This window comes from Noviherbaspirillum malthae (genome assembly GCF_015352985.1).
Lineage (GTDB): Bacteria > Pseudomonadota > Gammaproteobacteria > Burkholderiales > Burkholderiaceae_D > Noviherbaspirillum > Noviherbaspirillum malthae.
Window position 1 is genome coordinate 446,537 of record NZ_JACYXF010000001.1, and the last position, 112,368, is coordinate 558,904.

The window sequence follows — 112,368 nt, forward strand, 5'->3', positions numbered from 1 at the left end:
CAGAGAGTACTGGTCCAGGGCATCGAGCATTGCCGACAGTGAGCGCATGTCGCGGCGGAAATGGGTGATCAGATAGGGTAACACGCCCGGAGGAAGGCTAATGCCGCGCGCCTGCGCCGTCTGGGTCAGGGCGGCGATCTTTTCCTCGTCGGTCAGGCCGTGCACCTGGTACACCAGGCCCCAGCCGAGGCGCGTGCGCAGGTCTTCCCGCAATTCCAGTCCCAGCGGCGGCTTGCTGCCGGCACTGACCAGCAGCGCTCCGTTTTCCTTGACTTGGTTGAACAGGGCGAAGGCCGCAATCTGGGCATCGGCGTCCAGGTCCTGGCAATCGTCCATCAGGTAAAGGCCGATGCCGTGGTCGAATACATAATCCTCCGGCGGCGCGCCGGCCGGAAGGTAGCGTGCATCCGCATCGGCATCCGCCGCCAGCGAGCGCAGCAGGTGCGTCTTGCCGGCGCCTTCCTCGCCCCAGAGATAGATGAAGCGATCGTCGGAAACGGCGCCGCCCTGCGCGAAACGCCGCAGGCGCTGCGCCAGTTCGGCGTTCCGGCCGACAACGAAGGTATCGAGGGTTTGCGGTTTTTCCGCGCCCAGGTCAAGGAGCATTTGCCTCATGACGGACGAAAAAAGCTGCCGCGCCGGCCGCATTCCTGCTGGGGAAGGAAAGAAAATGGCATGAAACTGGAAGCTTGCACTGATCGGTTTGTTAAAATAGCGGTTTGGTCGCCGCATTTGGCTATCAACCGCCTATTTTACCGCCTCTGCCTCCATCTAATCATGAGTTCCTCTTCCAACGTCTCCCTTTCCTACCGCGATGCCGGTGTTGACATTGACGCGGGCGATGCCCTGGTCGAAGCCATCAAGCCTTTTGCCAAGCGCACCATGCGCGAAGGCGTGCTCGGCGGCATCGGCGGCTTCGGCGCGCTGTTTGAAATCAGCAAGAAATACAAGGAACCGGTGCTCGTTTCCGGCACCGACGGCGTTGGGACCAAACTCAAGCTGGCCTTCCACCTGAACAAGCACGACACCGTCGGCATCGACCTGGTCGCGATGAGCGTCAACGACATTCTCGTGCAGGGCGCCGAACCGCTGTTCTTCCTCGATTACTTTGCCTGCGGCAAGCTCGACGTCCCGTCGGCGACCGATGTCATCAAGGGCATCGCGAAAGGCTGCGAACTGGCGGGTTGCGCGCTGATCGGCGGCGAAACGGCGGAAATGCCGAGCATGTACCCCGACGGCGAATACGACCTGGCCGGCTTTGCCGTCGGCGCGGTCGAAAAGTCGAAGCTCATCGACGGCAGCAAGATCGTGCCGGGCGACGTGGTGCTGGGCCTGGCTTCCTCCGGCGCGCATTCCAACGGCTATTCGCTGGTGCGCAAGATCATCTCGGTGGCCCAGCCCGACCTGAACGCCGATTTCCACGGACGCCGCCTCGCGGACGTGCTGCTGGAGCCGACCCACATCTATGTCAAGCCGCTGCTGGCGCTGATGCAGACGCTGGAAGTCAAGGGCATGGCCCATATCACCGGCGGCGGTCTGGTGGAAAACGTGCCGCGCGTGTTGCGCGACAACCTCACCGCCGTCCTGCACCGCGACGCCTGGACCATGCCGCCGCTGTTCTCCTGGCTGCAGCAGCACGGCAATGTCGCCGATGACGAAATGCACCGCGTCTTCAACTGCGGCATCGGCATGGTGGTCATCGTGTCGCAGGAAAATGCGGATGCGGCGATTGCCCAGCTGAAGGCTGCCGGCGAGACGGTCACGCGCATCGGCGAGATCCGCGAACGCAAGGACGGCGAGGCGCAGACCATCGTCGTCTGACGCATAATCGCAGATTGCAAAAGAAGGCTGCGGTGCGAAGAGCGCCGCAGCCTTTTTATTTTGCTGTTCGGAAAAATTCTTTGGATTTCGAAGGGGAAGCGCCTGCGTCGCTAGCAGATCAATGCTGCTGCCTCGACCGGTTCTGCTGGGCCAGCGTCTGCAGCGGCGCAGGGTGCGCGTCGGTATTGGCGACGCTCTGCGGTGGCGGGATGCGCACCGGCTGATTGCGGACCGCAGTGGTGGACAGCACATTCACCTGGGCATCCGGCGCCGCATTCCATACCGGGTCGTCGATATTCTCGAACACTCTCTTCAACTGCTGCCCCCAGGTGTCGCGGATCATCCGGAAATACTGGTTCTTCTCGTCGATCGTGACGAAGCGCGTGACCGCCAGCGAGTCCTTTTCATAGATGAGCAGGTCCAGGGGCAGGCCGACCGACACGTTGGACTTCAAGGTGGAATCCATGGAAATCAGCGCGCATTTCGCCGCCTCGTCGAGGCTGGTGGCAGGCGTGATCACCCGGTCAATGATGGGCTTGCCGTATTTGGCTTCGCCGATCTGGAAATAAGAGGCTTCGTTCTGGGCCTCGATGAAATTGCCTGCGGAATAGATCTGGAACAGCCGGCAGCGCTCGCCGTTGATCTGGCCGCCCAGGATCAGGCTGACATTGAAATCGATGCCGAATTCGCGCAGCGAGCGCGCATCGCGTTCATACACCGCCCGCACCGCTTCGCCGACGATCTGCGCCGCTTCGTCCATGCTGCTCGCCGTCCATATGCTCCTGCCGCCGGTGGCCGACGGATGGCCCAACATCTGCCGCACCGATTGCGAAATCGACAGGTTTCCGGCGCTCATCAGCACCATCATGCGGTCGCCGGGATTCTCGAACACCGTCATTTTGCGGAACGTGCTTACCTGATCGACTCCGGCGTTGGTGCGCGAGTCGGACAGGAAAACCAGCCCCGAATCGAGGCGTATGGCGACGCAGTAAGTCATGGTTGCAACCGGGAATGCAAAATCGGGATTTTACAGGATGCCCTTCTGCTTCTGTCCGAATTGGTGCGCCATGCCGCGCATTTTGTCGGTGTGCAACAAGCTTGCCATTTCTTCATTTCAAGGCGATATCGACCCTGACATCGAGGGTTTCGGTTCCGCCGCCGCGCCGCACGCCGCGGATCGGCGCAGCGGAATCGTAGTCGCGTCCGATCGCCAGCCGGCACAGCGATGCATCGGCATAGCGCGCATGCGTGATATCGATGCTGCACCAGCCGCTGTAGCCGCTTTCCTCTACCCAGACATCGACCCAGGCATGGCTTTCCGCATGGCTGGTGTTGCCCGGATCGATATAGCCGGAAACATAACGCGCCGGGATGCCCTGCACATGGCAGCAGGCCAGGAACAGGTGGGCATAATCCTGGCAGACTCCGCGACCAAGCTTCAGCGCTTCCGCACCGGTGGAGGTGACCACCGTGGCGCCGCTCTGGTAGGTCACCTTGTCACGGATGGCATCGGAAAAGGCGAGCAGCCGGCTGCCGTCCGCGTTCCGCGGAAGGAAGGCCTGCGCGAATTCGACGACCGCCTCGTCCGCTTCGGTCAGCCGCGTGGGCACGGTGAACACCAGCGGCGAGAAGCCGGAGGCGTCGGGCAGCCGTCCGCGGTCGAGCGGCGCCACCTCGACGATGCCTTCCGCGACGATGCGCACCTCGTCGTGCTGGCCGGTGATGGTCAGCATGTGGCAGGGGTTGCCGAAGGCATCGGTGAAGCCGTGGCGCCGCCCGGTGGTGGCAATCGACCAGGAGCGCACCTGCTGGTGCGGCTCGGTGCGCGGCGTCAGGCGCAGCTGCTGGATGGTATAGCTCTGCGGCGCCGTGTAGTGGTACACCGTCTCGTGGCGGATGGAGAGCGCCATGGTCATGCCGCCAGCGGAACGAGAAAGTCGCGGCTGACGCGATTGCCCAGTTCGAAGATGCGTTCGAGGAACCGGGTCAGGAAATCGTGCAGCCCGTCTTTCAGGATTTCATGGATGTCGCCGAACTTCAGCTCGGCATGCAGCCGCCCGGCAAAGCGTTCGGTATCGGCCGAGACGTCATTGCGCACATGCTGCAGATTGTTGACCACCTCTTCCAGGCAGGCCAGCAGGGAGCGCGGCATGTCGCCGCGCAGCATCAGCAGTTCGGCTACCCGTTCCGGCGTGATCACGTCGCGGTACACTTTCCTGTAGATCTCGAAGGCCGATACCGAGCGCAGGATCGCCGCCCAATAATAGAAGTCGCGCCGGGATTCTTCCTCGGGCGGCTCGTCGGTGTCGGTATTCGACTGCGTGCCGTGGAATTTCACGTCCAGGATGCGCGCGGTGTTGTCTGCGCGTTCAAGGAAGGTGCCGAGGCGGATGAAGTAGAACGCCTCGTCTTTCAGCATGGTGCCGATGGTGACGCCGCGCGACAGATGGGATCGGTACTTGACCCATTCGAAGAACTGGCTGGGATCGCGCTCGAGCAGGCGGCTGCGCAGCTTGTTCTGCAGCTCCAGGTAGGTTGCGTTCTGGGTTTCCCACACTTCGGTGGTCAGCGTGCCGCGCACGGCGCGCGCGTTTTCCCGCGCCTGCGTCAGGCAGGACACGATGGACGAAGGGTTGTCCGGATCGCGCACCATGAAGTCGAGCACGTCTCTCGCGGTCAGCAGGCCGTACTTGTTGTCGAAGGCCTGCAGCAATTCGGAAATGCCCAGCATCGCCCGCCAGCCCTGTTCGGCGGCGTGCGCGGATTGCGGCATGAGGGCGGTCTGGACGTTGACGTCCAGCATGCGGGCGGTATTTTCGGCGCGCTCGGTGTAGCGGGCCATCCAGAACAGGTGATCGGCAGTGCGGCTCAGCATCTCATTTCTCCAAAACCCAGGTGTCCTTGGTGCCGCCGCCCTGCGACGAATTCACCACCAGCGAGCCCTCCTTGAGGGCCACGCGCGTCAGGCCGCCCTTGACCATCGATATCGTCTTGCCCGACAGGACGAAGGGCCGCAGGTCGATATGGCGCGGCGCAATGCCCGATTCCACGTAGGTGGGGCAGGCCGACAGCGCCAGCGTGGGTTGGGCGATGTAGCCGTCCGGCTTCGCGATCACGCGCTCGCGGAAGGCTTCGATTTCGGCCTTGGTGGAAGCCGGCCCGACCAGCATGCCATAGCCGCCGGCGCCGTGCACTTCCTTGACCACCAGTTCGGGCAGATGGGCGAGCGTGTATTCCAGGTCTTCCTTCCTGCGGCACTGGTAGGTCGGCACGTTGTTGAGGATCGGCTCTTCCGACAGGTAGAACCGGATCATGTCCGGCACGAAGGGATAGATGGACTTGTCGTCGGCCACGCCGGTGCCGATCGCATTGGCGAGCGTGACCCGGCCGGCACGGTAGACGGAGAGCAGGCCCGGCACGCCCAGCGAGGAGTCGGGACGGAAAGCCAGCGGATCGAGGAAGTCGTCGTCGATGCGGCGGTAGATCACGTCGACGCGTTTCGGCCCGCGCGTGGTGCGCATGAAGACCGCATTGTCGTCGACGAACATGTCCTTGCCTTCGACCAGTTCGACACCCATCTGCTGGGCGAGGAAGGCATGTTCGAAGTAGGCGGAGTTGTACATGCCCGGCGTCATGACCACCACGGTGGGGTCGCTCACGCCCATCGGCGCCACCGAGCGCAGGTTGTCGAGCAGCATGTCGGGGTAGTGGGCGACCGGCGCCACCTTGTAGCGCGAGAACAGTTCCGGGAACAGCCGCATCATCATCTTGCGGTCTTCCAGCATGTAGGACACGCCGGACGGCACGCGCAGGTTGTCTTCGAGCACGTAGAACTCGCCTTCGCCGGCGCGCACGATATCGATGCCGGCGATATGGGCATAGATGTCGGAGGCGACGGAAATGCCCTGCATCTCGGGGCGGTACTGTGCGTTCCTGAACAGCTGCTCGGCCGGAATGACGCCCGCCTTGACGATGTTCTGGTCATGGTAGATGTCGTGGATGAACATGTTCAGCGCCTTCACCCGCTGCACCAGGCCGGTTTCCAGCGTCGTCCATTCCGCCGCCGGGATGATGCGGGGAATGATGTCGAAGGGGATCAGGCGCTCGGTGCCGGCATCGTTGCCGTACACGGCGAAGGTGATGCCCACCCGGCGAAAGATCAGGTCGGCTTCGCCGCGCTTCGCCGCCACCGTGTCCGGCGTCTGCTCGTCCAGCCAGGCCTTCAATTCGCGGTAGTGCTCGCGCACCTGCGATGATCCGTCCGAATACATCTCATTGAAAAAATTGGGCATGGCCTGCTCTGTTTGCGAATTCAAATGAAGGGAAATATTTGCAGCTTAGCGCAAGGGAAGCGCCTGCTCGCTGCGCTTCGTCATGCCAATGCCAGAAACGTGCCAGCAGGAATGCCGGCACGCAGGGAGCAGGCCGGTTACGGCGTGCGGATGTGGTCGACCAGCGCGCCGGTGCGCTGATCCGGTGCGCGCGTCAGCAGGCTCACCAGCGTGATGGCGGCGAATCCGGCCGGCACGCCGAAGACGCCGGCGGAGATCGGCGCGATGCCGAACCACTGGTTGATGGAAGAGCCGCCGAGCGCCGGATAGGTGCGCACCATGTAATACACGCAGATGGCGAAACCGGTCAGCATGCCCGCGATTGCACCTTGCTGGTTCGCACGTTTCCAGAAAACGCCCAATACTAGGGCAGGGAACAGGGCCGACGATGCCAGCGAAAACGCCGCGCCCACCATGGACAGGATATCGCCCGGCTTGAGCGACGCGGCATAGGCGGCCACCAGCGCCACCACCAGCAGCAGCAGCTTGGAAATGGTCACCCGCTTCTGGCTCGACGCCTTCGGATCGACGGTCTTGTAATAGATGTCGTGCGACAGCGCATTGGAAATGGTCAGCAGCAGGCCGTCGGCGGTGGAGAGCGCCGCGGCGAGACCGCCGGCGGCGATCAGGCCGGAAATCACATAGGGCAGGCCGGCAATCTCCGGCGTGGCGAGCACCACGATGTCGCCGTCCATGGCGATTTCCGCCAACTGCACGATGCCGTCGCGGTTCATGTCGGTGATCGTCACCAGCGGATTGATCTTGTCGATGTTCGCCCAGTACGACACCCAGGCCGGCAGCTTGGAAAACGACGTGCCGACCAGCGAGGTGTAGATGTCGTACTTCACCAGCACCGCCAGTGCCGGCACGGTGATGTAGAGCAGCATGATGAAGAACAGCGACCAGAATACCGACCGGCGCGCCGCCTTCACCGTCGGCGTCGTATAGAACCGCACGAGAATATGCGGCAGCGCCGCCGTGCCCATCATCAGGCACAGCACCAATGCCAGGAAATTGTTGCGCTTGTTGTCCGAGGCTTCCTTCGTCTTGCCGGGAAACGGTTCTTCATGCGCCACCAGCGGTTCGGCCCGCGCCAGGTTGTAGGCGCGCGCCTCCGTCCATTTCCTTCTGGCTTCGGCGGGATCCTTCGGATAGGTAGCGAGGGCGCGTGCAGCCGCCTTGATTTCGATGAGCGAAGCATTGCCGCGCTTGAGATTGTCCACATGCCACTGAGCATCCTGAAAGCCTTCCTCCCATGACTTGGGCAGGGTCTTCAGCTTTTCCTCGTACTGACGGGCGCGCTCTAGGAAAATGGTCCTGACCTGCTGTTCGCCTTTATCGAGATTCAATGCCTTTTCGCGCTCGCTCAGCTTCGCCAGCGCCGAGCCGTAGGCGACTTGCGGAATCGGCACATTGGTATGCTTGGCCGACAGCCAGACCACCGGAATCATGTAGGCGATGATCATGATGATGTACTGCGCCACCTGAGTCCAGGTAATGGCGCGCATGCCGCCGAGGAAGGAGCAGACCAGGATGCTGGCCAGCCCGAGGAAGATGCCGACCGAGAAATCGACGCCGGTGAAGCGGGACGTGATCAGGCCGACGCCGTAGATCTGCGCAACTACATAGGTAAAGGACACCAGCACGGTGGCCATGACGCCCAGCACCCTGACCATGCTGCCGTTGTTGCTGCCGCAATAGCGGACGGCGAGAAAGTCGGGAATCGTGTACTGGCCGAACTTGTTGAGGTAGGGCGCAATCAGCAGGGCGACCAGGCAGAAGCCGCCGGTCCAGCCGAGGATGTAGGCAAGGCCGTCGAATCCCAGTACGTAGAGCCCGCCGGCAAGGCTGATGAAACTGGCGGCCGACATCCAGTCGGCGGCGGTCGCCATGCCGTTGAACATCGGCGGCACGCGGCGGCCGGCCACATAGTATTCGGACACGTCCGAGGTGCGGCTGAGCACGCCGATGCCCGCATACAGCACGATGGTCGAGAACATGAACATGTAGCCGATCCAGGCGCGCGGGAAGCCTTCCTTCTCGAGGATGGACAGGGCGGCCAGGAAGGCGATGAAGCCGAGCGTGTACCAGCCGTAATAGCGGACCAGCCGATGGAAGAAGGCCCTATTCGGCATCGCGGGTCTCGTTTTCCAGCAGGCGGTCGAGCTTGCCCATGCGCCGCATGTAGACGGCAATGATCAGGAGATAGAGCACGGTCAGACCCTGGCCCGCCATGTAGAAGGACACCGGCCAGCCGAGGATCGTGAGCGCGGAAAATTCACGGGCGAAGAAGATGAAGACGAAGGTCGTCAGGAACCAGGCCGAGATGAGTACGGCCGTCAGGCGGCGCACGCGGCGCCAGTAAAGGGCACGTTTCTGGAGAATTTTTTCCGCGCTCATCAGCCTATGTCCTCGATGAAGTCGGGACGCTGCTCCATGCGCAGGGTCACGCGGAACAGGCAGCCGGGATGTTTTGGATCATGGGAATGCGGATTGTTGAAAATGTCGACGATGGCATCATGCTGCTGCGCGATCTCGCGGACGATGGCCAGGCCCAGTCCGCTTCCCTCCACATTGCTTCCGAGAATGCGGTAGAAGCGCTCGAACACATGCGCCCGCTCGGCGGGCGGAATGCCGGGGCCGGTATCTTCCACTTCCAGGATCGCCTGTTCCTGCGCAGCGTTGGCGCGCACCCGCACGGTGACGCTGCCGCCAGCCGGCGTGTAGCGCAGCGCATTGTCGATCAGGTTGGTCAGCAGCTCCCGCAGCATGATCGGATTGCCCTTGACCATGATCGGATGGCCGGGCTGCTCGAAGCCGAGATCGATGCGGTGCGCAAAGGATTGCTGCACCCAGTCGTGCACGACATTGCGCGCCAGCTCCGACAGTTCCACCGGCACGAAGGAGCTGGATTCGGGATTCTGGTTTTCGGCCCGCGCCAGCGACAGCAGCTGGTTGACCAGGCGGGTCGCCGTCTCCGAGCTCTTCGACAGCTGTTCCAGCGAGCGGTGGATTTCCTCGGGCCGCTCTTCGCGCAGGGCCAGCTCGGACTGCATGCGCATGCCGGCCAGCGGCGTCTTCATCTGGTGCGCCGCATCGGCGATGAAGCGCTTCTGCATCTGTATGCTCTGCGACAGCCGTTCCAGCATCTCGTTGAGTGAACGCACGAGCGGGGAAATTTCTTCCGGGACCTGGCCGGAATCGATCGGACTCAGGTCGTCCGAGCGCCTGGCGCGGATGCGCTGCTGCAGTTCGGCCAGCGGCGACAAGCCGCGCGACAGGGCGAACCACACCAGGGCCAGCGCCACCGGCAGGATGATGAACTGCGGCAGGATCACGCCCTTGATGATTTCATTGGCCAGGAAGGCGCGCTTGTCGAGCGTTTCGGCGACCTGGATCAGGGCCACCATGGAATCCCTCCTGCCGTTGGAAGGTGCGCGGGTGCGGCGCAGGTCGACATAGACATACGCCACCCGCACATCGGTGCCGCGCATCGTATCGTTGCGGAACTGGACCGAGCCCGATACCGGCTTTTCCTCGTCGGCAGGCAAGGGCAGCTCGCGGTCGCCGTCGATCAGTTCCCCGTTCGGGCCGATGATCTGGAAGAAGACATTGTCGATATCGTCGGCGCGCAGGATATCCCTGGCCGCCCCCGACAGCGGCGCGACGACCTTGCCGTTGACTTCCTTGACCTGCTGGGCAAGGACGATGACGTTGTCGTCGAGCGCGCGGTCGAATGGATGATTGGCGATCGATTTCGCCACCAGATAGGTGATTGCGATGCTCATCGGCCACAGCAGCAGCAGCGGCACCAGCATCCAGTCCAGGATCTCGCCGAACAGCGAACGCTGGATGCGCTCCTCGGGCTGCGTGGCGACCGGGTCATACAGGATGGACGATGTCGCGGCAGGCTTTTCCTTGCCATCGGCATCTGCATGACGTGCATCACTCATGGGAAGGTTCAGTTGGGCGGCGCGGCGTGGTGGGCGGTATCGGAGAATTTTTCCAGGCAGTAGCCCAGCCCGCGGACGGTGGCGATGCGCACGCCGCCGACCTCGATCTTCTTGCGCAGGCGATGCACGTAGACTTCAATCGCGTTGTTGCTGACTTCCTCGCCCCATTCGCACAGGTGGTCGACCAGCTGCTCCTTCGACACAAGCCGGCCGGTCCGCTGCAGCAGCACTTCCAGCAGGCCCAGTTCCCTGGCCGAGAGGTCGAGCATCTGGTCATTGATGTAGGCGATGCGGCCGACCTGGTCGTAGGACAGCGGGCCATGCTTGATGACGGTCGGCCCGCCGCCGGCGCCGCGCCGCGTGAGTGCGCGCACCCTGGCTTCGAGTTCGGACAGGGCGAATGGCTTGGCCATGAAGTCGTCCGCGCCCAGATCGAGTCCCTTGACGCGCTGCTCGATCGAGTCGCCGGCAGTGAGGATGAGCACCGGCAGGCGGGAGTTGCGGGCCCGCAGCCGCCGCAGAACCTCGAGGCCGGACATCTTGGGCAGGCCGAGATCGAGAATCAGCAAATCGAAGTCCTGCGTCGACAGCGCCGAATCGGCTTCCTGTCCATTCTTGACACAATCGGTCGCATAGCCGGACTGGCGCAGTGAGCGGGTGAGTCCGTCGGCAAGTACACTATCGTCTTCGGCAAGCAGGATACGCATGGTCGGGGCCGGCAATCAGGGTGGAACAAGTCTATTGCTTTTTGGTAACGCCATCAAGGCGCACCGCGAAGGTACACGAGATTCATATTAATCAACTTTGCCGCGGATGAAAATTGATGTAATTTGGTGCTTGCGCCGATCACTGTTTTTTTATACAGTATGCCTTGTGACTTCAAATGCCGCCTCCAGATAAGAGACTCACTACAGTGAACTCTGATTTGAATACTTAACCGTCGAAAGAATACAGTTATGGACGACAAGAAAACAGCGCAAAACCCGGAAAAGAGCAAGGCACTCGCCGCGGCGCTGGCTCAGATTGAAAAGCAGTTCGGCAAGGGCTCCGTCATGCGCATGGTCGATGGCGCGGTCGCGGAAGAAGTGCAGGTTGTTTCGACGGGTTCTCTCGGTCTGGACATCGCGCTTGGCGTCGGCGGCCTGCCCCGCGGGCGCGTGGTCGAAATCTACGGACCGGAATCTTCCGGTAAAACCACGCTGACCCTGCAGGCGATTGCAGAAATGCAGAAACTGGGCGGCACCTGCGCCTTCATCGATGCGGAGCATGCGCTTGACGTGGTCTATGCGCAGAAGCTGGGCGTCAATCTTTCCGATCTGCTCATTTCCCAGCCTGATACAGGCGAGCAGGCGCTTGAAATCTGCGACGCGCTGGTGCGTTCCGGCAGCGTCGACCTGGTGGTGGTCGACTCCGTCGCCGCCCTGACGCCGCGCGCCGAAATCGAAGGCGACATGGGCGATTCCCTGCCGGGTCTGCAAGCCCGCCTGATGTCCCAGGCGCTGCGCAAGCTGACCGGCAGCATCAACCGCACTAACACCCTGGTCATCTTCATCAACCAGATCCGCATGAAGATCGGCGTCATGTTCGGCAACCCGGAAACCACGACCGGCGGCAATGCGCTCAAGTTCTATGCGTCGGTTCGCCTGGATATCCGCCGTACCGGCTCGATCAAGTCGGGTGACGAAGTGATCGGTAACGAAACCAAGGTCAAGGTCGTCAAGAACAAGGTTGCGCCTCCGTTCAGGGAGGCCCACTTCGACATCCTGTATGGCGAAGGCACTTCCCGTGAAGGCGAAATCCTCGATCTGGGCGCTGAAGCCAAGATCGTCGAGAAGTCGGGTGCATGGTACAGCTACAACGGCGAACGTATCGGTCAGGGCAAGGACAACGCCCGTACGTATCTGAGAGAGCATCCGGAGCTGTCGCGCGAGATCGAAAACAAGGTTCGTGCTTCGCTCGGCGTACCGGAACTGCCGCCGGCCAGCGCGGCTCCTTCGGTGGCTGCCCAGGCTGCTGAAGAGTAATCAAGTTGTAGGGTAAAAGGCAGAATCAGTCGTGTATTGATTCTGCCTTTTTCTTTCATTTTCTTTCAAGTCAGTGTGGTTTGTGGTTACTTCGCGTGAGAGAGCCCGCGCTGCAGTTTGAAGGTGCAATGGAGCGTTGAAGCCGGAAGACGCCATTTATTGATTCGGCCCGAAAAACGGTTCATTTTTCGGGTCGCTGATCTCCCCTCTACCTCTGGAAGAGGGCCGGGGTGAGGGATCGGCCCAGCATATTCTCGGGCCGGATCTATGACAACGGCATGATCCCGGCAAGGTGTTCTTGATATTTGGCCGGCACGAGCGGATCGCGAGCCGCTGGGGCCGGAAATATCCAAGGTTTTTGGCTTGTTCGTGCTTGCATTGCAATGCATTTGCAGTGACAGTACCTGCAATCCGATAAACCGGTGCAATCGTCATTCTGATCCATCATGGCAAAGCCTCAAATGAGCCTGAAAGCGCGGGCTCTGAAGTATCTGTCCTCCCGCGAGCACAGCCGTCTCGAACTGGGACGCAAGCTGTCCCGCTATGCGCAGGAGGGCGACGATGTCGAAGCCTTGCTCGACTGGCTCGAAGCCTCCAGATTCCTCTCCCAATCCCGTTTTTCCGAATCCCTGGTTCACCGCCGCGCATCCCGCTTCGGCAATTCCCGCATCCTCCTGGAACTGCAAAGCCATGGGATCGAGGGCGAAGCGCTGAGCGAGATCAAGTCCAATCTTGCGCAGGATGAAGCGTCTCGTGCGAAAGACGTCTGGTCCAGGCGTTTCCGCCAGCCGCCCGCCGATGCGGCGGAACGCGCAAAGCAGATGCGCTTTCTGCAGCAGCGCGGCTTTTCCCATTCAGCCATACAGGCCGCCATGCGCGCAGCCGAAGCCGAGGCCGACGAGGAATAAGCGCTCGCTGCAATGCCGCATCGCGCATGGAGCGGGTTATAGACAAAACAGAGCTCTTGATATTCGCTTGGTGAATGCCTTAGGCAGGCGCGCCGCTAAAGTGCGGTGATTTATTGATAACTCCGCCTAACTTTCAGTTCTGCAATTTCAGGTTGGCTATGTACTCTGGACCTGTGCTACACTTTCGGGGTTTTTGCAGCGCCGCATGAGCGGCTGCTGCCGTAGAAGCTGCGGCAGCGACACGCAAATGCGGCATATTTTGGCCGCTTCACAGGCATTGGTTGTTATGCCCTTATCTCCGCCGTCATCACGCCGTGCCCTGAGGCACACCCGCGCAATCCAAGTCCAAGCGTTCGCACGCGATGACGGGTTGTGGGACATTGAGGCGCGCATCACCGATACAAAAACCCGTGACAGCAAGCTGGCATCCGGTGTACGCCCGGCCGGCGACCCCATCCATGATCTCTGGCTGCGCCTGACCATCGACCTGCAGCTCAATGTCGTTGCCGCCGAAGCCGCATCCGACGCCGTGCCTTATCCGGGTCATTGCGATACCATCGGCCCCGACTACGGCAAGCTGGTCGGACTCAACCTGCTCAAGGGCTTTCGTGACGGCGTCAAGCAGCGCATGGCGGGCATCCAGGGCTGCACGCATCTGACCGAACTCGCGCAAGTCCTGCCGACCGCGGCGATCCAGGCCTTTGCCGGCGATGTCATCGACACCCGCGACGGCGACCGCGGCGACGATCAGCAGCACAAACCATTTCAACTCGACCGCTGCCATGCCTTGCGCACCGACGGCGCGGCGGTCGCACGATTCTATCCGCGCTGGGCGGTAAAGTCGGAAGCCTCAACCGAACCCAGCTAATCCACCAGTTTCAATTTTTTACTAAGCGTCTGAAGGGAAGCTCGCATGAAAATCCATGAGTATCAGGGCAAAGAAATCCTCCGCAAGTACGGAGTGACGGTTCCGCGCGGTATCCCGTGCTTTTCCGTTGAAGAAGCGGTCAAGGCGGCCGAAACCCTGGGAGGCCCGGTGTGGGTCGTCAAGGCACAAATCCATGCGGGTGGCCGCGGCAAGGGCGGCGGCGTCAAGGTTGCCAAGTCGCTCGACCAGGTCAAGGAATACGCTGACGCCATCATGGGCATGCAGCTCGTCACTCACCAGACCGGCCCGGAAGGCCAGAAGGTGCGCCGCCTGCTGATCGAAGAAGGCGCCGACATCAAGAAGGAACTCTATGTTTCCATGGTGACTGACCGTGTCAGCCAGCGCGTCGTCCTGATGGCGTCGAGCGAAGGCGGCATGGACATCGAGGAAGTCGCCGAGAAGCATCCTGAACTCATTCACAAGGTCGTGATCGACCCGGCAACCGGCCTGACCGATGCCGACGCAGATTCCATCGCCGCCAAGATCGGCGTGCCCGCCGGCTCCATCGCCGATGCGCGCAAGCAGCTGCAGGGCCTCTACAAGGCTTACTGGGAAACAGACTCTTCCCTGGCCGAAATCAACCCGCTGATCCTGACCGGCGACGGCAAGGTCATCGCCCTGGACGCCAAATTCAACTTCGACTCCAACGCGCTGTTCCGCCAGCCCGAGATCGTCGCCATGCGCGACCTCGACGAAGAAGATCCCGCTGAAGTCGAAGCTTCCAAGTTCGACCTCGCCTACATCTCCCTCGACGGCAACATCGGCTGCCTGGTCAACGGCGCCGGCCTGGCCATGGCCACCATGGACACCATCAAGCTGTTCGGCGGCGAGCCGGCCAACTTCCTCGACGTCGGCGGCGGCGCGACAGCGGAGAAGGTCACCGAAGCCTTCAAGATCATGCTGAAGAACCCCGGCCTGAAAGCCATCCTGGTCAACATCTTCGGCGGCATCATGCGCTGCGACGTGATCGCCGAAGGCGTGATCACCGCATCCAAGGCCGTTTCCCTCAAGGTGCCGCTCGTCGTGCGCATGAAGGGCACCAACGAAGACCTGGGCAAGAAGATGCTGGCCGAATCCGGCCTGCCGATCATCTCGGCCGACACCATGGAAGAAGCCGCGCAGAAAGTCGTCGCCGCGGCCAACGGTAAATAATCGAGGGAAGAAATATGTCGATTCTGATCAATAAAGACACCAAAGTCATCACGCAAGGCATCACCGGCAAGACCGGCCAGTTCCACACCCGCATGTGCCGCGACTACGCGAACGGCAAGAACGCGTTCGTCGCCGGCGTGAATCCGAAGAAAGCCGGCGAAGACTTCGAAGGCATTCCGATTTTCGCCAACGTCAAGGACGCCAAGGAAAAGACCGGCGCCACCGTTTCCGTGATCTACGTTCCGCCGGCAGGCGCGGCAGCCGCGATCTGGGAAGCCGTCGAAGCCGAACTCGAACTGGCCATCTGCATCACCGAAGGCATTCCGGTTCGCGACATGCTCGCGCTGAAGGACCGCATGGCCAAGGCCGGCAGCAAGACCCTGCTGCTCGGACCGAACTGCCCCGGCCTGATCACACCCGACGAAATCAAGATCGGCATCATGCCCGGCCACATCCACAAGAAAGGCCGCATCGGTGTCGTTTCCCGTTCCGGCACGCTGACCTATGAAGCCGTCGGCCAGCTGACCGCACTCGGCCTGGGCCAGTCTTCCGCAGTCGGCATCGGCGGCGACCCGATCAACGGTCTGAAGCACATCGACATCATGAAGGCATTCAACGACGATCCCGAGACCGATGCGGTCATCATGATCGGCGAGATCGGCGGTCCGGATGAAGCCAATGCGGCACGTTGGGTCAAGGACAACATGAAGAAGCCGGTCATCGGCTTCATCGCCGGCGTTACCGCGCCTCCGGGCAAGCGCATGGGCCATGCCGGCGCGCTGATCTCCGGCGGCGACGATACCGCGCAAGCCAAGCTGGACATCATGGAAGAGTGCGGCATCAAGGCCACTAAGAATCCGTCGGAAATGGCGCGGCTGCTGAAGGCGGCGCTGTAATCGACACTGCTGCGGCCCCGGCCGCTGCAAGGATAACGGGGAGCGTTCGCGCTCCCCGTTTTTTTCATGGCAACACTCTATCGAGTCGGAAGACTGCGTTATACCAATCCCAAGGCGTAACGTGACAGATGAGAACGATGGATTTTTTCGTCTGGCAAGGCCGGGGTTGCAGATCAGGAGTCCATGGTGGTGCTATGGATGACGAGCACAACGCAGGCAGGCGGAAAAAGACGCGATCTCATGGCATGTTATGCCTCGGGCTTGGTATTAGCCGACGACTTTTCTCTTGCCAATTTGAAAATAGATGCCCGGCGTGGACGTATAATCACTCCCATGTCTCCCAAACCCAAGCTCGAGTTCGCCGCCAGGACGGATGCCGGCATGGTGCGCGCTCACAACGAAGACGCCATCCATGCCAGTCCGGAGCATGCGTTCGCCGTTCTGGCCGACGGCATGGGAGGCTATAACGCCGGCGAAGTGGCCAGCGCGATGGCGGTCGATACGGTTCGCCTGCGCCTGCAGGCCGACCTGCCGAAGCTGTCCGAACGGCGCCGGGACACGCAGGTGCTCCAGTTGCTGAACGCCTCGGTGCATGACGCCAACAAGGCCATTCTCGCCGCTGCCGAAGCCGACCCCGCGTGTCACGGCATGGGCACCACCATCGTGGCCGCCGTCTTCGACGAAGACCGGCTCACGCTGGCGCACGTCGGCGACTCGCGCGCGTACAGGCTGCGCGGCGAAGAACTTGTCCAGATCACAAAAGACCATTCCCTGGTGCAGGAGCAGATCGATGCCGGTCTTGTCGATCCCGAGTCGGCCGCTTATGCCTTGCATCGCAATCTCGTGACCCGGGCAGTGGGCGTCGACCCCGAGATGGATGTCGAGCTGCATGTGCATGCCGTCGAGGAAGGCGATCTCTACCTGTTATGTTCCGACGGCTTGTCGGACATGCTGGACGCCGGTAGCATGAAAGGCATTTTGCAGGAACATCGCGCCTCGCTTGATACGGCCTGCGAGATGCTGGTTGCGCAGGCGAACGCACAGGGCGGTCATGACAACATTTCAGTGGTCCTGATCCAGGTGAGTGCACTCTCTTCCCAGCCGGGCGGGGTGCTGAGCCGTGTCCTCAAGTGGATCAGCTGAGCATCGGCGGACATCCGGCATACATCGCAGCAGGGAGCAGCGTGGCAAAAATCATCGTGTCTTCGGGAACAAAGGTGCTCAGGGAGCTTGAGCTCGGCAAGGAGCGCATGACCATCGGACGCGCCCCGCACAACGACCTGGTGCTGGACGACCTTGCCATCAGCGCAATGCATGCCAGGATCGTGCTCCACCCCGACGGACTCTATATCGAGGATCTCAACAGCACCAACGGCACCCAGATCAACGGCCAGCCGTTCAAGAAACATTTCCTGCAGCATGACGATGTCGTCATGCTCGCGCATTACCGGCTGCATTTCATGTCAGACGGGACAACCTCATCCCAAGTCAAACCGCCGAAAACGGCAGGAGCGCGTCTGCACTTGCTGAACGGGCCGACGCCTGGCAAGGAAGTGGTGCTCAGGGAAGCGCTCACCACGGTCGGGCGGCCCGGCATAGGCGTGGCTGCTCTCGTCTGCGAGGACGGCGCTTACCGGCTGGTGCATGTGGAAGGGAAAATCCGGCCGCTGGTCAACGGCGCCTCGATGGAGGGCGAGAGCTGCGGGATCGCCGACGGCGATGTGCTGGACATCGCCGGCGTCGAGATGAAATTCAGCTGCGGCTGAACGGATTCAAGGGGAAGGCGCCGCGTTCCAGTCGCCCGACTTGCCGCCGCGCTTGGATTGCAGTTGCACATCGGTCATGCACATGCCGCGATCGACCGCCTTGCACATGTCGTAAATGGTCAGCAGCCCGACCTGCACCGCCGTCAGCGCCTCCATCTCCACGCCGGTCTTGCCATAAGTCTCCACCTGGGCGGTGCAGAGAATCGATGACGAGGCTTCGTCCGCCTCGAAATCGACATTCACCCGGGTCAGCGCGAGCGGATGGCAGAGAGGAATCAGGTCGCTGGTTTTCTTGGCGCCCATGATCGCTGCAATTCTCGCAATGCCCAGCACATCTCCCTTTTTTGCCGTCCCGGACAGCACGATGGCCAGCGTTTCCGGCAGCATGCGGATTCTTCCGCTCGCCACGGCGACGCGATGCGTTTCATCCTTTGCGCCGACGTCCACCATGCGGGCCTGGCCGGCTGCGTCGAAATGGGTCAGGCCGCCATCGGCGCTTCCTGCCGGTGTGTGTTCTTTTGTGTCCATAAGTAACAAACTTGAATGCGTGGTACGCAGGTTTGAGGTCGCGGTATCATAGCATCGTGAAATCCAAACTCCTCTCCCGTCACCGCGTATCCGCCATGCTGCTCACGGCGGTCATGGCCACGAGTGCCGTCGTGCAACCCTTGCCGGGCCATGCGCAGAACCTGCCAAGCCTCGGCGACACCGAGCGCGAATCGCTGTCGCCGCAGATGGAACGCAGGCTCGGCGAACAGATCATGCGCGACATCCAGCGCGACCGCGACTATCTCGATGACGAGCCCGTCCTCGAATATCTCAACAACTTCGGTTCCAGCCTCGTGGTTGCGCATCCTGAGGCGAGAGGAGAGGCAGGCTACGATTTCTTTTTCTTCCCGGTGCGCGATCCCATGCTCAATGCCTTCGCCTTGCCGGGCGGCTTCATCGGCGTGCATTCCGCGCTGGTGCTTGCGGCGCAGAACGAGTCCGAGCTGGCGTCGGTGCTGGCGCACGAGATCGGCCATGTCTCCCAGCGCCATATCGCCCGCATGCTCGGGCGGCAAAAGCAGGATTCCCTGATTCCGCTCGCCGCCGCCTTGCTGGCCGCGCTGGCGGTGCGCGGCAGCCCGGATACGTCCGCCGCGCTGCTGATGGGCGGGCAGGGCATGGCCTTGCAGCGCCAGCTCAATTTCAGCCGCGACGCCGAGCGCGAAGCCGACCGCATCGGCCTGCAGATCCTGCGCGAAGCCGGGTATGACACCTCGGGCATGATTTCCTTCTTTGCAAGAATGCAAAACGCGACGCGCTCGTATTCCGATTCGGCGCCGGCCTATCTGCGTTCGCATCCGATGACCACCGAGCGGATCGCCGACATCCAGGCCCGCACCCGCGATCTCCGTTACAAGCAGCGCGCCGACAGCATCGATTTCCACCTGGCGCGGGCCCGGATACGGGTGCTGCAGGACCCTTCGGCGCAAGGCCTGCGGGAGGCCTCGATCGCATTCGACAACCAGCTGCAGCAGAAAGCCAGGGCGCCGGTCATGGCCGCCAAGTACGGCCAGGCCTTCATCGCGCTGCGCCAGGGCAATGCCGCCAAGGCGCAAACCCTGCTGCAGGAATCGCTTGCCGCCGCCAACGGTGCTTCGTCGCCGGTGCAGAGTTCCCTGTTCGCAAGCCTGGCCATCGATATCAAGCTGGCGGCCGACGATGCCGCCGGCGCCGTGAAGGAAGCCGATGCCGCCAGAACGAAGTTCCCGGTGTCGCGCGGCATCGCCCGGCAGTATGCGGAGACCCTGATCCGGGTCGGACGGCATGACGAGGCGATCAATTACCTGCGCGACCAGGCGCAGCTGTACCGGCAGGACGCCAAGCTGCAGGACCTGCTGGCGCGCGCCTATGCAGCCCAGGGCAAGCAGGCGCTGCAGCATCTGGCGCTGGCCGAAGCCTACGCGATCAACGGCAGCATGCCGGCCGCGATCGATCAGCTGGGCATCGCGCGCCGCGCGGGCGACGCCTCCTTTTATGATCAGGCGGTGATCGATGCGCGCGAGCGCGAATTCAAGGCGCGCTGGATGGACGAGATGAAGGAAGGGCAGCGCGAGCGCTAGCCGGTTGCGGCGGAGGCTCCAAGGTCACAAGGTCCCGAGGTCACAGGGTCCAGACCAGGCCTGCCAAGTCTGGCTCAGGCCTTTTTCTCTTCGCCCCGCGGCTGCGGTTCGGCCACGAAACCGAATCTTTCGGCAAGCCGGGCGCGCTTGATGAACGACACCGGCAATTCCCGGCCTCGGTATTCGAAGAACAGCCTGCCTTCTTCACGCGACGCCAGCCATGCAAGCAGCGCATCGTCATCGACCGGCGCGCCGTTCATGCGCAGCTGCGGCAGGCATTGCGCCATGTCGCGGTCGTCGATGATGCCGACCTTGCCGCCGCCCTCAAACACCAGCAGGCCGCCGTCGGTCAGCCACGCGGCCTCGGGTGCCGGCCAGGCTTCTCCGGTATGCGCCACCAGACCCTGTGCCGGGTCGGTGCGCACGATGTAGGGGGCGGCCTCGAGATTCACATAGACGCGCTGAGGCCCGTTCTGGAAATACCAGCGGCCCTGTTCATCATGCGTATAGTTGCGGTTGATGAAGCCGAGCAGGGCGGCATTGGCAATCTTGTCGCCGGGCTGCTTGTGCGCCTGGGCGCGCTCGTCGCGCATGCGCCAGACGCCGCGCGCATCCAGTCCCAGCCAGCCGTAGCAGTGGGGCACGTTAGGCCACTTGGCCATCGCTTGCTTGACGATATCATCCATTGAAATCCTTTCGATTCAGCCCGACGCCTGCAGAAACGCCGTGATGCGCTGCGGCAGCCAGTGCAGCCTGCCCGGCGGACCGCCGACCGCAAAGCCGACATGGCCGCCCTGTTCAGGGTACTCCAGCGTGACGCAGGGCGCCGCGCTTGCCGGCAAATGCCGCGCCGGCAGGAAGGGGTCGTTCCTTGCATTGAGCACCAGGGTGGGCACGGTAATATCATCTAGGATGTGCCGGGCACTCGCGCGGTTCCAGTAATCGTCGGTATCGCGGTAGCCATGCAGCGGCGCGGTAACGATATTGTCGAATTCATAGAGGTTGCGCGCGCCCAGCATCCTGTCGCGGTCGAACAGGCCGGGAAACTGGCTCAGCTTGTGCAGGCATTTCGGCTTCAGCGTCTGCAGGAACACGCGCGTATAGATCATGTTCACGCCCTTCGACAGCGCGGCACCTCCGCCGGCCAGATCCAGCGGCGCGGAAATCGCACAGGCGGCATCGACGAAATCGGCCTGGTGCTGCGACTCGCCCAGCCAGCGCAGCAGCGCATTGCCGCCCAGCGAAACGCCGGCCGCATAGAATTTCGCATCGGCATGCTTCCGGCGGCGCAGCGCATGCAGCCTGCGGATGATCCAGTCCACCTCGCCGGCATCGCCGGAGTGATAGAAGCGCGGCGCATGATTCGGCTCGCCCGAGCAGCCGCGGAAATGCGGCACCGCGCCCGACCAGCCGAGCGACTGCAGGTGCGCCATCAGCGAGCGCGCATAGTGGCTGTCGGACGAGCCTTCGAGCCCATGGAACAGCACGACGAAAGGCTGCTCCGGACGGCCGTCCACGAAATCAATGTCGATGAAGTCGCCGTCCGGCGTCGGCCAGCGCTCGCGGCGGTAGGCGACCACTGGCTTGGCCGCGCAGGTCGCCGGATAAATGGTCTGCAGATGGCCGCCCGGCAGCCAGGAGGGAGCAAGGTACTTCATTGCCGGCAGGGATCAATGCAGCAGGGCGGCGACCGAAACGTCCGGCGGTGCTTCGCCCGGCACGACCGATGCATGATGCGTGGCAAGCCGCCAGCCGGCATGGGTCTTCACGTAGACATTGGTGGCGAGGATGTGGATGTCCTGCTGGCGCGACACGGTGCGGTGCACTTCCTCGATGATGTTGTGCACCGAAGTCATCATGTTCTGGGTGATATGCCGCTGCACCGGGCGGATCTGCACGCCGCCCTGTTCGAAGATCGACTCCCAGGCCGCGCGGATTGCCGCATGGCCGACCAGGCGGGGGGCGCCCGGATGAATGCAGACGATGTTTTCCTCGTCGGCCCAGAGCGCCATCACGGCATCGACATCGGCGCGGCTGATCGCTTCATAGAAGGCGGCTTCCGTTTCTTCGGGTGTTTCCAGGAATTTACTGTGTATGGGCATGGCAGGTCTTTGTCCTTTCCGGGCGGAACGATGTCCGACGAATAAGGGACGAACGGTAACGCCAAAGACAAACAGTATAGTGCAATGAAAAGCGGAGAACAGCGCGGACGGGAGCGCTTGTGGCTTGCAGAAAGGAAGGCGCCGGCCGGTTCAGGCCGGCCGCCGCCCGGACGGCGCCAGATCAGTGACCCTTGACCACTGCCCCTTCCTTCAGGCGGTACACCGTGCCGCAATACGGGCACTTGCCGGTGTGGTGATGGTCCAGCGGAATGTATACGCGCGGATGCGTCGACCAGATCGGCATGGCCGGATTCGGGCAGTAGGCCGGGAGGTCGCTGCCGTCGAGTTCGACGTAACTCATGTTCTGCTTCTGTGATTCTTGGCTCATGGATGTGCTTGCTTTGTTTGCGTGATTGCGTAAAGGGTTGATCAGACCAGCGTCAGCCAGTGCTCGTATTGCGGCGCCTTGCCGGCGACCACGTCGAAGAACAGCGACTGCAGCTTCTCGGTGATCGGGCCGCGCTTGCCTTCGCCGATCTGGCGGTTGTCGAGCTCGCGGATCGGCGTCACTTCGGCCGCGGTGCCGGTGAAGAAGGCTTCGTCGCAGCAGTACATCTCGTCGCGCGTGATGCGCTTTTCGATGACTTCGATGCCGAGGTCGCGCGCCATGGTCAGCACCGCATCGCGCGTGATGCCGTCGAGGCAGGAGGCGAGATCGGGCGTGTACAGCTTGCCGTTCTTGATCATGAAGACGTTTTCGCCCGAGCCCTCGGACACGTAGCCTTCGGTGTCGAGCAGCAGCGCCTCGTCATAGCCGTCGGCCAGCGCTTCCTGGTTGGCGAGGATGGAGTTGATGTAGTAGCCGCAGGCCTTGGCGCGCACCAGCGACACGTTGACGTGATGGCGGGTGAAGGACGAGGTCTTGACGCGGATGCCCTTGGACATGCCGTCTTCGCCGAGATAGGCGCCCCACGGCCAGGCGGCGACGGCGACGTGGATGGTGTTGCCCTTGGCGGACACGCCGAGCTTTTCCGAGCCGATCCATACCAGCGGACGGATATAGCAGGATTCGAGCTTGTTCTCGCGCACCACCTGGCGCTGCGCTTCCATCAGGGTTTCCATGTCGAACGGAATCTTCATCTGGAAGATCTTGGCCGAGTTGAACAGGCGCTGGGTATGCTCCTTCAGGCGGAAGATCGCGGTGCCCTTGTCGGTCTTGTAGGCCCTGACGCCCTCGAAGACGCCCATGCCGTAGTGCAGCGTGTGCGTCAGGACGTGAATGGTGGCATCGCGCCAGTCGATGAGTTCGCCGTCTTTCCAGATTTTCCCGTCGCGGTCGGCCATTGACATGTGAGCTCTCCAAAGAATTGTGACAAAACCTCGATTTTAGCCGATCCCAACGAGCGGGAAAATTCATCTGTAGAATGTCGCTTCCGGCAATTTCATTGCTTTCCTGCCTCGTGGCGGTCCGCAGCCCGCATGGGCGGCAACGGCTGTCGCCAACCAGCGAGCATTGCAAGGTTCTCGGCATTGCAAGGTTCGCAACCCCAGGAATATGAACAAACCAACAGCGCATATCGAGCATGCCGCTTCCGCCGATGTGGAAAAGCAGGCATTTCGCGAAGCCGTAAAGGCATCCGCCGGCACCATGCTGGGCATTTTCGCCTGGGGCCTAGTGACCGGCATGGCCATGGTCAAGAGCGGACTGACCTTGTGGCAGGCGCTGGGCATGACCTTCCTCGTGTTCGCGGGCTCGGCGCAGCTGGCGGCGCTGCCGCTGATTGCGGCCGACGTGCCGCTCTGGGTCATCTTCGTGACGGCGCTGGTCGTTAACCTGCGCTTCGTCATCTTTTCGGCGGCGCTGGCACCGCATTTCGCCCATCTTCCATGGCATCGCCGCCTGTGGCATGCCTATTTCACCGCCGATCTGACGATGGGCATTTTCCCGCTGCGGTTTTCGGCCAGTACCGTCAATGAGCCGGCGGGAAAGGTCGGCTACTTCAACGGCATCGCCTATCCCAACTGGTTCGCATGGCAGGGCGGCTCGGTGCTGGGTATTCTCCTGGCGAGCCAGATCCCGCAGAGCTGGGGCATCGGTTTTGCCGGAACACTGGCGCTCCTGGCCATCATGATCCCGCTGACCGCCAACCTCGCGGCCCTGGCCGGCGTCGTGGTGGCGGGCGCAACCGCAGTACTGGCCGCGGGGCTGCCGTACCGGCTCGGGCTGCTGCTTGCCGTCATTCTCGGCATGGCGGCAGCGATGGCCTTCGATGCAATCTTCGACAGGAAAAAGGCAAGGACAAGTGAAAACACGAAGGGCGCCGCATGAGCGACATTGAAATCTGGATGGCCATCGGCCTGCTCCTGCTGGCCACGCTCATCACCCGCGGATCGTTCTTCCTGCTGGGCCATGCGGTCAAGCTGCCGCCCAAGGTGCAGCATGCGCTGCGCTATGCGCCGGCCGCCGCGCTCGCGGCCATCGTCATGCCGGACCTGGTGACCATGAACGGCGCGGTGCAATTGCACTGGATGAACCCGAAGCTCATGGCCGGCCTGGGCGCAACCGTTTTCTTTCTGGCCACGCGCCACCTGCTCGGCACCATCATCGTCGGCATGGGTCTCTACACTTTGCTCCGCGTCATCATCTGAGCTGAAAACGGTTCCTGGCCAGGAGCGGTGGGGTAGAATAGCGGCTTTTCCATTCTTTCAATAATTGTCTGCCCGCCATGCAATTCAACCGTCTGAGCGACCTCACCGCAAGCAACCAACTTCAAGGCAAACGCGTATTCATCCGCGCCGACCTCAACGTACCGCAGGACGACGCCGGCAACATTACTGAAGATACCCGCATCCGTGCTTCCGTCCCCGCAATCCAGCAGGCGCTGCAGGCCGGCGCCGCAGTGATGGTGACTTCCCACCTCGGACGTCCGACCGAGGGTGAATTCAAGCCGGAAGACTCGCTTGCGCCTATCGCGAAGCGCCTGTCCGAACTGCTCGGCAAGCCGGTCGAACTGAAGCAGAACTGGGTCGACGGCGTCGATGTCGCGCCGGGCCAGGTCGTGCTCCTGGAAAACTGCCGCGTCAACAAGGGCGAGAAAAAGAACAGCGACGAACTCGCGCAGAAGATGGCCAAGCTGTGCGACGTCTACGTCAATGATGCATTCGGCACCGCGCACCGCGCCGAAGCGACCACGCACGGCATCGCCAAGTTCGCGCCGGTCGCCTGCGCCGGCCCGCTGCTGGCCGCCGAACTCGACGCGCTGGGCAAGGCGCTCGGCCAGCCGGCGCGTCCGCTGGTGGCCATCGTCGCCGGCTCCAAGGTATCCACCAAGCTGACCATCCTGAAAACGCTGGCCGACAAGGTCGACAACCTGATCGTCGGCGGCGGCATCGCCAACACCTTCATGCTGGCTTCCGGCCTGAAGATCGGCAAGTCGCTGGTCGAAGCCGATCTCGTTGACGAAGCCAAATCCATCATCGACATGCTGGCCAAGCGCGGCGCCTCGGTGCCGATCCCGGTCGACGTGGTATGCGCGAAGGAGTTTTCCCCGACGGCGGCAGCCACCGTCAAGGATGTCAAGGACGTGACCGACGACGACATGATCCTCGACATCGGCCCGAAGACGGCGGCCCAGCTGGCGCAGCAGATCGCCCAGGCCGGCACCATCGTCTGGAACGGCCCGGTCGGCGTGTTCGAGTTCGACCAGTTCGCCGAAGGCACCAAGACGCTGGCCACGGCAATCGCCGAATCCAAGGGCTTCTCGATCGCAGGCGGCGGCGACACGCTGGCAGCGATCGCGAAGTACAACATCGCCGACAAGGTCGGCTACATCTCGACCGGCGGCGGCGCCTTCCTCGAATTCCTGGAAGGCAAGACCCTGCCCGCAGTCGACATCCTGCTGCAGCGGGCGAAGTAAGCAGGAGCCGATGCGGCGCATCCGGCTTCCGGTGCGCCGCATGCTTTTGCTGCTTCACCCCCTCTGCTGCATCTGCCGCATCTGCCGCATCCGCCGTTTTTGTTGATCCGCTGCCGCTCCTCGAGGTTTTCACATGTTCAGAGCCACCAAAATCGTTGCCACCATCGGACCTGCTTCCAGCAGCCCGGAAGTTCTCAGCCGCATGATCAAGGCCGGCGTCAATGTGGTGCGCCTCAATTTTTCGCACGGCAAGGCGCAGGATCACATCGACCGCGCCGACATGATCCGCAAGGTCGCTGCCGAATGCGGCCGCGAGATCGCCATCATGGCGGACCTGCAGGGGCCTAAGATCCGTATCGGCAAGTTCGAGCAGGGCAAGATCTTTCTCGAAAACGGCAGCAAGTTTATCCTGGATGCCGACTGCGAGCTGGGCAACCAGGCGCAGGTCGGGCTCGACTACAAGGAACTGCCGCGCGACCTGAAGCCGGCCGACGTGCTGCTGCTCAACGACGGCCTGATCGTGCTGGTGGTCGACCGCATCGTCGGCAGCGCCATCCATACCACCGTCAGGATCGGCGGCGAACTGTCCAACAACAAGGGCATCAACCGCCTCGGCGGCGGCCTGTCGGCGCCGGCGCTGACCGCCAAGGACATGGAAGACATCAAGACCGCGATGAGCTTCCAGGCCGATTACATCGCCGTGTCCTTTCCCAAGAGCGCCACCGACATGATCATGGCGCGCCAGCTGGCCAACATCGCCGGCGAGGGAAGCCGCCACAAGCCGCAGATGATCGCCAAGATCGAGCGCGCCGAAGCCATTCCGGTGCTGCAGCAGATTCTCGACGCCTCCGACGGCATCATGGTCGCCCGCGGCGACCTGGCGGTCGAAGTCGGCAATGCGGCCGTGCCGGCGCTGCAAAAGCGCATGATCAAGATGGCGCGCGCCTCGAACAAGCTCACCATCACCGCCACGCAGATGATGGAATCGATGATCGTCAACGCGGTGCCGACGCGCGCGGAAGTGTCCGACGTCGCCAACGCGGTGCTCGACGGCACCGATGCCGTGATGACTTCGGCCGAAACCGCGGCCGGCAAGTATCCGGTAGAAACCGTCGAGATCATGGCCGCCGTCTGCCAGGAAGCCGAGAAATCCGATGCCGTCAAGCTCGACGCCGATTTCCTCAATGCCACATTTACCCGCATCGACCAGTCCATTGCGTACGGTGCGCTGTTTACCGCATATCACTTGCGCGTCAAAGCCATCGCAGCCCTGACCGAATCCGGTTCGACTGCGCTCTGGATGAGCCGCCACAATATCGATATCCCGATCTTCGCGATCACGCCCATCCTCGCGACGCAGCGCAAAGCCGCGCTGTACCGCAACGTCACCACTTTTGAACTGGCGCATTCCACCGACAGGGAAGCCGTGCTGAAAGGCGCGCAGGATTTGCTTCTTGCCAAAGGTGTAGTTCAAAAAGGTGACATGATAGTTCTGACCTGGGGAGAACCGATGGGCCAAGTCGGGGGTACCAATGCCTTGAAGATCATGAAGATCGGCGAATACTAATTTCATTGTCTGGAGAACATCATGCCTCTCGTATCCATGCGTCAACTGCTCGACCACGCCGCCGAAAACGGCTACGGTCTGCCCGCATTCAACGTCAACAACCTGGAGCAGGTCACTGCGATCATGGAAGCCGCGAACGAAGTCAACGCGCCGGTGATCATGCAGGCCTCCGCAGGCGCCCGCAAGTATGCCGGCGAAGCCTTCCTGCGCCACCTGATCGAAGCCGCGGTCGAAGCCTATCCGCACATTCCCGTCGTCATGCACCAGGATCACGGCCAGTCGCCGGCGGTCTGCATGGCCGCGATCAAGTCCGGCTTCACCTCGGTGATGATGGACGGCTCGCTGATGGAAGACGGCAAGTCGGTCGCCAGCTACGAATACAACGTCGAAGTGTCCCGCAAGGTGGTCGAGTTCTCGCACGCCATCGGCGTCACCGTCGAGGCCGAACTCGGCGTGCTCGGCTCGCTGGAAACCATGAAGGGCGACAAGGAAGACGGCCACGGCGCGGAAGGCACCATGACCCGCGAACAGCTGCTGACCGACGTCGCCCAGGCAGCCGACTTCGTCAAGCTGACCCAGTGCGACGCGCTCGCGATCGCCATCGGCACCTCGCACGGCGCCTACAAGTTCTCGCGCAAGCCGACCGGCGACATTCTCGCCATCGACCGCATCAAGGAAATCCATGCCCGCATCCCCAACACTCACCTGGTGATGCACGGCTCGTCGTCGGTACCGCAGGAACTGCTGGCCGAAATCCGCCAGTTCGGCGGCGACATGAAGGAAACCTACGGCGTGCCGGTGGAAGAGATTCAGGAAGGCATCAAGCACGGCGTGCGCAAGATCAACATCGACACCGACATCCGCCTGGCGATGACCGGCGCGATCCGCCGTTTCTTCATTGAAAATCCGTCCAAGTTCGACCCGCGCGAATACCTGAAGCCGGCCCGCGAAGCCGCGAAGAAGGTCGTCAAGTCGCGCATGATCGCCTTCGGCTGCGAAGGACAGGCTGCCAAGATCCAGCCGATCCCGCTCGAAAAGATTGCAGAAAAATACAAAAAAGGCGAGTTGGCGCAGATCGTGCAGTAAAATTCGACTCTGGCAATAAACCAACCGGCGGTGTGCAGCGAGCACCCGCCGGTTTAGCTTTTTGAGAACCTTATGAACAGTCTCTACCAATCCACCATCTCGTCGTTGCCTCTCCTGGGCCGCGGCAAAGTACGCGACAACTACGCGGTCGGCGACGACAAGATCCTGATCGTGACCACTGACCGCCTGTCGGCCTTCGACGTCGTGATGAACGAGCCCATTCCCGGCAAGGGCAGGGTGCTGAACCAGATGTCCGACTTCTGGTTCGAAAAGCTCGGCAGCATCGTGCCGAATCACCTGACGGGCATCGCGCCGGAATCGGTGGTGCGGGAAGACGAAGCGGACCAGGTGCGCGGGCGCGCCGTCGTGGCCAAGCGCCTCAAGCCTATCCTCGTCGAAGCTGTGGTGCGCGGCTACATCATCGGCTCGGGCTGGAAGGATTACCAGGCGACCGGCGCCGTCTGCGGCATCGCCTTGCCGCCGGGCCTGAAGCAGGCCGAGAAGCTGGCTGCGCCGATCTTCACGCCGGCGGCCAAGGCCGATCTCGGCGAGCATGACGAGAACATCAGCTTCGAGGAAATGGAAAAGCGCATCGGCAAGGAACTGGCCGGAAAAATCCGCGACGTCAGCATCCGGCTCTACCAGACCGCTGCCGACTATGCGGCCACGCGCGGCATCATCATCGCCGACACCAAGTTCGAATTCGGCCTCGACGACAACGGCACGCTGCACCTGATGGACGAGGTGCTGACCGCCGATTCCTCCCGCTTCTGGCCGGCGGATTCCTATGCGACCGGCATCTCGCCGCCGTCGTTCGACAAGCAGTTCGTGCGCGACTACCTGGAAACCCTCAAGGACTGGAACAAGACCGCGCCGGCGCCCGCCTTGCCGGCCGACGTGATCGAGAAAACCGGCGCGAAGTACCGCGAGGCGCTGGAACGCCTGACTGGTGAAACACTCAAGGATTGAGGACTGAGATGAGCGCAGCTTCCGCAGCGACGCCGGTGGTCGGCGTCATCATGGGTTCGTCCTCCGACTGGGACGTGATGCAGCATGCGGTCGCGATGCTGAAGGAATTCGGCATCCCGCATGAAGCCAGGGTGATTTCCGCGCACCGCATGCCCGACCAGATGTTCGCCTATGCCGAGTCGGCGCGTTCGCGCGGCCTGCGGGCGATCATCGCCGGCGCCGGCGGCGCGGCCCACCTGCCGGGCATGGTGGCCGCCAAGACCATCGTGCCGGTGCTCGGCGTGCCGGTGCCGTCGAAATACCTGCGTGGCGAAGACTCGCTGCTGTCCATCGTGCAGATGCCCAAGGGCATTCCCGTGTCGACCTTCGCCATCGGCGAAGCAGGGGCTGCCAATGCGGCGCTGACCGCGGTCGCGATACTCGCGGCCACCGATGATCAACTGGCCGAGCGCCTGCAGGCATTCCGTGCCCGCCAGACGCAGGCCGCACTCGATATGACTTTGCCGGCATGAGCGACAAGTTTCAACCTTTGCTGCCCTCCGCAACCCCGGCCACCTGGCTGGGCGTGATGGGCGGCGGCCAGCTCGGACGCATGTTCGTCCATGCGGCGCAGATGATGGGTTTCAAGGTGGCCGTGCTGGAACCGGCGCGCGATTGCCCGGCAGGCCATGCCGCCGACCACCTGCTGTGCGCCGGCTATGACGACGAGGCCGCGCTGGACGAACTGGCGCTGCAATGCAGGGCCGTCACCACGGAATTCGAAAACGTGCCGGCGCAAAGCCTGGCCTTCCTCGCCGACCGCACCTTCGTCGCGCCGTCGGCGTCCTGCGTGTCGATTGCCCAGGACCGCATCGAGGAAAAGCGTTTCTTCACCCAGTGCAGCCAGGCGTCCGGCGTATTGCCCGCGCCTTACCAGGTCGTTGCCGGCGAGCAGGACATCGATGCCATTCCGGATGCGCTGTTTCCGGGCATCCTGAAGACCGTGCGCATGGGCTACGACGGCAAGGGCCAGGTCAGGGTCAGGAGCAAGGACGAAGTGCGCCAGGCATTCGCCGCGATGAATGGCGTGACCTGCGTGCTGGAAAAGATGCTGCCCTTGGCCTACGAGGTGTCGGTGCTGACGGCGCGCGGCGCCGACGGCGAATCGGTGGTCTATCCGATCGCTGAGAACGTGCATCGCGACGGCATCCTGTTTACCACCACCGTACCGGGACCTAACGTGTCGGCGGAATCGGCTGCCAGGGCTCAGCATGCGGCGCTCGAAATCATTGCCGCGCTTGGCTATGTCGGCGTGCTGTGCATCGAGTTCTTCGTGCTGCAGGACGGTTCGCTGGTGGTCAATGAAATGGCGCCGCGTCCGCACAACAGCGGCCACTACACCATCGACGCCTGCGTCACCAGCCAGTTCGCGCAGCAGGCGCGTGCGATGGCGATGCTGCCGCTGGGCGACGTGCGCCAGCATTCGCCGGCGGTCATGCTCAACATCCTCGGCGATGTCTGGTTCGAGAACGGCAGCGACCAGCCGCGCGAGCCGGCCTGGGACCGTGTCCTGGCCTTGCCGGGTGCGAACCTGCACCTGTACGGCAAGGACGATCCGCGCCGCGGGCGCAAGATGGGCCACGTCACCTTCGTCGCTCCCACGCTGGAAGCCGCGCAGGACAGCTTCAATGCGGCTTGCCGGATTCTCGGCATCGCGCTTTGAACTTGATCTAGCGATACAGCGATATGGCGCGCCGGCATGCCAACGCAGCGCGCTGAAACAGACTTCGTTTTTCTCATGTCCGAACCCGACCAGAACGTCATTGATGCAGCCGCCCGCCTTCTCGAAGAGGGCAGGCTGGTCGCCTTTCCCACCGAAACCGTGTACGGCCTGGGCGCCGATGCGGAAAACCCGGCGGCGGTGGCCAGCATCTATGCCGCCAAGGGGCGGCCGTCCAATCATCCGGTGATCGTGCATGTCGCGCCGGGAGCCGATATCGGCCATTGGGCGGAGGAGATTCCCGAAGAAGCGCACAAGCTGATCGCCGCCTTCTGGCCGGGACCGCTGACGCTGATTCTCAAGCGTGCCGTCCACATACCGGATGCGGTGTCCGGCGGGCAGGATTCGATCGGCCTGCGCTGTCCTTCCCATCCCGTGGCGCAGGCCCTGCTGCGCGCATTCAAGGGCGGCGGGGGAGGCGTGGCGGCGCCTTCGGCCAACCGCTTCGGCCATGTCAGCCCAACCACCGCCCAGCATGTGCGGGATGAGTTCGGCACCGCGGACGAAGGTCCGCTCGCCTGCGTGCTGGACGGCGGGCAGAGCGACGTCGGCATCGAGTCCACCATCGTCGATCTCTCGCGCATGGCCACCCATGGCCCGGTGCTGCTGCGCCCCGGGCATATCAGCACGGCGCAGATTGCCGATGTCATCGGCGTCGAACCGAGGCAGCCCGATGCGGCCGCGCCGCGCGCATCCGGGACGCTGGAAGCCCACTATGCGCCGCGCACGCCGGTGGCGCTGGTCGAATCGTCAGAGCTCGACTCTGCGGTGCAGCAGTTGAATGCAAACGGAAATCGGGTCGCCCTCATCGCGCACGGCGACGTATCCGGCGTCTCTGTCGCAGAGACCTTTGCGTTGCCGGCTTCGGCCGATGGCTACGCATATGGCCTGTATGCCGCATTGCGCAGCGCCGACCTGGTCGGCGCCGACATCATTCTGGTGCAGGCGCCGCCGCGTGAAGCGGCATGGCAGGGCGTGAACGACAGGCTGCGCCGCGCCGCCCATGATTCCAAGGGCGTGCTCGAGCGCCTGCTCGACACCCGGTAAATTCTTGCAAACTCACGGCCCGGTGGAAGTGAATTTCCCGCCGTGAAACACCAGTGCCGGCTGCGGCGTCACGTCGCAGCGCTCCACCTCGCCGACGAAGATCACATGGTCGCCTTCCGGATAGCGGCTGCGGTTATGGCATTCGAACCAGGCCGATACGCCCTTGAGAATGGGCAGGCCGGTATAGGACAGCTCGAAATCCACGCCCTCGAAACGATTGTCGATGCGCATCGCGAAGCGCTCGGCCAGCATCGCCTGGTCGCCGGACAGGATATTGATGACGTAATGCGAATTGCCGCTGAACACCGGCATGCTGCTCGCGCCCTGAGCAAGGCTCCAGAGCACCAGCGGCGGATCGAGGGAAACGGAATTGAAGGAGCTGGCGGTCAGGCCGACGAAGGTGCCGTCGGCCAGTCGTGTCGTGATCACGGTGACGCCGGTGGCGAACTGCGACAGCGCCCGGCGGAAATGCGTTGAATCGAATGCCGGCGGCTCCGCGCCGGGGAATGAATTAGACATCGGGAATCCAGGAAATTTTGTTCATTATGCCGAAAAAGCCTCGGTCATGCGGCTGCCCGGACCCGCGACCGTGAGAGTTACCGTCGGCGTATCGACCTGGCTTCGGGCGCCGGCGGACGCAGCAGCTCCTGGAAGAGCGCGGGCATCCAGGGCCGGGCCGCCAGCAGGAAGCTGAGCGAAAAACGCTCTTCATACGGCAGGCGCGTATCTTCCTGATGCTGCTGCGCAAAGTCGCGCGCCAGCTGGTTCATCCGGTCGAGCAGGGCGGCGATCGAGCGTTTGGACAGCATTACGTTGACCAGCCGCAGCGCTTCATGGTCGCCGTCGAACTGCGACGCCAGGAAATCGCTGTAGGCCTGCTCCCGAAAGAAGGTCTGGATCGGGCCGTTGGGAATCCAGCGGAAGGTGCGCGACACCAGCAGCTTGACCCGATTGTTGGGCAGCAGTTCTAGAAAGCCGATGCGGTCCAGCCGCACCAGGTGCTTGACGACTTCGGCTTCGCTCAGGGTGTAGGTCTGGACGATCTGTTCGACCGTCAGCTGGTTCAGCACCGAGACGGCCACCGCGAACAGCCGGGTATCGCCGATGATTTCCTTTTCCTGCGCATGGCTGAGCTCGGAAATCAGCCGTGATTCGTCCTGCGCCGCCATGGCCACGTCGCGAAAGTCGATGCCGGTCGCCTGCAGGATCTCGTCCAGGCGCTGCAGCGTGAAGTTCTTCTGGGAGAACATGCGCTTGACGCTGGCTTCCGACATGCCGATGCGCACGGCCAGTTCCGCATAGGTGATGCCGCGCGCCTTCATTTCACGTTTGAGGGAATCAACCAGGGAGATGGCTTGTCGCATGGAAGGGACGGGTAAGCTGAATTCAAAAAAAGAATTACACCACGGAATTGCCCGAGCAAGACATTTCCACTGCGGTTCACTCTTGATATTTGCAGAGCCGGATGGCAAGTTGAGTACAGTCAATGTTCTTGCATAGGCACGGTCATGCATTTGCGCTAAAGTCATGACATAACATGTGGAGTCCATCATGGCGACGGAAATTGCAACACTCGGCGGCGGCTGCTTCTGGTGTCTGGAAGCGGTCTATCAGGAGCTCAAAGGCGTGCAGCATGTGGAGTCCGGCTATACCGGCGGCCATGTGGCAAACCCGACCTACGAGCAGGTCTGCGACGGCAACACCGGGCATGCGGAAGTGGTGCGCCTGGAATTCGATCCGGAGCAGGTCAGCTACCGCGAGATCCTGGAAATCTTCTTCACGATCCACGATCCGACCACGCCCAACAGGCAGGGCAACGACGTCGGTACGCAGTACCGGTCCGTCATCTACTATCACACGCCCGAGCAGCACGAGATCGCGCGCCAGGTGATCGCGTGCATGGCCAACGTCTGGGATGCGCCCATCGTGACGGAGCTCAGCGCCTTGCAGCCGTACTACAAGGCCGAGGAATATCACCAGAATTATTTCCGACAGCATCCCCTGCAGGGTTACTGCGCATTTGTGGTGGCGCCCAAGGTTGCGAAATTCCGCAAGATCTTCACCGACAAGCTGAGGGCTCCGGCCTGAGAGCGCCCGCCTAAGGCAGTGCCGCAGGCGGGCGGTTGCCGGGAATCTTCAGCGTTCGTACATGTAGCGGCGCGACCACGGCAGCGTGTCGCCATGCCTGCCGGCCCTGGTGCATACGACCTGATACAGCGACACCCAGTCGTGCGCGAATGCATACGCGCATCCGCCGAGATAGACGCGCCAGATGCGGAAGCGCCTGTCGTCGACCATGGTGCGCAAATACTCCGACCGGCTTTCGAAATTGTCGGCCCAGATGCCGCAGGTCCTTGCATAGTGCCGGCGCAGGTTTTCAACATCGAAGGCCTCCAGGCCGCCTGCCTGCATCGCCTTGAGCACCGTGCTGATGTGTTCGAGTTCGCCGTGCGGGAACACATATTCCTCGATGAATTCGCCGCCGCCGTAGGCAGTCTCGCCGTCGTCGGGATCGGTCGTGGTAATGCCGTGGTTCATCGCCACGCCGTCCTCGGCAAGCAGGGAATGCATCTTCCTGAAGTAGTCGGGCAGATGCCTGGCGCCCACATGCTCGAACATGCCGACGCTGGTGATGCGGTCGAAGCTGCCGCTGACATCACGGTAGTCCTGCAGCCTTATCTCGACGCGGTCGGACAGGCCGGCGCGGGCCACGCGCTCCCTCGCCAGCTCATACTGGTTCTGCGACAGGGTGACGCCCACGCAGCGGGCGCCGAACTTGTCCGCGGCGCGCAGCACCAGCGCACCCCAGCCGCAGCCGATATCGAGCAGGGTCTGGCCGGGGCCGAGCCGGATCTTGGTCAGGATGTGGTCGATCTTTTTCAGCTGCGCGCTGCCGAGGTCCTCATCGCCGTTTTCGAAGTAGGCGCAGGAGTACACCATGTTCTCGTCGAGCCAGGCGCGGTAGAAGTCGTTGGAAACGTCGTAGTGGTAGCGGATCGCTTCCTCGTCCCGGCGCTTGGTGTGATGGAAGGAGCGGGCGATGCGCGCGAACTTGCCGGTGGGTTCCAGCGTATGCCGGGCCAGCGCATTGGCGACCGAGATGATTTCGCTGACCTTGCCCTCGACCTCGATCTTGCCCTCGACATAGGCCTTGCCCAAGTTGGAGAGCGACGGCGTCAGCAGGTAGCTCAGCGCGGATGCATGCGGCACCTTGACGGTAACGCTCGGCGCGGCCGGCCCGAAGTCCAGCCGCTGGCCGTTCCATAACTCCAGGCGCAGCGGCACTGCCGCCTGGTTGCGGATACTGTCCACCCAACTTCCCAGCCTCTTTTCCCAAAACACGATGCCACCTCCGCCAAAAGGACTGATCGAGTCATGCGATATCGGCGGATCATCCTTAAGGCTCCAAGCCTGTACGGACGATCCGCGCATTCGGCTGCGAAGTTGAACACCCTACGGCTGCAGCCGTTGCCGTTGCCAGGTACCGTCCTGCTGCAGACGGTATGCGATGCGGTCGTGAAAGCGCGACGGCCGCCCCTGCCAGAATTCGATGTAATCCGGCTTCAACCGGTAGCCGCCCCAATGCGCGGGACGAACCGGCTGCTCGCCGTATTGCTGCTGCACCTCGGCGTAATGCCTTTCCATCGCCTCGCGGTTTTCGATGGGGCGGCTCTGCGCCGACGCGATCGCAGCCAGCCGGCTCTTCAGCGGGCGGCTGTTGAAATAGGCGTCGCTCTCGTCGGCCGAAATGCGCTCGACCCGGCCTTCGATGCGCACCTGCCTCTCCAGCTGTATCCAGTAGAACAGCAATGCCGCGTACTGGTTGTTCTGCAGCTCATTGCCCTTGCGGCTTTCGTAATTGGTAAAGAAGGTGAAGCCGCGCTGGTCGACATCCTTGATCAGCAGTATCCGCGATGAAGGCCGGCCGTTGGCATCGACCGTGGAAACGCTCATGGCATTGGCTTCGGGCACCTCCGCGGCAAGCGCCTCGGCGAACCATTTCGAAAACTGGTCTATCGGGTTCGGGAAGACATCCTGCTCGGACAGGCTGGCGCGACTGTAATCCTTACGTAAATCCGCTATCGACATTGTTTTTCCTGTGTAGTATCACGCTGAACGGCGCACGAAATCAGGCCGGCGCCAGCCGCCATTATCGCAAATCGGACCTGGAGGAATTCGAACGGTTTGTCTGAGCGCGACACCACTCAAACAAGATAATTCGCACCGCGAAGGATTTCCTTGTCTTGAGTCAATGATTACGCGAAACGCGGCGGTGTCAGTCATGCAGACCGGCCTCGTCCCTGCGCACCGCCAGCGGTATGCCGGCGCCGATCAGCATGCCCATGCTCCAGAATACGGCCTTCATTCCAAGCGCGGCTCCCGCGCCGCCGAAGGCCAGGGGCAGAAGCACCTGGCACGCATTGCCAATCATGACGCGCATGCCCACGGCTTCGGCGGCACGTCCGGCCGGCGCGTGCTGATGCAGCAGCGCAAGCATGTTGGGCTGGCTCGATCCCACGGCAATGCCGAGCAGGGCCGCGACCGCCGTCAGCGACAGCGGCTGCTCCATCACGGGAATCAGCGCATAACAGAAGGCGGCAAGAGGCAGTGCGACGGAAAGCACCTGCCATTCGCCATGGCGGCGCGATATCCGGGGCATGGCAAGCCGCACGGCAAAGGTCGCCGCCGAGAAGCAGCCCAGTATCATGCCGATGGTCGATGCCGAAAAGCCGAGCCGGGTGCCGTGGATGGGCAGAATGAAGGTGAACAGGTCCCATGCGGAAGAGAGCAGGGTGCCTACGATGTAGATGCGCCGCATCTCGCGTCCCGCTATCAGGTCCAGCATGCTGTTGCGTGCGGTTGCGGCCTGCCTTGCCGGTGCTGCTGCCTTGCCTTCGTGGCCGCCGAATCCGCCGGCGGGCCGAGACCCGATCACACCCAGGACCAGCGCCGCCGTTGCCGAAACGGCGAATGCGGCAAACGAGGTCCGGTAACTGGCATGATCGATCAGGAAACCTGCGAGCACCGGCCCGCAGAAGCCTGATACCGAAAAGCCGAGGGCCAGCCAGCTGTAGTTGGATGCGCGGTCTTCATTGCTGCTGATGACCCCCACCGTATGCTGCGCCGCCACCTGTATCACCATGAATCCGGTGCCGACCAGCAGCGTGGCCAGATACAGAATGGCCAATCCGCCAATCATCGCGGGCAGGGCGCAGCCGACGACAATGGCGAGTGCCGACGCCATTAGCGGCCGGGCGATGCCGGAACGGTCGAGCATGCGCCCGGCCGGCACTGCAAACAGCATGGGAAATAGTGAAAACAAGGCAATCATGCTGCCGACCGTGAACTCGGAAGCCTGCAGCGACAAAGCGTAAAGCGAGGTGGTGATGCGCGCGCCGGACAGCGCCATGTGCGCAGTCAGCGACAGCAGGATCAGTTTAAGGATGGGCGACAAGGGAAACACTGACAAACGATCAAGGCAACCATGCTACAGGCTAACAAAAAACATGCTAGAGAAAAATTCCGCGATTGCCTCGCGTTAAAATAACGGGATGAACGCCATTATTCCCTTTCCCCAGCAAGCTGGATTGAATGACAACGCCGACAGCGACATCGATTTCGATCGCCGCTTCGGCGGCATCGCGCGCCTGTACGGTCAGGCTGCGCTGGCACGTTTTCGCTCTGCCCACATCTGCGTGATCGGCGTGGGCGGCGTCGGTTCGTGGATCGTCGAAGCGCTCGCGCGCAGCGCCGTCGGCCACATCACCATGATCGATCTGGACAATGTCGCCGAGTCCAACATCAACCGCCAGATCCATGCGCTGACCGGCACCATCGGCAAGCCCAAGGTCACGGCGCTGGCCGAGCGCATCGCCCAGATCAATCCCTATTGCAAGGTTACCGAGATCGAGGACTTCATCGATCCGGACAACCTGGACGCCATGGTCGGCGACCGCAACTACGATTACGTGATCGACGCCATCGACAGCGTGAAGGCGAAGACGGCGCTGATCGCCTATTGCCGCGCCAGGAAGATTCCGCTGATCACCATCGGCGGCGCCGGCGGCCAGATCGATCCGACGCGCATCGAAGTGCGCGACCTCTGCCGTACCGAGCAGGAGCCTCTGCTGGCAAAGGTGCGCAAGCGCCTGCGCGCCCAATACGGCTTCCCGCGCGGAACGAAGAACAAGTTCGGCATCGATGCCGTGTTCTCCACCGAACCCTTGCGCTTTCCGGAAACGGAAGAGGCCTGCGAAGTCGATGCGAATGGCAAGGCCGGCGTCACCGGACTCAACTGCGCCGGCTTTGGTTCGGCCATGGTGGTGACCGCCAGCTTCGGCCTGGTAGCCGCATCGCAGGCGCTGCGCAAGCTGGCGCAGGCTGCGGACAGGAACGCGGCCGACGGATCGACCGGGCCCGAAACTGCAGTACCGACGGCGGTGCAGGACATGGAAGACGAGGCCGACATGGCGGCCTGACGGTAACTGGCACACCGGCCAACAGCCAACAGCCAACAGCCAACAGCCAACAGCCAACAGCCAACAGCCAACAGCCAACAGCAGAAGAGCGGCATTGCCGCTCTTTTTTATTGCCGCTTCACCTTGGAGCCGCAGCCTCCTCCTAATCCAAAGCCCTTTCACCCTGCGGCGGTTCGCGCAGCAAGCGCGAGCCGAGCACTTCATATACCGAGCCGCTGCTGCCGGTGGTCGACTGCACCAGCACGATCTGGCCGGCACGCCATGCGATAGGCTCGAAAACGATGTCGGCCGGAAGAGAGGCGTCGCGGGCCAGCGTGATGTGCGGCTTGAACTTGCTGTGCCGGTCATACGCAATGCCTCGCGCCGTCAGGGCGGAATACAGATCCTGCTCCAGTGCCTCCAGTCCTTCCGGAACTTTGGTTGCTCCCGCCCAGGCGACGCGGTTGCGCGGGAAATATCCTACCTTGTCGAGGATGATGGTGTCGTCCCGCGAGGGCAGGTAGGCGAGTATTTCCTTGGCCTGCGCGATCACCGAGGCAGGCTGCATGCCTAGGAAGGCCAGCGTCAGATGAAGATTGCCGTAGGGTATCCACCGCCCCTGCATCGGCGCCTGCAGCTGCATCAATGCGGTCCGCACTTCGTCATCGGGCCAAAGCGCAAAGAAGAGGCGCAGTTTGTCGTTGGTATCGATGCTCATGTCAATTCCGCTCAATTCTGCTGTCATTGGTTGGCCTGCCCGGAGGTGTCATCGGGAGCAGGTTAACATCTTTATTCCGTGCCGCCTCTGACCGGCGTCATTGCGCGATGGCGGCGCGGCAAGCAATGCCGTCCACGTTCAATGCACCAAATGCGTCAATGGCAGAGCGTCGTGCCGCGATCGCTGAAGCCGTATTTCTCCACCGGCAGAAACTCCCATTCGTAAGCTTTCTCCTTCAGCGTCAGCTTGAGCACGCCCAGTGTCGAGTTGTCGCTGACCTGGCTGTGCGATTTGCGGAAGCGGAATGGCGTCAGCTGCGCGCCTCCGGTGCCGACCACGAATTGCCTGAGGCCGCGCCGCTCATCGCGCCGCCCGTCCGCATCCTGCGGCGCAAAACGCTCATAGCCGTGATCGTGCGAAGCGAGGACAAGTTCCGCATTGGCTTCGTGAAGAATGTGCCAGGCTTCCTGCATGCGCTTGCTGCTGCCGTGGCCGCCGGAACTGTAAAGCGGGTGATGCCAGTAAGCCAGCGTGCAGGAGGAAGGGTTGGCCGCCAGGTCCCTGCGCAGCCAGTCGAGCTGCTTCCCGTGTTCCTCGGGATTGAGATAGCTGTTGAGGGACGCCACATGCCAGCTTCCGATATTGAAGCTGTAATAGCCGAGCTGCGCCGGACCGGCGGCGGCGCCGAAGTAGCGGTAATACCCGACTGCCTGCGGCGTGTAGTACTCATGGTTGCCCGGCGCCGGATGCGTGCGGTCCTTGAATTTTCCCCAGGTGGCGTCATAGCAGCCGGTGAATTCTTCCGGCAGGCCGACGGGATAGGTGTGATCGCCAAGCGTCAGCACGACCGCTTCCTTGTCGGCAGCGAGCCTTGCGGCAACGAGGCCGGCAGTTCTGGCCGCGCCGCTGTCCTGAGGGCGATACTGCTTGCAGTCGGCGATGTCGCCAGCGGCATAGATCGCCACGCCCTTGTCCGCCAGTACCGCCTGTTTCTCCGCTTCTTCGCGCGCATGCTTGTCGCTGACGCATCCGCTCAAGCAGCCGCCCAGGCTTGCCATGAGCAGCGAGGTCTTCAGGAAGGGAAGGGATTTCAGCGGGTTCAGGCGCAAGGCACGCAGGGTCATGGCACTCCATTCGGTACACGGAATTGATTTGCGAACGGAATGATATGCGCACGCGCGCTTGTGTGCCTGCGAGCCCATGCGCGATGGACGGGCGCACGGAAGACGGCAAGGTTTGAGTCGGCGAAGAAGGCCGGCTCTCGCCGCCTCTTTACCTTCGCCGGAGAGCGCTTGCATCGAAGATGCCGGACTTCCCTGCGAAATGGAACGAACAGAAAAAACGGAAAGCCGGCGCGAGCAGGCCGATTGAACCTCGGAATCTCAGAATTCATTCTCCCGGAAAGCCCGCTCGGCGCGCTCCTGCGCGGCCTTCCATGCTTCCTCTTCGGTCGGGAACATGCCGGCGGGAATATAAGTTTCCGCGATTTCCGGCTCGCGCGTCAGGCGCACATAGACCTGCGCCTCGAAGGTGTCGTCCGGCTGCCTGACCGCAAGTATGCGAGCCAGATGCGTTCCGCTTTGCAGCGTGCGTCCGGGCTGCGGCGATTCATTCGTCTGGCCCAAGGCAAGCTCGTCGCGTTCCACGTCGCGTTGCCCTGCGGACTTCTCTCCGCTGCCGATGTCCGCTTCATCCATCAGGTGCCTGGTTTCGGGTGCCATTGCATTTCTCCTTTGCGATTGCATCTGCGTGAATCCGGAAGATGCGTTTCATATCAGGGTCGACGCAAGTTTCTGATGCGTCCCGGTTCTCCGTATGATGGCCTTGCCTTGCGATAGTTCTGGTGCACGCTTGCAATGCAATGAACCGGTTCCTGCCTTCCGCCGCGACGAACCATCCCATCATGCCTTCGTCTAATTTGCTTTGGAGGCCAATATGAACAACGACAAGCAAAGCACGGTTGAAGTCGGCAAGGGCGATCGCGAAGCCGTTCGCACCAAAGACAATCCGATCGGCATCGACGACATCGGATTGCCGTCGGGTATGCCGAAAGATGAAACGACCAGGCTGCAGGACATTCAGCCAGACCCGGCGAAGACGCAGCAGAAGCAGTAAGCCGCATCGGCAGAACGAAGTCACCCGGAAGCAGGCAGGGCCGGCTGCAGAGACCGGTCGCTGCCGTCAACGAACAAGGAGAAGCAGATGGCAAGCAAGGCGGAATGCGACAAATTTGCTGCGCAACTCGCCCAGCGTTTCGAAGAATATACCCGTTGGGCAATCGAACACTGGCCGAACAAGGACTTTCCCCTGCTTGCTTCGGACTTCGGCGAATCACGCCGTGAACTGAGCAATATTCTCGGTCCCAAACTCAGTGAGGGCGAAGATCCTTCGGATCCGCCAGGAAACTCCGATGCGGGCCAATACCGCGATGTCACCCCCATGCCCTGGCCTTGAGCCGAGGCGCCGGGCAGGCAGGAGAGCATGATCAAGCCCGGCAGGAAAATTCCTTGAGGCGACACAAGCCGGAACCGCTCCAGCCGGGGCCTAATGTTAATAATTTAACCACAGCAGAGGAAATCATGACCCCGGCCGACATCATGAAAATCATCAGGACCTATGAGGCCAGCAGCGATACTTCATGGACGACCATGGTGCGCGAGCATGCCAAGTGCCTTGCTTCCGTTTCGGACCGGCTGAGTCCTCAGGAAATGGAGAAACTGGTCGAGATTGCAGCCGCCTCGTATCACAAGGCCAAGAACGAGTATCAAGCCAGCGTTGAATACGATCTGCTGATCCTGCGCCTGAACGCGCAGATGGAAAAGCGGCAGCAATCCAAATAAGCAGATAACTGGTGGGCGATGGTGCGGGTTCGGTGCCGGCTCGTTTGGCCAAGCGGCGCTCATGCAGCCTGCGCTTCGTCCTTGATGCAATTCCAAAAAAAATCCCGCGAACGAAATACTCTAGTCGATCGCGGGTCAATCCCCATAACAGGGAGGAGACGGGAACGCCCGGCAGATGCTGGCGCATCTGGCGGACGTGTTGATTCTCCCGCCAAAGCAGGGCGATGACGTTAACTGATGAGGATTGTTGAGTTACGCCTTCCCTATGTAGTAGGGAAGAAGCGGAAGAGAGAGTGCATGCCTCCGCCGCGAAGGGGCGTGATGTGACAGGCAGCAGAGTAGGGCTGTCAGGTCTCAATCCTGTAACAGGAGGATCGCGGCGCACAAGCCGCTGACGCCCAGCAGAATCTTGGTCAGCCCGCTTGCGCGCTCAGGTGTCTCGTCCCAGAAGCGGCGGCGCGGAATCTGCGGCGGCGTTAGGGGAAAGCCACAGCGCGGGCATGACGACTTGGTGGAGGCCGTCTGCTTCTTGCAGTCAGGGCAGGTCGTTTTCGGCATGATAAAGTTTCAATTTTTCAAGCCCGTATTAGAACGTAAACATGCCTTGCGGTACAGCTTTCCGCATATAAATCTCATTACACTCAGCTTGATAAGCTCAGCGTAGTGTGATTCCCTCCCTGATTGGCAATGTTACATTGCGTAACGTTGGTGGAGCCGCCGATCAAGGCCGGCTACAGTCATTATGCCGATTCTCTAACATCATTGGACGGCATCTCCCTGATTCGGTTTAAGGCTTCGTCATGAAACGTGTTATCGCTTCAATCTTGCCTGCACTGCTGCTGTCGGCTTGCGTTGCCGTTCCTGTCGATGAACCCTATCCGGTCCACTCGTCTGTCCAGGTTTACAGCGACCCCTATCCGGTCTATCCCTACTACGGAGTGCCGCGTCCGATTTACGGCCCGCCCGTTTATGTCGGACCGCCGGTCTATGTCCCGCAAGGGCCGAGGTATGGAGACCGTGGCTGGCATCCAGGATATCGGGAACATGGCCCTCATCCCTATCCTCGCCAGCATCCGGGCGCGCGTCCGGACGGTCCTGCTTCACAACCGCATTCTCATCCGGGCCCCCGAAACGAGGCGCAACCACGTCGAGGGCGGGGATCGGCATCAGGGCCCGGTGCACCCGGCTACACCCCTGGCGGTCCAGAGGGCAGGGGCGGCAGAGGGGCAATGAGGCAGTAAGTCAACCAGCCTGAATGAAGCCGCAGGCCTGAAGCGAGGCTGCAATTGCAGGAGAGACGCGGGAAAGCAAGACATTGATTTCAATGGCAAATCATTGAAATCATGGTCCGCCGACAGGAATCGAAAAATTGCTTCAATGCCTCGTGAATGCTGGAGCCTGCAGAGAGCCTAGTTTTTTATACCCCCAAAAATACCCCCGGATATTTTCGCTGGAGTAACCTCAAGCAAGTATGCGAGGCTCCCTCGCTCGAAAGACGATAGTGGGAGTTGTCGATGGCATGGATTAGTTGTCGGTTGTCGCTCTGGTTGTCGCTAAAAAGCTAAAAACCCAGCCGGTTAGGGCTGGGTTTCCATGGTCGGGGTTTCTGACTCGGGGTACTCGCCGACTAATCCCCGCGCGGCCCGATAAAGAAGCTCAGGGGCGGAACCGCGCATTCTCCCCTTTATGCTTCTGCCGGGAACGTGCCTTTGACAAGCAAGGTAGGCCGGGGCACTGTCATCGCAAGGCGTTCTTCAGCCAGGATGGCAATCATGTTCTTGGTGAAAAAGTCGGCATGCTGCGTGGCCACTTCAACGGTTGCCTGTTGACGGTCATACAGGCGGGCGGCGCGGACAAAGTCGCCAACCAGGAAATCATCTTCCCCGATCGCATCAGTCACCACCACCGGCACGCGCCAGGTAACCGTACGGCCGTCGGCATCTGTTACGTTCAAAGTCACCAGGAACCGGCCTTCGGAGTCCTTTTCCAGCTCCAAGCGCTCAAGGCCGACCGGGTTGATCACAATGCCGCTTGCGACGCCGCGAGCCAACTGAATCTGGGTGATTGCCCGGCGCAGAGTGTCGTTTGCCGTATCGCCGGCGACAGTGCGGTTATAGGCGGTCGCCTGGGTCATCAAGCCGTTAATATTCGAGCCGTCGCCAGAGCCAAGCAGAAGCTGTGTGTCTTCGGCTAGTTGCAGCTCATCGAGCAGCGTGTTGTTCACGAAGTCCTGCAGTGCTGCATTATCGTCCATGAGCTGGCGCGATGCCGGCACCCAGCATGCGATTGTGGCTACCTTGGCCGTCTCCAACTCAAAATCCATGCCGAGTTCGGCCTTTTGAGTGCCTTCACCCTCTTGGACCGCGGCGGCGCCAGTGCGGGTGGCCTTCACATATTCGATGGAAGTGGCGGTCGTTGGCTTGGTAATCAGCAGATCGCGGACAGTCAGCCGGCGCGCAAGCGGACCGTACATTTCCGTATCGCGCTGCGCAACGCCGGGGAAATCAGCATTCGTAATGGCTGCCTTTTGGCCTAGCGGGAAGGACTTGACCGGGATGCGAATGCTTCGCAGCGAGCCGTCGCGCAGGTTGCTGAGCTGGTCGCTTTTGGTGACCAAGGAGCCAACATCTTCAGCCTGTTCTCCAGCGCCAGCGCCAATCAAGTTACCACCACGGGCAGCTTTTTGCGCCAACTCCATGATCATTGCATCATGGTCCTCAATCTTTTTGTTCTGCTCTTCCAACGTTTTCTGGTTGTCGACGATGACGCTCTTTACCTTCTTGACCAGGGTCTTGACCATCACGGTGGTATCGCCGTCGTCGTGGTTATCATCGTCATCGCGCTCATTCTGGCTTCCGCCGCGGGCGCTCTTGATGTGAAGTTTGGTCGGATCGATGTTCATTTTTTAGCCTTTCGTGAGGGTGCTAAGGGTTCGGATCGCGAGTGCGAGCTCGCTTTTCAGGCCGTCGTTATCCTGCTGGCCTAAGGGGCTCGACCAGCCGCGCGTCGCAATGCGCCGTGCCTCTGAGCGAGAGTAACCAACGTCATCGCGCAGGAATCGCTCGAAGTCGCGGACATTGTTGGGAAGGGATTTGACGGACGTAATGCGTGCGGCGTGGTTTGCCGGCACAGCGACAACCGAGATCTCGACCAGGTTGACCTGCTTGAGCAGGTTGACCTTGCCGTCCTGGATCATGTCGACCAGCTCATATCCGATCGACATGCCGAGGGCGCCGTCTTTGGCCAGCGCATGGGCTTCGGCGCCGCGCTGCGTTCCGAGAGTGAAGCGGCCGGTCACCTTCAGGCCGTACCTGTCTTCGGAAACATCGAGCCACTTGCCGATGGGCTCCTTCAGGTTGTGGGCCCAAAGCATGGCCGGCATGGTGTCGTTTGCGATGTGCTGCTTCAGCGAGCGGGCGAACGCGCCAGGCGCGATAACGTCGCCGTAGGAATCGACCGGGCCATTGAACGTGGCCGCATAGCCTTCGAATATGCCATTCGAATCGGTCTTGGCGTCTTTTAACTGCAGGGTAGGGGTGTGGCGCTCTCTCATTTCGCGATCTCGTTAAGCAAAGTAAAACCAAGCCCTGTTGGGCTTTCCTTGCCACACAAAACCGCTCGTCTCAAGCGCTGAAGGTGGGGCGTTGCGCATCTCACGCAACGTTTATGAAGCCGGAGCATAGCAGCTGGAAAATTGCTCGTCAACAAGCATTGAGGAATTGTGTGCAGGCTTTTTTCCTGCTGCTGCGCATTTGCTGTATGCGCGGATTCCCTTGTCATATAAGGCTCCCTTGAGGATTTGGTCAGTAAAAACGAAACTTTTTTTTTGCTCAAAAACCCCCACTGCCTGAAATTTCCGGCGAAGGAAAAAAACCTGCGCGTGGGGTACCGGGCGGTCTAGGTCAGAAAGGGCGTCAGACTTTTGACCCCCCCCTATCCCCGTCGCTGGAACGATGGAACGTTCCAATGGAACGGCGCGCCGGCGCTCGCGTCGAGCCAATACCGGGCGCTTAGTCGTTCCAGTGCCAGATCAGTTGGGGCTGTGCTTTGCTTGTTCGTCGGCCAGGAAGCGACGATGCCGCTCAATGATCCGATCGATAGCTTCGGGCAGGAATTCGCCAATGAGCCTGGGCTCGCTCATTGGTCGGCGCTCCGCGGCAGCGCTCGTGTCCGTGCTGTCTTGCGGTTCATGCAACGTTCTCATGCTGTTGTCGTTTTTCATCGATCTGTCTTTGGAATGGTCTTTGTCGCTGAATGTGTCGGCGCAGCCTGGTACATCAGCCACCGAACCCTTTTCGCCGCTCAATGTGCGTTGCTTGCGACGTTGGTTTAGGACCGATCCATTCTGAGAAACTGCAGGTCGGGCCGTCGAATCTGAGGCCTAGGTCGGCCAGAGGACCATTCCGTTGCTTTCGGATGAGCACATCAGCATATCCATGCAGTTGCGGATTGTTCGGCTCATGCATTTCGGGACGGTGCACAAAGACCACGATATCGGCGTCTTGCTCAATCTCACCCGAATCGCGCAGGTCCGAGAGGATGGGCTTGCGATCGCCGCGGTCTTCAGGTTTGCGGTTCAGCTGGGCCAGCGCGATGATCGCGACGTCGAGTTCTTTGGCAAGCGCTTTCAGACCACGGGAATAGGATCCGATCTGCTCATGGCGCTTCTCGCCGTCGCCGCCGGTCATGAGGCCGATGTAGTCGACGATGATGACGTCCAGCCCGTGCTTCCGCTTCCAGGCCTTTGCTTTCATCCGTAGCTCGATGAGCGCGATCGCTGGCGTCTCATCAATCGAAAACCGCATGGGTTCGAGTGCACTGCAACCACGGGTGACGGAATCCCATGCCAATGTGTCGCCGGCGTCAATGTGGTTCAGCAGTCGGGAAAGGTGGATCTGTCCTCGGTTTGCCAAAGCCCTGCCGACCAGCTCCTGCCCTGACATCTCCATCGAAAACATGAGAACGCTGTATGTGGTCGCCATGTTCAATCCGATGTCAACGGATAGCGCGGTCTTACCTTGGGAAGGGCGCCCGGCAACGATGACCAGTTGGCCACCACGGAGTCCGCCATTGAACATCTGGTCCAGGCTGTGGATCCCTGTCGGGATGGCCGCTTCTAGTCCCTGGCTTCTGCGATCTGTCTCATTGATGAACTCGGTCAGCAGCTCCGAGATCATCTTGGGTTCAGTGCGCGCGCGGCGCTCGGCCAGCTTAGACACCATGGATTGCACCTGGTCGAGAACTTGGTCCGCTGTCTGGCCTCGGGGGTTCTGCGCTAGCTCGGCAGCTTTGCCCGTGACATGGAGCAGCCCACGGAGCAGAGCCTTCTCGACCACGATGTCCGCGTATCGAGCAACATTAGCGGCGCTAGGCGTGCTTTGCGCAATTAGGTTGAGGTAGGGTAGCAACCCCTCAACAAAAGCCCCTCCACGGTTCTGTAATCCATCCCAAATCGAAATTACGTCGGCAGGCTGCCCCTTGGAAATGCATTGCATGATCTGCGCAAAGATGGCGCGGTGGTCTTCCCGATAAAAATGCCGGCTCTGAAGTTGGCCGATCCGGTCAATCGCGCCATTGTCCAAGAGCAGGCCGCCAAGAACCGCTTGCTCTGCTTCGATGGAATGCGGAAGGGTAAAGGCGTCGGCAGGTGCGTTCATGCGCGCCTCCGGGTTTCGTACATGCCTTCACGGATCTTGGCGAAGTTTTCCGGCCTGGTGATCCATTCGAGACTCACGAGGAATTGTTCCTTCGTCTGGCCAACAAGGAAGGGACATTCCGCTGCGATGTACTCGAAGAGCTTCCGCCAGTAGTCGAGGTTCTGCCGGCTCTTGTCCTCATTCCATCGGGCGCGAAGTTGTGAAGACCGCTTCGGCGTCCAAGTCTTGACCTGCGGGCACATCGGTAAGGCCTCGTGGTAGAGGTCAATGATTTGCTGATGCGGGCAATTCGGCTTTGCGGTTTTTCCTTGACTGCTTCCCTGGTCGCCAGCATCGCTGGTGACGACTAACCCGTCAGGGTTAGTAATAACTTCCATTCCTTTCCATTCCTTTCCATTAGACTCCATTCCATTCCGTACCCGAGCGCTCGACGAGTCGTCGCCAACTGTTTGTGGATTGGTCGGCGAGTCCTCGGCGATATATACGGGAGCAGGAGGAGATTGCTCATCGATTTTTTCGCTGTTCGGCAATGGATGGCGATAGGTCGGTTTTTCTATCCTTTGATGCTTTTTCCATCCTGTTACACGCAAGAATGCTTGGTTTTCAACGGAATAGCGTTCAAGCAGCTTTACCTTCAACAGCTCGTCGACCATGGTCTGGATCTCGCGATCCGTAATGGTGTCGGAAGGGAAGATCTCCATCTTCAAGCGCTTGACCGAATCAGGATGTATTCCGTTGTCGTCACAAAAATTCCACATGCCGACGAACATAAGGCGAGCAAGCGGCGAGCATTCGACGACTTGTTCGGACGTCCAAAACTCAGGTTTGATGGTGCGAATTCGAGACATCGTTACGCTCCCACATCACGGCCTGGATAGGTCTTTTGCACTGCGCAGTCGACCAGGATCTGAGCTTGAGCTTTTTCTGAGAACTCGTCGAAGTGGGCCAGTGTTTCGGAGATCGACCACCGGTATTCCTCGCCGGCGCGCTCTACCGAAAAGAAGCAGCGATCATCCGGGAATCCGAAACCTAGGTTTGTGCCGCGGTACACGGCGCGCGGAGCTGGTGCTTGGTTCATGACAAGCCTCCTTGCTTGGACTTGACCATCCGTTCAAGGGCTGTGCCTTCCCGGTCCAATTCGCTTCGAAGCCTGGTCACCAGCGTGGCAACTGCTACGGACAAACCACCGCGCAGGTAAAGGGATAGCGGCTGGCCGCCCTCATCCTCGCGGTCCCGCTCGATCTCGTCGGCCGCAAGGATGCTCGTGATGCATTCGAGAGCATAGGCGGTCTGGTAGGCGTGCTCGATGGCATTGGCAGCTCGGCCCAGTTCATGGCTATGGCTACGGAACAGATCGATGTCGAACCGCTGATAGCGCTCGTTCAGCGGATTGGGCGTGGTAGATGGGGTGGGTTTGGAAGTGGTCGCATTCATGCTGCACCTCCAACCAGGACGGTTAAATCACGGACCACGTCTTCGGTAAGAGCGAGACAGGTGGTGAGGGTGACTTGCCGTGCGTCTTGCGGCAGCTTTTCAAGGACGGACAGCAAAGCGGCTGCAGTGTCGGCTCGGGCCGCCGCGCGCGCAATGATTTCGGAATGGGAATGTACGGGCGAGTTAGTGCCAGGCATGGGTGCCTCCTTCTTGAGCGGTTAAACCGCCTCTCCTCGCTCTCACACGAGGGGGGCGGCGAATGGCAGGGGTTGAGAGACCGGCAAGAAGGTACCGGCAGGCCGAAGCCTCCCCACCACCGCCGCCCATAGAAGGCACAGCATGGTCCGGACGAAAAAATACCGCCTTGTGGCGGTTGTCCGCCTCCTTGATCGGGCTCTCACCCCCGGTCGCTTCTTTTTCAGCGACATGTCCAGAGTAATCCAATAACTTCCAAATCGTCAAGAAATTCATTCGCGGGACTCCAGGCGCTTTTGGACGATGCGCAAGAACCCACGGGTAACCGTCAGCGCTTCGATATCGTGGAACTCGGGCAGCAGAGCGAGCAGCTCGGCATACAGAGCATCCGGATCCGGATAGCTTGTGCGGACCTGCTCGATGAATTCCTTGGCTTGTTTTTGACCCTTGAGATTTGCCGCTACCAGCTCGGCCAGGTTAGGAGTGCCGGCGCCGGTCATTTGGCTGCCTGGTTTGCCGGTTTCGCGGAAGCCGCGACTCGTGCATCGATCCAAGCATCGATTGCGTCAGAGTCCCAGCCGATAGCCCGGGCACCAAGCGGTATTGAGCTTGGGAAAGCTCCGGCTTTGATGAAGTTGTAGATGCTCGACCTGCTCAAGCCCGTGCGAGCTCGAACCTCAGGAAGTCGAATAATTGATCTTTGCGCCATGTTGCACCTTTATGTGCGTTGTTGAACATGGCGAGAATATGGATGAAGGAGTAACCCTCACGGCAACAACTTTTACCCTCAGGGTAAACGGGTAAAACGACCCTGAGGGTAGGCGCAAACCCGCATGAATCCTAGGTTTTCTACCCTGGGGGTTAAAGTTATTTTTTGGTCTTTTTTTGGCGGTCGATAGGACATGCAACCAGCTCGACGGCTTCAGCCTGAAGCTGACTCAACTTGTACTTTTCCCTCAAGTCCCCCCACAGGGCTTCCTGATTTGGACGTTGATCCACATCTGTCCAATACTCTCGCTGAACTGCAAGCGCAATCTTCATCAGCCTGGTGTTGTGCAATGCTATTGCGCTGCCATCGCCAACAAGGCGGTTCAGCTGGTCCACCTTTTTCTGCAGATCACTTACCTGAGCACGAAGTATTTCTGCATCAGCTTCAGCCTTTTTCCGTCGGCCTTCCTCTGCACTTAGGCGCCGTAGCAACTCCTCGTCCGTCTTGGGCGGCGCTGTCGACTCCGTGCTGTCCGGGATGGGCCAGTCTAGGCCTTTTTCCTTGGACCAGTTGCGCCATGCCGCATGGCTAATCCGATCTACAGAGCCTATTTCTGTTTTTGGTTTTTCGAATCCGTTAAGCCGAGCATCTTGGGCCAAGATCTCATGCTGGCATGCGTCAATGAGTCGAAGTTTTCTATCCACCTCGGACGGAGGATCGTCCCAAAAGCGCCAGTCATCCACTTCGTCCGGAAAGAGACCGGACATAATCAGCGCCGCATCTTGTTTTGTGAACGCTGGCATTTGCTGATATTCCACCGGCCATGTACGGCTTGGGGTTTTCAACGAAATGTTATTTTCTTCAAGTAGGGCTGTGATTTCAGATAACCGAAAGCCGAATTTCTTATAGTCAGAATGGAATATCATCGTCATCCCAGAGAGGTGCAAATTTCCCGGTTTCCGCCACATGGCGGAGACGTTCAAGCGCCAGAGCAAAATCTTCGGTGGGCTTAACGCCGGTTGCGAGGTCTATTTCTTGCCATTGGGGATAATCAGTGGGGCTGGCCCTATCTAGGACCCGATACAGCGCTCGCGCGGCATTCTGAAGAGATACGCCGTCAACTTCTGTCATTTTTATTAGCAGGTCATGAAGGCTAATAAAGCCCTCATCCTCCTTTTGGAGGAAGTCTTTGATACCCATAGCGTCCCATTGCCGCTCCCTTGAAATCGGAAGCCATGCCGGCCGGGTAAGGGTTGCCCGGTTTTCGAGTGGCCGCTCTAGGCATGGCTAAACTGATTATGCTGCTTGGCCAAACTTCCCCGCGATGACCTTATTGCCGGCCGCGATCGCGTCTAAGTAGTCTGCCCAATGCTGCATCATGGTAATTCTTTCTGGCAAGTATTGCGCGTGATTGTAGGCAGCACGTACGCCATCCCGCTCGCTATGGGCCAGCTGGCGCTCAATGACGTCCGGCCGGTAGCCCATTTCATTCAAGGCTGTGGATGCAATCCCGCGGAATCCATGGCCAGTCATCCTGGTTCGATAGCCCATTCGGTAGATGGCGTAGAGGACCGTGTTTTCGCTCATTGGCTTGTTTGCGTTTCGGTCGCCCGGGAAGACCAGTCGGCCATCTCCGGTGAAGGTCTTCAGTTCACGAAGAATTGCAATCGCTTGACTGGAAAGCGGTACCAGGTGCTGCTCCTTCATTTTCATGCGCTCAGCCGGTATGCGCCAAAGAGCACCTTCGAAGTCAATTTCGTTCCATTCCGCGCCGCGCAGCTCCCCGGTCCGGACGAACGTGTATGCCATGAAGCGGATGGCCAATGCAGTTACTTTACGGCCGTCATACTCCGCCAGCTTGCGCATGAATTCCGGCATTTCCGCGATACTGAGTCGTGCGTAGTTCTTATTTTTGGGCGCAGCAAACGATCCGCGAAGAGGATGAGTAGGGTTATATCTTGTTAGCAACTTCGTGATCGCATAATCGAAAACCGCACTGCAACGTTGTTTGACCCGGGAAGCGATCTCCAAGGCGCCACGGGCCTCGATCTTGGTCAGCAGGTCGAGCATTTCCTTGGCGCTGATCTCATCAATCGGCCGGCGCCCAATGCTAGGGAAAACGTTCTGCTCGAGCGAGTCCATGATTTTTGCGGCATACCCAGCACTCCAATCGGCGCTGCCTTTCTTGTGCCATTCCCGGGCTATACGCTCAAAAGTTTGCTCTGTCCGGGCGAGATCCTGCCGCTTTTGCTCACGTCTCGTCGCGCTGGGGTCTTCACCGGCGTCTAGCAACTTTCGAGCGGCATCTCGTTTTTGCCGGGCTTCACTCAAAGTGACTTCGGGAAAAACGCCGAGCGCCAAAAGCTTCTCTTTGCCGGCATAGCGGTATTTCATGCGCCAATAGCGCGCGCCGTTTGGCTGGATAAGCAGAAACATTCCACCGCCGTCGGCCAGCTTGTACGCTTTCTCCTTTGGCTTCGCGTTTTTGCACTCGGTCGCAGTCAACTTCATGGGGGTATTTTCTGGAAAACCAGTCGAGGTAGGAAAAAGTACCCCAAATGTACCCCCAAAAATATTGGATGTAAATAAACGCTAATAAGCATTCAGAAGCAAAAAACCCGCGCAATCTCTAGGATCGACGCGAGTTTTTGTATATCTTTGAATCTTCTTAAATCTGTTGCTGGTCCCGCCGACAGGAATCGAACCTGTATCTAGCGCTTAGGAGGCACTCGTTCTATCCATTGAACTACGGCGAGACACGCGGGATGTTGACGCGCTGAATCTGCGTCACGCCCGAGATTATAGCCGAGACCGGCATAGAAAACCCTCCCATTGTTTTGCAATCGGTACAATGGCTGTTTCATCCACCGTTTCCATTGAACCGGTCCACTCTCCCGCACAGCATTTTTCATATGGCAGTTATCTCCCTTACTGACGCTCAACTGGCGTTCGGGCATGTCGCCTTGCTCGATCACGCCGAGTTTTCCCTGGAAGCCGGCGAGCGCGTCGGCCTGATCGGCCGCAACGGCACCGGCAAGTCTTCGCTGCTGAAGATCATTGCCGGCATGTCCAGGCTGGATGACGGCCTGCTGGTGATGCAGCAGAGCATCAAGATCGCCTATGTGCAGCAGGAACCGCAGTTCGTCCAGGAGATGAGCGTGTTCGACGCGGTAGCAACCGGTCTCGGCGAACTGCCCGCGCTGCTCAACGAGTACAACGAACTTGCCGGCAAGCTCGGCGGCGGCAACGACGATGCGCTGATGGATCGCATGCACGCGATCCAGGCAAAACTCGATGCCGCCGATGCGTGGAGTATAGGCAACCGGGTGGAGACGATCCTGGCCCGCCTGAACCTGAACAAGGATGCCATCATGGGCACGCTGTCGGGCGGTACGCAGAAGCGCGTCGCTCTCGCACAGGCGCTGGTGGGCGCGCCGGACGTGCTGCTGCTCGACGAGCCGACCAACCACCTCGACTTCACTTCCATTCTCTGGCTCGAGTCCCTGCTGCGCGATTTCAAGGGCAGCATTCTCTTCATTACCCACGACCGCTCCTTTCTGGACAATGTCGCCACCCGCATCATCGAGCTCGACCGCGGAAGGTTGCTGTCCTTCCCCGGCAATTTCAGCGCCTACCAGACCCGCAAGGCGGAGCAGCTTGAAATCGAAGCGATCGAGAATGCCAAGTTCGACAAGTTTCTGGCACAGGAGGAGGTCTGGATCCGCAAGGGCGTGGAAGCGCGGCGCACGCGCAACGAAGGCCGGGTCAAGCGGCTGGAGGAGCTGCGCCGGACCCGCAACGCCCGCCGGGATCAGCAGGGACAGGTCAAGCTTGATGTGTCGGCGGGAGAGCGCTCCGGCAAGATCGTTGCGGAGCTGATCGATATCGGCAAGCGCTATGGCGACAAGTCCATCGTGCAGGATTTCAGCGCCATCATCATGCGCGGCGACAAGGTCGGCCTGATCGGCCCGAACGGCGCCGGCAAGACCACCATGCTGAAACTGATCCTCGGCGAGGAGCAGCCCGACAGCGGCGAGGTGAAGCAGGGTGCGCGCCTGCAGGTCGCCTATTTCGACCAGATGCGCGCCCAGCTGAACGAGGAGGCCAGTCTGGCCGACACGATTTCGCCGGGCAGCGACTGGGTGGAAATCAATGGCCAGCGCAAGCACGTGATGACCTATCTGGGCGATTTCCTCTTCGCGCCGGAGCGGGCTCGCTCGCCGGTGAAATCCCTGTCCGGCGGCGAGCGCAACCGACTACTTCTCGCGCGGCTGTTCGCCAAGCCGGCCAACGTGCTGGTGCTGGACGAACCCACCAACGACCTCGACATCGACACGCTTGAACTTCTGGAAGAACTGCTGGAGGAATACAGCGGCACTGTCTTTCTGGTCAGCCACGACCGCATGTTTCTCGACAATGTCGTCACCCAGGTGATCGTCGCAGAAGGCAGCGGATTCTGGCGGGAATATGTCGGCGGCTATACCGACTGGGAAAGGGTGCGCTCGGCGACCGACGCAAAGCAGGCCGCCAAACCCGCGGCCAAGGCGGAAGGAAGGGCAGATGGAAAAGCGGTCGCCAAGGATGGCGGCACCGCCTCGGCAGGGACGGCAAGCAAGTCGAAGAAGCTGAGCTACAAGGAGCAGCGCGAGCTGGAAGCGTTGCCGGGCCTGATTGCCTCGCTCGAGGCGGAACAGAAGACGATTTCCGAGCAGCTGGCCGATCCGGAGCTGTACCGGCAGCGGCCGGATGAAGTGCAGCGGCTCAACCAGCGCTTCTCTGAAATCGACGAGCAGCTGCTCGAAAGCCTGGAGAAATGGGAAGCCTTCGAGGCCAAGGCGAAAAGCTGAATTGAAGGCTGCGGACTGACCGCAGATCCGCAGTCGCCGTCGGGCCTCGCCTAATTCAGGCGCCTGCAGGCTTCCCGCAGCTTGGGAAGCTTGCCGCGCAGGGTTTCGGCATCGGGCGCATAGGGCCGCTCTGCCAGGTAGGCTTCGAGGTCGTCCAATGCGGCCTGCGGACATTCCAGGCTGGCGTAGGCCAGGCCGCGGTCGCGGCGCTCGGTAATCTCATCCGGCAGAAGGATGAGCAGGCGCTGCTGCACGCCGAGCAGGCGCTGCCAGTGCATGTGCTCGAAGAACAGCGATTTCAGGTTGCGCAGCATTCGCACCAGGATTTCGCGCGGATGGGCCGCATGCAGGTAGTAGGACAGCGGAATGGCGCCGGGATAGCTCTGGTGCTCGAAATAGGGCTCCAGCCTTTCTTCCAGTTCCTCGCGCGAGAGGCTGGTGCCGTTGAACGGATCGAGCACGATATCTCCGGACTGCACCGACAGTTTCATCAGGAAATGCCCGGGGAAGGAAATGCCCCTGACGTTCAGCCCGATCTGCTGGGCAAGCTCCATGTAAAGCACCGCCAATGAAATCGGGATGCCGCGCCGAGTGCGGATGACCTTGTGCAGGTAGCTGTTGTCCGGATCGTAGTAGTCGTTCACATTGCCCGCGAATCCAAGTTCCCGGTAGAAGAAATGGTTGAGCAGCCTGAGCTTCTGCACGCTGGAGGCGTCCGGTGCAAGACGGCGCTGCAGCCGAGCTGCAAGAATGTCGACTTCCACCTGTGTCGCAGCAAGATCCAGTTGCGGCTCCGCATCCTGGGCAATGGCCAGCGCGGCTTCGAACAGGGGAATGGAGTCGTCCTGCTGCACCAGCGAGGCAAAGTATTCTAGAGATTGGATTACCATACATGACCATCATAAACCATGCTGCCGTCATTGAAAGGGCGGCATGGTCAATCCGAGGGTCTTATCTGCCCATGCGCTTGAAGTCGCGGAAACGAAAACCCATGGCCAGCAGTGACCCGAAGTAAGTTACCGCGCAGGCGACAAGCACGAGTGCCAAGGCTCCGACGCGCTGCCAGGGATGCGACTGGAGGGCGATCCAGTTGAAATTGCCGGCCGTCCATAGCGCGACAGCTGCGAGCAGAGCCAAGGCTGCGCAGATCCGGATGAAAAACATTCCCCAGCCCGGATGCGGGACGTAGATTTTCCGGCGCCGCAAGCCGATGTAGAGAAGGCCCGCATTCAGGCAGGCGCCGACGCCGACGGAAAGGGCGAGTCCGGCATGCTTGAACTGGGGAACGAAAACCAGGTTCAATAATTGCGTCGCGATCAGGACGACGATGGCAATCTTCACCGGCGTCCGGATGTCCTGCTTGGCGTAAAAACCGGGTGCGAGAATCTTTACAACGATCAGGCCGATCAGGCCGACGCCGTAGGCAATGAGGGCTTGTCCCGTCATCCTGACCGACAGTTCATCGAATTTCCCGTAGTGGAACAGGGTGGTCGTCAACGGCTCCGCCAGCGTGGCCAATCCAACCGCCGAAGGCAGGGCGATCAGAAAGGTCAGGCGCAATCCCCAATCCAGAAGTGACGAATATTCCTCGGCATCCTTGTCGGCATGCGCCTTCGACAGGCTGGGCAGCAGGATCGTACCCAGGGCCACGCCCAGCAGCGCGGTCGGAAATTCCATCAGGCGATCGGCATAGGTGAGCCACGAGACGCTGCCGCTGGCAAGGCGTGACGCAATGTTGGTGTTGATGATGATGCTGATCTGGGCCACGGAAACCGCGACGATGGCCGGCACCATCTGGCGCAGCACGCGCCGGACGCCTGGGTCCTGCAGCGCCGCTTTCAGGCCGAAGCCGATGCGCGGAAGCATGCCGATCTTGAGCAGTGCCGGAATCTGGATCGCCACCTGCAGCAGGCCGCCGACCACCACTGCAAAGGCCAGCGCATAGACGGGCTGTTCCATGTAAGGCGCAACGAATAGCGACGCCGCGATGAAGGACAGGTTCAGCAGCACCGGGGTAATGGCCGGGACGCGGAACTGGCGCCAGGTATTGAGGATGCCGCCGGCCAATGCAACGAAGGCCATGAATCCTATATAGGGAAACATGATGCGCGTCATCAGCACGGCGGAAGAGAAGGCGGAAGGGTCGGACTTGAGGCCGGTGGCGATGAAATAGACCACGACCGGCGCCGCAGCGATGCCGGCCAGGCAGGTCAGGACCAGTGCCCACATCAGGACGGTGGCGACATGATCGGCCAGTTCCTTGGTCGCCGCCTCGCCTTTCTGGTTCTTGTATTCCGCAAGAATCGGCACGAAGGCCTGGGAAAAGGCGCCTTCGGCAAACAGGCGGCGCAGCAGATTGGGAATGCGGAAAGCGACATTGAAGGCGTCCGTATAGGCGGAAGCGCCGAAGGCGCGCGCAAACAGCAGTTCGCGCAGCAGCCCCGTTACACGGGACACCATGGTCATTCCGGAAACGGTGGCAAGCGTTTTGAGAAGATTCATGGGGCGCAATTATAGCCGCAGCCCAAGACGCCATTTCCTCCGGATAGCGTTCCGCGGGAGACCGGAAAAAGGAAAATGTCCTGATTGCCCTATCCGTAAAAACTGCGTTATAATCCGCAGCTTTACAGAATTCTGTCTCGCAACCTGCGAACGCAGTCCGATTTCGATTTAGGAAATAATAAATGGCAAATACCGCACAGGCGCGCAAGCGTGCTCGTCAAGCAGTCAAGCAAAACGCACACAACTCCAGCCAGCGCTCGACACTGCGTACGGCGATCAAGGCTGTCCGCAAGGCGATCGAAGCAGGCGACAAGGCCGCTGCATCGCAAGTATTCCAGTCTTCCGTTTCGACGATCGACCGTATCGCCGACAAGAAGATCATTCACAAGAACAAGGCAGCTCGCCACAAGAGCCGCCTGGCAGCCGCTCTGAAGGCATTGGCCTGATATTGTCGCGATCGGGCGTGCTGCACCGCAGCCCGATGCGATAGTCGGTAGCGAGACCAGAAAAAGACCCGCGTGGCTTGTGCCCTCGCGGGTTTTGCTTCTTGCCGCGCCTTATTCTCCGCAAGTGTTTCGCCTTTACCTCCCTCTTCGCTTGGCATTGAGCTGATGGCTCGGGTATCTCCCTGAGCGTCGCGCGGGCAGGGCATTCGAACTCTTCCAGCCGCGTTGTCACGAGGCCGCGGGAATGCTAGAGCGCTTTCGGCTTGACTGTACTGTCGATCCCGGGCGATTTGCCAGCGGCACAGCGTTGTGTCTCCTTGCCATGGCCCCGCCATGTCGCGTCGCCACGCCTTGTTCCGCAGGCAAATCACCTCGGCCTCGCCGAGTCCAGTCAAGCCGAAAGCGCTCTAGTTTCCAATATCGAACTGCTGATGTGCGGACATCGCCCGCCGTCAGTGACATCAGCTGCCAGGCGCAGTTACCTCGGCTGCCTGACTTCCCGCTAGTTCGGCAAGCCTTGAATTGGCATGCCCGGCTTGATGTTCTTCTGCTTGAACCATCCCTGATTCATTTCCAGCGCATAGCGCGCCGGCCGTTTCGTGCAATGTGAATCGGTCGTTTGCGGCTGCATGTCTTCGATATTGATGATTTTTCCGCTCTCATCAATGAAGGCAACGGACAGCGGAATGAGCGTGTTCTTCATCCACATGCACACCCCTGCAGGCGCCTCGAACACGAATACCATTCCTTCATTCGGGCCCATCCGTTCCCGATACATCAGGCCCTGCTGCCGTTCCGCATCCCTCGCCGCCACTTCAGCCTTGATGACGTGCATCCCCGCATTCAGGGATATCACCGGAAATTTTACCGGCTGCTGCTGAGCCCATGCGGTGGCGCCCAAGGTGGTCATCACGGCGCCGATGAGCAGGTGGGTTAAAGACGGAGTCTTCATCGTTCTTGCTGTTTCAAAGTTGTTGTCAATTGCTTGAAGCTTAGCGGATAAATGAAAAACGGGCTTGCGCTTGCTTGCCAAAACGGCATCCGGACCGCCTGTGCTCGTGGCCCATGAAAAAAGGCAGGCTGAGCGGCCTGCCTTTTTTGAGTGAATCTCTTGCTTATTTTGCAGCGCTGGCCGTGGATGCCTTCTTCACGGACTTTGCTTTCTTCTTCTTGGCTTTCTTTGCCTTGGAAGCGGGACTGCCGGACGCGGCTGCGGCCATGGCGGGTGCAGCCGAAGGCGCGGCAGCCGTAGCGGCGATGCCGCTGGCGGCAAAGGAAGAGATGGAGAACAAACCGGCAACGAGAGCGGCGATCAGATTTTTCATTGTGTGTCCCTCACTTGTCTTGTCAACTGGATAATCATTGTCGTTCTGGATGATTCTTGCGAATCGTCTTGATTAACGTCTTTGAACGAGGAAGGTTGACATGCGTAAACATTCGCATGCGGATATGCGTGATGCCGGGTCGCCGCAGCAGTCGTCCAGACTAGCGCCGGTCAAGCTCGCTCGTCGAGACTTCGCGCCACTCCCCGGGCCACAGCGGATGCGTCGCGAGCGAAAACGGCCCGATTGCAATTCTGACCAGGCGCAGCGTGGGCAGTCCCACGGCCGCTGTCATGCGGCGCACCTGTCGGTTCTTTCCTTCCGAGAGCGTCATTGCGATCCAGCTGGTAGGAATGGTATTGCGGTGGCGGACCGGAGGCTGGCGCTCCCATAGCCATTCCGGTTCTTCGATGCGCCGCGCATCGCCGGGCTTGGTTACGAAATCGCCGAGATCGAGCGGACCGTTCAGGCGCGCAAGGGCATTGTCGTCCGGTATGCCTTCGACCTGCACGATATAAGTCTTTGTTTGCTTGCTGTCCGGATGACTGATCCGGTGCTGCAGCTTGCCGTCATCCGTGAGAAGCACGAGGCCTTCACTGTCGGCATCCAGACGGCCGGCAGGATAGATGCCCGTGATGTCCAGAAAGTCGGCGAGGGTCTTGCGGCGTTCATGGGCGGAGAACTGGCACATGACGTCGAACGGCTTGTTGAAGAGAATCAGGGGCACGGGTCAATGATGTTCGGTGAGGATGCAATGTGAGATACGCGGCGCGCAAGGCATGAGGCGGCATTCTACGCTTTGATTGCCCGGTGCCCGGACCAAATCGTTTGCGGCGGCACGGGTTCGACAACCGCAAGCCTGGCATGGCATCCGGCGGGTATGCCCGAATCGGAAGAGCGGTCACAGTCCGGCAGCCAAATCAAAAACCATGGTATCCAGTAGAATAGTGGTGCATAACAGGCAAGCCCGTCTTGTATCTGACGCAAGACAGATGCGAGAGCGAACTTCGCTTCAAGACAAAAGTTAAAGTAAGAGACGGCTTTTTCTTTACTCCCAACCCCCGGAGCCTACGATGTATCAACATATCAAAGTGCCTGCCGACGGCCAAAAAATTACCGTTAATGCCGATTTTTCCCTGAACGTGCCGGATAACCCGATCATCCCCTATATCGAAGGCGACGGTACCGGCGTGGACATCAGCCCGGTAATGATCAAGGTGGTCGACGCCGCAGTGGCCAAGGCATACGGCGGCAAGCGCAAGATCAGCTGGATGGAAATCTTCGCAGGCGAAAAATCCACCAAGGTGTACGGCCCCGATGTCTGGCTGCCCGAGGAAACCCTGCAGGTGTTGAAGGACTATGTCGTGTCCATCAAGGGACCGCTGACCACGCCGGTAGGCGGCGGCATCCGCTCGCTCAACGTCGCGCTGCGCCAGGAGCTCGACCTGTATGTCTGCCTGCGGCCGGTGCGTTACTTCAAGGGCGTGCCCTCGCCGGTGCGCGAGCCTGAAAAGACCGACATGGTGATCTTCCGCGAGAACTCGGAAGACATCTATGCCGGCATCGAATGGGCCGAAGGCTCCGACGGCGCCAAGAAGCTCATCGATTTCCTGGTCAAGGAAATGGGCGTCAAGAAGATCCGCTTCCCCAATACCTCGGGCCTCGGCGTCAAGCCGGTTTCCCGCGAAGGCACCGAGCGTCTGGTTCGCAAGGCGATCCAGTATGCCATCGATAACGACAAGCCCTCGGTGACGCTCGTTCACAAGGGCAACATCATGAAGTACACCGAAGGCGGCTTCCGCGACTGGGGCTATGGCCTGGCGCAGAAGGAATTCGGCGCCGAGCTGATCGACGGCGGTCCGTGGTGCAAGTTCAAGAATCCGAAGACGGGCAAGGAAATCACCATCAAGGATTCGATCGCCGATGCATTCCTGCAGCAGATCCTGCTGCGTCCGAATGAGTACAGCGTGATCGCGACGCTGAACCTGAACGGCGACTATATCTCCGACGCGCTTGCCGCGCAGGTGGGCGGCATCGGCATCGCTCCCGGCGCAAACATGTCCGATTCCGTCGCCATGTTTGAAGCGACTCACGGCACCGCGCCGAAATACGCCGGCAAGGATTACGTCAACCCGGGTTCGGTGATTCTGTCGGCGGAAATGATGCTGCGTCACATGGGATGGACAGAAGCGGCGGACCTGATCATCACGTCGATGGAAAAGTCGATCACCTCGAAGAAGGTCACCTATGACTTCGCGCGCCTGATGGATGGCGCCACCCAGGTGTCTTGCTCGGGTTTCGGCGATGTCATGATTTCGAACATGTAATTCGAGCGGCGGGCTTCGACATGCCCGTCCGCAGAGACGACAGGAAGCAATGAAAAGGCCGGAATGCTCCGGCCTTTTTGCATTTCCGTTTCCATGTCTATCTCTATCTGATCTGCGTCTGTTCGAGCGCGAACCGGATCAGGTCCGCCTGGCCTTCGATGCCAAGCTTGCGCTTGATGTTCAGCCGATGTGTTTCTATGGTTCGCACGCTCAGGCTCATGTCTCGCGCAATATGCTTGTTCGACTTGCCGGTTGCGATGCATTGCAGGACCTCCCTTTCGCGCGGCGTCAGCAGCAGCGCCGGCGGCATCGGCCGCGCCAGCTGTTTCGCCAGTCCCGCACTGTAGTAGATGCCTCCGGACATCACGGCATCGATCGCCGTGATGATGTCCATCGCTGGCGCATCCTTGAGGACGTAACCCCGCGCGCCTGCCTGGATGGCCTGCATTACATATTCGGCCTTGTCATGCATGCTCAGCATCAGCACCGCAATTTCCGGGTAAAGGGCGTTGAAGCGGCCGGTCAGTTCGATGCCGTTCATGCCCGACAGGTTGATGTCCATCAGCACGAGATCGATGGTCTTGCTTGCGGCATGTTCCAATGCTTCGGCGGCGTTGCCGGCCTCGGCCACGACTTCGAAATGAGGAATGGTTTCGAGCCGGGCGCGCAAGCCGTCGCGCACCAGGGGGTGGTCGTCGACGAGCAGGATATGTACAAAGGGCGGGGTCTGCATGATTTGATCGGGTTACACGCGAGGAAGTATGGCAATGACTGTCGTGCCTTCGCCGGAAGAGCTTAACTCCAGTTTGCCGCCGACGGTATTGACGCGTTCATGCATATTGCGCAGGCCGATGCCGCGCTTGGGATGCTGCGCCACACCGGCGACATCGAAGCCGATGCCGTTATCGGCAATGTAGAGACTCACTTCCTGCTTGTTGCCGGCGAGGCGGATACGCACCGAAGATGCATCGGCATGGCGCTTGATGTTGGTGAGGGTTTCCTGGGCAATCCTGAACATGACCGTGTTGGCAATATCCGACAAGCCATCCGTATTGCCTTCGGAAATAAATTCAACATGAATGGAAGTATGTTCACGGAATTCGCTCGCCAGGTGGTCGAGTGCCGCGGCCAGACCCAGGTCGTCAAGCAGGGCGGGGCGCAGGTCATGGGATATTCTCCGCACTTCGCCGAGCACATCGTTCAATTGGTTGGCGGCGCGGTCGAACGACATGCGCGCCATCTCCGGCTGCGAGGCATGCGCAGCCAGCTTGGCGATCCCGGATTCGACTTGCAGCTTGATCGAAACGAGCCATTGGCTGATGCCGTCATGCAAATCGCGCGACAGCCGTGCCCTTTCTTCTTCCTGAGAGCGCACGACGCGCTGGGCAAGGACGCGAAGCTTGGCATCGGCGACCCGGTGTTCGCTGATGTTCAAGGCCAGTCCGGAGAGCGCTACCGTCAGGGCGCTGGCAATTGCAATGACTGCAATCCACAGCATGGTGCTGCGAATGTTGACGGAATTCTGGGCATCGATCTTTGCCAGTGCATTATCGACATCATCCAGGTAAATTCCGGTACCCAGCATCCAGCCCCAGCGCTCGAGCGTGACGACATATCCCAGCTTCGGCGCCATTTTTTGCGTGGAAGGTTTTTCCCAGAGATAGCGGACCAGGCCGCCGCCGGACTTGGCCTGTGCAATCAGCTTCTGGATTGTGGGATTGCCTTCCGGGTCGCGCAGCTCCCACAGGTTCTTGCCCACAATCTCGGGCAGGCGCGGGTGCATGAGGCTTTTGCCTGACAGGTCGTAGAGGAAGAAGTATCCGTCGTCTCCATAATCGAGCGACGCCAGGATGTGGATGGCCTTGGTTTTCGTTTCGTCGTCGTCCAGGCCCGAATCGTAGAGATGGGCAATCGAGCGAGTGGCAAGAGTGACATAGTGGCTCAGTTCCGCTTCCTTGCTTGCCACGTAGGCCGTCTCGACCGAGGCGCGCTGCTGCTGCGCCAGAAGGTTGGCCTGATGTCTCACGGCGACTGCGATGGCAAGCAGGGCAACGATGAGCGGGGTGATGGCAAGGAGCAGGATTTTCTGACGAAGCTTCATGGCACGTAACTTTACCGCTATTTCCGGAAAGCACGTAAAAAGTCTTCAATGCCAATCTGGAAAAGCGTAACGCGCGGCGCTGTGCCGGGGAGTCCTCTTGCAAATGCAGGCCGGAGCACCAGATAGGAGGAGCATACGACAAGAGATGGGCATCGGGCGAAAATGGCGCGCGAAAAAAACCCCGCGAGGCGGGGCTTTTCGTGCTCTTGCTAATCGATGTGATTAGGGGGCTTGAATATTGGAAGCTTGCTTGCCTTTCGGGCCTTGCGTCACTTCGAACGAAACCTTTTGACCTTCTTTGAGAGTCTTGAAGCCATTCATCTGAATTGCGGAGAAGTGGGCGAACAAATCTTCACCGCCGTCATCCGGAGTGATGAATCCGAAGCCTTTGGAATCGTTGAACCACTTGACGGTACCTGTTGCCATAAAAGCGTCTTTCAAATAATAACTAATCACACGAGCCGTAAAAGCAAGAAGCCTCGCGACACGCTGCCCCCTCTTATAACTTGCTCACTTCACATTGACAATAACATAATGCTCTGTTTGTCAACTGATACCATTGTTCCTGCAAAAAATATAAAAGTCAAGGCAGTTCCATTGGACTTTTTGAGTTTTTGCAATCGAAATGCAGAATAGAATTCTTGAAATTGGGCGATCGGGCATTATCTGCGCAATACGCAGAAAGGGCGTAAGATCAGTATACGTATGGAATATCTTTTACCAGGGCGCATGGCGTCGGTGGAAAGTTTTAGATTAAACGCATGGCAACTCAGCATGACAACGGTACGGTAATTGCTAGGCAAGAGCAGAAGCTCAAGCCTCCGCCGATGTATCAGGTCTTACTTTTGAATGACGACTATACGCCCATGGAATTTGTTGTCGCGATCATCCAGGAGTACTTCAACAAAGACCGAGAAACCGCGACGCAGATCATGCTCAAGGTTCATCGTGACGGAAAAGGAATGTGCGGCGTCTATCCGAAAGACATAGCGTCCACTAAAGTAGAATTGGTATTAACCCACGCGAGAAAAGCAGGACACCCCCTGCAATGCGTGATGGAGGAAGCATGATTGCGCAGGAACTTGAAGTTAGTTTGCACATGGCTTTTGTCGAAGCCCGTCAGGCGCGGCACGAGTTCATTACGGTCGAGCACTTGCTGCTCGCGCTGCTCGACAATCCGTCGGCGGCGGAAGTGCTGCGCGCATGCGCAGTCAATATCGAAGATCTGCGTAAGACGCTGACAAACTTCATCAGCGACAATACGCCGACCGTGCCGGGCACGAGCGAAGTGGATACCCAGCCTACACTGGGCTTCCAGCGCGTGATCCAGCGCGCCATCATGCATGTCCAGTCTGCTTCCAACGGCAAGAAGGAAGTGACGGGAGCCAACGTGCTGGTGGCCATCTTCGGTGAAAAAGATTCCCACGCCGTGTACTATCTGCACCAGCAGGGAGTCACGCGTCTTGACGTGGTGAATTTCATTTCCCATGGCGTGCGCAAGGACCAGCAGGTCGATTCCCAGAAGGCGCCCGAAGGCTCGGAAGAGGCTCAGAGCGAGGGGCAGCAGAAGGAAAGCCCGCTTGATCAGTTCACCCAGAACCTGAACAAGATGGCTTCCGAAGGCAAGATCGATCCGCTTATCGGCCGCGAGTCGGAAGTGGAGCGCGTGATCCAGACGCTCTGCCGCCGCCGCAAGAACAATCCCCTGCTCGTCGGCGAAGCCGGCGTCGGAAAAACCGCGATTGCCGAAGGCCTGGCATGGCGGGTAACTCAGGGCGACGTTCCCGAAGTGCTGCAGAATGCCGTGGTTTATTCGCTCGACATGGGCGCACTGCTCGCGGGCACCAAATACCGCGGCGATTTCGAACAGCGCCTGAAGGCCGTGCTGAAGCAGCTGCGTGAAAACCCGAACGGCATCCTGTTCATCGATGAAATCCACACGATCATCGGTGCCGGATCGGCATCGGGCGGCACGCTGGATGCATCCAACCTGCTCAAGCCGGCTCTGTCCAGCGGCCAGCTGAAATGCATCGGCGCAACCACCTACACGGAATTCCGTGGCGTGTTCGAGAAAGACCACGCGCTGTCGCGCCGTTTCCAGAAGATCGACGTCAACGAGCCGACGGTCGAGCAGACCGTCCAGATCCTGCGCGGACTCAAGTCCCGCTTCGAGGAGCACCATGGCGTGAAATATTCCGCCTCGGCGCTGACTTCGGCTGCGGAACTCGCGGCGCGCTTCATCAATGACAGGCATCTCCCGGACAAGGCGATCGACGTGATCGACGAGGCCGGCGCTGCACAGCGCATCCTGCCGAAGTCCAAGCAGAAGAAGACGATCGGCAAGCCCGAGATTGAGGAAATCATTTCCAAGATTGCGCGTATTCCTCCGCAGTCGGTCAACCAGGATGACCGCACCAAGCTGCAGACCATCGACCGCGACCTGAAGAATGTCGTGTTCGGCCAGGATCCGGCGATCGAGGCTCTGGGTTCGGCGATCAAGATGGCGCGTGCCGGTCTCGGCAAGACCGACAAGCCTATCGGCGCCTTCCTGTTCTCAGGGCCCACCGGCGTGGGCAAGACCGAAGTGGCGAAGCAGCTGGCCTTCATCATGGGCATCGAGCTGATCCGCTTCGACATGTCGGAATACATGGAGCGTCATGCGGTAAGCCGCCTGATCGGCGCGCCTCCGGGCTACGTCGGCTTCGACCAGGGCGGTCTGCTGACCGAAGCGATCACGAAGAAGCCGCATGCGGTATTGCTGCTCGATGAAATCGAGAAGGCGCATCCGGATATCTTCAATATCCTGCTGCAGGTCATGGACCATGGCACGCTGACCGACAACAACGGCCGCAAGGCGGATTTCCGCAACGTCATCATCATCATGACGACGAATGCCGGCGCGGAAAGCCTGCAGAAGCGTTCGATCGGCTTCACCGACAAGAAGGAAGCCGGCGACGAGATGGCCGACATCAAGCGGATGTTCACACCGGAATTCCGGAACCGTCTTGATGCGATCATCAGCTTCAGGCCGCTCGATGAGGAAATCATCCTGCGCGTGGTCGACAAGTTCCTGATGCAGCTGGAAGAGCAGCTGCATGAGAAGAAGGTCGATGCGGTCTTTACCGACAGCCTGCGCAAGTTCCTCGCGAAGAAAGGCTTCGATCCGCTCATGGGCGCGCGGCCGATGTCCCGCTTGATCCAGGACATGATCCGCAAGGCGCTGGCAGACGAACTGCTGTTCGGCCGCCTGGTGTCCGGAGGCCGCGTGACGGTGGATATGGACGACAAGGAGCAGATCAAGCTCGACTTTGCCGAAGGGGATGTGCCTCCGCCGTCCGCTCCGGAAGAAACGCTGGAAGTCGAGTAATCCGATCGCAGGCTTGCGAAGGCCTGAAAAAACCCGGAACTGCGCGAGCGGTCCGGGTTTTTTATTTGCAGCTTCGTCAGGCCATCATGCCGCCAGTTACCGAGTCCGCTGCAGTGCGGCTGCACACTCCCTGATCAGCGTCGGGCCGCGGTAGATGAGGCCGGTGTACAGCTGCACCAGCGAGGCGCCGGCATCGAATTTTGCCTTCGCATGATCTCCCGAGAGAATGCCGCCCACGCCGATGATCGGCAGGCTGTCGCCCAACTCGGACTTCAGTCCCCTGATGACGGCATTCGACAATTCGAACACCGGCGCACCCGACAAGCCGCCCGTTTCCTCCGCATGGGCCAGGCCCCTGACCGCATCCCGCGTGATGGTGGTGTTGGTGGCGATGACCGCGTCCATCCGATGCCGCAGCAGGGTGGCCGCGATGGTCTTGATCTGCTCGCTGTCGATATCGGGTGCAATTTTCAATGCGATCGGCACATAGCGCTTGTGCTGGTCCGCAAGCCGCTGCTGCGCATCCTTCAATGCCGCCAGCAGGGAGTCGAGCTCCGAGCCGCCCTGCAGCTGGCGCAGGTTCTTGGTATTGGGGGAGGAGATGTTGACGGTCACGTAGCTTGCGTAAGGATAGACCTTTGCCAGACAGTGAAGATAGTCGTCCGCGGCGCGCTCGATCGGCGTATCCGCATTCTTGCCGATGTTGAGGCCGAGCACGCCTTCCCTGTTCTGGAAGAACCTGGATGCCTGGACATTGGCAACGAATGCATCCACGCCGCCGTTGTTGAAACCCATGCGGTTGATGATGGCGTTGGCCTGCGGAAGGCGAAACATCCGCGGCAGCGGGTTTCCCGGCTGGGCACGCGGCGTTACCGTGCCGATCTCGATCGAGCCGAATCCAAGCGAAGCCAGTCCATCGATGTAGGCGCCATCCTTGTCCAGCCCGGCCGCAAGGCCGACCGGATTGGGAAAGGTAATCCCCATGACTGTCCTGGGATCCGGACGGGGGCGGCTGATGATGCTGGTCAGCCCAAGCCTTGATGCTTTCTTCAGCCAGGGCAGGGTGAGATTATGTGCAGCTTCGGGATCAAGACTGAAAAGAAGCGGGCGGGCTAGTGAGTAGAGAAGCTTGTCGGGCATGGCGGTCGAGGGTCGATGGCTCCGGGGGCAGTACTGCGGCTGCCTGCTGTCCGGTTGCTTTTTGAAAAGCCGCTATTCTACCCCTGCGCCCGCCGGCGAACGCAGGTAGCGCCCAGCCTGTGTTCAGATGTCAGCGTGCCAGGCTTGCCATTTGCCCCGCACCAGCGCCTCCATGGGCTGAAAATTCACCTTGTAGGCCATCTTCTGGCTGTCGCGTATCCAGTAGCCCAGATAAACATAGGGCATGTCCAGCCGTCTGGCCTGCTCGATCTGCCACATGATGTTGTAGGTGCCGAAGGAAGCACCCGGCAAGTCAGGGTCGTAGAAGGTGTAGACCGAGGACAAGCCGTCATTCAGCACGTCGATGATGCTGACCATGCGCAGTATGCCGTCGGGATCGCGGAACTCGACCAGCCTCGTATTGACCTTGCTCTGCAGGAGAAACTGCGCATACTGATCGCGGCTGTCCTGGTCCATGCCGCCGCCGGCGTGGCGAGCCGCCTGGTAGCGCAGGTAAAGCTCATAGTGTTCCGGCACATAGGTCAGCGTAGTCACCCATGTCGTGAGGTCGCCGTGGTTGCGCCATGCCCGACGCTGGCTGCGATTGCCGGCGAAATCGGCCACACTGACGCGGACCGGAATGCAGGCCTGGCAGCCGTCGCAATAGGGGCGGTAGGTAAAAATGCCGCTGCGGCGGAAGCCGTTCTTGACCAGTTCCGAATAGACATCGGCATTGATCAGGTGAGAGGGCGTGGCAACCTGGGAGCGCGCCTGGCGGCTATCCAGATAGCTGCAGGGATAGGGAGCCGTGGCGTAGAACTGGAGTGTTGCAAAAGGCAGATCTTTTAAGTGCGTCATAGGCGTGTTGACTGACTGCGATGCCGGCCGGAGTCGGCGCAACGGTACATTCTGTAATTTACACCGACTGGAATACCGTCATGAGGTTTTTTGCGGTCTCCTGTCAGGAGTCAAGACAGCGCAAGCGGCTGCCAGTTCGTGATCGGTTCCTTTTCGATGGCCGTCCTGAGGTGCGACAAAAAAGTTTGCCGCGAAATCGGAACAGCCCCCAGCGATGCAAGATGGGACGTCTCCTGTTGACAGTCGATCATCTCCACGCCATTCGATTTCAAAAAATGCACAAGATATGCCAGCGCGACCTTGGAGGCGTCGGAGACGCGCGCAAACATCGATTCGCCGTAGAACATGCGGCCTATGCAGACCCCATAAGCTCCGCCCACCAGCCGACCGTCGAGCCAGACTTCGGAGGAGTGGGCATAGCCGCGGCGATGGAGGGCGCAATAGCCGCGCATGATGTCTGCCGAAATCCATGTGCCTGCGCCATCCTTGCGCGGCGCGGCGCACGCCTGCATCACCTGCTCGAACGCGGAGTCGAACCTGATCTGCCAGCGGCCGTCGGTGTCCATGCTCTTTTGCACTTTTTTCAAGGTTTTTTTCAGGCTGTGTGAAACAGTGAAGCGCTCGGTATAAAGCACCATGCGCGGGTCCGTACTCCACCAGAGCACGGGCTGCCCTTCCGAAAACCAGGGAAAAATTCCGTGCCGATAGGCTTCCAGCAAACGCCGAGGCGAGAGATCGCCGCCCGCCGCCAGCAAGCCGGCGGCACCGTCACGCTCGGTCAGCGCAGTGGAAACGTCCGGAAAAGGCGTGTTTGACTCAAGCCAGGGAATCATGCCTCTCCCCAAAATGGAACGCTAAAATGCACGCGGGCGGTGCGGAATGAGACCTTGGCAAAATTGCCAGGAATATCTTTTTCTTTGTAAACAGTGACTTGCATAATTGCACCAAAATGGAATAATTCTTGCTAGAAATTGGCGCCAATAAAATATTCTGCACTTTTACAGGGAGTTTTTGCATGGATGGGTTAAAAAGCGGTGCCGATGCCCTATTTGTCTTGCTCGGCGCCATCATGATTCTCGCAATGCATGCAGGGTTCGCCTTTCTTGAGCTCGGCACGGTGCGCAAGAAGAACCAGGTCAATGCCCTGGTCAAAATATTAGTCGATTTCGCCATATCGACCATTGCCTATTTTTTCATAGGTTACGGCATTTCCTACGGCGTCAACTTTTTCGCCGATGCTTCCACGCTGTCGGCCAGCAATGGCTTTGAACTGGTGAAGTTCTTTTTTCTCCTGACGTTCGCGGCGGCGATCCCGGCCATCATTTCCGGCGGCATCGCGGAACGGGCGAAGTTTCATCCTCAGCTGGTGGCGACCGCATTGCTCGTCGGCTTCGTCTATCCATTGTTCGAGGGGATTGCATGGAACCAGCGCTTCGGAATCCAGGCCTGGCTGAAAGCCATGTTCTCCGCCGAATTCCACGATTTCGCCGGTTCCATCGTCGTGCATGCGGTCGGAGGATGGGCTGCATTGCCGGCCATTGTGTTTCTCGGCGCCCGCCGCGGACGTTATGCAAAGAACGGCGCCATTGCCGCGCATCCCCCATCCAATATTCCCTTTCTCGCGCTCGGCGCCTGGATTCTTGCGGTCGGCTGGTTCGGCTTCAATGTGATGAGCGCGCAAACGCTCGACAAGATCAATGGCCTTGTCGCCCTCAATTCGCTGATGGCCATGGTGGGCGGCACGCTGGTTGCGGTCATCCTTGGGAAGAACGACCCCGGTTTTGCCTATAACGGACCGCTTGCCGGGCTCGTGGCGATCTGCGCCGGGTCCGATCTCATGCATCCGCTGGGTGCGCTGATCACCGGAGGTATGGCGGGAGCGGTGTTTGTATGGATGTTTACGCTGACCCAGAACAAATGGAAGATCGACGACGTGCTCGGCGTCTGGCCCCTGCATGGACTGTGCGGCGCCTGGGGCGGCATTGCGGCGGGCATTTTCGGCCAGTCCACGCTGGGGGGCATGGGCGGCGTGTCCTTCATGTCGCAGTTGCTGGGCACGCTTCTGGGCGTTGCCATCGCAGCTGCCGGCGGCACGCTCATCTATGGCGTATTGAAGGCGACGGTGGGAATACGTCTCGATCCCGAACAGGAATTCAACGGCGCCGATCTGTCGATCCACAAGATCAGCGCGACGCCGGAACGGGAAACGAACTGGTGACGGATTGAAGGTCTATTGAGGCATGAGGAACCGTCTTGGGGGGGGGCGGCGCTCCGGGACGGTTCGTGTCAATGCCCGGGCCATCGATTCAATCAGTCTGGCGCATGGGTTTGCGTATGTCTTCCGTGTGCAGCCCGTAACTGCCGCCTTCGGTACGGATGCGTGCCAGATCGGCAAAAAATGCCTTCAATGTATGGCCGACCGTCGGAAAGGCGATATCGCTCCAGGGGATCTCATGTTCGGCAAATAACTCCACTTCAAGGCTCTCGATGCCTGCCTGATAGTCCAGATCGAGGAGCGTCGCGCGGTAGAACATGTGCACTTGATGGACGTGGGGGACATTGAGCAGCGAGAAGAGGTCATGCAGCTGAATGCGCGCTCCCGCTTCTTCGAAGGTTTCGCGCAAGGCGGCTTCCGTCGTCGTCTCGCTGTTTTCCATGAAGCCGGCGGGGAGGGTCCAGTATCCGTAGCGCGGTTCGATGGCGCGCTTGCAAAGCAATACGCGAATGTTTCCATTTTCTTCCCAGACCGGTATCGAGCCGATCACCATCTTCGGGTTCTGATAATGAATGGTGCCGCACTGCTCGCAGACGAAGCGCGGACGGTTGTCATCGGGAGGGACCAGTAGCGAAACGGGGTGTGCGCATTCAGAGCAGAATTTCATAGAAGGGAGACAAGTAATTATTGTGCCGACCGGGAAGGCTTCAGACCGCGTGCGCCTCCGGAACAGGTGTTTAACCGAACAATGAGGGATCGCGCATGACAAGTGTATCACCACAGATGAAGTTGCAATTGCGCCGCTTGTCAATACGAGCTATACTTTCATTCTTCAGACGCGGGGTGGAGCAGTCTGGCAGCTCGTCGGGCTCATAACCCGAAGGTCACAGGTTCAAATCCTGTCCCCGCAACCAAGTCTTTAAAGTCTTTCAATTCCCGCCCTCATTACTCCTCCAATCAATCGGGCGCCGGAAAGCATCAACAGGTTTCTCTGACCGGGCAGCATTGCGAAATGTCTGTCGTTGACGATAACTTCAGCAGCTGGTAAAGAACAAACGCAAGAACATGAATACTATTGAGGCTAAGAAAGTCCTCGAAACAGCGTTGCTTTGCGCACATGAGCCATTGTCGATCAGCGACATGAGAAAACTGTTCGCGGAAAGCGACGAAGGTCATGATCAGGTCGGCGCCGATACGATCAAGGCGATCCTTGAAGAACTGCGCAACGACTGGACCGACAAGGGTATCGAAATTGTCAGCCTTTCCACCGGCTGGCGTTTTCAAAGCCGCCCCGAGATGAAAAAATATCTTGAGCGGCTCAATCCCGAAAAGCCTCCCAAATACACGCGCGCAACCCTTGAAACACTTGCGATCATCGCGTACCGGCAGCCGGTGACGCGTGGTGATATTGAAGAAATTCGCGGTGTGACGGTGAACTCTCAAACCATCAAGATGCTCGAAGATCGTGGTTGGATCGAGGCAATCGGTCATCGCGATGTGCCGGGACGCCCGGCGCTGTTTGCAACGACAAGACAATTCCTCGACGACCTCGGTTTGACTTCGCTGGACCAGTTGCCGCCTTTGCAGCAAGTTGGCAAAGACGACATGCCAGGCGGAACCTTGCCTGAACTTCAGGCTCTTCAATCAGAAATCCAGGCAGGGCTGGACCAGGGCGCGGTCGCTGCCGAAGCCCCGGCTTCCCAGGCACCTGCCTCTTCAAATACCGAACCGGCCCCAGGACCGGCCCTTGAGCCGTCGGCATCGTCTTCGGAGATGGCCTTCGCTCCGACAGCGGACATCTCGCCACCAGATGCTGCACCTGTCACGGAAACCCAGGATGACGCAACGCACAGCCCGCAACAAAAAGAATCCAACGATGAACCCTCCTTCCCAAAATGATGTTGCGGCGGCCCCCGCCGATCTCGAGCCGAGAATGACGTCCGGCGAACAGACGCAGAACGATGCGTCGGCCGGCGAAGCAGCGGGCGACGACAGGAAAAAGCCGGTCAAGCGCGGAGTAAGAGGGCCGCGCAGCCTGCGCCGCACACGCGCGCCGCGCACCGCCGAAGCGGATGCATCCGCAGTTGCTGAAGACGGCGACTTGCGCGAGCGTGCGCGCAAGGCAGGCGCGGGCGCGCCTGCTTCGGAAGCGGAGTCCGCCGATACCGGATCGGGCGAGCAGAAAAGGACGCGCCGCCAGCGTCCTGGCGGCCTTCGTGACGAGGGGGCGCGGAACGCGGGCCCGACAGAGAGGGAAAGCGCGGCATCGCCGCGTGCCCGGCAGGCAGGCAAAAAGGGCGCACCTGCGGTCAAGGGTGCTCAGGCGCGTGCGAAGGCAGGTAATGCCGATGATATCTTCAGCCTCGTGACTTCCGGCGCATTTGACGTTTCCGCGGAATCGGAAGGCCAGGGAGCGCGTCGCGACGCGCGTGCGGGCAAACCGGTTCGGCGTGACCTCACCGCCGAGGACGATGCGCCCAAGCTGCACAAGGTGCTTGCCGAAGTGGGCCTGGGCTCGCGGCGCGACATGGAAGAACTCATCATCGCCGGCCGTGTCTCGGTGAACGGCGAGCCGGCGCATATCGGTCAGCGCATCCTGCCGACGGACCAGGTCCGCATCAACGGCAAGCTGGTGCAGCGCAAGATCAGCAAGCGTCCGCCGCGAGTGCTCATCTATCACAAGCCGGCCGGCGAGATCGTCAGTCATGACGATCCCGAAGGCCGCCCGTCGGTCTTCGCCAATCTGCCGACGATGAAAGCCGGCAAATGGCTTGCCGTCGGCCGCCTGGACTTCAATACGGAAGGTCTGCTGCTCTTTACGACTTCCGGCGACCTCGCCAACCGTCTCATGCACCCCCGGTACAACATCGAGCGTGAATACGCCGTTCGTACCCTGGGGGAGCTGGAGGAAGGCATGCGGCAGCGCCTGCTTGCCGGGGTCGAGCTCGAAGACGGCACTGCGCAGTTTTCGAAGATCGCCGACGGCGGCGGCGAAGGCGTGAATCGTTGGTATCGCGTGACGATCGGTGAGGGGCGCAACCGCGAGGTCCGCCGCATGTTCGAAGCCGTCGGCCTGACGGTATCCAGGCTGATCCGTACCCGATACGGCGTAATGACCCTGCCGAGCGGTCTCAAGCGCGGGCGCTGGGAAGAACTCGACGAGCACAGCGTGCGGGACCTGATGAACCTGAGCGGACTGGAAAAGCCTTCCGGCCAGTCTTCGGGTACCAAGCAGCGTGGCGACCGCAACGGCAACAGCAATGGAAATGACAGGGCTCAGACTGCCAAGCGTGGAGCGGCCTATCCCGCGCGGGGCAATCAGCGCACCCAGCAGGGGCAGCCGCGCAACCGTCAGCCGGATCCGCTGCAGACGGCGCTGGGATTTCCCGATGCCGGCCACGGGCGGCGCCACGCCGGTGGGCAGGGACGCGGCCAAACCATGGGCGGCATGCAGCGCCGGCGCTCGCGCGGCTAGGCGTCGACATATCCTTCTGCGGCAGTCATGCCGCCTTGCAAGGCGGGTTGGTCGTTTTCCGGCATCTTTGGCCGGTTTCAGCCCGTCTTCTTGATTGCGATGCCCTACCTAATTGTTTATAATTAGAGAGTTAACGAAATTCGCGCTCGCTATCGCGAGTTTCGTCGGGGATGACGGCTGAAGTTGGCCAAATCATAAAAAGGATGGGCAGATGCCCATTTTTTTTTTGTTAAACAGTTTGCGTCGGCATTTTTGCACTCGACGCGTGCGTTTTGGAGAGTGGCTTGCGGTTGCTGGATTTGGTTGAAAAAACCGTGACGGGCATGGGTTATGAACTGGTCGACCTCGAACAGGCGGCCCATGGCTTGCTGCGCGTTTATATCGACTTTCCGCCCGAGGCGGCGGACAAGGGGAGCATTACGGTGGAAGACTGCGAAAAGGTCAGCCACCAGCTTTCCCATGTATTGACGGTGGAGAATGCCAGCTATGAACGGCTGGAAATTTCCTCCCCGGGGCTGGATCGGCCTTTGAAGAAGCTGTCGGATTATGTCCGCTTCGCAGGTCAGGAGGCAGTGGTCAAGCTGCGCATGCCGATGCCCGGAGCCGCCAACCGCAAGTCCTTTCAGGGGGTGCTGCATGAGCCCGAGGGCGACATGCTGAAATTGGAATTTGAAGGAAAAGATGGACCGGCGATGTTGGAATTTACCCTCGCCGACGTGGACAAGGCACGCTTGGTGCCGAAAGTGGATTTTAGGAGTCGCAAAGGATGAGTCGCGAAATATTGCTGTTGGTTGATGCTCTGGCACGAGAAAAAAATGTCGATAAGGAAATCGTCTTCGGAGCCCTCGAGCATGCGCTTGCTCAAGCGACAAAGAAGCGCTATGACGGCGAAGTCGACGTCCGCGTTTCCATCGACCGCGAAACCGGGGAATTCGAGTCCTTCCGTCGCTGGCATGTCGTTCCCGACGAAGCAGGCCTTCAGTTGCCCGACCAGGAAGTCCTGCACTTCGAAGCCAAGGAACAGATTCCCGATATCGAAATCGACGACTATATCGAAGAGCCGATCGAGTCGGTTGAATTCGGCCGCCGCTTTGCGCAGGACACCAAGCAGGTTGTGCTTCAGCGCATCCGCGACGCCGAGCGCGAACAGATCCTGGCCGACTTCCTCGAGCGCGGCGATTCGCTGGTCACCGGTACCATCAAGCGCATGGAGCGCGGCGATGCCATCGTCGAATCGGGCAAGATCGAAGCGCGCCTGCCGCGGGATCAGATGATTCCCAAGGAAAACCTGCGCATCGGCGACCGCGTGCGGGCATACATCCTGCGTATCGATCGCAATGCGCGCGGACCGCAGGTGATTCTGTCGCGCACCGCGCCGGAATTCATCATGAAGCTGTTTGAGCTGGAAGTCCCCGAAATCGAGCAGGGCCTGCTTGAGATCAAGTCGGCAGCCCGGGATGCCGGCGTACGCGCGAAGATTGCCGTATTTACCAGCGACAAGCGCATCGACCCGATCGGTACCTGCGTCGGCATGCGCGGTTCCCGCGTTCAGGCCGTGACCGGCGAGCTGGGCGGCGAGCGTGTCGATATCGTTCTCTGGTCGGAAGACCCGGCACAGTTCGTGATCGGTGCGCTGGCGCCGGCGAATGTGTCGTCGATCGTGGTGGATGAAGAGAAGCATGCGATGGACGTGGTCGTCGACGAAGAGAATCTGGCGATCGCCATTGGCCGCGGCGGACAGAACGTGCGGCTCGCTTCCGAACTGACCGGTTGGCAGATCAATATCATGACTGCCGAAGAGTCGGCTGACAAATCAGCGGCGGAAACTGCGGTGATCCGGACGCTGTTCATGGAAAAACTCGATGTCGACCAGGAAGTGGCTGACATCCTCGTTGAAGAAGGTTTTTCAAGTCTGGAAGAAATTGCATACGTCCCCATCTCGGAGATGCTTGATATCGAAGCCTTCGACGAGGACACGGTCAATGAACTGCGCAACCGCGCGCGCGACGCGCTCGTCACGGAAGCCATTGCTTCCGAGGAAGGGCTGGAGGGCATGGATGATTCCCTCGCCAATCTCGACGGCATCGATCGCGTAATAGCCGGCAAGCTCGGCCTCGCAGGAATCAAGACGCTCGGCGCATTTGCCAATCTGGCCTATGACGAGTTTGGCTCGATTCTCGCTTTGCCGGTCGAACGCGCACGCGAGCTGATCGAAACCCAGTTTAAAGACGTAACCGATGATGAAATGCGTCTGATCGACGCAAAGTACGACGATCGCGCCAGGGCACTGCAAGCCAAGGCACGGGAGCTTGCCGAATCTAAATGATGAAGAAAGCTCCACTAACATCCGTCGTGCTACATAGAAAAGAGGACTGAATGGCGAGTAACAACGTAGCCCAATTTGCCACCGAACTGAAGATGCCCGCAGACTTGCTGTTGACGCAACTGCGTGCTGCAGGCGTCGAGAAGAGTTCGGCGTCCGATATCTTGTCCAAGGAAGACAAGGATAAGCTGTTGAATCACCTGCGCCGCTCCCATGGCGGTACGCCGGAAGGCGAGAAGAAGAAAATCACGCTGACCCGCAAGGAAACGACGGAAATCCGGCAGGCCGATGCCACCGGCAAGTCGCGCACCATTCAAGTCGAAGTGCGCAAGAAGCGTACTTTCATCAAGCGTGACGAACCTGCGACAGAGGAAGCTGCACCGAAGGAGGCTGCGGCTCCGGTCGTTGACCAGGCGGAAATCGAGCGTCGGGCGGAAGAAGAGCGCCGCCAGGCCGAGCTGATTGCGCGCCAGGAAGCGGAACTCCGCGAAAAGCAGGAGCGTCTTGCCCGCCTGGAAGCGGAAAAGGAAGCGCAGGCCAAGGCGCAGCGTGAAGCGGAAGAGGCCAAGCGCGCCGAGGAAGCGCGCGTCGCGGCCGAACGTGCCGCTCAGGCGGCCAAGGCCGACATGACCGCTGCCGAGGAGCGCAAGCGGGCGGCTGACGAAGAGGCGAAGAAAAAAGTCGCGGAACAGGAAGCAAAGGCTGCGGCCGAGCGGGCTGCGGCGACCGAGCGAGCGCGCAAGGCGGTAGCGGATGAAGTGGCGCAGATCAAGGCCATGATGAGCCAGCCGCGGCGCGTGATGAAAGCGCCGGAACCGGCACCTGCTCCAGCGCCTGCCGCCAAGGCAGCCGAAGGTACCTTGCACAAGCCGGCGGAAAAGAAACCCGGCGAGAAGAAAGACGACAAGAAACCGGCGACCGGCACTGCCGACAAGAAGTCCATCAAGTCGGCCAACGTGTCGTCGACCTGGCAGGACGACGCTGCCAAGAAGCGCGGCATCAAGACTCGCGGCGGCGCAGCCACGCCGGCTCCGGGCGGCCGTGACGGATGGCGCGGCGGACCGAAGGGTCGCCGCTCGTCGCATGGCGACGACCGCCACGAGTCCAACTTCCAGGTGCCGACCGAAGCGGTGGTCAAGGATGTGCATGTGCCCGAAACGATCACGGTCGCGGAACTGGCGCACAAGATGGCAGTGAAGGCCTCCGAAGTCATCAAGCATCTGATGAAGCTCGGACAGATGGTGACGATCAACCAGGTTCTTGATCAGGAAACAGCAATGATCCTGGTCGAGGAAATGGGGCACAAGGCATTTGCAGCCAAGCTGGACGATCCGGAAGCCCTGCTGGAGCAGGCCGGCGAACACAGCGATGCCGAGGCATTGCCGCGCGCACCGGTGGTGACCGTCATGGGCCACGTCGACCACGGCAAGACTTCCTTGCTGGATTCGATCCGCCGCGCCAAGGTTGCGGCAGGCGAAGCGGGCGGCATTACCCAGCACATCGGCGCTTACCATGTGGAAACGCCGCGCGGCATCATCACCTTCCTGGATACGCCGGGTCACGAAGCGTTCACCGCGATGCGTGCACGCGGCGCCAAGGCGACCGACATCGTTATTCTGGTGGTTGCAGCCGACGACGGCGTGATGCCGCAGACGAAGGAGGCGATTTCTCACGCCAAGGCGGCAGGAGTGCCCATCGTCGTCGCAATCAACAAGATCGACAAGCAGGGCGCCAACACCGAGCGCGTGACCCAGGAACTGATCGCGGAACAAGTGGTGCCCGAAGCCTACGGCGGCGATGCGCCGTTCATTCCGGTGTCGGCCAAGACCGGCCAGGGCATTGACGATCTGCTGGAGAACGTGCTGCTGCAGGCCGAAGTGCTGGAACTCAAGGCACCGGTGGATGCGCATGCGAAGGGACTGGTCATCGAAGCCAAGCTCGACAAGGGCCGCGGTCCGGTGGCAACGGTTCTGGTGCAGTCGGGTACGCTCAAGCGCGGCGACGTCGTGCTGGCAGGTTCGTCGTATGGCCGCGTGCGCGCCATGCTCGATGAAAACGGCAAGAACGTTGCCGATGCCGGTCCGTCGATTCCGGTCGAAATCCAGGGCCTGACTGAAGTGCCGGCAGCCGGCGAAGAAGTCATGGTGATGGCAGATGAACGTAAGGCACGTGAAATTGCCTTGTTCCGTCAGGGCAAGTTCCGTGACGTGAAGCTGGCCAAGCAGCAGGCGGCGAAGCTCGAAAACATGTTCGAGCAGATGGCTGAAGGCGAAGTGAAGAATCTGCCTCTGATCATCAAGGCCGACGTGCAGGGTTCGCAGGAAGCCATCGTGCATGCGATGCAGAAGCTGTCGACCAACGAGGTCCGCGTGCAGATCGTTCATGCCGCAGTCGGCGGCATCAGCGAATCCGACGTCAACCTCGCTGTCGCGTCGAAAGCCGTCATCATCGGCTTCAACACGCGCGCCGATGCATCGGCAAGGAAGCTGGCCGAGACGAGCGGCATCGACATTCGTTACTACAACATCATTTACGATGCGGTGGACGAGATCAAGGCGGCGATGTCCGGCATGCTGGCACCCGAGAAGCGCGAACAGGCACTGGGTCTGGTCGAAATTCGCCAGGTCTTCCACGTCAGCAAGGTCGGCTCGATCGCAGGCTGCTATGTGCTCGACGGCCTCGTCAAGCGCGGTTCGTCCGTGCGCCTGCTGCGCGACAATGTCGTGGTCTGGACAGGCGAACTGGATTCGCTCAAGCGCTTCAAGGATGACGTAAAGGAAGTGAAGGCAGGCTTTGAATGCGGCTTGTCGCTCAAGAACTTCAACGACATCAAGGAAGGCGACCAGCTCGAAGTCTTCGAGGTGCAGGAAGTCGCGCGGACGCTGTAAGCTGCAGGCGCGCTTCGCGCTCAGGCTGACACGCAAGTTGCAAAAGGCAGCAACCAAGCATGCGCCGCCGTATGAGGAATACGGCGGCGCATGATGTTTGTGGGGTGCGTGTTTTCTGACGTTGCCGGCATTGCTTGAAAACGATTGCGATTCACCTCGGTCTGGCTACCATGTAGCCAGGGGATCCGAGATCCGGATACTGAAACACGATACGGATCGTCCTTGGTGCCGCAAGCGTCAGTGCTGCCCTCAGCGCCGTTCCCGATGCCGCCCAGTGGGACCGCCACCCCGACAACGACAACAATAGCCAGTAAGCAAGGAAGTCATAGCATGGCCAAACATAGCAAATCCATACCCGGCCGCGGTGTGCGCGTCGCCGATCAGATCCAGCGCGATCTTGCCGAAATCATCGCGTATGAACTGAAAGATCCGCGCGTCGGCATGATCACCATCACCGAAGTGCAGGTAACGCCCGATTACGCGCATGCAAAGGTGTTCTTCACGACGCTCGTCGACAACGAGGAAGCAATCAAGAACACCTTGTCCGGCTTGCACAAGGCGTCGGGTTACATCCGCGGCCAGCTCGGCCGCAGGCTGACCATTCACACCATTCCCGAACTGCATTTCGTGCACGATCGCTCTACCGCGCGGGGCATGGAACTCTCGAAGCTGATCGACCAGGCAAACGCCTCGCGCGCCGCGGACTTCGATCCCGAATAACTGTAGTCAACCCGGCGCCAGGCGCCGCAGCATGAGTGCAATCCAATCATATGGCGCAACAACGCCCCAAGAAAATTCGCGTGCCGGTAGACGGCGTGCTTCTGCTGGACAAGGCCGCCGGCATGTCCAGCAACGACGCGCTGATGAAGGCGAAATGGCTGTTGAGCGCGAAGAAGGCTGGCCATACGGGCACGCTCGATCCTTTCGCTACCGGCCTGCTGCCGCTGTGCTTCGGCGAGGCCACCAAGTTTTCGCAAGATCTGCTGGAAGCCGACAAGACGTATGAAACTGTCGTGCACTTGGGCATCACGACCGACACCGGCGATACCGAAGGTGCCGTCGTTGCGACTGGCGAAGTCAGTGTCACCCTGCCGCAGATCGAACAGGCGCTGGCGGGTTTTCGTGGCTGCATCGAACAGGTACCGCCGATGCACTCCGCGCTCAAGCGCGACGGCAAACCCCTCTACGAATATGCACGCGCCGGCATCACGCTCGAGCGCGCCGCACGCAGCATCACGATCCACCATCTGGAACTGCTCGACTACCAGGCGCCTTTCCTTCGGCTGCGCGTCACTTGCAGCAAGGGCACCTATATCCGCGTGCTGGGCGAAGACATCGGCAAAGCTCTGGGGTGCGGCGCGCATCTCAAGGAATTGCGGCGCACCGGCGTCGGCGCCTTGACGCTCGCGGGGGCCGCTACGCTGCAAAGCCTGGAAGCCGCGGCGGAGACCGACAGGCCGGCAATGCTGGCGCCTGTCGATGCATTATTGTCCACTTTTCCCGAGATACGCCTGTCGTCCATGCTGGCAACACGCTTTCTGCACGGACAGCGCCTGCCGCTTGGCAAGGAGGATGTCAGCCTGCCAAGCGCCAAAGGCAGGGTTCGCGTATATCGGAAAGACAACGGCCAGCTGCTCGGAACGGCGCAGCTCATGCCCTACGGCGTACTTGCGCCGGAGAGGCTGGTCGCGTCGCTGCCGCAGGCCTGAAAAAAGGCTGAACGAAGCGCGAATCTTTTTCGTCCGCTCCTGTCCATACAGCTCCCGAGGCGATGCAAGCCATTGAAAAACAAGTATTTTTGAAATTTAATGCGTCGCAGCATGCTATAATTTTCGGTTCTTCGAGTCCGCACTAAACCACCATGTCAAACACAAAACGCGCACTGCGCAATATCGCCATCATCGCTCACGTCGACCACGGCAAAACCACTCTGGTTGACCAGCTGCTCCGCCAGTCGGGTACCTTCCGCGAAAATCAGCAAATCGACAATCGCGTAATGGATTCCAACGACCTCGAGAAAGAGCGCGGCATCACCATTCTGGCCAAGAACTGCGCGGTCGAGTATGAAGGCACGCACATCAACATCGTCGATACGCCCGGCCACGCCGACTTCGGCGGTGAAGTCGAGCGCGTGCTGTCGATGGTCGACTCCGTGCTGCTGCTGGTGGATGCGGTCGAAGGCCCGATGCCGCAGACGCGCTTCGTGACGCGCAAGGCGCTCGGCCTGGGCCTCAAGCCCATCGTCGTGGTCAACAAGATCGACCGTCCGGGCGCACGTCCCGACTGGGTCATCAATGCGACGTTCGAACTTTTCGACAAGCTGGGCGCGACCGAAGAACAGCTCGATTTCCCGGTGGTGTACGCCTCCGCACTGAACGGCTACGCCAGCCTCGATCCGCAAGTCCGCGAAGGCACGATGAAGCCGCTGTTCGACTCCGTGCTGGAAAACGTCCCGGTGCGCGACGACGATCCGGACGGCCCGCTGCAGCTGCAGATTTCCTCGCTCGACTACTCCTCCTACGTCGGCAAGATCGGCATCGGCCGCATCAAGCGCGGCCGCGCAAAGGCGCTGCAGGACGTGATCGTGATGAACGGTCCCGATTCCACACCGATCAAGGCGCGCATCAACCAGGTACTCAAGTTCAAGGGCCTGGAGCGCATGCTGGTCGATGAAGCCCAGGCCGGCGACATCGTGCTGATCAACGGCATCGAAGAACTCGGCATCGGCAGCACCGTCTGCGCGCCCGATGCCCCGGACGCATTGCCGATGCTGAAGGTCGATGAACCGACGCTGACCATGAATTTCCTGGTTAACAACTCGCCGCTGGCCGGCCGCGAAGGCAAGTTCGTCACCAGCCGCCAGATCCGCGACCGTCTCGACCGCGAACTCAAGTCCAACGTGGCGCTGCGCGTCACCGATACCGGCGACGACACCACGTTCGAAGTCTCCGGCCGCGGCGAACTGCACCTGACCATTCTCCTCGAAAACATGCGCCGCGAAGGCTACGAGCTGGCGGTATCCCGTCCGCGCGTGGTGTTCAAGGAAATCGACGGCGTCAAGTGCGAGCCGTACGAGCTGCTGACCGTCGATGTGGAAGATTCCCACCAGGGCGGCGTCATGGAAGAACTCGGCCGCCGCCGCGGCGACCTGCAGAACATGGAACCGGACGGCAAGGGCCGCGTGCGCCTCGAATACCGCATTCCGGCGCGCGGCCTGATCGGCTTCCAGTCCGAATTCATGACACTGACGCGCGGTACAGGCCTGATGAGCCATATTTTCGACGACTACGCGCCTGTCGATACCAACAAGCCGGAACTGGCAGGCCGTCGCAACGGCGTGCTGATCTCCCAGGACGACGGCGCTGCCGTGGCCTACGCGTTGTGGAAGCTGCAGGATCGCGGCCGCATGTTCGTCAGCCACAACGACCCGGTCTACGAAGGCATGATCATCGGCATTCATTCCCGCGACAACGACCTCGTCGTCAACCCGATCAAGGGCAAGCAGCTGACCAACGTGCGTGCCTCCGGTACCGACGAAGCGGTGCGCTTGGTGCCGCCGATCCAGCTGACGCTGGAATACGCGGTGGAATTCATCGAGGATGATGAGCTGGTCGAAATCACGCCCAAGAGCATCCGCCTGCGCAAGCGCTTCCTGAAGGAGCATGAGCGCAAGAAGGCATCGCGCGAAGCCGCATGATGCATTGAGCTTGCCTTTGCACGGTTCGAAAAGGACCGTGCAATCATGCCGAATCAGTGCAAGACGCCCGGCCCCCGAAAGGGTAGCCGGGCGGATTTTTATGCAGTGCCAATTCTTGTCAACTGTTTATGCCGCTTTTGACGAACCATCAACGAGCCTTGCTGCTCATGATCATTGCGCCGACGATGTGGAGCATCGCCGGCGTCATCACGCGCCATCTCGATGCTGCGCGCGGATTCGAAGTCACCCTCTGGCGCAGCATATTTTCCGCGCTCGCCGTGGCCCTGGTGCTCGGCATGCAGCAGGGGCCGCGCAAGGCGGCCGCCACGATACGTTCCGCCGGCATGACAGGCGTGTTGAGCGGCATGATGTGGTGCACGATGTTTACCGCGTTCATGATCGCGCTCACGCGGACCACGGTCGCCAATACCCTGATCGTCCTGAGCATCGCCCCGCTGCTGACCGCGTTTCTCGCCTGGCTAGTGCTCAAGCAGCAGATTCCGCGAAGGACCTGGTTGGCGATCATCGCCGCCGTCGCCGGCATCCTGTGGATGTTCGTGAATGGCATGAGCGATGTGAACGGCGATCACCTGGCCGGCATGCTGATCGCAGGCGCGGTGCCGGTGGCTTCCGCGGTCAATCTCATCATTCTCAAGCGCAGCGGGCAGGGCGTGGACTTGATGCCGGCCGTCCTGCTGGGCAGCGTGTTTTCCGCACTGCTGATGCTGCCCTTTGCCTGGCCCTTGCAGGCATCATGGCACGACATCGGCCTGCTGGCGGTGCTGGGTGTCTTTCAGCTGGGCGTTCCCTGCCTGCTGCTGGTGAAGGCGGCAAAGAGCCTGTCTGCGCCCGAGGTGGCGCTGCTCTCGCTGCTGGAAGTGCTGCTCGGCCCCTTGTGGGCCTGGCTGGGCGCGGGTGAAGTGCCTGCACGCGAAACCCTGTACGGCGGCAGTGTGGTCATGGCGGCCCTGGTGCTCAACGAACTGGCCGCCTTGCGTTCCCTGAACCGCAGGAAGCCGCAAGCCGAAGACGCCGCAGAAAGAAAAGCCGGGTCGATTGCCGACCCGGCTGCATGTGTTGCTCAGCGCTTAAGCGGCGTCGCTTCAGGCCGCAACGGTATCGGTCTGCGGCACTGCCTGCTGCGTCTTCAGAACGTCGGCGATGGCAGCGAATAGCTGATCGACCTGCTGCTTGTCGATGATCAGCGGCGGCGACAGGGCAATGATGTCGCCGGTGGTCCGGATCAGCACATTCTTTTCCCAGAAACATTTCTGGAATACATCGAACGCACGCGCCGTCGGCTTGCCGGGCACGCTTTCGAGCTCAATGCCGCAGACCAGTCCCAGATTGCGCACATCCTTCACATAAGGCAGGCCTTTCAGGCTGTGCGCCGCCTGTTCGAAGTAGGACGCCATCGCCGCCGCCCGGTCGAACAATCCTTCCTCCTTGTAGACCTCGATGGCAGCAACGCAGGCTGCCGCTGCGAGCGGATGGCCGCTGTAGGTATACCCATGGAAAAACTCGATGGTGTTTTCCGGGGCGGCATCCATGAAGGCGTCGTGGATATCCTGCCGCACAATCACCGCGCCCATCGGCACGGCGGCGTTCGTCAGTCCCTTGGCGCAGGTGATCATGTCCGGCACCACGCCGAAGAAGTCGGCGGCGAAGGCGCTGCCCAGACGGCCGAAGCCGGTGATCACCTCGTCGAAAATCAGCAGGATGCCGTACTTGTCGCAGATGGCGCGCAGTTTCTGCAGGTAGCCCTTGGGCGGCAGGATCACGCCGGTGGAGCCCTGCACCGGTTCCACGATGACCGCAGCGATCGTCGCCGGATCATGCAGGGCCAGCATGCGCTGCTCGAGTTCGTCCGCCATTTCCGCGCCGTGCTCGGGCAGGCCGCGCGAGAACGCGTTTCGGGCGATGTCCAGCGGATGGCGCAGATGGTCGATGCCGGGCAGCGTGGGGCCGAAATGCTTGCGGTTGCCGGCAATGCCGCCGACCGCGATGCCGCCGAAGCCCACGCCATGGTAGCCGCGCTCGCGGCCGATCAGCCGGGTGCGCAGGCCGTCGCCGCGCATGCGGTGATAGGCGAGCGCGATCTTCAACGCCGTATCGACCGATTCGGAACCGTCATTGCAGAAGAACACCCGGTTCAGGCCTTCGGGCGCGATCGAGGCGAGCGCCGTCGCCGCCTCGAAAACTTTGGGATGTCCCATCTGGAAGGTCGGCGCGAAATCCATTTCGGCCGCCTGCTGCTGGATCGCTGCAGTAATTTTAGGATGGCAATGGCCGGCGTTCACGCACCACAGGCCAGCGGTGCCGTCGAGAATCCTGCGCCCGTCGTCGCTGGTGTAATGCATGCCGGAAGCGGCGGCCAGCATGCGCGGCTTGCTCTTGTATTGCCGGTTTGCGGTGAAGGGCATCCAGAAATGCGAGGTATCCAGAGGTTGGGCCATAGCGTTGTCTCTTTTGAAATGAGTTGTTGGAATGCTGGTGAAACGTCACACGGAACGACGATTGCAGCGTGTCTTTGTAAGGCTATGACTACGGGATTGCGTCGATGTGCGGCAAGTCATTATGAGCCTGCTCAGGGAAAAGGCAAGCTGCTCATTCGAGGTACACGATACTCAAAAACTATTTGGCTTGAAAACACCAAGGAACCGGCCACTTCGGCAAAACACTCATCTTCGTCGGATTAGAACTAGTAACGTCACCCTACTTGTGGAGCTTCGGTAATGAACGTAACCCAGCGTATTGCAAGGAAACTGATTCATCCGGACGACGGCCAGACAGGACAACCCCGTACCGATGAAGTACCGATGTCGGCGCATGCTGGCCTTGAGCGTGCGGCAAATGACACTCCCATATTTAGGCAGCCCGCTGCAATCCGCAGCGCCCGGAAAAAAATAGAACGGTTTCTTGCGAAATACGTACAGCGCTCACCCAAAATCGAGGTGAGAAAATCGCCCTCCGAAGCCGTTTATCTCCTGAAAGCAGATGGGACATGGGAGTTATCGCCTTCAGCAGGAACAGCGTCGGATCTGGTTAATCAAAAGCCGGGACGTCTCCAACGAGACAGGCGTCGGCTTCTTGACGAGGCTCAGGCGGTCAACCTCAGTAACAAGACTAAACCAGCTGGCATGAAATCTTTGTCATCTACTCAACCTGAGCCACCGTCCAAGTCAGAGCTTCGTCATTCAAATGTTGACAAAGGCAAAGCAAGAGAACTGGATTTTGTTCCCATAGGTATAGGCATGTCCATGTCATCGCATACGCATGGGGTCGAGCAGCTGATAGATTTACTCGAAGCAAGTCAAGTTGGCATGGAGGCAGGCCTTTCTATCATGCTTAACATAACAATTAATTCAGAGAACTGGAAACCTGCCCGAGAGGCTTTTGCGCAAAGTAGTGCTACCTTGCGCCGCATGTCAACCTCAATGGCAGGCCTAAGGGATTTAGAGAGGATGATCAAGTTGATCAATATTGATACGACTTCCCTAAATATGGGAAGTCTAAAAGCAATGTCCGAAAGAGCTGCAAGGCTGTATGACAAGTCGATCCAACGATACCAGGAAGCTACACTCGGTGATCTGAAATTCGGTGAGTTGGGAGAGCCGGCAACCTATTCTTTACCCGTAGAGGGACAGCGGTCGCTTGCTTTTTCTGCACCGGTAGTGCGAGAAATCATGCTGGCTGCAAGAGATTTGAACGAATTATTGAATGACCTACGGGCTGAGATCGACGCCCTGAAAGCGCTTGCTCGGAGTCCGAAAGCGCCCCCGATGCGGCCTATGAAGTAGCATAGCCAAGTTGTGCCGGAAACGGTTTTAGAAGCTGTTATGCGAGCTACAGACAAGGTGAAGCGGGAAATCGCCGCAGAACCTAGACAAGTTAAGGGAGTCTTCACTTATAACGGACAATCGTTCAAGAAATCGTCGGTGCATCAATCTTTACAGCAGAACTTCAACCGGGAGAGGGCGGCAATAATGCTAGACTTATGCCGCAAACTGCAAGGTTTTGCCCAAGCAGCAAGGTTGCAAGGAGCCTGCAGCAAGCGCATCAGCAGCAATCCACTTTCAATCCCGCATGACTCAGAAAACTACCCCCAAGCGCACCATCTCGGTCGCCCCGATGATGGACTGGACCGACCGCCACTGCCGCATGTTCCACCGGCAGATCACCCGCCATACCTGGCTGTACACCGAAATGGTCACCACCGGCGCCTTGCTCTACGGCGACGTGCCGCGCCATCTCGACTTCAACCAGGAAGAGCATCCGGTCGCGCTGCAGCTGGGAGGCAGCGAACCCGAGGATCTGGCAAAAAGCGCGAAGCTCGGCGAGCAGTGGGGCTACGATGAAATCAACCTCAATTGCGGCTGCCCGTCGGAGCGGGTGCAGAAGGGCGCGTTCGGCGCATGCCTGATGGGCGAGCCCCAACTGGTAGCCGATTGCGTCAAGGCCATGCGCGATGCGGTCTCCATCGATGTCACGGTCAAGCACCGCATCGGCATCGATGATGTCGAGTCCTACGATTTCGTGCGCGATTTCGTCGGCACCATTGCAGACGCCGGCTGCAGTACCTTCATCGTGCATGCGCGCAATGCCATTCTGAAAGGCTTGAGCCCGAAGGAGAACCGCGAGATCCCGCCGCTCAAGCCGGAGTATGCCTACCAGCTCAAGAAAGATTTCCCTCAGCTTGAAATTCTTATCAACGGCGGCATCAAGACCGTCGAGGAAATCGACCTGCATCTGCAGCATGTCGATGGCGTGATGCTCGGCCGCGAGGCCTATCACAACCCCTATCTGATGGCGTCTTTCGATGCCCGCTATTACAGCGACGAGGCCGAACCCAAAACGCGTGCCGAAGTGCTCGAAGCCATGATGCCGTATATCGCCGATCAGCTCGCCCGCCACGGCAAGGCTGCCGTCGGCGGCGGCCTGCGTCTCAACAGCATCACCCGCCACATGCTCGGCCTGATGACCGGCCTGCCCGGTGCGAGGGTCTTCCGCCAAACCCTGTCCGATTCCAGGCGCCTGGCCGCAGGCGACCCTGCATTGCTGATGGACGCGCTCGCCCGCATGCAGCCGTCGCGCGCGCTCGCCGCCTGATTCTCTTGCTCCGTATTGCCGTGCCGTTGATCAAATGGCACGGATTCTGCACACCCTTTCCGTTCATCGGCATCGCTCCCCTGCGTACATCAAGACCCGCAGGACGACGCCCGCATTGAATCGTATCCAAACAGAACGAAACGGAAAGGACCGACATGTCACAGGATCAAGCTTCATTTCCCCCTCAGCACCAAGACCATCAGCCCGGATCGGAAGCGGCAATGACGCCGCGCCCCCAGGCGGAGATGAAGAACTACAAGGGCAGCGGCAAGCTGAAGGGCAAGGTGGCACTGATCACCGGCGGCGACAGCGGCATCGGCCGAGCGACGGCGATCGGTTTCGCCAAGGAGGGCGCCAATGTCGTCATCGCCTATCTCGACGAACACCAGGATGCCCAGGAAACGCAGCGCCTGATCGAAGCCGAGGGGCGCGAATGCGTAATCATCGCGGGCGACGTGGGCCAGTCGGATTTCTGCAGGAAGATGGTCGATACCGCAATGACTTCCTTCGGCCGCCTCGATATCGTCGTCAACAATGCCGCCCAGCAGTATCCGCAGCAAAGCATTGAAGACATCAGCGACGAGCAGCTGCTGCACACTTTCCGTACCAACATCTTTGCGATGTTCTACACCGTGCGTGCGGCAATGCCGCATCTCAAGCCGGGGGCGCGCATCATCAACACCACGTCGGTCACGGCCTATCGCGGCAGTTCGCATCTGCTGGATTACTCGTCGACGAAAGGCGCGATCGTTGCATTCACGCGTTCGCTGTCGCAGCAACTGCTTGAGAAGGGCATCCTCGTCAATGCGGTCGCGCCAGGCCCGATCTGGACGCCGTTGATACCAGCCAGCTTTGACGAGAAGCAAGTTGAGAAATTCGGCCAGCAGGCGCCGCTGAGCAGGGCAGGCCAGCCGGATGAGGTTGCACCATCGTATATCTTCCTGGCTTCGGAAGACTCTTCGTACATGACGGGTCAGGTGCTGCATCCCAATGGCGGCGAAATCGTCAATGCCTGACGCTCGCCGGATCGAGAAGTGATGCGCCGGCATCGAGCGCGACGGCATGTGCCGCGCGCTTGATGTGAGGTCAATACTCCTTGAGCCGGTTGTACAGCGTCTTGAGGCTGATGCCAAGCGCCTCTGCCGTGAGACGCTTGTTGCCGCTGTAGTGCTTGAGCGTGGCAAGGATGATTTCCTTCTGCGCATCGGCCAGCGGCGTGCCGACGAAGAAATTGAGATAGCCTTCGTGCACTGTCGGCTTCTTGGTCGAGAGGTCGGAAATGCAGTCCTCGATATTGAGCGTGTCGGTGCCGATGATGTAGGCGCGCTGCACGACGTTCTTCAATTCGCGTACATTGCCTGGCCAGGAATACGAGCGGATGACATCGAGCGAACTGCGGGAAAAGCTTTTCTGCGCCTTGCTCTTCTCATTGAGTTCGTTCAGGAAATGCTGGGCCAGCGCCTCGATGTCCATTCCGCGCTCGCGCAGCGGCGGAATGCGGATCGGAAAGACGGCAAGGCGGTACATGAGGTCTTCACGCAGATTGCCTTGCTTGACGGCAGTATCGAGATCGCGGTTGGTTGCCGCGATCAGGCGAACATCGACCTTTACTTCCTCGTCGCCGCCAACGCGCAGAAACTTCCCGCACTCCAGCACGCGCAGCAGCTTGACCTGCATGTCCACCGGCATCTCGGTGATTTCATCGAGAAACAAGGTGCCGCCCGAAGCATGCTCGAAGTAGCCGATGTGCTGCTTGACCGCACCGGTGAAGCTGCCTTTTTCGTGGCCGAACAATGCGGCTTCGATCAGGTGCGCCGGAATGGCGCCGCAGTTGACCGCGATGAACGGCTGCTCGGCGCGCGGGCTGGCATGATGGATCGCATTCGCGATCACTTCCTTGCCGGTGCCGCTCTCACCAACGAGCAGCACGGTAGCGCTGGTTGCCGCAACCCTGTCCACCTGCTGGTAAAGCCTCTCCATCACGGGAGACGTGCCTTGCATGATGCCGAAGTGCATGAGGGATTTTTCGAGGGCCATTTGTGTTTCCATGTCGCCCTGCGGCTGCGGGCGGTCGCTGCGTTCCAGCGTTAGCAAAGTAGTGGACGTCATGATTCTTACACCAAAGCTTGGAGGCAAACTTGCGCTAATTCAGTTCCTTTGCGCAAAGCTCGAACTTGCATGTTGCCGGTTGGATAGAGCATGCCGGCATACCGGCACAAGGGAAGGTAAAGATACACGATCAAGCCAAAAGCGTCTGTCTACTCTAATGCATTGCAGCTTGAACCGAGCCACAAATTTAGCTATCGGCGCGTTGCGTTTCGCATGTGAAAGAGTACCTTGCCTGCTGTAAGGCTTACGCTGGAAGCAGCAAAACTTACGGCCTGCAAAAACCGTCGTCTCGACGTGCCCAGGATTGCGACGGGCAGCGCATGCAGATGCGAGCGCAAGCGCACTGGCATGAAAGCTGCCTAGAGCAAAAGTGCTGCAATGACGGAACCTTGACGAACTTATCGTAAAAGGCATGGTCAAGAACGAGACAAAACGACGTTAACTTTTTTGAAAGGAACGAGCATGAATTCACTCAAGACCACATCGAAGATCCTGCTGGTTGTTGCTGCGCTGAGCATGACTGCAGTGGGTTGTGATCGCCGTGCCGGCGATACCTCGGGCGGCAGCGGCGCATCGGGCACCAGCTCCAGCGGTGCAGGCTCCATGGGTTCGTCCGGCTCCGGTGCCGGCACTGCTGGCGGCACTGGTACAGGATCGAAGTAAGTCAGTCGCACTACTGCAAGACATGCGCAGCGCAGGCCGGCTTCATGCCACCTGCGCTGCGTTTGCAAACCGTCGGTTTGCTCGACGCGTTCCTGCAATAAGCATTTGAGCCAATTTTCATACCCATGCACATCATGCCGGATGGCATTGCAAATCAAGTTCCATTGCAATCAAACATTTTGCCGAAAGCATTTCCCACCCCAACGAGAAGCGCAAGCCGATCGATAACAAACCTCAGTTTTTACTGCTCCCGGTCAATGACGAAACATATGCTTGCTTGGACAATTCCAATCAACAGCGTATGCTGAAGATTAAGTAGTATCGGCCGCCTAGAGCCATCGCCAACCTTCAACCGATTTCCAACAAGAATTCAACAGGCTCGCGCCGCCTCGATCCAGTACGAGGAGCGGCACGCGAACCATGACGGACATCAGCACGTTGCACTTCATGCGCCGGCTGTTGTCCATTGCTGCATGGGCGCTTGCCCATCGGTGCAACCGTTAGAGAAAATTGACATATGCCACATGTACTCATCGTCGACGACGACCAGAACACCCGTGAAGCGCTGGCGGCCATCACGACCGCAGAGGGGTTCACGACTGCAACAGCAGGAAGCATCCGGGATGCGCAAAGCCAGATCATGCTGCAGCGACCGGATGTGGTATTGATCGATCTTAAGCTGCCGGATGGCAACGGCATGGATCTGTTCAACGACATCGAGTCGCGCGCGACCACCGAGATCGTTCTGATTACCGGCCACGCGAGCGTGGAAACGGCGGTCGAAGCCTTGCGGCTGGGTGCTGCCGACTATCTGACCAAGCCAATCAATTTCAAGCGTCTCAAGGGCCTGCTGTCGCGCATACCGCGCACCGTGGATCTGAAGGAAGAGATCGGCGTGCTGCGCAGCGAACTGCGGCGTCTCGGGCATTTCGGCCAGATGCTGGGCGCGGCGCCGGCCATGCAGAAGCTCTACAACCACATCGGCCGCGTGGCGCCCACCGAGGCGACCGTGCTGCTGCTCGGCGAGAGCGGCACCGGCAAGGAAATGGCGGCGCAGACCATTCATGAACTCAGCCTGCGGCAGAAGCATCCCTTCCTGCCCGTGAACTGCGGCGCAATCTCGCCGCAACTGATCGAAAGCGAAATCTTCGGTCATGAAAAAGGCAGCTTCACCGGAGCAGACCGCCAGCACAAGGGTTACTTCGAACGCGCCAACGGCGGCACGCTGTTCCTCGACGAAATCACCGAAATGCCGATCGAGCTGCAGGTGAAGCTGCTGCGCGTGCTGGAGACCGGCTCATTCATGCGCATCGGCAGCAACCAGGAAATCGACACCGACGTGCGCGTCATCGCGGCGAGCAATCGCGATCCCGAGGCGGCCGTGGCCGAGGGCAAGCTGAGGCTGGACCTGTATCACCGCCTGAATGTCTTCCCGTTGAAGATTCCGCCGCTTCGCGAACGCGGCTCCGACATCGAGTTGCTGGCGCAGCATTTTCTCGACGAGCTCAATTCCGCGCACGGCACCAGCAAGGTCTTGTCGCAGGACGGTCTGGCCTGCCTGAGCAATTACCACTGGCCGGGCAATGTGCGCGAGCTGCGCAATTACATTCAGCGCGCCTTCATCCTGTCCGACCACACCATCGATGCGGCGGCGCTGGCGCCGGTGATCACCACGCAGTCGCCGGTAGGTCTCACGCTTGCGATCCCGGTCGGCACCTCACTGGCGGATGTCGACCGCAAGCTCATCTATGCCACGCTGGAACTGTGCGGCGGCGTGAAGAAGCGCGCGGCGGATATTCTCGGCATCAGCCTGAAGACCTTGTACAACCGGCTGGAAGAGTACGGTCCGTATGAGGGGACTGTGCAGAAGAAGGATGAGCCTTCGTCGATGCATGGAAGCAGTGATTCCTATCATTGAAGCGTCAAGCCATGCGCGCGTAACAAGTCACGCGCTGGAATCTCTTCCGTTCAGGGGCGGCCAGTGAGGCGGATTTGGCAATTGTTTCGCAACGGATGCGCTGCGGCGGTGAAGCTATAGAGCGACTTGAAGTCACGACGTAGAAAGGCGGCACGGACTGAATTAGACGGTGTCGCAACCCGTTCCCTCCCAACCTCCCCCTTGAAAGGGGAGGGGCGTCCTTTAAACTTCGCTCGGCATCAAGTCCACCGCATTCCCCCTCCCCTTCAAGGGCGCCCGGCGTAGGGGGAGGGCTAGGGTGGGGATGGGTTTTAATGCCCGCGCCAAACCCATCCTTCTCCTGTCCTCCGCCCCGCGGCATGCAAGCCGACCGCAAACCATGGATCAATCCCGCGAAGCCAGCGTATCAATCACAATGATCAACTCCTCCGGCGCCACCGGCTTGGTCACGTGCATCTGGAATCCCGCGGTCAGCGCGCGGATGCGGTCTTCGCGCTGAGCAAAAGCGGTCAGTGCAAGCGCGGGAATGCGCTGCAGAGGCCGGCTGCCGTCGGCTGAACTCCATGCGCGTATTTTCCTGAGCACCGCATAGCCGTCCTCGCCGGGCATGGCGATATCGGAAATCAGCACATCCGGATAAGCGTCCGGCGCGCGCGAGCCGAGCCAGTCCGAAGCCTGGCCGAAGGTGGCGGCGGCAAACACTTCCGCGCCGGCGGCGTCGAGCACCACCGTGAGCGATTCGCGCGCCTCTTCCTGATCGTCGATCAGCAGCACCGTCTTGCCCTTCAGCGAAGGCAGGGGCAGGTTGCTCGCGCCGACATCATGCGGGCCTACCGTCAGATAGGTTTCATTGCGCACCCGCACCGGGAACACCACGGAGAAGGTGGTGCCCTGGCCTTCGCCGGCGCTTTCCGCCTGCACGCTGCCCTCGTGGAGTTCGACCAGATTGCGAACCAGGAACAGCCCGAGGCCCAGTCCGTTGTGGACGCGCGTGCTGGACGTATCGATCTGGCTGAAACGGTTGAACAGGTTCGGCAGGTGTTCCGGCGACACGCCTGCGCCGTTGTCGCGCACCGACACGCAGATCTGCTTGTCCGACTGCGTTGCGGTCAGCCATACCTGGCCGCCTTCCGGCGTGAACTTGATTGCATTGGACAGCAGGTTCCAGAAGATCTGCTTGATGCGGTCCTCGTCGCCTTCGATCTGCTCGGTGGTGATGCGGTAGCTGCAGCTGAGCTGGATGCGCTTGGCCGCCGCCATGCTCTCCACGCTTTCCACCGCGGAGCGCAGCACGGGCAGCAGCGCCGTCGGCTGTTTTACCAGCCGCAGCCTGCCGCTCATCATCCGGGTCACGTCCAGCAGGTCTTCGATCAGGCGCACCTGCTGGTTGATGCCAGTCTTGATGCCTTGCAGCGCGCGCTGCGCCAGTGGAATCTCGATGGCATCCTTCACATAGTTTTCCAGCACGTGAGCCCAGCTCTGAATGCCGTTCAGCGGGGCGCGCAGCTCGTGCGAGACGATGGCGAGAAATTCGTCGCGCGCCCGCGCCGCGGTCTCGGCCTGGATGCGTGCGGCCCGCTCGCGCGCAAGCAGCTCATCCCTTTCCTTTTCCATGCGGGCGCGTTCCGTGACGTCGTAGGCGATGCAGATCACCGATTCGATCTGGCCCCAGCGGTCGATCTCCGGAATCACCCTGCCGGAAAAGTAGCGGGTCTGCGTTTCGCCGGGCTGCTCGAAATCGAGGCGCTGTTCCTGGCCGCTGTCGAACGCCCTGCGGGCGGCATCGTCCCAGCGCTGCACGATGTCCTCGGGCAGGCCGAGCTCGGTCTTGGTCTTGCCGATATAGGCCTGGTGCGGCAGCTGGAAGAGCTTCTCGATCGAGGGGTTGACGTACAGGTGGCGCATTCCGCGATCGATGCGGGAAATGATGTCGGGCGAATTCTCGACCAGGGTCTTGAACTCGAGCTCGCGGCGATGCAGCTTTTCCTCGGTATCGCGCAGGCGCGAAATGTCGCTGATGGCGGCAACCAGGCCGACCACCTTTCCGTCGGCATCGTACTCCGGCACGTACATCAGCTGCATGTAATGTTCGGTGCCGTCGGCCATCGGCACGCTGAGTTCATGCTCCTGCGGCTCGCCGCGCAGCGTCGCATCCATGTACTGGCGCAGCTTGGCGAACGCCTCGTCGCCGATGATGTCGGGCACGCGCTTGCCGATGATGTCCGCCGGATCGAAGCCGAAGCGGTCGGCATAGGTCTTGTTGACGAAGTGCAGGTAATAGTCGCGGTCGCACTGGGCGATGAAGACCGGCAGCGAATCGGTGATCAGGCGCAGCTGCTGCTCGCGCTCGCGCAGCGCCCTCTCTCCCTTGCTGCGTTCGGAAATGTCGGTGATGACCGCAGAGAAGCCCGCGACGCTGCCGTCGCTGCGCACGTCAGGAGTGTAGACGGCCATCACATGCCGTTCTCCGAGAAGGGTGGCGAGGTCGACTTCGAAGCGCTCGGCATGCCCGGCCAGTGCCCGGAGCACATGCGGCCGCAGCTTGTCATAGCTTGCGCCGACGATCTCCTGCACCGCGCGTCCCATGATGTCTTCGCGGGCGCGTCCGAACCATTGCTGATAGGCGAAGTTGACGAAACGGTAGCGCTCGTCGGCGCCGACGTAGGAGATCAGCACCGGGGCGGTATCGGTAATCAGCTTGAGGTACTGGTCCTGTTCGAAGAGGGCAGCGGACAAGGTCTGGTGTGCACCGGCATCGCGTATGCAGACCAGCATCGCATCCGCGGCGTGATCGCCGTCTTCATGGCAAGGCATGACAGCGATATCGGCATCCATGACTGCGCCGCCGGCAAGCCGCAACCGCCGCCGCAGCGATTCCGCATGCATCCGCTCAGGCAGGACAGGCAGACCGGAATCGTCCGCATCGTGCAGTACATCGGCGAGAGCGCGTCCGACCAGCGCATCGTTTCCCGCCAGGCGGCCCGCAGTGCCGAACAGGCTCCGCGCAGCGGCGTTGCAGCCGACGATCAGGCCACTGCGCGTGATGAAGACGCTTTCCAAGCATCGATCGACCATCTCGCGAAAGCGCGTCTGTGCTTGCATGGCGTCCGGCCCCTTGCCTCCAGGCTGTTTCTCGAACGAACCTTCGTTGCGGCTGGACGATGACGAGATTTCATTTCGGTGTATCGGTACGACATGACTGCTCGACATATCCGTCATTAAAACAACTCCTTGAGCCGCAACTCGTTCAACCGGTTCCCGGATTGGAAGCCCCGGCACTCCGAGTCCATGTTCGCCGGAAGGCATGGCCCGGCTGGAACCTGCGGCAGTATTCGCATTGGCATTGATAAAAACGTTTCCGCATTCATTGTAGGCACGGCAGCAACGCTTGCACTGGGGAAGCGCATTCCTTCGCAGCGGACCGTTTGAGCATCAGCAAGGCTTGTAGCGCCGGAAATGCGCTTGATGCTCCGTTCGCCAGCTGTGCGAGGGCGAAGATGGTCGAACGAAAGGTAAGCATTACACTGTTCTGTCATTTTTTACATGTGCCATCCCGGTTTCTTTCACGCATTCGGCCGCGTTCCTCCACTCTTGAGTTCAAAGCGGAAGGCCAAGCGGAAAACTCCCGAGCGTTGAGAGCATGAAACATGCCGAGGCTGCTGCATTCATGGCAATTTGCGCAAGATCATCGCGCCCTGCCTCTTGGTCCGTATAGTAGACAGGGCCCGATTCCACCTTGCCCGTGCAAACTCGCCAGGGCAGGGCACCGAGCCCCAGTCCCAGCCTTCCGAATGCATTCCATGCGCAGCAGAGCCGAGACCGCAAAACAATACAGAGCCGAAATGCATGCGTCACGGCGCCGTGCGGCAGCACCGCGCGAGGCAGGGGATGACACCCGCACGGGACCGATATGTCGCAGCACCGCACGCGGCGCAGGTTCGCGCTGCAGTCACAGAGCGGCATCGGCCTCCGCCAACGTGGCGCGAAGTCGGGCTTCCCGGCATGGAGCTTGCCTCTGCATTTCATGATGCCCTGTCGCCGAGCGACGGGCATTCATCGCAGCGCAGCGGGACGCACGAGATTGAACCGCGCGCGTTACTACGGCAGTCTCCAGATGACGGCTGCGGATAGTCGTGTTCCCGCCGTTTGCGTGGCTTGTCGCTGCCGGGTTGATCCGGCATGGGCCGGTACCGAAATACAAACAGGTACGCATCGAATCAGATTGAAATGACAATGGACTTTCCGATCACAGGCGTCGGCGCAAATTGCGGCAGGAACCTTCCTTCACCGGAACGGCATGCGCAGCGGCGCCGCGCAAACGGCAGCCGATGCCGGAACGGACAGTTCGCCGCGCCCTACAGGCGAATCCCATCCTGACCATTTTTCATGCCCTGGCGGCAAGGAGATAGCATGGCTTCTGCAATCATTGTTTTCTCTCATCTGCGTTGGGATTTCGTATTCCAGCGTCCGCAACATCTGCTGTCGCGCCTGGCCAAGCACTATCCGATCGTGATCGTGGAAGAGCCGGTGTACGACGAGGAGAAGACCTTCCTCAAGACCTATTCGCCGGCGCCCAACATCCTGGTGTGCCAGCCCCATACGCCGGTCAGCATGCCCGGCTTTCACGACGACCAGCTGCCGCATCTGCAGAAGCTGCTGCGCCAGCTGGTTGCCGATTACGAAGACCACATGGCCTGGTTCTACACGCCGATGGCGCTGCCGCTGCTGCAGGAACTCAAGCCGCGCCTGGTGGTGTACGACTGCATGGATGAACTGGCTGCTTTCAAGAACGCGCCCAAGCAACTTCTCCAGAGGGAGAGCGCCTTGCTGAAGGTGGCCGATCTCGTTTTCACCGGCGGGCAGAGCCTGTACCGTTCCAAGCGGGACCGCCATCCGAACGTGCATTGCTTTCCGAGCAGCGTCGACCGCGCGCATTTCGTGCAGGCACTCGACCGCACCAATTCCCATCCCGCGCATCGCGAGATTCCCGGGCCGCGCCTCGGCTTCTACGGCGTGATCGACGAACGCTTCGACACCGAGCTGCTCGGCAGCCTGGCCGACGCGCATCCGATGTGGCAGATCGTGCTGGTGGGGCCGGTGGTGAAGATCGATCCCGCGACACTGCCGCAGCGCGCCAACATCCATTATCTCGGCCAGCAGCCCTACGAGGCGCTACCCCAGTTCCTCGCCGGCTGGGATGTCTGCCTGCTGCCGTTCGCGATGAACGAGTCGACGCGCTTCATCAGCCCGACCAAGACGCTCGAATACATGGCGGCGGAGCTGCCCATCGTCAGCACGCCGGTCACCGACGTGGCGTCCTGCTACAGCGATATCGTCGCCATCGCCGGCGATGCCGAAAGCTTCATCGCCGCCTGCGAAGCGGCGCTGCTGGCGCCGCCGGAAGAGCATGCGCGCAAGGTCGAGGGCATGCGCCGCGTGCTGGCCGCCACCTCCTGGGACTCCACCGTCGAGCAGATGCGCGCGCTGATCGATACCACGCCGCGCCGGCAGGATATTCCTCTCATCGAACCGGCCGCCGCGCCGGTGACGATCGACGAGAGCGAGACCCCCAACGTCAACCTGCTGCGCCGCGACGAAGCCAATCGCTTTGCCAAGACGGCCATCATCGGCGCCGGTCCGACGGGGCTGTCCGCTGCCTATCACCTCGGCCACGACGCTGTGCTGTTCGAGAAGAACGACATGGTCGGCGGCTGGTGCCGCTCCATCCGCGACAAGGGCTTTACCTTCGATCATGCGGGCCACATCATGTTTTCCGACGATCCCTATGTGCTGGAGCTGTACGACATCCTGCTCGGATCGAACGTGCACTGGCAGGACCGGGAAGCCTGGATCTACAGCAAGAACGTCTACACCCGCTATCCCTTCCAGGGCGCGCTGTACGGCCTGCCGCCGGAAGTGGTGAAGGAATGCATCATGGGTGCGGTGGAAGCGCGCTATGGCGCTGCCAAGCCGGGACAGCCGGCAGGACCGGCAGCGAAGGCCAGCGACTGCTGCGGCGACGGCAGCGTGGCGCTGGCGTTCACCAGCGACGGCACCAACATCGCGTCGCTGGAAAAGCGCGGCCCGGCGAACTTCGAGGAATTCATTTACCAGGTGTGGGGCGCCGGCATCGCCAAGCATTTCGCGATTCCCTACAACCGCAAGCTGTGGGCGGTGCCGCTGACCGAGATGGAAACCTCCTGGCTGGGCGGCAGGGTCCCGCTGCCCGATCTGGAACAGATCATTACCGGCGCGCTGGAACCGGCCGCCAAGCCGATGGGGCCGAACGCGCGCTTCGGCTATCCGCTGCGCGGCGGCTTCCAGGCGCTGGTGTCGGGCTTCGTGCCGCACATCAAGGGCACGATAGAACTCAATGCCGACATCGCCGCCGTCTCGCCGAGGCAGCACCTGCTGACGCTGGCCGACGGCCGCCGCTATGAATACGAAAGCCTGATCAGCACCATGCCGCTGCCGGAACTGGTGAAGATCATCGGCGACGAGGCGCCGGAGGAAGTGAAGCGGGCGGCCGACGGACTCAAGCATATCTCGGTGCGCTGCGTGAATCTCGCCGTGGCGCGGGAAAACATCACCGACAAGCACTGGATCTACTATCCCGAAGACACGACCGTCTTCCACCGCATTTTCGTGCAGGGCAATGCCAGCCCGGAATGCAATGCGCCCGGCGGCTTCGGCATCACCTGCGAGATCAGCTATTCGCCGGACTACAAGCCGCTGCCGCTCGACGGGCAGGAACTGATCAACCGCTGCATCGAGGACTGCATCAAGGTCGGCATCTTCAATGAGGATGACAAGGTCATCGTGGCCAATGAAGTGGACATGCCGTATGCGTATGTGATCTACGATCATGCCCGAGCGAAGAACGTCGAGACCATCAGGTCGTGGCTGGCGATGTACGACATCATCCTCGCCGGCCGCTACAGTGAATGGGAATACTACAACTCCGACCATGCCTTCATCGCCGGCAAGAAGGCGGCGGAAGCGGTGAAGTGGGCGGAGAGGAAGAGTGCGGTGGCGGCGGAGTGAGCGAGGGTTGCGCAAGGCATGCCTTGCGCTCGCGAACTCGGAGCGGCTTGCAAGCCGCGAGGTGGACGGTATGACACTAGAGAACGCTCCTCCCCCTTCAAGGGGGAGGTTGGGAGGGGGATGGGTGCAAACGGCGTACTGACCCCATCCCCGCCCCAGCCCTCCCCTTGAAGGGGAGGGGGCTAAATTCCACGCCAACCCGTCCACCTCGCCGCTTGCAAGCGGCTCCGACTGCGCAGGCGCAACGCATGCGTTGCGAAACCCCTGCTACGTCCACCTCGCCGCCTGCAAGCGGCAAGGTAGTGCAGCCAAAAATATCGCAAACGCAACCCCACGGGAACACCCCCGCCGGACGCAGGGTCAAACTCGCGTCGACTCCCGGAGAACCGATCATGAAGCCCATCCCCGCCGCGCTGCTGCTGGCCCTGCTGCTGCCCGCCGCTCATGCACAGGAGCAAAGGCGCGAATCCCCGGCGCCGTCCAATACCGCTTCCAATCCCGCGCCTGCGACCCGCTCCGCCAAGCCTTCGCCCCAGCAGGCCAATCTCTACCGCAGCACCAAGATCATCGGCACCACGCTGCGCGATGCGAAGGAAAAGAAGATCGGCAATATCAAGGACCTGGTGCTCGACCGCGAACGCGGCGAGATTGCCTATGCGGTGGTCAGCTTCGGCGGCGTTCTCGGCGTGGGCCGCAAGCTGCATGCGATCCCGTGGCAGGCGCTGGAAGTCGGCGATGACGGCCGGCATTACATTCTTCATGCGGACCGCGAAACCATCAACCAGGCACCCAGCTTCGACATGGCAAAGTGGCCCAACATGGCGGACCCGAAATGGAGCGGCGATATCGACCGCTACTGGAACCGCATGGTGGGGCGCGGCCCGCTCAGCAGCAACAAGCTCACATCGGGCGTGCCCGCTCCGGGAAGCGGTGCGGCATCCAGCGGTCCGGGGACCGGTCCGCGAAGCGACATGCAAAGCAGCGGCCGCTGAGGAAAGCCGCCGCATGACGCCTCCCAATTCTTCCATTGCGCGCCGGGTGCGCATCATCGGCGACAAGCCGAATTTCACAGGCCCGGGACCGCAGGTGATCGCGGCGGAATCCCTGCAGGGCGAAAAGGTTCTCAATCCGCGCGGCGAGCGGCTCGGCGAGATCGAAGCCATCATGCTCGACGTGCCAACTGGCCGTATCGCCTATGCGGTCCTCGCCCATGGCGGCATCATGGGCATCGGCGACAAGCTGTTCGCCATTCCCTGGGAGGCGTTCACGCTCGACGCCGAGCGCCGCTGCCTGGTGCTCGATGTCGATGAAGAGAGGCTGCGCAGGGCGCCCGGCTTCGACAAGGCGCACTGGCCCTCGATGGCCGATCCGACCTGGTCCGCAGAAATCCATGATTATTATCGCGGCGCCGACAGCCAGGTGAAGTTTCAAAAGGGCATTTGAGCGACACCCCGGCACATCATTTCGCATACACGCAGCGGTCCGCACAGGGCCGCGGGAAACACTCAAGCGTGTTCGGATGCATGCCCGTCAGGCAGTCCGAGCGTCGCCGCCTCGGCATCCATAGCCACATTCACGTCACAGCCTCAACCTCAAGGAGCCTTCATGGAAAGCCTGCTTTCCGTCGACTGGAAAGAACTGTTTGCATTCAGCATGCCGCCCGCCGAACTGATCGTGCGCGGGTCGGTGATGTACTGGTTCCTGTTCCTGATTTTCCGCTTCATCATCCGGCGCGATGTCGGCTCGGTAGGCATCGCCGATGTGCTGATCCTGGTGATCGTGGCGGATGCATCCCAGAATGCGCTGGCCGGCGAATACACCAGCGTCAGCGACGGCATGGTGCTGGTGGCCACGCTCATCTTCTGGAACGTGCTGCTGGACTGGGCCAGTTACCGGTTTCCCGGCTTTCGCCGCATGGCCGAGCCGAAGCCGCTTGAACTCGTGGAGAACGGGCGTCTCCTCAGGCGGAACATGCGCCGCGAATTCATCAGCGAGGACGAGATCTGGAGCAAGCTCAGGCAGGCGGGGATTGAGTCGCTCGACGAGGTCAAGCGCATGTACATTGAATCCGACGGCCAGATCAGCGTGATCAAGCATCGCAAGTAGAGACAGGATCGGGAAGAAGAATCCTCGTGCAGGAAGACGCGCCGGCAGGGGCACCGGCCAGACTCAAAAAAAACAGGGCAATTTTCATTGCCCTGAAAGCCGAACATCACACAGCTTCGCCTCGGTACTACATCACTAACCCACTACATCACCACACCAACACATTCCTTCATTCGGTTCGACAGGCGTCGCGGCCTTGCGTTCTCGTTTTGCGTTCCCGTTATTGAGCTGCACCATCATCGACATGCATTTTTTTGCGAGGCGCAGTACTGCACATCGTTCCAACATGCCTCAACGCCGCCATGCGCTGCGGCGGCGCGATCCCTGAAGGCGGTGTGCCGCGCTGTCGCGGCGGAATCCTGCTGCACGCGGATGCAGGCTGCGCCTGAGGATCTGGCTCATGCAGAGATCGACCATGTCGTCATCCGCATCGTCGAAACAGTCATCGAGCTGTTCGACCATGATTTCCGGCGCATTGCGAAAGCGCGGCGACTGGTCCGCAAGCGCCATCACGTCGTCGGGCAGATAGCGGTCGTCATGCCCGCCGCTGACGTCGATGCCGTCGGAAACGGGTGCGGCCATCATGGCCAGTTCCTGCGCTTCCAGCAGGTCTTCTTCCGGCACGCCGAAATGCGGACGCGAACCGCTCTCGCTGCTCCAGCGCAGCGTGTTGAGCACCAGCGACTGGCCTTCGGGCACCAGCGCGGCCAGATGCTGGCGGGCCTGGATCACGACATAGGCAATGCCGATCTTGCCGCTTTGCTGCAGCGTCTCGCGCAGCAGGGCATAGGCCCGCTCGCCGCCGGGAGCGGGCTGCAGGTAATACGGTCTTTCAAAATAATCGAACGGGATTTCCTGGGCCTCGACGAATGCCAGAATATCGACGGCATGGGTCGGTCTTGCGTGGGCGCTTTGTCGTTCCGTGTCAGGCAGAATCACAATATACCTTCCTGGTGGTCGTCGGCATCGAAAACCGGGCGGTTGCCCGCTTCTTCCTGCCTGTCGGGACCGCGCCGCCTGCACCGGGCAGGCCGGGCGTCCCTCATCGTTCTCTCTTGACGTCGTTGCAAGTGCCGGAGATGCGCTCCGGCTTGCCAATGTCGCTGTCTGCGCAAAGATTCAGCACGAACCAGCGCGCATCAATGCACGTTCTTGCGCGAGCTTGACTTGCTGCGGCTGCCGGATTCCTCCTCTTCCATTTCCTCGCCTTCAAGCGGAACGCCGAGCTCTTCATGCAAGGCCAGCTTGCGCTGCATCAGCTCTTCGCCGAGTTCGTCCAGATCCAAATCGGACTTCTTCACCTTGGCGAACAGTTCCTTTTCCTCCTCCTGGACGTGATGCTTCACATATTCGCCGAGGACGGTGAATTTCGCGTCGTACAGGTCATCGCCAGGCTGCATCGCGGAGAGTTCGCTGATGAGCTGCTTGGCCGACGCGTGTTCGACTTCGGCTTCATCCAGCAGGTCCATGTCGTCGATGGCATCGCGCGCGGCCGGATAGAAGATTTCCTCTTCGATCTGCGCATGGATGGTCAATGCGGCGCAGGCTGTTTCGACCAGCAGCTGCTTGGCCTCGTCATCCTCGTCGCCCTTGTCCTTCATCTTCTCGAATTCGTCGAACAGGTCGTTGACCATGCGGTGGTCGGCGATCAGCAGCTTGATGGCGTCCATGCTTTTGGATGCGGACGCGGCATGCTGAGCGGACTTCGACGACTTGGAAGTGCTTTTGGATGTTGCGTTACGTGGCATGGCTATCTCCTATCGATTGGCTACGTGGTGCCGGTATCGCAAGCTCCATGCCAACGCAGACTGGCGCGGCGGCAGCGTGAGGCGGTGCGCTGCGGCAGGGAAGAGCAGGCAGTTTGCAGTTCCAAATTTGCAATCGGCGGTAAAAGGTACAGCGAAGCCGTTGCGCATCCGGCTGCAAGGAACTTGTATAGACCGAAAGAATTTTTCTTTGGGCAACGCGCATGCGAGGCACAGGAAATCGAGGTTCCCCAAAAGGAAAATACTGCGAAAGGAAAGGATCCGGTGTCGCGAGACGTCCCCGGATCGGCATCAGAGAGGAAGAAGCTGCAGCGGCTGTATCTGCTCGGTATCTTGCCGCTGCGGTACTGCATGCAGCAGCTCGAGCGCCGCGGAGACCACCCGGTCCGGATCGACCTTGGTCAGGCAATGATGATGCCCTTGCGGACAGATGCTCTTGTAGCAGTTGCGGCACGGAACGTCATGGTAGAGCACCCTGTTCGCGACCTGCCAGGGCGTGTGCTGGGGGTTGGTCAGCGCATACAGGTCCACCACCGGCGTACCGACGGCCGCGGCGAGGTGCGCCGGACCGGTGTTGTTGGAGATGAGCAACGGGGCCAGGGATATCACGCCGGCGAGTTCTCCCAGGCTGAGCTTGCCTGCGAGCGAAAAGGCTTGCGGCAGGCCGTCGCGGATGTCGTCGATCAGCCCGGCTTCATCACGGCCGCCGGTAAAGAGGAGCGGGCAGTCGAGCCGTTCCGCCAGCCGCTGTGCCGCAGCCTTCCAGTGCGCGGGCGGGTAGCGCCGCGATTGCGCGGTGGCGCCGGGATGCATGACGATCCACGGCCGCTCGCTGCCGACGCCGATGGCGCCGAGCAGGTTGCGCGCGGCTTCCATGTCCTGCGGCGGGACCGAGAACGACATGCGTTCATCATCGGCCGTGGCGCCGACGCTCGCAACGAGATCCAGCTGCCGCCGCACCTCGTGCCGTACGATTTCATCGGGCTCGGGATCGCGCACCCAGTGCGAGAGCATCTGGTAGGGGTTCTCCCGGCAGTGCGCCAGGCGCAGCGGTATGCCGGCGAGGTAGCACATCATCGCGGCGGGCAGGGGGTTCTGGCTGTAGACGGTGAAGATTACGGCGGCGTCGTAGCCGCCTTGCGACAGCCGCGCGATCATGTTCATGTCATCGGCGGGCGAGTGGACCGCGCTGCTTTTCATCCACGGCGCCGCATATTCGATCACTTCGTCGATTTCCGGCACATGCCGGGCGGCGGCCGCGCCGCTGGCCGAAGTGAGCAGGGTAATGCTGCTGCCGGGATGCGATTGCTTCAGTGCCCGGATGGCCGGCGTGCTCATCAGCACATCGCCCATGTAATCGAGGCGGATGCAGAGAATCCGCCGCACGTTGTTCCATTGTTTCATGCTGTTCTGTTCAGGTTGGCCTGCAGGCGCGGTGTTCCATTGATTCGGCCCGAAAAATGGTTCAAGTTTCGGCCGCTGATCTCACCCTCTACCTCCGGGAGAGGGCCGGGGTGAAGGTGTCCGGCTCAACATATTCTCGGGCCGGATCCATGCTGTCTACTGTCTACTGTCTACTGGCTTGCCGCTTCACCGCCGGCGATGCCTTCCTTTTCGACGGCGGCGATCATGGTGGCGGCGGTGTAGAGATCGGGGGCGCTGAAGTGCGGCGTACGCAGCGGCGACACTTTCCATTCGGTCTCGTTGCCGTTGTCGATCAGCACGGTCTGGCATCCGGCGCGCCGTCCAGCCTCGACATCATGCAGGATGTCGCCGATCATCCATGAGCGCGACAGATCGATCTCCAGCTCGCTCGCCGCGCGCAGCAGCATGCCCGGCATGGGCTTGCGGCAAGTGCAGGGCACCGCGTAGCGGCCGATCACGCCTTCGGGATGATGCGGGCAGTAATGAAAGCCGTCGAGCACGACGCCGTACTGCGCCAGCAGGTCGGACAGGCGCTGGTGAACCGGGCCGAGTGCCGCTTCGGTGAACAGGCCTCTGGCCACGCCGGACTGATTGGTCACGACGATCAGAACAAAGCCGAGCTCCTGCAGGATCTGCAGCGCCTGTCCGGCTTGCCAGGTGAGTGCGATCAGTTCGGGATTGACGTTATAGGGAACGTCTTCGACGAGAGTGCCGTCCTTGTCGAGAAATATGGCGCGCTTGCTGGTTGTGCTGGTTGTCATGGAATGCGGCGCCGGCCGCGGCCGGCCTCATGGATTGTGATGCAGGGAAAGCGGTCGTCACGGCGGCAGAATGCCCTGCCGCCGTGATGTCGCCGTGTTACGGCCAGGAAGATTCCTGCATCGGCAGGACCATGACTTCCGGTATCACGGTCTGCTCGGGCAGCAGCAGCACGCCCTTGACCGCCTTGGCGACATTCACCGGGTCCTGCAGGGTATTGATGTCGATGTCGGGGAAGCGGTCAAGCAGGAAGGGCGTGCGCATGCCGCCGGCCAGCACCGCGGTGACCTTGATCTTGCGCGGACGCAGTTCCGCATGCAGCGCATGCGACAGGCCGAGCAGGCCCCACTTGCTCGCATGGTAGGCGGAGGCGTTCGGCCATGCGCGCTTGGCGGCGGTGGATGCGATATTGACGATCTGGCCGCCGTCCTTCATGTGGCGCGCCGCGTATTTCGACAGCAGGAAGGGACCGTAGAGGTTGGTGCGCATCACGCGGTCCCAGTCGTTGAAGGACAGTTCCTCGATGGGCAGCGTCACGTCGGTGCCGGCATTGTTGATCAGCACGTCGAGACGGCCGAAGCGGCTCACCGTATCCTCGATCGCGCGCTCGGCCGCCACCGGATCGCCGACGTTGAAGCCGATCGCATGCGTTTTGGCACCGGCTTCCTCCAGCAGCGATGCCACGGTCTGCGCCTTGTCGAGATTGAGGTCGCCCACCACCACGGTGGCGCCCGAAGCCCCGAGTACATGGCACAGCGCTGCGCCGAGGCCGCTGGCGCCGCCGGTCACGAGTACGATCTTGCCGGCAAGCTGCTGGGCTTCGGCCGGGTCTGCTACATAGCTGGAAACTTTTACGTCGCTCAATTCCTACTCCGTCAAGTTGAACCTGCCGCCGAGACTACGCTGTCCAGGTTCGTTGGTTGTTGATGCAAACGGCATCGCAGTGCGATGCCTGCGGATATCTCCCGTTCTCCTTGCCTGGGTGAATGAGGATCGGCTTCAGCCGCGCAGGCCGATCTCGCCTGCAGCCGCGACGCGCGGCTGCAGTGTGAAGTCCGCCGCCGGTTCCAGCACGCTTTCATACACGGCGGCGACGTTGGAGGCGACATTGCGCCAAGTGAAGTGCTGATACGCGCGGCGCATGCCGGCCCAGCCCATGCGCTGCGCGATGTGAGGATGGCGATGCAGCCAGGCGAGTTTCTCGGCCAGCTGCTCGGGATTGTTCGGCTCGACCAGATAGCCGGTCTCGCCGTCGACCACGGTCGTCTTGATGCCGCCGACCGCGGTGCCCACCACCGGCGTGCCGCAGGCCATGGCTTCCACCGGCGTGATGCCGAAGGGTTCGTACCAGGGCGTGGTGACGAAGACATTGGCGGCGCTGTAGAAATAGCGCAGCTGGGCGCGCTGGCGCTGGCCGGTGAAGGTCACGCATTGCTCGATGCCCAGCTCGCGCGTGAGCGCCATCAGGCGACCCAGCTCGGGCGTGGCTGCCGGATCGGGCTTTTCCGCATTGCCGCCCACCACCAGCAGGCGCGCCGGTACCTGGTACTGATGACGCAGGATGGCCGTGGCCCGAATCACGTTGTCGACACCCTTGCGCGGCACCATGCGGCCGAGCTGCAGCACGACGAACTCGTCATGGTCGAGCGCGAGCTGGCGGCGCGCATCCAGCGTCACCGGCCAGAATTCTTCCGGATCGAATCCGCAGGGCACGACATCGATGCGGCTTCCGGACGCGCCGTACAGCAATTCCATGTCGCGCTGGTCCTGCGGGCACTCGGCGATGATGCGGTCGGCTTCATGCATGAGCCGCTCCTCGATCGAGAAGCGTACATCCGGAAAGGCATCGGCCTCCTTCTGGCTGAGGCGCCGCACGCGGCCCAGCGCGTGGAAGGTCATCACGAAAGGAATGCCGAGCGACTTGCGTACCTGCTGCGCCACCATGCCGGACATGAAGAAATTCGCATGCAGCAGGTCGTAGGGCACTTTTTCGCGACGCGCGAAGCGGATCATGAAGCGGCCGAACTGCTCCATGAACGGCAGCATCTGTTCCTTCGGAATGTAGTGGTCAGGCCCTGCGGGCACATTGATGACGCGGACGCCGGGCAGCCAGTCGACCACCTGCTCCTGGGCCTCGTTGTCGCGGCGCGTGAAGATGTCGACGAGGTAGCCGAGCCTTGCAAGCTGGGTGGCCAGTTGTCCGACATAGACATTCTGTCCGCCGCTGTCGACGCCGCCGAGGTGAGCCAAAGGAGAAGCGTGCTCGCTGATGAGGGCAATTTTTCGCATAGTCTTGATGGTGTGGAATTATTGATTTGATGCATTGCATTTAAAGCAAATGATGTACCCAGCTCACCATTGCATTGCCTGCGCGCGTATCTAAAGACCGAGCGGACTTTTCGTTCCCGCGCATGAGGCGAGAGAGGAAAATTTCTCGGGTAAAAAATGCGAGCGCGTGTAAAAAATGCGTAGAAAACTTGTAAAGAAATAGACCTGAGTTGGAGGAAGAGCGTTTCCGATTTTCTCCCCGACCTGCATCTTGGTTTGCGATCTGGCATAAGAACTGCATATTTTTTCGCCATCGGCCAACAGGGCAGGTAAGGTGTTTTCCATCGGGAACGACGCCGTGCGCTTGCCGGCCACTCACAACAAGGAGATCAATCATGTGGAACAACAAGACCAAACTTGCAAAACCTCTGGCTGCCGGTTTCGCAGCGATCATGCTTGCTGCCTGCGGCAGCAGCCCGAACACGGCATCGAACAGCTCCTATCCGATTACCACGACAAGCAGCTCGATTCCGGTCACGACCACGACCAGCAGCACGACAGGCTATGGCGTCGTCCAGGCGATTGACGTGGTGCCGGGCCAGGCAGCCTCGGGCGGCGTCAGCCCTGGCGTGGGCACGGTCGCCGGCGCGGTGGTCGGCGGCGTGCTGGGCAACCAGGTCGGCAGCGGCAGCGGCCGTACCGCTGCGACCGTGGCCGGCGCTGCCGGCGGCGCGCTTGCCGGACGCGCACTGACCCGCAATTCCAGCGGAGGCGGCACCGGCGACTCCTATCGCGTTGCGGTGCGCATGGACAACGGTTCCGTGCAGACTCTGGTGCAGGACGTGCAGCCCGGCGTGCAGGTCGGCGAGCGGGTGCGGTTGGAAAATGGCGTGATTGTGGAGAGGTTCCGTTGAGAGCCGTTTCGCGGCATTTCAATGAACTTCAATAGTTTTGGTGGTAAGGAGCGTTCTTCATGAAGTTTAAAAATGCTCCTTCCCTTTCAAGGGGAAGGGTGGGATGGGGATGGGTTTAAATTTCGTAATTGAACCCCATCCCCACCCCATCCCTCCCCTTGAAGGGGAGGGAGCCAGAGTTCGGGACACCGACACAGCAAAAATTCCCCACGCACACCTCCCTTGAAACACATCATCCCCCGCACCCTCAAACCGTGTGAACATCACCCCATGCGCCGCCACGCCGGCACATGCACTGCATTTCCCCCAAACACGAACTAGCCGATACTCAATGACAATAGAACCCGATGTCATGAGACAGTGGGTGGACGTAGTACGCCCCTGGTTCAACATGCTGCTGGTCTGGATTCTCGCGTGGCTGGCGCTGCGCCTGATCCGGCGCGTGCTCAACCTGCTCAACTCCCGCCTCCTCGCCCATGCCGGTCCGGACGATGCGCGCCGCGTGGAAACGCTGATGAACGTGTTCCGCTATACGGCGACCATCGTCATCATCGGCGTGACCATCATGCTGACGCTGGGGCTGATCGGCATCTCGGTCACGCCCATTCTCGCCACCGCCGGCGTGGCCGGCATTGCCGTGGGCTTCGGCGCGCAAAGCCTGGTCAAGGATTTCTTCACCGGCCTGTTCCTGCTGATCGAAAACCAGGTCAGCGAAGGCGATGTGATCGAGGCTGCGGGCAAGAGCGGGCTGGTCGAGCGCGTTACGCTGCGCCACATCCGCATGCGCGACTATGACGGTGCGGTGCATTTCATTCCCAACAGCATGATCACCGTAGTCACGAACCGCAGCCGCGGCTTTGCCTATGCGGTCATCGACATGAACGTCAAGCGGCAGGATGACCTTGAACGCGTATTCACCCTGATGCATCGCGTCGGCGCTGCCATGCGCGCCGATCCCGTGCTGGGGCCGATGATTCTCGACGATATCGATATCGCCGGCGTGGAGAAGGTGGAGGATGCCGCGATCGCGGTTCGCTGCCGCATCAAGGTGCAGCCCGCCAAGCAGTGGCGCATACGGCGCGAATTTCTGCGGCGCATGAAAGCCGCGATCGATAGCGTGGAGGAAATTCCGTCAGCGGTCTAGGCGCCTTTCCGAACCGCGCTCCGGATGCAGCGTTGCCGTCGGCATGGAGTCTTTACCGGATTTGGAAAAGCTTACTTCGCTTGCTGAAGCGCTTTGACCAGCCTGTTGGTGCGTTTTCGCGCGCAGGCCGCACGCTATCGTCCTCGTCGTCGCCTTCATCGTGCCGCCGGGATTTTGGCATGGATGTTGCGTTTGCACGAGATGTGAAACGGGATGTGCGGGGGGCATGTACGGCGGAGCGATTCCTGTTTCATCAGTCCATAAGGAAATAAGAACATGGCAATCAATGACAACCCTGCCGCGCGCGGCGAGGCCGTCCATCGAGTGGAGGTCGGTGAGTACACCGTCCGGCGTCCGGTCTTGCCCGCGATACGCTGGGGTGCAGTGTTCGCGGGCGTCGCGGTCGGCATTTCCATCCAGCTGGCCTTGACCCTGCTCGGCATCGCAGTCGGATTTTCGTCGATCCAGCCCAGCGAGGCGGAAAGCCTCAGCATGGGTCCGCTGCTCTGGACCGGCTTCAGCATGCTGGTCGCCGCCTTCTTCGGCGGTTATGTCGCGGCCCGCATGTCCGGACTCAAGCGCCGGGCCGACGGCGTGCTGCATGGTGCCGTCTCCTGGGCAGTGACGACCATCATGTTCGCGGTGCTTGCCACCTCGGTCGGCGGCGCGCTGGTGAGCGGCGTCTTCAACAACATGAGCCAGCTGGCGCAGGCCAGCGTGGCCGCAGGCGAATCGCCGCTGTCGTCGCTGATGCGCGCGCAGGGCGGGCGCATCGATCCGCAGGCGATGCGCCAGCTGCAGCAATTCCTGAAAACCGGGCAGCGCGACCAGGCCGTGCAGCTGGTGATCAGCACGCTCGGCGTCGAGCAGATGCGCGCGGAAACCATCGTCGACCAGGCGCTGATCCTCTCGGGTTCGTCCGGCGCCGCATCGCCGCAGGGCAAGGCGAGGGCGGAGAACGCATTGCAGAATGCAGGCACTGCCGCCTGGGTCGTGTTTCTCGCCGTTGCGCTGGCACTGGCCATCGGCATCGCCGGCGGCGCGCTGGGTGCGGCCGGCTCGCGCCGCGACAGCTGGAACGACGGGCGGGCGCTGCAGCGCCGGGGAGAGAAATGAAGCAAACAGATTGATGCCGCGCAGCCTTCATTTGCGCTGTACGGCGATTCAGGAAAGCAGTCATGAAGCAGGAGCCATCATGCAAATTACTGTAGGAAGACGTCCCAGAAATCCCAGGCCCCGCAGCGGGCCGGCACGCTTCGTGCCGCTCGCTGCGCATGAATCGAGTACCGC

Annotated in this window: 108 protein-coding genes and 2 tRNA genes (2 of these 110 only partly in view); 53 read left to right on the top strand and 57 right to left on the bottom strand. The window is 60.7% G+C overall.

Annotation, left to right across the window (positions count from 1 at the left end; genetic code table 11):
* Positions 1-615, bottom strand: the 5' portion of a protein-coding gene (hda, locus tag IGW03_RS02255; protein WP_194720870.1) for a DnaA regulatory inactivator Hda. It extends 72 nt beyond the left edge of the window; only the first 615 of its 687 coding nucleotides appear in the window; the start codon lies at positions 613-615; its stop codon lies beyond the left edge, outside the window.
* 162 nt (positions 616-777) lie between these two features.
* On the opposite strand from hda, the gene purM reads away from it, so the two are divergent.
* Complete coding sequence (gene purM, locus IGW03_RS02260; RefSeq protein WP_194720871.1) at positions 778-1,821, top strand: phosphoribosylformylglycinamidine cyclo-ligase; 1,044 nt, start codon at positions 778-780, stop codon at positions 1,819-1,821.
* Positions 1,822-1,939: 118 nt separating this feature from the next.
* Here purM and IGW03_RS02265 read toward each other — a convergent pair whose 3' ends face one another.
* The 8 genes from IGW03_RS02265 to IGW03_RS02300 form a co-directional block, all read right to left on the bottom strand.
* Positions 1,940-2,818, bottom strand: coding sequence for a proteasome-type protease (locus tag IGW03_RS02265; protein WP_194720872.1), 879 nt, complete (start codon positions 2,816-2,818; stop codon positions 1,940-1,942).
* Between the two features lie 112 nt (positions 2,819-2,930).
* Positions 2,931-3,731: a transglutaminase family protein gene (locus IGW03_RS02270; RefSeq protein ID WP_194720873.1), complete on the bottom strand. Its 801-nt coding sequence runs from the start codon at positions 3,729-3,731 to the stop codon at positions 2,931-2,933.
* Positions 3,732-3,733: 2 nt separating this feature from the next.
* Positions 3,734-4,696, bottom strand: a complete 963-nt coding sequence (locus tag IGW03_RS02275) for an alpha-E domain-containing protein (RefSeq protein WP_194720874.1) — start codon at positions 4,694-4,696, stop codon at positions 3,734-3,736.
* A 1-nt stretch (position 4,697) separates the two neighbouring features.
* Positions 4,698-6,113 (bottom strand): circularly permuted type 2 ATP-grasp protein, encoded by a 1,416-nt coding sequence (locus IGW03_RS02280; protein WP_194720875.1) that lies wholly within the window; start codon positions 6,111-6,113, stop codon positions 4,698-4,700.
* A gap of 137 nt (positions 6,114-6,250) precedes the next feature.
* Positions 6,251-8,287, bottom strand: a complete 2,037-nt coding sequence (locus IGW03_RS02285; protein ID WP_194720876.1) for a sodium:solute symporter family protein — start codon at positions 8,285-8,287, stop codon at positions 6,251-6,253.
* Positions 8,277-8,552, bottom strand: coding sequence for a DUF4212 domain-containing protein (locus IGW03_RS02290; RefSeq protein ID WP_194720877.1), 276 nt, complete (start codon positions 8,550-8,552; stop codon positions 8,277-8,279). Before IGW03_RS02290 ends, IGW03_RS02285 begins: the two co-directional genes overlap by 11 nt.
* Positions 8,552-10,105: a sensor histidine kinase gene (locus tag IGW03_RS02295; RefSeq protein ID WP_194720878.1), complete on the bottom strand. Its 1,554-nt coding sequence runs from the start codon at positions 10,103-10,105 to the stop codon at positions 8,552-8,554. Before IGW03_RS02295 ends, IGW03_RS02290 begins: the two co-directional genes overlap by 1 nt.
* An 8-nt stretch (positions 10,106-10,113) precedes the next feature.
* The gene (locus IGW03_RS02300; protein ID WP_194720879.1) at positions 10,114-10,812 is read right to left on the bottom strand and encodes a response regulator; all 699 of its coding nucleotides are present in this window, start codon (positions 10,810-10,812) and stop codon (positions 10,114-10,116) included.
* Positions 10,813-11,061: 249 nt separating this feature from the next.
* Here IGW03_RS02300 and recA point away from each other — a divergent pair, with 249 nt between their 5' ends.
* The 7 genes from recA to IGW03_RS02335 all read left to right on the top strand — a co-directional run bounded on the left by recA (position 11,062) and on the right by IGW03_RS02335 (position 17,779).
* Positions 11,062-12,129 carry a recombinase RecA gene (gene recA / locus IGW03_RS02305; protein ID WP_194720880.1) on the top strand — a complete coding sequence of 356 codons (1,068 nt, stop codon included), beginning with the start codon at positions 11,062-11,064 and terminating at the stop codon, positions 12,127-12,129.
* A 446-nt stretch (positions 12,130-12,575) separates the two neighbouring features.
* Complete coding sequence (recX, locus tag IGW03_RS02310) at positions 12,576-13,037, top strand: recombination regulator RecX (RefSeq protein ID WP_194720881.1); 462 nt, start codon at positions 12,576-12,578, stop codon at positions 13,035-13,037.
* A 286-nt stretch (positions 13,038-13,323) separates the two neighbouring features.
* A complete protein-coding gene (locus IGW03_RS02315) occupies positions 13,324-13,905 on the top strand; it encodes a DUF2889 domain-containing protein (protein ID WP_194720882.1) in 582 nt (193 codons plus the stop codon).
* Between the two features lie 45 nt (positions 13,906-13,950).
* Positions 13,951-15,117, top strand: a complete 1,167-nt coding sequence (gene sucC / locus IGW03_RS02320; RefSeq protein ID WP_194720883.1) for an ADP-forming succinate--CoA ligase subunit beta — start codon at positions 13,951-13,953, stop codon at positions 15,115-15,117.
* A 14-nt stretch (positions 15,118-15,131) separates the two neighbouring features.
* Positions 15,132-16,013, top strand: coding sequence for a succinate--CoA ligase subunit alpha (sucD, locus tag IGW03_RS02325; RefSeq protein ID WP_194720884.1), 882 nt, complete (start codon positions 15,132-15,134; stop codon positions 16,011-16,013).
* A gap of 333 nt (positions 16,014-16,346) precedes the next feature.
* The gene (locus IGW03_RS02330) at positions 16,347-17,156 is read left to right on the top strand and encodes a Stp1/IreP family PP2C-type Ser/Thr phosphatase (protein WP_194720885.1); all 810 of its coding nucleotides are present in this window, start codon (positions 16,347-16,349) and stop codon (positions 17,154-17,156) included.
* A gap of 41 nt (positions 17,157-17,197) precedes the next feature.
* The gene (locus IGW03_RS02335) at positions 17,198-17,779 is read left to right on the top strand and encodes an FHA domain-containing protein (RefSeq protein ID WP_194720886.1); all 582 of its coding nucleotides are present in this window, start codon (positions 17,198-17,200) and stop codon (positions 17,777-17,779) included.
* A gap of 6 nt (positions 17,780-17,785) precedes the next feature.
* Here the strand turns inward: IGW03_RS02335 and moaC are convergent, their stop codons facing one another.
* A complete protein-coding gene (gene moaC, locus IGW03_RS02340) occupies positions 17,786-18,307 on the bottom strand; it encodes a cyclic pyranopterin monophosphate synthase MoaC (RefSeq protein ID WP_194720887.1) in 522 nt (173 codons plus the stop codon).
* Positions 18,308-18,402: 95 nt separating this feature from the next.
* Between moaC and IGW03_RS02345 the strand changes: the two genes are divergently transcribed.
* A complete protein-coding gene (locus IGW03_RS02345; RefSeq protein ID WP_194721196.1) occupies positions 18,403-19,887 on the top strand; it encodes a M48 family metalloprotease in 1,485 nt (494 codons plus the stop codon).
* Between the two features lie 74 nt (positions 19,888-19,961).
* Here the strand turns inward: IGW03_RS02345 and IGW03_RS02350 are convergent, their stop codons facing one another.
* The 5 genes from IGW03_RS02350 to IGW03_RS02370 form a co-directional block, all read right to left on the bottom strand.
* The gene (locus IGW03_RS02350) at positions 19,962-20,573 is read right to left on the bottom strand and encodes a DUF2946 family protein (RefSeq protein ID WP_194720888.1); all 612 of its coding nucleotides are present in this window, start codon (positions 20,571-20,573) and stop codon (positions 19,962-19,964) included.
* A 15-nt stretch (positions 20,574-20,588) separates the two neighbouring features.
* Positions 20,589-21,545, bottom strand: coding sequence for a YheT family hydrolase (locus IGW03_RS02355; RefSeq protein ID WP_194720889.1), 957 nt, complete (start codon positions 21,543-21,545; stop codon positions 20,589-20,591).
* A 12-nt stretch (positions 21,546-21,557) separates the two neighbouring features.
* On the bottom strand, positions 21,558-21,989 hold the full coding sequence (locus IGW03_RS02360; RefSeq protein WP_194720890.1) for a YybH family protein: 432 nt from the start codon (positions 21,987-21,989) through the stop codon (positions 21,558-21,560).
* Positions 21,990-22,170: 181 nt separating this feature from the next.
* Entirely contained in the window at positions 22,171-22,377 is a 207-nt protein-coding gene (locus IGW03_RS02365) for a zinc-finger domain-containing protein (protein ID WP_194720891.1), read from the bottom strand.
* 41 nt (positions 22,378-22,418) lie between these two features.
* Positions 22,419-23,339 (bottom strand): branched-chain amino acid transaminase, encoded by a 921-nt coding sequence (locus IGW03_RS02370; RefSeq protein WP_194720892.1) that lies wholly within the window; start codon positions 23,337-23,339, stop codon positions 22,419-22,421.
* A 205-nt stretch (positions 23,340-23,544) separates the two neighbouring features.
* Here IGW03_RS02370 and IGW03_RS02375 point away from each other — a divergent pair, with 205 nt between their 5' ends.
* The 9 genes from IGW03_RS02375 to IGW03_RS02415 all read left to right on the top strand — a co-directional run bounded on the left by IGW03_RS02375 (position 23,545) and on the right by IGW03_RS02415 (position 32,334).
* Positions 23,545-24,318 (top strand): AzlC family ABC transporter permease, encoded by a 774-nt coding sequence (locus tag IGW03_RS02375; protein WP_194720893.1) that lies wholly within the window; start codon positions 23,545-23,547, stop codon positions 24,316-24,318.
* Positions 24,315-24,638 (top strand): AzlD domain-containing protein, encoded by a 324-nt coding sequence (locus tag IGW03_RS02380; protein ID WP_194720894.1) that lies wholly within the window; start codon positions 24,315-24,317, stop codon positions 24,636-24,638. The genes IGW03_RS02375 and IGW03_RS02380 overlap by 4 nt, the downstream gene beginning before the upstream one ends.
* 77 nt (positions 24,639-24,715) lie before the next feature.
* Entirely contained in the window at positions 24,716-25,906 is a 1,191-nt protein-coding gene (locus IGW03_RS02385) for a phosphoglycerate kinase (RefSeq protein WP_194720895.1), read from the top strand.
* 133 nt (positions 25,907-26,039) lie between these two features.
* The gene (gene pyk / locus IGW03_RS02390; protein WP_194720896.1) at positions 26,040-27,473 is read left to right on the top strand and encodes a pyruvate kinase; all 1,434 of its coding nucleotides are present in this window, start codon (positions 26,040-26,042) and stop codon (positions 27,471-27,473) included.
* A 21-nt stretch (positions 27,474-27,494) separates the two neighbouring features.
* A complete protein-coding gene (gene fba / locus IGW03_RS02395; RefSeq protein ID WP_194720897.1) occupies positions 27,495-28,559 on the top strand; it encodes a class II fructose-bisphosphate aldolase in 1,065 nt (354 codons plus the stop codon).
* 72 nt (positions 28,560-28,631) lie between these two features.
* Entirely contained in the window at positions 28,632-29,528 is an 897-nt protein-coding gene (locus tag IGW03_RS02400; RefSeq protein WP_194720898.1) for a phosphoribosylaminoimidazolesuccinocarboxamide synthase, read from the top strand.
* Positions 29,529-29,536: 8 nt separating this feature from the next.
* Entirely contained in the window at positions 29,537-30,040 is a 504-nt protein-coding gene (gene purE, locus IGW03_RS02405; RefSeq protein WP_194720899.1) for a 5-(carboxyamino)imidazole ribonucleotide mutase, read from the top strand.
* Positions 30,037-31,230 (top strand): 5-(carboxyamino)imidazole ribonucleotide synthase, encoded by a 1,194-nt coding sequence (locus IGW03_RS02410; protein WP_194720900.1) that lies wholly within the window; start codon positions 30,037-30,039, stop codon positions 31,228-31,230. The genes purE and IGW03_RS02410 overlap by 4 nt, the downstream gene beginning before the upstream one ends.
* Before the next feature lie 36 nt (positions 31,231-31,266).
* Positions 31,267-32,334 (top strand): L-threonylcarbamoyladenylate synthase, encoded by a 1,068-nt coding sequence (locus IGW03_RS02415; RefSeq protein WP_438943614.1) that lies wholly within the window; start codon positions 31,267-31,269, stop codon positions 32,332-32,334.
* Between the two features lie 12 nt (positions 32,335-32,346).
* Here IGW03_RS02415 and IGW03_RS02420 read toward each other — a convergent pair whose 3' ends face one another.
* Both IGW03_RS02420 and IGW03_RS02425 read right to left on the bottom strand, forming a co-directional pair.
* Positions 32,347-32,853, bottom strand: a complete 507-nt coding sequence (locus IGW03_RS02420) for a flavin reductase family protein (protein WP_194720902.1) — start codon at positions 32,851-32,853, stop codon at positions 32,347-32,349.
* 77 nt (positions 32,854-32,930) lie between these two features.
* On the bottom strand, positions 32,931-33,698 hold the full coding sequence (locus IGW03_RS02425) for a helix-turn-helix domain-containing protein (protein WP_228534909.1): 768 nt from the start codon (positions 33,696-33,698) through the stop codon (positions 32,931-32,933).
* Between the two features lie 187 nt (positions 33,699-33,885).
* Here IGW03_RS02425 and msrA point away from each other — a divergent pair, with 187 nt between their 5' ends.
* On the top strand, positions 33,886-34,422 hold the full coding sequence (msrA, locus tag IGW03_RS02430) for a peptide-methionine (S)-S-oxide reductase MsrA (protein ID WP_194720903.1): 537 nt from the start codon (positions 33,886-33,888) through the stop codon (positions 34,420-34,422).
* A 48-nt stretch (positions 34,423-34,470) separates the two neighbouring features.
* On the opposite strand, the gene IGW03_RS02435 is transcribed toward msrA, so the two are convergent.
* The 3 genes from IGW03_RS02435 to IGW03_RS02445 all read right to left on the bottom strand — a co-directional run bounded on the left by IGW03_RS02435 (position 34,471) and on the right by IGW03_RS02445 (position 37,789).
* A complete protein-coding gene (locus tag IGW03_RS02435) occupies positions 34,471-35,676 on the bottom strand; it encodes a class I SAM-dependent methyltransferase (protein WP_194720904.1) in 1,206 nt (401 codons plus the stop codon).
* Positions 35,677-35,787: 111 nt separating this feature from the next.
* Entirely contained in the window at positions 35,788-36,423 is a 636-nt protein-coding gene (pdxH, locus tag IGW03_RS02440) for a pyridoxamine 5'-phosphate oxidase (RefSeq protein WP_194720905.1), read from the bottom strand.
* Positions 36,424-36,610: 187 nt separating this feature from the next.
* Positions 36,611-37,789: an MFS transporter gene (locus tag IGW03_RS02445; protein ID WP_194720906.1), complete on the bottom strand. Its 1,179-nt coding sequence runs from the start codon at positions 37,787-37,789 to the stop codon at positions 36,611-36,613.
* A 97-nt stretch (positions 37,790-37,886) separates the two neighbouring features.
* On the opposite strand from IGW03_RS02445, the gene tcdA reads away from it, so the two are divergent.
* Positions 37,887-38,813, top strand: coding sequence for a tRNA cyclic N6-threonylcarbamoyladenosine(37) synthase TcdA (tcdA, locus tag IGW03_RS02450; RefSeq protein WP_194720907.1), 927 nt, complete (start codon positions 37,887-37,889; stop codon positions 38,811-38,813).
* A 142-nt stretch (positions 38,814-38,955) separates the two neighbouring features.
* On the opposite strand, the gene thpR is transcribed toward tcdA, so the two are convergent.
* The 3 genes from thpR to IGW03_RS02465 all read right to left on the bottom strand — a co-directional run bounded on the left by thpR (position 38,956) and on the right by IGW03_RS02465 (position 41,231).
* Positions 38,956-39,510, bottom strand: coding sequence for an RNA 2',3'-cyclic phosphodiesterase (gene thpR / locus IGW03_RS02455; RefSeq protein ID WP_194720908.1), 555 nt, complete (start codon positions 39,508-39,510; stop codon positions 38,956-38,958).
* A 155-nt stretch (positions 39,511-39,665) separates the two neighbouring features.
* A complete protein-coding gene (locus tag IGW03_RS02460) occupies positions 39,666-40,634 on the bottom strand; it encodes a metallophosphoesterase family protein (protein WP_228534911.1) in 969 nt (322 codons plus the stop codon).
* Between the two features lie 258 nt (positions 40,635-40,892).
* Complete coding sequence (locus IGW03_RS02465) at positions 40,893-41,231, bottom strand: hypothetical protein (RefSeq protein ID WP_228534915.1); 339 nt, start codon at positions 41,229-41,231, stop codon at positions 40,893-40,895.
* Between the two features lie 214 nt (positions 41,232-41,445).
* On the opposite strand from IGW03_RS02465, the gene IGW03_RS02470 reads away from it, so the two are divergent.
* The 3 genes from IGW03_RS02470 (at position 41,446) to IGW03_RS02480 (ending at position 42,350) form a co-directional block, all read left to right on the top strand.
* The gene (locus tag IGW03_RS02470) at positions 41,446-41,625 is read left to right on the top strand and encodes a hypothetical protein (protein WP_194720909.1); all 180 of its coding nucleotides are present in this window, start codon (positions 41,446-41,448) and stop codon (positions 41,623-41,625) included.
* An 87-nt stretch (positions 41,626-41,712) separates the two neighbouring features.
* Positions 41,713-41,964 (top strand): hypothetical protein, encoded by a 252-nt coding sequence (locus tag IGW03_RS02475; RefSeq protein WP_194720910.1) that lies wholly within the window; start codon positions 41,713-41,715, stop codon positions 41,962-41,964.
* A 125-nt stretch (positions 41,965-42,089) separates the two neighbouring features.
* Positions 42,090-42,350 carry a hypothetical protein gene (locus IGW03_RS02480; RefSeq protein ID WP_194720911.1) on the top strand — a complete coding sequence of 87 codons (261 nt, stop codon included), beginning with the start codon at positions 42,090-42,092 and terminating at the stop codon, positions 42,348-42,350.
* Between the two features lie 354 nt (positions 42,351-42,704).
* Here the strand turns inward: IGW03_RS02480 and IGW03_RS02485 are convergent, their stop codons facing one another.
* From IGW03_RS02485 to IGW03_RS02555, 14 genes are all read right to left on the bottom strand, one after another.
* Complete coding sequence (locus tag IGW03_RS02485; RefSeq protein WP_194720912.1) at positions 42,705-42,908, bottom strand: hypothetical protein; 204 nt, start codon at positions 42,906-42,908, stop codon at positions 42,705-42,707.
* 1,126 nt (positions 42,909-44,034) lie between these two features.
* Complete coding sequence (locus IGW03_RS02490) at positions 44,035-45,252, bottom strand: phage major capsid protein (protein WP_194720913.1); 1,218 nt, start codon at positions 45,250-45,252, stop codon at positions 44,035-44,037.
* 3 nt (positions 45,253-45,255) lie between these two features.
* Complete coding sequence (locus tag IGW03_RS02495) at positions 45,256-45,903, bottom strand: HK97 family phage prohead protease (protein ID WP_194720914.1); 648 nt, start codon at positions 45,901-45,903, stop codon at positions 45,256-45,258.
* A gap of 477 nt (positions 45,904-46,380) precedes the next feature.
* Positions 46,381-46,656: a hypothetical protein gene (locus IGW03_RS02500; RefSeq protein ID WP_194720915.1), complete on the bottom strand. Its 276-nt coding sequence runs from the start codon at positions 46,654-46,656 to the stop codon at positions 46,381-46,383.
* The gene (locus IGW03_RS02505) at positions 46,628-48,007 is read right to left on the bottom strand and encodes a replicative DNA helicase (RefSeq protein WP_194720916.1); all 1,380 of its coding nucleotides are present in this window, start codon (positions 48,005-48,007) and stop codon (positions 46,628-46,630) included. Before IGW03_RS02505 ends, IGW03_RS02500 begins: the two co-directional genes overlap by 29 nt.
* Positions 48,004-48,855, bottom strand: a complete 852-nt coding sequence (locus tag IGW03_RS02510; RefSeq protein ID WP_194720917.1) for a hypothetical protein — start codon at positions 48,853-48,855, stop codon at positions 48,004-48,006. The genes IGW03_RS02505 and IGW03_RS02510 overlap by 4 nt, the downstream gene beginning before the upstream one ends.
* A gap of 2 nt (positions 48,856-48,857) precedes the next feature.
* Entirely contained in the window at positions 48,858-49,085 is a 228-nt protein-coding gene (locus tag IGW03_RS02515) for a hypothetical protein (protein ID WP_194720918.1), read from the bottom strand.
* Positions 49,082-49,441, bottom strand: coding sequence for a hypothetical protein (locus IGW03_RS02520; RefSeq protein ID WP_194720919.1), 360 nt, complete (start codon positions 49,439-49,441; stop codon positions 49,082-49,084). The genes IGW03_RS02515 and IGW03_RS02520 overlap by 4 nt, the downstream gene beginning before the upstream one ends.
* 467 nt (positions 49,442-49,908) lie before the next feature.
* A complete protein-coding gene (locus IGW03_RS02530; RefSeq protein WP_194720921.1) occupies positions 49,909-50,136 on the bottom strand; it encodes a hypothetical protein in 228 nt (75 codons plus the stop codon).
* Entirely contained in the window at positions 50,133-50,345 is a 213-nt protein-coding gene (locus tag IGW03_RS02535; protein WP_194720922.1) for a helix-turn-helix transcriptional regulator, read from the bottom strand. Before IGW03_RS02535 ends, IGW03_RS02530 begins: the two co-directional genes overlap by 4 nt.
* Before the next feature lie 158 nt (positions 50,346-50,503).
* The gene (locus tag IGW03_RS02540; RefSeq protein ID WP_194720923.1) at positions 50,504-51,277 is read right to left on the bottom strand and encodes a hypothetical protein; all 774 of its coding nucleotides are present in this window, start codon (positions 51,275-51,277) and stop codon (positions 50,504-50,506) included.
* Positions 51,255-51,545: a hypothetical protein gene (locus IGW03_RS02545; RefSeq protein ID WP_194720924.1), complete on the bottom strand. Its 291-nt coding sequence runs from the start codon at positions 51,543-51,545 to the stop codon at positions 51,255-51,257. The genes IGW03_RS02540 and IGW03_RS02545 overlap by 23 nt, the downstream gene beginning before the upstream one ends.
* A 96-nt stretch (positions 51,546-51,641) precedes the next feature.
* Positions 51,642-52,856 carry a tyrosine-type recombinase/integrase gene (locus tag IGW03_RS02550; protein ID WP_194720925.1) on the bottom strand — a complete coding sequence of 405 codons (1,215 nt, stop codon included), beginning with the start codon at positions 52,854-52,856 and terminating at the stop codon, positions 51,642-51,644.
* Positions 52,857-53,026: 170 nt separating this feature from the next.
* Positions 53,027-53,101 (bottom strand) — tRNA-Arg (locus IGW03_RS02555).
* A gap of 156 nt (positions 53,102-53,257) precedes the next feature.
* On the opposite strand from IGW03_RS02555, the gene IGW03_RS02560 reads away from it, so the two are divergent.
* Positions 53,258-55,192 carry an ATP-binding cassette domain-containing protein gene (locus IGW03_RS02560; RefSeq protein WP_194720926.1) on the top strand — a complete coding sequence of 645 codons (1,935 nt, stop codon included), beginning with the start codon at positions 53,258-53,260 and terminating at the stop codon, positions 55,190-55,192.
* A gap of 50 nt (positions 55,193-55,242) precedes the next feature.
* Here IGW03_RS02560 and IGW03_RS02565 read toward each other — a convergent pair whose 3' ends face one another.
* Positions 55,243-56,082: a SirB1 family protein gene (locus IGW03_RS02565; protein WP_194720927.1), complete on the bottom strand. Its 840-nt coding sequence runs from the start codon at positions 56,080-56,082 to the stop codon at positions 55,243-55,245.
* Between the two features lie 61 nt (positions 56,083-56,143).
* A complete protein-coding gene (murJ, locus tag IGW03_RS02570; RefSeq protein ID WP_194720928.1) occupies positions 56,144-57,694 on the bottom strand; it encodes a murein biosynthesis integral membrane protein MurJ in 1,551 nt (516 codons plus the stop codon).
* A gap of 182 nt (positions 57,695-57,876) precedes the next feature.
* Between murJ and rpsT the strand changes: the two genes are divergently transcribed.
* Positions 57,877-58,140, top strand: coding sequence for a 30S ribosomal protein S20 (gene rpsT, locus IGW03_RS02575; protein WP_194720929.1), 264 nt, complete (start codon positions 57,877-57,879; stop codon positions 58,138-58,140).
* Positions 58,141-58,642: 502 nt separating this feature from the next.
* On the opposite strand, the gene IGW03_RS02580 is transcribed toward rpsT, so the two are convergent.
* On the bottom strand, positions 58,643-59,050 hold the full coding sequence (locus IGW03_RS02580; RefSeq protein ID WP_228534990.1) for a DUF192 domain-containing protein: 408 nt from the start codon (positions 59,048-59,050) through the stop codon (positions 58,643-58,645).
* 155 nt (positions 59,051-59,205) lie between these two features.
* Here IGW03_RS02580 and IGW03_RS02585 point away from each other — a divergent pair, with 155 nt between their 5' ends.
* The gene (locus IGW03_RS02585) at positions 59,206-59,499 is read left to right on the top strand and encodes a hypothetical protein (protein WP_194720930.1); all 294 of its coding nucleotides are present in this window, start codon (positions 59,206-59,208) and stop codon (positions 59,497-59,499) included.
* 126 nt (positions 59,500-59,625) lie between these two features.
* Here IGW03_RS02585 and IGW03_RS02590 read toward each other — a convergent pair whose 3' ends face one another.
* Positions 59,626-60,189 (bottom strand): pseudouridine synthase, encoded by a 564-nt coding sequence (locus IGW03_RS02590; protein ID WP_194720931.1) that lies wholly within the window; start codon positions 60,187-60,189, stop codon positions 59,626-59,628.
* Between the two features lie 346 nt (positions 60,190-60,535).
* Between IGW03_RS02590 and icd the strand changes: the two genes are divergently transcribed.
* Positions 60,536-61,789 (top strand): NADP-dependent isocitrate dehydrogenase, encoded by a 1,254-nt coding sequence (gene icd / locus IGW03_RS02595; RefSeq protein WP_194720932.1) that lies wholly within the window; start codon positions 60,536-60,538, stop codon positions 61,787-61,789.
* A gap of 103 nt (positions 61,790-61,892) precedes the next feature.
* Here icd and IGW03_RS02600 read toward each other — a convergent pair whose 3' ends face one another.
* From IGW03_RS02600 to cspE, 3 genes are all read right to left on the bottom strand, one after another.
* Positions 61,893-62,522: a response regulator transcription factor gene (locus IGW03_RS02600; protein ID WP_194720933.1), complete on the bottom strand. Its 630-nt coding sequence runs from the start codon at positions 62,520-62,522 to the stop codon at positions 61,893-61,895.
* 12 nt (positions 62,523-62,534) lie between these two features.
* Positions 62,535-63,890 (bottom strand): cache domain-containing protein, encoded by a 1,356-nt coding sequence (locus IGW03_RS02605; RefSeq protein ID WP_194720934.1) that lies wholly within the window; start codon positions 63,888-63,890, stop codon positions 62,535-62,537.
* Positions 63,891-64,112: 222 nt separating this feature from the next.
* Positions 64,113-64,316 (bottom strand): transcription antiterminator/RNA stability regulator CspE, encoded by a 204-nt coding sequence (gene cspE, locus IGW03_RS02610; protein WP_057292838.1) that lies wholly within the window; start codon positions 64,314-64,316, stop codon positions 64,113-64,115.
* A gap of 335 nt (positions 64,317-64,651) precedes the next feature.
* Between cspE and clpS the strand changes: the two genes are divergently transcribed.
* Complete coding sequence (gene clpS / locus IGW03_RS02615) at positions 64,652-64,960, top strand: ATP-dependent Clp protease adapter ClpS (RefSeq protein ID WP_151636641.1); 309 nt, start codon at positions 64,652-64,654, stop codon at positions 64,958-64,960.
* Positions 64,957-67,257: an ATP-dependent Clp protease ATP-binding subunit ClpA gene (gene clpA, locus IGW03_RS02620; protein WP_194720935.1), complete on the top strand. Its 2,301-nt coding sequence runs from the start codon at positions 64,957-64,959 to the stop codon at positions 67,255-67,257. The genes clpS and clpA overlap by 4 nt, the downstream gene beginning before the upstream one ends.
* Before the next feature lie 96 nt (positions 67,258-67,353).
* Here the strand turns inward: clpA and IGW03_RS02625 are convergent, their stop codons facing one another.
* The 3 genes from IGW03_RS02625 to aat form a co-directional block, all read right to left on the bottom strand.
* Positions 67,354-68,397, bottom strand: coding sequence for a quinone-dependent dihydroorotate dehydrogenase (locus tag IGW03_RS02625; protein ID WP_194720936.1), 1,044 nt, complete (start codon positions 68,395-68,397; stop codon positions 67,354-67,356).
* 123 nt (positions 68,398-68,520) lie between these two features.
* The gene (locus tag IGW03_RS02630) at positions 68,521-69,255 is read right to left on the bottom strand and encodes an arginyltransferase (protein WP_194720937.1); all 735 of its coding nucleotides are present in this window, start codon (positions 69,253-69,255) and stop codon (positions 68,521-68,523) included.
* Positions 69,256-69,365: 110 nt separating this feature from the next.
* Positions 69,366-70,088, bottom strand: coding sequence for a leucyl/phenylalanyl-tRNA--protein transferase (gene aat, locus IGW03_RS02635; protein ID WP_194720938.1), 723 nt, complete (start codon positions 70,086-70,088; stop codon positions 69,366-69,368).
* 182 nt (positions 70,089-70,270) lie between these two features.
* On the opposite strand from aat, the gene IGW03_RS02640 reads away from it, so the two are divergent.
* Positions 70,271-71,473: an ammonium transporter gene (locus IGW03_RS02640; protein ID WP_194720939.1), complete on the top strand. Its 1,203-nt coding sequence runs from the start codon at positions 70,271-70,273 to the stop codon at positions 71,471-71,473.
* 88 nt (positions 71,474-71,561) lie between these two features.
* On the opposite strand, the gene IGW03_RS02645 is transcribed toward IGW03_RS02640, so the two are convergent.
* Positions 71,562-72,137 (bottom strand): NUDIX hydrolase, encoded by a 576-nt coding sequence (locus IGW03_RS02645; RefSeq protein ID WP_194721201.1) that lies wholly within the window; start codon positions 72,135-72,137, stop codon positions 71,562-71,564.
* A gap of 170 nt (positions 72,138-72,307) precedes the next feature.
* On the opposite strand from IGW03_RS02645, the gene IGW03_RS02650 reads away from it, so the two are divergent.
* The 10 genes from IGW03_RS02650 to IGW03_RS02695 all read left to right on the top strand — a co-directional run bounded on the left by IGW03_RS02650 (position 72,308) and on the right by IGW03_RS02695 (position 85,028).
* Positions 72,308-72,384, top strand: a tRNA-Met gene (locus tag IGW03_RS02650).
* A gap of 151 nt (positions 72,385-72,535) precedes the next feature.
* Positions 72,536-73,369: an SMC-Scp complex subunit ScpB gene (gene scpB, locus IGW03_RS02655; protein WP_194720940.1), complete on the top strand. Its 834-nt coding sequence runs from the start codon at positions 72,536-72,538 to the stop codon at positions 73,367-73,369.
* A complete protein-coding gene (rluB, locus tag IGW03_RS02660; protein ID WP_194720941.1) occupies positions 73,347-74,945 on the top strand; it encodes a 23S rRNA pseudouridine(2605) synthase RluB in 1,599 nt (532 codons plus the stop codon). The genes scpB and rluB overlap by 23 nt, the downstream gene beginning before the upstream one ends.
* Positions 74,946-75,229: 284 nt before the next feature.
* Positions 75,230-75,715: a ribosome maturation factor RimP gene (gene rimP, locus IGW03_RS02665; RefSeq protein ID WP_194720942.1), complete on the top strand. Its 486-nt coding sequence runs from the start codon at positions 75,230-75,232 to the stop codon at positions 75,713-75,715.
* On the top strand, positions 75,712-77,271 hold the full coding sequence (gene nusA, locus IGW03_RS02670) for a transcription termination factor NusA (RefSeq protein ID WP_194720943.1): 1,560 nt from the start codon (positions 75,712-75,714) through the stop codon (positions 77,269-77,271). Before rimP ends, nusA begins: the two co-directional genes overlap by 4 nt.
* Before the next feature lie 50 nt (positions 77,272-77,321).
* Positions 77,322-80,156 (top strand): translation initiation factor IF-2, encoded by a 2,835-nt coding sequence (infB, locus tag IGW03_RS02675; protein WP_194720944.1) that lies wholly within the window; start codon positions 77,322-77,324, stop codon positions 80,154-80,156.
* A 330-nt stretch (positions 80,157-80,486) separates the two neighbouring features.
* Positions 80,487-80,876 carry a 30S ribosome-binding factor RbfA gene (rbfA, locus tag IGW03_RS02680; protein WP_194720945.1) on the top strand — a complete coding sequence of 130 codons (390 nt, stop codon included), beginning with the start codon at positions 80,487-80,489 and terminating at the stop codon, positions 80,874-80,876.
* Positions 80,877-80,926: 50 nt separating this feature from the next.
* Positions 80,927-81,865: a tRNA pseudouridine(55) synthase TruB gene (truB, locus tag IGW03_RS02685; protein ID WP_194720946.1), complete on the top strand. Its 939-nt coding sequence runs from the start codon at positions 80,927-80,929 to the stop codon at positions 81,863-81,865.
* 152 nt (positions 81,866-82,017) lie between these two features.
* The gene (gene typA / locus IGW03_RS02690; protein ID WP_194720947.1) at positions 82,018-83,853 is read left to right on the top strand and encodes a translational GTPase TypA; all 1,836 of its coding nucleotides are present in this window, start codon (positions 82,018-82,020) and stop codon (positions 83,851-83,853) included.
* Between the two features lie 158 nt (positions 83,854-84,011).
* Positions 84,012-85,028 carry a DMT family transporter gene (locus IGW03_RS02695; protein WP_323744916.1) on the top strand — a complete coding sequence of 339 codons (1,017 nt, stop codon included), beginning with the start codon at positions 84,012-84,014 and terminating at the stop codon, positions 85,026-85,028.
* Here the strand turns inward: IGW03_RS02695 and aptA are convergent.
* On the bottom strand, positions 84,957-86,309 hold the full coding sequence (aptA, locus tag IGW03_RS02700; RefSeq protein ID WP_194720949.1) for an omega-aminotransferase AptA: 1,353 nt from the start codon (positions 86,307-86,309) through the stop codon (positions 84,957-84,959). The two genes, IGW03_RS02695 and aptA, sit on opposite strands and share 72 nt — an antisense overlap.
* Positions 86,310-86,588: 279 nt before the next feature.
* On the opposite strand from aptA, the gene IGW03_RS02705 reads away from it, so the two are divergent.
* From IGW03_RS02705 to IGW03_RS02715, 3 genes are all read left to right on the top strand, one after another.
* Entirely contained in the window at positions 86,589-87,653 is a 1,065-nt protein-coding gene (locus tag IGW03_RS02705) for a hypothetical protein (RefSeq protein WP_194720950.1), read from the top strand.
* Between the two features lie 286 nt (positions 87,654-87,939).
* The gene (gene dusA, locus IGW03_RS02710; RefSeq protein ID WP_194720951.1) at positions 87,940-88,962 is read left to right on the top strand and encodes a tRNA dihydrouridine(20/20a) synthase DusA; all 1,023 of its coding nucleotides are present in this window, start codon (positions 87,940-87,942) and stop codon (positions 88,960-88,962) included.
* Positions 88,963-89,117: 155 nt separating this feature from the next.
* Positions 89,118-89,978, top strand: coding sequence for an SDR family oxidoreductase (locus tag IGW03_RS02715; RefSeq protein ID WP_194720952.1), 861 nt, complete (start codon positions 89,118-89,120; stop codon positions 89,976-89,978).
* Between the two features lie 70 nt (positions 89,979-90,048).
* Here the strand turns inward: IGW03_RS02715 and IGW03_RS02720 are convergent, their stop codons facing one another.
* A complete protein-coding gene (locus IGW03_RS02720) occupies positions 90,049-91,011 on the bottom strand; it encodes a sigma-54 interaction domain-containing protein (RefSeq protein WP_228534994.1) in 963 nt (320 codons plus the stop codon).
* Positions 91,012-91,533: 522 nt separating this feature from the next.
* On the opposite strand from IGW03_RS02720, the gene IGW03_RS02725 reads away from it, so the two are divergent.
* Both IGW03_RS02725 and IGW03_RS02730 read left to right on the top strand, forming a co-directional pair.
* Positions 91,534-91,734, top strand: a complete 201-nt coding sequence (locus IGW03_RS02725; protein ID WP_194720954.1) for a hypothetical protein — start codon at positions 91,534-91,536, stop codon at positions 91,732-91,734.
* Positions 91,735-92,251: 517 nt separating this feature from the next.
* A complete protein-coding gene (locus IGW03_RS02730; protein WP_194720955.1) occupies positions 92,252-93,652 on the top strand; it encodes a sigma-54-dependent transcriptional regulator in 1,401 nt (466 codons plus the stop codon).
* A gap of 384 nt (positions 93,653-94,036) precedes the next feature.
* Here the strand turns inward: IGW03_RS02730 and IGW03_RS02735 are convergent, their stop codons facing one another.
* Positions 94,037-96,871, bottom strand: a complete 2,835-nt coding sequence (locus tag IGW03_RS02735; protein ID WP_194720956.1) for a hybrid sensor histidine kinase/response regulator — start codon at positions 96,869-96,871, stop codon at positions 94,037-94,039.
* A gap of 1,191 nt (positions 96,872-98,062) precedes the next feature.
* Between IGW03_RS02735 and IGW03_RS02740 the strand changes: the two genes are divergently transcribed.
* The 4 genes from IGW03_RS02740 (at position 98,063) to IGW03_RS02755 (ending at position 102,802) form a co-directional block, all read left to right on the top strand.
* Entirely contained in the window at positions 98,063-100,696 is a 2,634-nt protein-coding gene (locus IGW03_RS02740; protein ID WP_194720957.1) for an FAD-dependent oxidoreductase, read from the top strand.
* A 392-nt stretch (positions 100,697-101,088) separates the two neighbouring features.
* Entirely contained in the window at positions 101,089-101,688 is a 600-nt protein-coding gene (locus tag IGW03_RS02745; RefSeq protein WP_194720958.1) for a PRC-barrel domain-containing protein, read from the top strand.
* 13 nt (positions 101,689-101,701) lie between these two features.
* A complete protein-coding gene (locus IGW03_RS02750) occupies positions 101,702-102,139 on the top strand; it encodes a PRC-barrel domain-containing protein (protein ID WP_194720959.1) in 438 nt (145 codons plus the stop codon).
* A 162-nt stretch (positions 102,140-102,301) separates the two neighbouring features.
* Positions 102,302-102,802 (top strand): DUF421 domain-containing protein, encoded by a 501-nt coding sequence (locus IGW03_RS02755; protein ID WP_194720960.1) that lies wholly within the window; start codon positions 102,302-102,304, stop codon positions 102,800-102,802.
* A 291-nt stretch (positions 102,803-103,093) separates the two neighbouring features.
* Here IGW03_RS02755 and IGW03_RS02760 read toward each other — a convergent pair whose 3' ends face one another.
* From IGW03_RS02760 to IGW03_RS02785, 6 genes are all read right to left on the bottom strand, one after another.
* The gene (locus IGW03_RS02760) at positions 103,094-103,741 is read right to left on the bottom strand and encodes a Ku protein (protein ID WP_194720961.1); all 648 of its coding nucleotides are present in this window, start codon (positions 103,739-103,741) and stop codon (positions 103,094-103,096) included.
* A gap of 200 nt (positions 103,742-103,941) precedes the next feature.
* Positions 103,942-104,550: a hemerythrin domain-containing protein gene (locus IGW03_RS02765; protein WP_194720962.1), complete on the bottom strand. Its 609-nt coding sequence runs from the start codon at positions 104,548-104,550 to the stop codon at positions 103,942-103,944.
* A 309-nt stretch (positions 104,551-104,859) separates the two neighbouring features.
* Positions 104,860-105,972: a lipopolysaccharide heptosyltransferase II gene (gene waaF, locus IGW03_RS02770; RefSeq protein ID WP_194720963.1), complete on the bottom strand. Its 1,113-nt coding sequence runs from the start codon at positions 105,970-105,972 to the stop codon at positions 104,860-104,862.
* A 170-nt stretch (positions 105,973-106,142) separates the two neighbouring features.
* Positions 106,143-106,754 carry a D-glycero-alpha-D-manno-heptose-1,7-bisphosphate 7-phosphatase gene (locus IGW03_RS02775; protein WP_194720964.1) on the bottom strand — a complete coding sequence of 204 codons (612 nt, stop codon included), beginning with the start codon at positions 106,752-106,754 and terminating at the stop codon, positions 106,143-106,145.
* Between the two features lie 97 nt (positions 106,755-106,851).
* A complete protein-coding gene (locus IGW03_RS02780; protein WP_194720965.1) occupies positions 106,852-107,616 on the bottom strand; it encodes an SDR family oxidoreductase in 765 nt (254 codons plus the stop codon).
* 135 nt (positions 107,617-107,751) lie between these two features.
* Positions 107,752-109,041, bottom strand: coding sequence for a glycosyltransferase family 4 protein (locus IGW03_RS02785; protein WP_194720966.1), 1,290 nt, complete (start codon positions 109,039-109,041; stop codon positions 107,752-107,754).
* Between the two features lie 374 nt (positions 109,042-109,415).
* Between IGW03_RS02785 and IGW03_RS02790 the strand changes: the two genes are divergently transcribed.
* The 4 genes from IGW03_RS02790 to IGW03_RS02805 all read left to right on the top strand — a co-directional run.
* On the top strand, positions 109,416-109,934 hold the full coding sequence (locus IGW03_RS02790; RefSeq protein ID WP_194720967.1) for a glycine zipper 2TM domain-containing protein: 519 nt from the start codon (positions 109,416-109,418) through the stop codon (positions 109,932-109,934).
* Positions 109,935-110,298: 364 nt separating this feature from the next.
* Positions 110,299-111,078: a mechanosensitive ion channel family protein gene (locus tag IGW03_RS02795; RefSeq protein WP_323744917.1), complete on the top strand. Its 780-nt coding sequence runs from the start codon at positions 110,299-110,301 to the stop codon at positions 111,076-111,078.
* Positions 111,079-111,354: 276 nt separating this feature from the next.
* Positions 111,355-112,194: a hypothetical protein gene (locus tag IGW03_RS02800; protein ID WP_194720968.1), complete on the top strand. Its 840-nt coding sequence runs from the start codon at positions 111,355-111,357 to the stop codon at positions 112,192-112,194.
* Between the two features lie 79 nt (positions 112,195-112,273).
* Positions 112,274-112,368: the 5' end (the start) of a PRC-barrel domain-containing protein gene (locus IGW03_RS02805; RefSeq protein WP_194720969.1), read on the top strand. It continues 205 nt past the right edge of the window; 95 of the gene's 300 nt are visible here — the first part of the coding sequence; its start codon is at positions 112,274-112,276; its stop codon lies beyond the right edge, outside the window.

What these genes read in the sequence shown, in the direction of transcription:
- purM (WP_194720871.1), top strand. Translation starts at nt 778, where the DNA reads ATGAGTTCCTCTTCCAACGTCTCCCTTTCCTACCGCGATGCCGGTGTT.
- IGW03_RS02265 (WP_194720872.1), bottom strand. Translation starts at nt 2,818, where the DNA reads ATGACTTACTGCGTCGCCATACGCCTCGATTCGGGGCTGGTTTTCCTG.
- IGW03_RS02270 (WP_194720873.1), bottom strand. Translation starts at nt 3,731, where the DNA reads ATGGCGCTCTCCATCCGCCACGAGACGGTGTACCACTACACGGCGCCG.
- IGW03_RS02275 (WP_194720874.1), bottom strand. Translation starts at nt 4,696, where the DNA reads ATGCTGAGCCGCACTGCCGATCACCTGTTCTGGATGGCCCGCTACACC.
- IGW03_RS02280 (WP_194720875.1), bottom strand. Translation starts at nt 6,113, where the DNA reads ATGCCCAATTTTTTCAATGAGATGTATTCGGACGGATCATCGCAGGTG.
- IGW03_RS02285 (WP_194720876.1), bottom strand. Translation starts at nt 8,287, where the DNA reads ATGCCGAATAGGGCCTTCTTCCATCGGCTGGTCCGCTATTACGGCTGG.
- IGW03_RS02290 (WP_194720877.1), bottom strand. Translation starts at nt 8,552, where the DNA reads ATGAGCGCGGAAAAAATTCTCCAGAAACGTGCCCTTTACTGGCGCCGC.
- IGW03_RS02295 (WP_194720878.1), bottom strand. Translation starts at nt 10,105, where the DNA reads ATGAGTGATGCACGTCATGCAGATGCCGATGGCAAGGAAAAGCCTGCC.
- IGW03_RS02300 (WP_194720879.1), bottom strand. Translation starts at nt 10,812, where the DNA reads ATGCGTATCCTGCTTGCCGAAGACGATAGTGTACTTGCCGACGGACTC.
- recA (WP_194720880.1), top strand. Translation starts at nt 11,062, where the DNA reads ATGGACGACAAGAAAACAGCGCAAAACCCGGAAAAGAGCAAGGCACTC.
- recX (WP_194720881.1), top strand. Translation starts at nt 12,576, where the DNA reads ATGGCAAAGCCTCAAATGAGCCTGAAAGCGCGGGCTCTGAAGTATCTG.
- IGW03_RS02315 (WP_194720882.1), top strand. Translation starts at nt 13,324, where the DNA reads ATGCCCTTATCTCCGCCGTCATCACGCCGTGCCCTGAGGCACACCCGC.
- sucC (WP_194720883.1), top strand. Translation starts at nt 13,951, where the DNA reads ATGAAAATCCATGAGTATCAGGGCAAAGAAATCCTCCGCAAGTACGGA.
- sucD (WP_194720884.1), top strand. Translation starts at nt 15,132, where the DNA reads ATGTCGATTCTGATCAATAAAGACACCAAAGTCATCACGCAAGGCATC.
- IGW03_RS02330 (WP_194720885.1), top strand. Translation starts at nt 16,347, where the DNA reads ATGTCTCCCAAACCCAAGCTCGAGTTCGCCGCCAGGACGGATGCCGGC.
- moaC (WP_194720887.1), bottom strand. Translation starts at nt 18,307, where the DNA reads ATGGACACAAAAGAACACACACCGGCAGGAAGCGCCGATGGCGGCCTG.
- IGW03_RS02345 (WP_194721196.1), top strand. Translation starts at nt 18,403, where the DNA reads ATGCTGCTCACGGCGGTCATGGCCACGAGTGCCGTCGTGCAACCCTTG.
- IGW03_RS02350 (WP_194720888.1), bottom strand. Translation starts at nt 20,573, where the DNA reads ATGGATGATATCGTCAAGCAAGCGATGGCCAAGTGGCCTAACGTGCCC.
- IGW03_RS02355 (WP_194720889.1), bottom strand. Translation starts at nt 21,545, where the DNA reads ATGAAGTACCTTGCTCCCTCCTGGCTGCCGGGCGGCCATCTGCAGACC.
- IGW03_RS02360 (WP_194720890.1), bottom strand. Translation starts at nt 21,989, where the DNA reads ATGCCCATACACAGTAAATTCCTGGAAACACCCGAAGAAACGGAAGCC.
- IGW03_RS02365 (WP_194720891.1), bottom strand. Translation starts at nt 22,377, where the DNA reads ATGAGCCAAGAATCACAGAAGCAGAACATGAGTTACGTCGAACTCGAC.
- IGW03_RS02370 (WP_194720892.1), bottom strand. Translation starts at nt 23,339, where the DNA reads ATGTCAATGGCCGACCGCGACGGGAAAATCTGGAAAGACGGCGAACTC.
- IGW03_RS02375 (WP_194720893.1), top strand. Translation starts at nt 23,545, where the DNA reads ATGAACAAACCAACAGCGCATATCGAGCATGCCGCTTCCGCCGATGTG.
- IGW03_RS02380 (WP_194720894.1), top strand. Translation starts at nt 24,315, where the DNA reads ATGAGCGACATTGAAATCTGGATGGCCATCGGCCTGCTCCTGCTGGCC.
- IGW03_RS02385 (WP_194720895.1), top strand. Translation starts at nt 24,716, where the DNA reads ATGCAATTCAACCGTCTGAGCGACCTCACCGCAAGCAACCAACTTCAA.
- pyk (WP_194720896.1), top strand. Translation starts at nt 26,040, where the DNA reads ATGTTCAGAGCCACCAAAATCGTTGCCACCATCGGACCTGCTTCCAGC.
- fba (WP_194720897.1), top strand. Translation starts at nt 27,495, where the DNA reads ATGCCTCTCGTATCCATGCGTCAACTGCTCGACCACGCCGCCGAAAAC.
- IGW03_RS02400 (WP_194720898.1), top strand. Translation starts at nt 28,632, where the DNA reads ATGAACAGTCTCTACCAATCCACCATCTCGTCGTTGCCTCTCCTGGGC.
- purE (WP_194720899.1), top strand. Translation starts at nt 29,537, where the DNA reads ATGAGCGCAGCTTCCGCAGCGACGCCGGTGGTCGGCGTCATCATGGGT.
- IGW03_RS02410 (WP_194720900.1), top strand. Translation starts at nt 30,037, where the DNA reads ATGAGCGACAAGTTTCAACCTTTGCTGCCCTCCGCAACCCCGGCCACC.
- IGW03_RS02415 (WP_438943614.1), top strand. Translation starts at nt 31,267, where the DNA reads ATGCCAACGCAGCGCGCTGAAACAGACTTCGTTTTTCTCATGTCCGAA.
- IGW03_RS02420 (WP_194720902.1), bottom strand. Translation starts at nt 32,853, where the DNA reads ATGTCTAATTCATTCCCCGGCGCGGAGCCGCCGGCATTCGATTCAACG.
- IGW03_RS02425 (WP_228534909.1), bottom strand. Translation starts at nt 33,698, where the DNA reads ATGCGACAAGCCATCTCCCTGGTTGATTCCCTCAAACGTGAAATGAAG.
- msrA (WP_194720903.1), top strand. Translation starts at nt 33,886, where the DNA reads ATGGCGACGGAAATTGCAACACTCGGCGGCGGCTGCTTCTGGTGTCTG.
- pdxH (WP_194720905.1), bottom strand. Translation starts at nt 36,423, where the DNA reads ATGTCGATAGCGGATTTACGTAAGGATTACAGTCGCGCCAGCCTGTCC.
- tcdA (WP_194720907.1), top strand. Translation starts at nt 37,887, where the DNA reads ATGAACGCCATTATTCCCTTTCCCCAGCAAGCTGGATTGAATGACAAC.
- thpR (WP_194720908.1), bottom strand. Translation starts at nt 39,510, where the DNA reads ATGAGCATCGATACCAACGACAAACTGCGCCTCTTCTTTGCGCTTTGG.
- IGW03_RS02460 (WP_228534911.1), bottom strand. Translation starts at nt 40,634, where the DNA reads ATGACCCTGCGTGCCTTGCGCCTGAACCCGCTGAAATCCCTTCCCTTC.
- IGW03_RS02465 (WP_228534915.1), bottom strand. Translation starts at nt 41,231, where the DNA reads ATGGCACCCGAAACCAGGCACCTGATGGATGAAGCGGACATCGGCAGC.
- IGW03_RS02470 (WP_194720909.1), top strand. Translation starts at nt 41,446, where the DNA reads ATGAACAACGACAAGCAAAGCACGGTTGAAGTCGGCAAGGGCGATCGC.
- IGW03_RS02475 (WP_194720910.1), top strand. Translation starts at nt 41,713, where the DNA reads ATGGCAAGCAAGGCGGAATGCGACAAATTTGCTGCGCAACTCGCCCAG.
- IGW03_RS02480 (WP_194720911.1), top strand. Translation starts at nt 42,090, where the DNA reads ATGACCCCGGCCGACATCATGAAAATCATCAGGACCTATGAGGCCAGC.
- IGW03_RS02485 (WP_194720912.1), bottom strand. Translation starts at nt 42,908, where the DNA reads ATGCCGAAAACGACCTGCCCTGACTGCAAGAAGCAGACGGCCTCCACC.
- IGW03_RS02490 (WP_194720913.1), bottom strand. Translation starts at nt 45,252, where the DNA reads ATGAACATCGATCCGACCAAACTTCACATCAAGAGCGCCCGCGGCGGA.
- IGW03_RS02495 (WP_194720914.1), bottom strand. Translation starts at nt 45,903, where the DNA reads ATGAGAGAGCGCCACACCCCTACCCTGCAGTTAAAAGACGCCAAGACC.
- IGW03_RS02505 (WP_194720916.1), bottom strand. Translation starts at nt 48,007, where the DNA reads ATGAACGCACCTGCCGACGCCTTTACCCTTCCGCATTCCATCGAAGCA.
- IGW03_RS02510 (WP_194720917.1), bottom strand. Translation starts at nt 48,855, where the DNA reads ATGTCTCGAATTCGCACCATCAAACCTGAGTTTTGGACGTCCGAACAA.
- IGW03_RS02515 (WP_194720918.1), bottom strand. Translation starts at nt 49,085, where the DNA reads ATGAACCAAGCACCAGCTCCGCGCGCCGTGTACCGCGGCACAAACCTA.
- IGW03_RS02520 (WP_194720919.1), bottom strand. Translation starts at nt 49,441, where the DNA reads ATGAATGCGACCACTTCCAAACCCACCCCATCTACCACGCCCAATCCG.
- IGW03_RS02530 (WP_194720921.1), bottom strand. Translation starts at nt 50,136, where the DNA reads ATGACCGGCGCCGGCACTCCTAACCTGGCCGAGCTGGTAGCGGCAAAT.
- IGW03_RS02535 (WP_194720922.1), bottom strand. Translation starts at nt 50,345, where the DNA reads ATGGCGCAAAGATCAATTATTCGACTTCCTGAGGTTCGAGCTCGCACG.
- IGW03_RS02540 (WP_194720923.1), bottom strand. Translation starts at nt 51,277, where the DNA reads ATGACGATGATATTCCATTCTGACTATAAGAAATTCGGCTTTCGGTTA.
- IGW03_RS02545 (WP_194720924.1), bottom strand. Translation starts at nt 51,545, where the DNA reads ATGGGTATCAAAGACTTCCTCCAAAAGGAGGATGAGGGCTTTATTAGC.
- IGW03_RS02550 (WP_194720925.1), bottom strand. Translation starts at nt 52,856, where the DNA reads ATGAAGTTGACTGCGACCGAGTGCAAAAACGCGAAGCCAAAGGAGAAA.
- IGW03_RS02560 (WP_194720926.1), top strand. Translation starts at nt 53,258, where the DNA reads ATGGCAGTTATCTCCCTTACTGACGCTCAACTGGCGTTCGGGCATGTC.
- IGW03_RS02565 (WP_194720927.1), bottom strand. Translation starts at nt 56,082, where the DNA reads ATGGTAATCCAATCTCTAGAATACTTTGCCTCGCTGGTGCAGCAGGAC.
- murJ (WP_194720928.1), bottom strand. Translation starts at nt 57,694, where the DNA reads ATGAATCTTCTCAAAACGCTTGCCACCGTTTCCGGAATGACCATGGTG.
- rpsT (WP_194720929.1), top strand. Translation starts at nt 57,877, where the DNA reads ATGGCAAATACCGCACAGGCGCGCAAGCGTGCTCGTCAAGCAGTCAAG.
- IGW03_RS02580 (WP_228534990.1), bottom strand. Translation starts at nt 59,050, where the DNA reads ATGACCACCTTGGGCGCCACCGCATGGGCTCAGCAGCAGCCGGTAAAA.
- IGW03_RS02585 (WP_194720930.1), top strand. Translation starts at nt 59,206, where the DNA reads ATGAAAAAAGGCAGGCTGAGCGGCCTGCCTTTTTTGAGTGAATCTCTT.
- icd (WP_194720932.1), top strand. Translation starts at nt 60,536, where the DNA reads ATGTATCAACATATCAAAGTGCCTGCCGACGGCCAAAAAATTACCGTT.
- IGW03_RS02600 (WP_194720933.1), bottom strand. Translation starts at nt 62,522, where the DNA reads ATGCAGACCCCGCCCTTTGTACATATCCTGCTCGTCGACGACCACCCC.
- IGW03_RS02605 (WP_194720934.1), bottom strand. Translation starts at nt 63,890, where the DNA reads ATGAAGCTTCGTCAGAAAATCCTGCTCCTTGCCATCACCCCGCTCATC.
- cspE (WP_057292838.1), bottom strand. Translation starts at nt 64,316, where the DNA reads ATGGCAACAGGTACCGTCAAGTGGTTCAACGATTCCAAAGGCTTCGGA.
- clpS (WP_151636641.1), top strand. Translation starts at nt 64,652, where the DNA reads ATGGCAACTCAGCATGACAACGGTACGGTAATTGCTAGGCAAGAGCAG.
- clpA (WP_194720935.1), top strand. Translation starts at nt 64,957, where the DNA reads ATGATTGCGCAGGAACTTGAAGTTAGTTTGCACATGGCTTTTGTCGAA.
- IGW03_RS02625 (WP_194720936.1), bottom strand. Translation starts at nt 68,397, where the DNA reads ATGCCCGACAAGCTTCTCTACTCACTAGCCCGCCCGCTTCTTTTCAGT.
- IGW03_RS02630 (WP_194720937.1), bottom strand. Translation starts at nt 69,255, where the DNA reads ATGACGCACTTAAAAGATCTGCCTTTTGCAACACTCCAGTTCTACGCC.
- aat (WP_194720938.1), bottom strand. Translation starts at nt 70,088, where the DNA reads ATGATTCCCTGGCTTGAGTCAAACACGCCTTTTCCGGACGTTTCCACT.
- IGW03_RS02640 (WP_194720939.1), top strand. Translation starts at nt 70,271, where the DNA reads ATGGATGGGTTAAAAAGCGGTGCCGATGCCCTATTTGTCTTGCTCGGC.
- IGW03_RS02645 (WP_194721201.1), bottom strand. Translation starts at nt 72,137, where the DNA reads ATGAAATTCTGCTCTGAATGCGCACACCCCGTTTCGCTACTGGTCCCT.
- scpB (WP_194720940.1), top strand. Translation starts at nt 72,536, where the DNA reads ATGAATACTATTGAGGCTAAGAAAGTCCTCGAAACAGCGTTGCTTTGC.
- rluB (WP_194720941.1), top strand. Translation starts at nt 73,347, where the DNA reads ATGAACCCTCCTTCCCAAAATGATGTTGCGGCGGCCCCCGCCGATCTC.
- nusA (WP_194720943.1), top strand. Translation starts at nt 75,712, where the DNA reads ATGAGTCGCGAAATATTGCTGTTGGTTGATGCTCTGGCACGAGAAAAA.
- infB (WP_194720944.1), top strand. Translation starts at nt 77,322, where the DNA reads ATGGCGAGTAACAACGTAGCCCAATTTGCCACCGAACTGAAGATGCCC.
- rbfA (WP_194720945.1), top strand. Translation starts at nt 80,487, where the DNA reads ATGGCCAAACATAGCAAATCCATACCCGGCCGCGGTGTGCGCGTCGCC.
- truB (WP_194720946.1), top strand. Translation starts at nt 80,927, where the DNA reads ATGGCGCAACAACGCCCCAAGAAAATTCGCGTGCCGGTAGACGGCGTG.
- typA (WP_194720947.1), top strand. Translation starts at nt 82,018, where the DNA reads ATGTCAAACACAAAACGCGCACTGCGCAATATCGCCATCATCGCTCAC.
- aptA (WP_194720949.1), bottom strand. Translation starts at nt 86,309, where the DNA reads ATGGCCCAACCTCTGGATACCTCGCATTTCTGGATGCCCTTCACCGCA.
- IGW03_RS02705 (WP_194720950.1), top strand. Translation starts at nt 86,589, where the DNA reads ATGAACGTAACCCAGCGTATTGCAAGGAAACTGATTCATCCGGACGAC.
- dusA (WP_194720951.1), top strand. Translation starts at nt 87,940, where the DNA reads ATGACTCAGAAAACTACCCCCAAGCGCACCATCTCGGTCGCCCCGATG.
- IGW03_RS02715 (WP_194720952.1), top strand. Translation starts at nt 89,118, where the DNA reads ATGTCACAGGATCAAGCTTCATTTCCCCCTCAGCACCAAGACCATCAG.
- IGW03_RS02720 (WP_228534994.1), bottom strand. Translation starts at nt 91,011, where the DNA reads ATGGAAACACAAATGGCCCTCGAAAAATCCCTCATGCACTTCGGCATC.
- IGW03_RS02725 (WP_194720954.1), top strand. Translation starts at nt 91,534, where the DNA reads ATGAATTCACTCAAGACCACATCGAAGATCCTGCTGGTTGTTGCTGCG.
- IGW03_RS02730 (WP_194720955.1), top strand. Translation starts at nt 92,252, where the DNA reads ATGCCACATGTACTCATCGTCGACGACGACCAGAACACCCGTGAAGCG.
- IGW03_RS02735 (WP_194720956.1), bottom strand. Translation starts at nt 96,871, where the DNA reads ATGACGGATATGTCGAGCAGTCATGTCGTACCGATACACCGAAATGAA.
- IGW03_RS02740 (WP_194720957.1), top strand. Translation starts at nt 98,063, where the DNA reads ATGGCTTCTGCAATCATTGTTTTCTCTCATCTGCGTTGGGATTTCGTA.
- IGW03_RS02745 (WP_194720958.1), top strand. Translation starts at nt 101,089, where the DNA reads ATGAAGCCCATCCCCGCCGCGCTGCTGCTGGCCCTGCTGCTGCCCGCC.
- IGW03_RS02750 (WP_194720959.1), top strand. Translation starts at nt 101,702, where the DNA reads ATGACGCCTCCCAATTCTTCCATTGCGCGCCGGGTGCGCATCATCGGC.
- IGW03_RS02755 (WP_194720960.1), top strand. Translation starts at nt 102,302, where the DNA reads ATGGAAAGCCTGCTTTCCGTCGACTGGAAAGAACTGTTTGCATTCAGC.
- IGW03_RS02765 (WP_194720962.1), bottom strand. Translation starts at nt 104,550, where the DNA reads ATGCCACGTAACGCAACATCCAAAAGCACTTCCAAGTCGTCGAAGTCC.
- waaF (WP_194720963.1), bottom strand. Translation starts at nt 105,972, where the DNA reads ATGAAACAATGGAACAACGTGCGGCGGATTCTCTGCATCCGCCTCGAT.
- IGW03_RS02775 (WP_194720964.1), bottom strand. Translation starts at nt 106,754, where the DNA reads ATGACAACCAGCACAACCAGCAAGCGCGCCATATTTCTCGACAAGGAC.
- IGW03_RS02785 (WP_194720966.1), bottom strand. Translation starts at nt 109,041, where the DNA reads ATGCGAAAAATTGCCCTCATCAGCGAGCACGCTTCTCCTTTGGCTCAC.
- IGW03_RS02790 (WP_194720967.1), top strand. Translation starts at nt 109,416, where the DNA reads ATGTGGAACAACAAGACCAAACTTGCAAAACCTCTGGCTGCCGGTTTC.
- IGW03_RS02800 (WP_194720968.1), top strand. Translation starts at nt 111,355, where the DNA reads ATGGCAATCAATGACAACCCTGCCGCGCGCGGCGAGGCCGTCCATCGA.